General features: G+C 52.0%; 86 protein-coding genes, 1 tRNA gene and 2 rRNA genes (2 of these 89 cut by a window edge). 70 read left to right on the plus strand and 19 right to left on the minus strand.

Annotated features, from left to right (window positions below; translation table 11 throughout):
• Both ACFWUL_RS02745 and rrf read left to right on the plus strand, forming a co-directional pair.
• Positions 1 to 761, plus strand: a 23S ribosomal RNA gene (locus ACFWUL_RS02745); it begins 2,166 nt to the left of the window's first position.
• 78 nt (positions 762 to 839) lie between these two features.
• A 5S ribosomal RNA gene (gene rrf, locus ACFWUL_RS02750) occupies positions 840 to 956 on the plus strand.
• Between the two features lie 232 nt (positions 957 to 1,188).
• On the opposite strand, the gene tnpC is transcribed toward rrf, so the two are convergent.
• On the minus strand, positions 1,189 to 2,751 hold the full coding sequence (tnpC, locus tag ACFWUL_RS02755; RefSeq protein WP_416177728.1) for an IS66 family transposase: 1,563 nt from the start codon (positions 2,749 to 2,751) through the stop codon (positions 1,189 to 1,191).
• 113 nt (positions 2,752 to 2,864) lie between these two features.
• The gene (gene tnpB / locus ACFWUL_RS02760) at positions 2,865 to 3,218 is read right to left on the minus strand and encodes an IS66 family insertion sequence element accessory protein TnpB (protein ID WP_416177697.1); all 354 of its coding nucleotides are present in this window, start codon (positions 3,216 to 3,218) and stop codon (positions 2,865 to 2,867) included.
• Between the two features lie 1,226 nt (positions 3,219 to 4,444).
• Between tnpB and ACFWUL_RS02765 the strand changes: the two genes are divergently transcribed.
• The 10 genes from ACFWUL_RS02765 to ACFWUL_RS02810 all read left to right on the plus strand — a co-directional run bounded on the left by ACFWUL_RS02765 (position 4,445) and on the right by ACFWUL_RS02810 (position 20,429).
• Entirely contained in the window at positions 4,445 to 5,662 is a 1,218-nt protein-coding gene (locus tag ACFWUL_RS02765) for an efflux RND transporter periplasmic adaptor subunit (protein WP_297020022.1), read from the plus strand.
• A gap of 10 nt (positions 5,663 to 5,672) precedes the next feature.
• On the plus strand, positions 5,673 to 8,855 hold the full coding sequence (locus ACFWUL_RS02770; RefSeq protein WP_416177729.1) for an efflux RND transporter permease subunit: 3,183 nt from the start codon (positions 5,673 to 5,675) through the stop codon (positions 8,853 to 8,855).
• A gap of 544 nt (positions 8,856 to 9,399) precedes the next feature.
• Positions 9,400 to 10,422: an anthranilate phosphoribosyltransferase gene (gene trpD / locus ACFWUL_RS02775; protein ID WP_416177730.1), complete on the plus strand. Its 1,023-nt coding sequence runs from the start codon at positions 9,400 to 9,402 to the stop codon at positions 10,420 to 10,422.
• A gap of 10 nt (positions 10,423 to 10,432) precedes the next feature.
• Entirely contained in the window at positions 10,433 to 11,218 is a 786-nt protein-coding gene (gene trpC / locus ACFWUL_RS02780) for an indole-3-glycerol phosphate synthase TrpC (protein WP_416177731.1), read from the plus strand.
• 19 nt (positions 11,219 to 11,237) lie between these two features.
• Complete coding sequence (trpB, locus tag ACFWUL_RS02785; RefSeq protein ID WP_297020035.1) at positions 11,238 to 12,419, plus strand: tryptophan synthase subunit beta; 1,182 nt, start codon at positions 11,238 to 11,240, stop codon at positions 12,417 to 12,419.
• Positions 12,420 to 12,432: 13 nt separating this feature from the next.
• Entirely contained in the window at positions 12,433 to 13,206 is a 774-nt protein-coding gene (gene trpA, locus ACFWUL_RS02790; protein WP_416177732.1) for a tryptophan synthase subunit alpha, read from the plus strand.
• 451 nt (positions 13,207 to 13,657) lie between these two features.
• Positions 13,658 to 17,083, plus strand: a complete 3,426-nt coding sequence (locus ACFWUL_RS02795; protein ID WP_416177733.1) for a DNA polymerase III subunit alpha — start codon at positions 13,658 to 13,660, stop codon at positions 17,081 to 17,083.
• A gap of 389 nt (positions 17,084 to 17,472) precedes the next feature.
• Positions 17,473 to 18,264, plus strand: coding sequence for an electron transfer flavoprotein subunit beta/FixA family protein (locus ACFWUL_RS02800; protein ID WP_416177734.1), 792 nt, complete (start codon positions 17,473 to 17,475; stop codon positions 18,262 to 18,264).
• A gap of 10 nt (positions 18,265 to 18,274) precedes the next feature.
• Positions 18,275 to 19,288 carry an electron transfer flavoprotein subunit alpha/FixB family protein gene (locus ACFWUL_RS02805; protein WP_416177735.1) on the plus strand — a complete coding sequence of 338 codons (1,014 nt, stop codon included), beginning with the start codon at positions 18,275 to 18,277 and terminating at the stop codon, positions 19,286 to 19,288.
• Between the two features lie 265 nt (positions 19,289 to 19,553).
• Positions 19,554 to 20,429 (plus strand): aminotransferase class IV, encoded by an 876-nt coding sequence (locus ACFWUL_RS02810; RefSeq protein ID WP_416177736.1) that lies wholly within the window; start codon positions 19,554 to 19,556, stop codon positions 20,427 to 20,429.
• 813 nt (positions 20,430 to 21,242) lie between these two features.
• On the opposite strand, the gene ACFWUL_RS02815 is transcribed toward ACFWUL_RS02810, so the two are convergent.
• On the minus strand, positions 21,243 to 21,920 hold the full coding sequence (locus ACFWUL_RS02815; protein ID WP_416177737.1) for a hypothetical protein: 678 nt from the start codon (positions 21,918 to 21,920) through the stop codon (positions 21,243 to 21,245).
• 16 nt (positions 21,921 to 21,936) lie between these two features.
• On the opposite strand from ACFWUL_RS02815, the gene ACFWUL_RS02820 reads away from it, so the two are divergent.
• The 23 genes from ACFWUL_RS02820 to ACFWUL_RS02930 all read left to right on the plus strand — a co-directional run bounded on the left by ACFWUL_RS02820 (position 21,937) and on the right by ACFWUL_RS02930 (position 53,652).
• Complete coding sequence (locus ACFWUL_RS02820) at positions 21,937 to 23,613, plus strand: ShlB/FhaC/HecB family hemolysin secretion/activation protein (RefSeq protein WP_416177738.1); 1,677 nt, start codon at positions 21,937 to 21,939, stop codon at positions 23,611 to 23,613.
• A gap of 178 nt (positions 23,614 to 23,791) precedes the next feature.
• Entirely contained in the window at positions 23,792 to 30,766 is a 6,975-nt protein-coding gene (locus ACFWUL_RS02825; protein ID WP_416177739.1) for a hemagglutinin repeat-containing protein, read from the plus strand.
• A gap of 402 nt (positions 30,767 to 31,168) precedes the next feature.
• Entirely contained in the window at positions 31,169 to 33,829 is a 2,661-nt protein-coding gene (locus ACFWUL_RS02830; protein ID WP_416177740.1) for a hemagglutinin repeat-containing protein, read from the plus strand.
• A gap of 420 nt (positions 33,830 to 34,249) precedes the next feature.
• Complete coding sequence (locus ACFWUL_RS02835) at positions 34,250 to 35,104, plus strand: hypothetical protein (RefSeq protein ID WP_297019205.1); 855 nt, start codon at positions 34,250 to 34,252, stop codon at positions 35,102 to 35,104.
• A complete protein-coding gene (locus tag ACFWUL_RS02840; RefSeq protein ID WP_297019206.1) occupies positions 35,101 to 35,502 on the plus strand; it encodes a hypothetical protein in 402 nt (133 codons plus the stop codon). The genes ACFWUL_RS02835 and ACFWUL_RS02840 overlap by 4 nt, the downstream gene beginning before the upstream one ends.
• Before the next feature lie 95 nt (positions 35,503 to 35,597).
• Entirely contained in the window at positions 35,598 to 35,855 is a 258-nt protein-coding gene (locus ACFWUL_RS02845; protein ID WP_416177741.1) for a hemagglutinin repeat-containing protein, read from the plus strand.
• Between the two features lie 677 nt (positions 35,856 to 36,532).
• A complete protein-coding gene (gene ruvC / locus ACFWUL_RS02850) occupies positions 36,533 to 37,033 on the plus strand; it encodes a crossover junction endodeoxyribonuclease RuvC (RefSeq protein ID WP_416177742.1) in 501 nt (166 codons plus the stop codon).
• Positions 37,030 to 37,635: a Holliday junction branch migration protein RuvA gene (gene ruvA, locus ACFWUL_RS02855; RefSeq protein WP_297019210.1), complete on the plus strand. Its 606-nt coding sequence runs from the start codon at positions 37,030 to 37,032 to the stop codon at positions 37,633 to 37,635. Before ruvC ends, ruvA begins: the two co-directional genes overlap by 4 nt.
• 3 nt (positions 37,636 to 37,638) lie before the next feature.
• Positions 37,639 to 38,733 carry a Holliday junction branch migration DNA helicase RuvB gene (gene ruvB, locus ACFWUL_RS02860; protein WP_297019211.1) on the plus strand — a complete coding sequence of 365 codons (1,095 nt, stop codon included), beginning with the start codon at positions 37,639 to 37,641 and terminating at the stop codon, positions 38,731 to 38,733.
• Positions 38,720 to 38,932: a DUF2905 domain-containing protein gene (locus tag ACFWUL_RS02865; RefSeq protein ID WP_297019213.1), complete on the plus strand. Its 213-nt coding sequence runs from the start codon at positions 38,720 to 38,722 to the stop codon at positions 38,930 to 38,932. The genes ruvB and ACFWUL_RS02865 overlap by 14 nt, the downstream gene beginning before the upstream one ends.
• 6 nt (positions 38,933 to 38,938) lie before the next feature.
• Entirely contained in the window at positions 38,939 to 40,219 is a 1,281-nt protein-coding gene (locus ACFWUL_RS02870) for a SpoIID/LytB domain-containing protein (protein WP_297019215.1), read from the plus strand.
• A gap of 574 nt (positions 40,220 to 40,793) precedes the next feature.
• Positions 40,794 to 41,813, plus strand: a complete 1,020-nt coding sequence (gene queA / locus ACFWUL_RS02875; protein ID WP_416177743.1) for a tRNA preQ1(34) S-adenosylmethionine ribosyltransferase-isomerase QueA — start codon at positions 40,794 to 40,796, stop codon at positions 41,811 to 41,813.
• A 9-nt stretch (positions 41,814 to 41,822) separates the two neighbouring features.
• Positions 41,823 to 42,932 carry a tRNA guanosine(34) transglycosylase Tgt gene (tgt, locus tag ACFWUL_RS02880; RefSeq protein ID WP_416177744.1) on the plus strand — a complete coding sequence of 370 codons (1,110 nt, stop codon included), beginning with the start codon at positions 41,823 to 41,825 and terminating at the stop codon, positions 42,930 to 42,932.
• A 61-nt stretch (positions 42,933 to 42,993) separates the two neighbouring features.
• Positions 42,994 to 43,527 carry a preprotein translocase subunit YajC gene (yajC, locus tag ACFWUL_RS02885; protein WP_297041422.1) on the plus strand — a complete coding sequence of 178 codons (534 nt, stop codon included), beginning with the start codon at positions 42,994 to 42,996 and terminating at the stop codon, positions 43,525 to 43,527.
• The gene (locus ACFWUL_RS02890; protein ID WP_297019223.1) at positions 43,524 to 44,117 is read left to right on the plus strand and encodes a 5-formyltetrahydrofolate cyclo-ligase; all 594 of its coding nucleotides are present in this window, start codon (positions 43,524 to 43,526) and stop codon (positions 44,115 to 44,117) included. Before yajC ends, ACFWUL_RS02890 begins: the two co-directional genes overlap by 4 nt.
• A 4-nt stretch (positions 44,118 to 44,121) precedes the next feature.
• Positions 44,122 to 45,369, plus strand: a complete 1,248-nt coding sequence (secD, locus tag ACFWUL_RS02895; protein ID WP_296099266.1) for a protein translocase subunit SecD — start codon at positions 44,122 to 44,124, stop codon at positions 45,367 to 45,369.
• On the plus strand, positions 45,369 to 46,301 hold the full coding sequence (secF, locus tag ACFWUL_RS02900; RefSeq protein WP_416177745.1) for a protein translocase subunit SecF: 933 nt from the start codon (positions 45,369 to 45,371) through the stop codon (positions 46,299 to 46,301). Before secD ends, secF begins: the two co-directional genes overlap by 1 nt.
• A 604-nt stretch (positions 46,302 to 46,905) precedes the next feature.
• Positions 46,906 to 48,243, plus strand: a complete 1,338-nt coding sequence (mtaB, locus tag ACFWUL_RS02905; RefSeq protein WP_416177746.1) for a tRNA (N(6)-L-threonylcarbamoyladenosine(37)-C(2))-methylthiotransferase MtaB — start codon at positions 46,906 to 46,908, stop codon at positions 48,241 to 48,243.
• Positions 48,244 to 48,245: 2 nt separating this feature from the next.
• Positions 48,246 to 48,602: a histidine triad nucleotide-binding protein gene (locus tag ACFWUL_RS02910; RefSeq protein WP_297019112.1), complete on the plus strand. Its 357-nt coding sequence runs from the start codon at positions 48,246 to 48,248 to the stop codon at positions 48,600 to 48,602.
• A 204-nt stretch (positions 48,603 to 48,806) separates the two neighbouring features.
• On the plus strand, positions 48,807 to 50,033 hold the full coding sequence (locus ACFWUL_RS02915) for a DUF6930 domain-containing protein (RefSeq protein WP_416177747.1): 1,227 nt from the start codon (positions 48,807 to 48,809) through the stop codon (positions 50,031 to 50,033).
• Positions 50,034 to 50,367: 334 nt separating this feature from the next.
• Positions 50,368 to 51,729 carry a dihydrolipoyl dehydrogenase gene (gene lpdA / locus ACFWUL_RS02920; RefSeq protein WP_416177748.1) on the plus strand — a complete coding sequence of 454 codons (1,362 nt, stop codon included), beginning with the start codon at positions 50,368 to 50,370 and terminating at the stop codon, positions 51,727 to 51,729.
• A gap of 218 nt (positions 51,730 to 51,947) precedes the next feature.
• Complete coding sequence (locus ACFWUL_RS02925) at positions 51,948 to 52,889, plus strand: glycosyltransferase family 2 protein (protein WP_416177749.1); 942 nt, start codon at positions 51,948 to 51,950, stop codon at positions 52,887 to 52,889.
• A 346-nt stretch (positions 52,890 to 53,235) separates the two neighbouring features.
• Positions 53,236 to 53,652 carry a GtrA family protein gene (locus ACFWUL_RS02930; protein ID WP_416177750.1) on the plus strand — a complete coding sequence of 139 codons (417 nt, stop codon included), beginning with the start codon at positions 53,236 to 53,238 and terminating at the stop codon, positions 53,650 to 53,652.
• A 59-nt stretch (positions 53,653 to 53,711) separates the two neighbouring features.
• Here the strand turns inward: ACFWUL_RS02930 and ACFWUL_RS02935 are convergent, their stop codons facing one another.
• From ACFWUL_RS02935 to ACFWUL_RS02955, 5 genes are all read right to left on the minus strand, one after another.
• Complete coding sequence (locus ACFWUL_RS02935; RefSeq protein WP_416177751.1) at positions 53,712 to 54,395, minus strand: uracil-DNA glycosylase; 684 nt, start codon at positions 54,393 to 54,395, stop codon at positions 53,712 to 53,714.
• A gap of 303 nt (positions 54,396 to 54,698) precedes the next feature.
• The gene (locus tag ACFWUL_RS02940) at positions 54,699 to 56,447 is read right to left on the minus strand and encodes an ArnT family glycosyltransferase (RefSeq protein ID WP_416177752.1); all 1,749 of its coding nucleotides are present in this window, start codon (positions 56,445 to 56,447) and stop codon (positions 54,699 to 54,701) included.
• The gene (locus ACFWUL_RS02945) at positions 56,444 to 58,042 is read right to left on the minus strand and encodes an ArnT family glycosyltransferase (RefSeq protein ID WP_416177753.1); all 1,599 of its coding nucleotides are present in this window, start codon (positions 58,040 to 58,042) and stop codon (positions 56,444 to 56,446) included. Before ACFWUL_RS02945 ends, ACFWUL_RS02940 begins: the two co-directional genes overlap by 4 nt.
• Positions 58,029 to 58,625 (minus strand): DedA family protein, encoded by a 597-nt coding sequence (locus tag ACFWUL_RS02950; protein ID WP_416177754.1) that lies wholly within the window; start codon positions 58,623 to 58,625, stop codon positions 58,029 to 58,031. The genes ACFWUL_RS02945 and ACFWUL_RS02950 overlap by 14 nt, the downstream gene beginning before the upstream one ends.
• Positions 58,626 to 59,210: 585 nt before the next feature.
• Positions 59,211 to 61,307 carry an acyltransferase family protein gene (locus ACFWUL_RS02955; RefSeq protein ID WP_416177755.1) on the minus strand — a complete coding sequence of 699 codons (2,097 nt, stop codon included), beginning with the start codon at positions 61,305 to 61,307 and terminating at the stop codon, positions 59,211 to 59,213.
• A gap of 518 nt (positions 61,308 to 61,825) precedes the next feature.
• Here ACFWUL_RS02955 and ACFWUL_RS02960 point away from each other — a divergent pair.
• Positions 61,826 to 62,623: a basic amino acid ABC transporter substrate-binding protein gene (locus tag ACFWUL_RS02960; RefSeq protein WP_416177756.1), complete on the plus strand. Its 798-nt coding sequence runs from the start codon at positions 61,826 to 61,828 to the stop codon at positions 62,621 to 62,623.
• A gap of 232 nt (positions 62,624 to 62,855) precedes the next feature.
• The gene (locus ACFWUL_RS02965; RefSeq protein ID WP_416178109.1) at positions 62,856 to 63,491 is read left to right on the plus strand and encodes a superoxide dismutase; all 636 of its coding nucleotides are present in this window, start codon (positions 62,856 to 62,858) and stop codon (positions 63,489 to 63,491) included.
• Positions 63,492 to 63,834: 343 nt separating this feature from the next.
• On the opposite strand, the gene ACFWUL_RS02970 is transcribed toward ACFWUL_RS02965, so the two are convergent.
• From ACFWUL_RS02970 to ACFWUL_RS02990, 5 genes are all read right to left on the minus strand, one after another.
• Entirely contained in the window at positions 63,835 to 65,430 is a 1,596-nt protein-coding gene (locus tag ACFWUL_RS02970; RefSeq protein ID WP_416177757.1) for a Ppx/GppA family phosphatase, read from the minus strand.
• Positions 65,431 to 65,617: 187 nt separating this feature from the next.
• Positions 65,618 to 65,917: a hypothetical protein gene (locus ACFWUL_RS02975; RefSeq protein WP_416177758.1), complete on the minus strand. Its 300-nt coding sequence runs from the start codon at positions 65,915 to 65,917 to the stop codon at positions 65,618 to 65,620.
• A 307-nt stretch (positions 65,918 to 66,224) separates the two neighbouring features.
• Positions 66,225 to 66,845, minus strand: a complete 621-nt coding sequence (locus tag ACFWUL_RS02980; protein WP_297020065.1) for a tetratricopeptide repeat protein — start codon at positions 66,843 to 66,845, stop codon at positions 66,225 to 66,227.
• A gap of 143 nt (positions 66,846 to 66,988) precedes the next feature.
• Positions 66,989 to 67,555, minus strand: coding sequence for an IS630 family transposase (locus tag ACFWUL_RS02985; RefSeq protein ID WP_416178110.1), 567 nt, complete (start codon positions 67,553 to 67,555; stop codon positions 66,989 to 66,991).
• Entirely contained in the window at positions 67,543 to 68,052 is a 510-nt protein-coding gene (locus ACFWUL_RS02990) for a helix-turn-helix domain-containing protein (protein WP_416177170.1), read from the minus strand. Before ACFWUL_RS02990 ends, ACFWUL_RS02985 begins: the two co-directional genes overlap by 13 nt.
• Positions 68,053 to 68,368: 316 nt before the next feature.
• Between ACFWUL_RS02990 and ACFWUL_RS02995 the strand changes: the two genes are divergently transcribed.
• Positions 68,369 to 69,133 (plus strand): SDR family NAD(P)-dependent oxidoreductase, encoded by a 765-nt coding sequence (locus tag ACFWUL_RS02995; protein ID WP_416177759.1) that lies wholly within the window; start codon positions 68,369 to 68,371, stop codon positions 69,131 to 69,133.
• Between the two features lie 380 nt (positions 69,134 to 69,513).
• Here the strand turns inward: ACFWUL_RS02995 and ACFWUL_RS03000 are convergent, their stop codons facing one another.
• The gene (locus ACFWUL_RS03000) at positions 69,514 to 71,004 is read right to left on the minus strand and encodes an ISNCY family transposase (protein ID WP_416176844.1); all 1,491 of its coding nucleotides are present in this window, start codon (positions 71,002 to 71,004) and stop codon (positions 69,514 to 69,516) included.
• Between the two features lie 172 nt (positions 71,005 to 71,176).
• On the opposite strand from ACFWUL_RS03000, the gene rpsF reads away from it, so the two are divergent.
• From rpsF to ACFWUL_RS03050, 10 genes are all read left to right on the plus strand, one after another.
• Positions 71,177 to 71,461 (plus strand): 30S ribosomal protein S6, encoded by a 285-nt coding sequence (rpsF, locus tag ACFWUL_RS03005; RefSeq protein WP_296098817.1) that lies wholly within the window; start codon positions 71,177 to 71,179, stop codon positions 71,459 to 71,461.
• Between the two features lie 11 nt (positions 71,462 to 71,472).
• On the plus strand, positions 71,473 to 72,012 hold the full coding sequence (locus tag ACFWUL_RS03010; RefSeq protein ID WP_297020069.1) for a single-stranded DNA-binding protein: 540 nt from the start codon (positions 71,473 to 71,475) through the stop codon (positions 72,010 to 72,012).
• 33 nt (positions 72,013 to 72,045) lie between these two features.
• Positions 72,046 to 72,276 (plus strand): 30S ribosomal protein S18, encoded by a 231-nt coding sequence (gene rpsR / locus ACFWUL_RS03015; protein ID WP_363143274.1) that lies wholly within the window; start codon positions 72,046 to 72,048, stop codon positions 72,274 to 72,276.
• A 499-nt stretch (positions 72,277 to 72,775) separates the two neighbouring features.
• Positions 72,776 to 74,248 (plus strand): DASS family sodium-coupled anion symporter, encoded by a 1,473-nt coding sequence (locus ACFWUL_RS03020; RefSeq protein ID WP_297020072.1) that lies wholly within the window; start codon positions 72,776 to 72,778, stop codon positions 74,246 to 74,248.
• Between the two features lie 393 nt (positions 74,249 to 74,641).
• The gene (gene hrcA, locus ACFWUL_RS03025; RefSeq protein WP_416177760.1) at positions 74,642 to 75,709 is read left to right on the plus strand and encodes a heat-inducible transcriptional repressor HrcA; all 1,068 of its coding nucleotides are present in this window, start codon (positions 74,642 to 74,644) and stop codon (positions 75,707 to 75,709) included.
• An 18-nt stretch (positions 75,710 to 75,727) separates the two neighbouring features.
• The gene (gene grpE / locus ACFWUL_RS03030) at positions 75,728 to 76,348 is read left to right on the plus strand and encodes a nucleotide exchange factor GrpE (protein ID WP_416177761.1); all 621 of its coding nucleotides are present in this window, start codon (positions 75,728 to 75,730) and stop codon (positions 76,346 to 76,348) included.
• Between the two features lie 60 nt (positions 76,349 to 76,408).
• Positions 76,409 to 78,286, plus strand: a complete 1,878-nt coding sequence (gene dnaK, locus ACFWUL_RS03035; protein ID WP_416177762.1) for a molecular chaperone DnaK — start codon at positions 76,409 to 76,411, stop codon at positions 78,284 to 78,286.
• A 19-nt stretch (positions 78,287 to 78,305) separates the two neighbouring features.
• Entirely contained in the window at positions 78,306 to 79,481 is a 1,176-nt protein-coding gene (gene dnaJ / locus ACFWUL_RS03040) for a molecular chaperone DnaJ (protein ID WP_416177763.1), read from the plus strand.
• A gap of 410 nt (positions 79,482 to 79,891) precedes the next feature.
• The gene (locus ACFWUL_RS03045; protein ID WP_416177764.1) at positions 79,892 to 80,299 is read left to right on the plus strand and encodes a hypothetical protein; all 408 of its coding nucleotides are present in this window, start codon (positions 79,892 to 79,894) and stop codon (positions 80,297 to 80,299) included.
• A gap of 96 nt (positions 80,300 to 80,395) precedes the next feature.
• Entirely contained in the window at positions 80,396 to 80,791 is a 396-nt protein-coding gene (locus ACFWUL_RS03050; protein ID WP_416177765.1) for a hypothetical protein, read from the plus strand.
• Positions 80,792 to 81,162: 371 nt separating this feature from the next.
• Here the strand turns inward: ACFWUL_RS03050 and ACFWUL_RS03055 are convergent, their stop codons facing one another.
• The 5 genes from ACFWUL_RS03055 to ACFWUL_RS03075 form a co-directional block, all read right to left on the minus strand.
• Positions 81,163 to 82,782 carry a transposase gene (locus ACFWUL_RS03055; RefSeq protein ID WP_416177278.1) on the minus strand — a complete coding sequence of 540 codons (1,620 nt, stop codon included), beginning with the start codon at positions 82,780 to 82,782 and terminating at the stop codon, positions 81,163 to 81,165.
• A gap of 367 nt (positions 82,783 to 83,149) precedes the next feature.
• Positions 83,150 to 83,743 carry a 30S ribosomal protein S4 gene (gene rpsD / locus ACFWUL_RS03060; protein WP_297021634.1) on the minus strand — a complete coding sequence of 198 codons (594 nt, stop codon included), beginning with the start codon at positions 83,741 to 83,743 and terminating at the stop codon, positions 83,150 to 83,152.
• Positions 83,744 to 84,110: 367 nt separating this feature from the next.
• Positions 84,111 to 84,695, minus strand: a complete 585-nt coding sequence (locus ACFWUL_RS03065; protein ID WP_416177766.1) for an anthranilate synthase component II — start codon at positions 84,693 to 84,695, stop codon at positions 84,111 to 84,113.
• Positions 84,692 to 86,179 (minus strand): anthranilate synthase component I family protein, encoded by a 1,488-nt coding sequence (locus ACFWUL_RS03070; protein ID WP_416177767.1) that lies wholly within the window; start codon positions 86,177 to 86,179, stop codon positions 84,692 to 84,694. The genes ACFWUL_RS03065 and ACFWUL_RS03070 overlap by 4 nt, the downstream gene beginning before the upstream one ends.
• A 561-nt stretch (positions 86,180 to 86,740) precedes the next feature.
• On the minus strand, positions 86,741 to 88,567 hold the full coding sequence (locus ACFWUL_RS03075) for an ornithine decarboxylase (protein ID WP_416177768.1): 1,827 nt from the start codon (positions 88,565 to 88,567) through the stop codon (positions 86,741 to 86,743).
• A 349-nt stretch (positions 88,568 to 88,916) separates the two neighbouring features.
• Between ACFWUL_RS03075 and ACFWUL_RS03080 the strand changes: the two genes are divergently transcribed.
• From ACFWUL_RS03080 to hemW, 22 genes are all read left to right on the plus strand, one after another.
• The gene (locus ACFWUL_RS03080) at positions 88,917 to 89,627 is read left to right on the plus strand and encodes a segregation and condensation protein A (RefSeq protein WP_297019514.1); all 711 of its coding nucleotides are present in this window, start codon (positions 88,917 to 88,919) and stop codon (positions 89,625 to 89,627) included.
• Complete coding sequence (gene scpB, locus ACFWUL_RS03085; RefSeq protein ID WP_297019516.1) at positions 89,624 to 90,157, plus strand: SMC-Scp complex subunit ScpB; 534 nt, start codon at positions 89,624 to 89,626, stop codon at positions 90,155 to 90,157. The genes ACFWUL_RS03080 and scpB overlap by 4 nt, the downstream gene beginning before the upstream one ends.
• On the plus strand, positions 90,154 to 90,876 hold the full coding sequence (locus ACFWUL_RS03090) for a pseudouridine synthase (RefSeq protein WP_297019517.1): 723 nt from the start codon (positions 90,154 to 90,156) through the stop codon (positions 90,874 to 90,876). Before scpB ends, ACFWUL_RS03090 begins: the two co-directional genes overlap by 4 nt.
• A complete protein-coding gene (locus tag ACFWUL_RS03095) occupies positions 90,860 to 92,119 on the plus strand; it encodes an NAD(P)/FAD-dependent oxidoreductase (protein WP_416177769.1) in 1,260 nt (419 codons plus the stop codon). The genes ACFWUL_RS03090 and ACFWUL_RS03095 overlap by 17 nt, the downstream gene beginning before the upstream one ends.
• Positions 92,116 to 92,796, plus strand: coding sequence for a (d)CMP kinase (cmk, locus tag ACFWUL_RS03100; protein WP_297019521.1), 681 nt, complete (start codon positions 92,116 to 92,118; stop codon positions 92,794 to 92,796). The genes ACFWUL_RS03095 and cmk overlap by 4 nt, the downstream gene beginning before the upstream one ends.
• A gap of 12 nt (positions 92,797 to 92,808) precedes the next feature.
• Entirely contained in the window at positions 92,809 to 93,414 is a 606-nt protein-coding gene (locus ACFWUL_RS03105; protein ID WP_416177770.1) for a lysophospholipid acyltransferase family protein, read from the plus strand.
• Between the two features lie 490 nt (positions 93,415 to 93,904).
• Positions 93,905 to 95,803: a bifunctional 4-hydroxy-3-methylbut-2-enyl diphosphate reductase/30S ribosomal protein S1 gene (locus ACFWUL_RS03110; protein ID WP_416177771.1), complete on the plus strand. Its 1,899-nt coding sequence runs from the start codon at positions 93,905 to 93,907 to the stop codon at positions 95,801 to 95,803.
• Between the two features lie 686 nt (positions 95,804 to 96,489).
• Positions 96,490 to 97,818: a ribosome biogenesis GTPase Der gene (der, locus tag ACFWUL_RS03115; protein ID WP_416177772.1), complete on the plus strand. Its 1,329-nt coding sequence runs from the start codon at positions 96,490 to 96,492 to the stop codon at positions 97,816 to 97,818.
• Complete coding sequence (gene plsY, locus ACFWUL_RS03120) at positions 97,818 to 98,402, plus strand: glycerol-3-phosphate 1-O-acyltransferase PlsY (protein WP_297019532.1); 585 nt, start codon at positions 97,818 to 97,820, stop codon at positions 98,400 to 98,402. Before der ends, plsY begins: the two co-directional genes overlap by 1 nt.
• A 5-nt stretch (positions 98,403 to 98,407) precedes the next feature.
• Positions 98,408 to 99,418: an NAD(P)H-dependent glycerol-3-phosphate dehydrogenase gene (locus ACFWUL_RS03125; RefSeq protein WP_416177773.1), complete on the plus strand. Its 1,011-nt coding sequence runs from the start codon at positions 98,408 to 98,410 to the stop codon at positions 99,416 to 99,418.
• 160 nt (positions 99,419 to 99,578) lie between these two features.
• Complete coding sequence (gene rsmD, locus ACFWUL_RS03130; RefSeq protein WP_416177774.1) at positions 99,579 to 100,127, plus strand: 16S rRNA (guanine(966)-N(2))-methyltransferase RsmD; 549 nt, start codon at positions 99,579 to 99,581, stop codon at positions 100,125 to 100,127.
• Positions 100,128 to 100,142: 15 nt separating this feature from the next.
• Positions 100,143 to 100,631 carry a pantetheine-phosphate adenylyltransferase gene (gene coaD / locus ACFWUL_RS03135; RefSeq protein WP_416177775.1) on the plus strand — a complete coding sequence of 163 codons (489 nt, stop codon included), beginning with the start codon at positions 100,143 to 100,145 and terminating at the stop codon, positions 100,629 to 100,631.
• Positions 100,632 to 100,641: 10 nt separating this feature from the next.
• A complete protein-coding gene (locus tag ACFWUL_RS03140; protein ID WP_416177776.1) occupies positions 100,642 to 101,151 on the plus strand; it encodes an ATPase in 510 nt (169 codons plus the stop codon).
• 68 nt (positions 101,152 to 101,219) lie between these two features.
• Entirely contained in the window at positions 101,220 to 101,783 is a 564-nt protein-coding gene (locus tag ACFWUL_RS03145) for a helix-hairpin-helix domain-containing protein (RefSeq protein ID WP_416177777.1), read from the plus strand.
• Complete coding sequence (locus ACFWUL_RS03150) at positions 101,780 to 104,053, plus strand: ComEC/Rec2 family competence protein (protein ID WP_416177778.1); 2,274 nt, start codon at positions 101,780 to 101,782, stop codon at positions 104,051 to 104,053. The genes ACFWUL_RS03145 and ACFWUL_RS03150 overlap by 4 nt, the downstream gene beginning before the upstream one ends.
• Entirely contained in the window at positions 104,035 to 105,039 is a 1,005-nt protein-coding gene (holA, locus tag ACFWUL_RS03155) for a DNA polymerase III subunit delta (protein WP_416177779.1), read from the plus strand. The genes ACFWUL_RS03150 and holA overlap by 19 nt, the downstream gene beginning before the upstream one ends.
• A 19-nt stretch (positions 105,040 to 105,058) precedes the next feature.
• Positions 105,059 to 106,384, plus strand: coding sequence for a VanW family protein (locus tag ACFWUL_RS03160; RefSeq protein ID WP_416177780.1), 1,326 nt, complete (start codon positions 105,059 to 105,061; stop codon positions 106,382 to 106,384).
• 673 nt (positions 106,385 to 107,057) lie between these two features.
• Entirely contained in the window at positions 107,058 to 110,759 is a 3,702-nt protein-coding gene (locus ACFWUL_RS03165) for a PolC-type DNA polymerase III (protein WP_416177781.1), read from the plus strand.
• A gap of 347 nt (positions 110,760 to 111,106) precedes the next feature.
• Positions 111,107 to 111,183, plus strand: a tRNA-Val gene (locus ACFWUL_RS03170).
• Between the two features lie 67 nt (positions 111,184 to 111,250).
• Positions 111,251 to 112,150 (plus strand): EamA family transporter, encoded by a 900-nt coding sequence (locus tag ACFWUL_RS03175; protein ID WP_416177782.1) that lies wholly within the window; start codon positions 111,251 to 111,253, stop codon positions 112,148 to 112,150.
• A 1,048-nt stretch (positions 112,151 to 113,198) separates the two neighbouring features.
• Positions 113,199 to 114,995 carry a translation elongation factor 4 gene (lepA, locus tag ACFWUL_RS03180; protein ID WP_297022813.1) on the plus strand — a complete coding sequence of 599 codons (1,797 nt, stop codon included), beginning with the start codon at positions 113,199 to 113,201 and terminating at the stop codon, positions 114,993 to 114,995.
• Positions 114,988 to 115,343, plus strand: the start of a protein-coding gene (gene hemW / locus ACFWUL_RS03185; RefSeq protein WP_416177783.1) for a radical SAM family heme chaperone HemW. The gene runs 781 nt beyond the window's last position; only the first 356 of its 1,137 coding nucleotides appear in the window; the start codon lies at positions 114,988 to 114,990; the stop codon falls past the right edge of the window. The genes lepA and hemW overlap by 8 nt, the downstream gene beginning before the upstream one ends.

A 115,343-nucleotide genomic window follows, 5' to 3' on the forward strand; every position in this document is an offset into this window, starting at 1 on the left:
AACAATGTCTTCGGATGTTGTCGAGCCGTTGTTGGGATACCACCCTTGTGTTGCTGAGATTCTAACGCGGAGAGTAACGACCTCGCGGACCATCTCAGGCAGGCGGTTTGACTGGGGCGGTCGCCTCCTAAAGTGTAACGGAGGCGCCCAAAGGTTCCCTCAGGCCGGACAGAAACCGGCCGAAGAGTGCAAAGGCAGAAGGGAGCTTGACTGCGAGACCTACAAGTCGAGCAGAGACGAAAGTCGGGCTTAGTGATCCGGTGGTTCTGAGTGGAAAGGCCATCGCTCAACGGATAAAAGCTACCCTGGGGATAACAGGCTAATCTCTCCCAAGAGTTCATATCGACGGGGAGGTTTGGCACCTCGATGTCGGCTCATCACATCCTGGAGCTGGAGTAGGTTCCAAGGGTTGGGCTGTTCGCCCATTAAAGTGGTACGCGAGCTGGGTTCAAAACGTCGTGAGACAGTTTGGTTCATATCCATCGCGGGCGTAAGAAGTTTGAGGGAGGCTGCTCCTAGTACGAGAGGACCGGAGTGGACGGATCAACGGTGTACCAGTTGTCACGCCAGTGGCACGGCTGGAAAGCCGCATCCGGAAAGGATAAACGCTGAAAGCATCTAAGCGTGAAGCCCGTCTCGAGATGAGACTTCTCATCAGCAATGAGTAAGACCCCTTAAAGACGATGAGGTTGATAGGCTGTGAGTGGAAGTGCCGCAAGGCATGGAGCGACGCAGTACTAATAGGTCGAGGTCTTGACTTAGATTTCACGAAAGCGCGACCGTGGCGAAAGCCTTCGGAGTTTCTTCTGTGCAGTTTTGAGGGAACAGGCCCTCAGAGATTCAGTGGCGACAGCTGTGAGGATACACCCGTACCCATGCCGAACACGGTAGTTAAGCTCACAAACGCCGAAAGTACTTGGCTGGAAGCGGCCTGGGAGGATAGGAAGCTGCTGATTAAGCGATGAAAGCTCCAATTGTAGGATTGGGGCTTTTTTCATGTGTGTGATAAGTGGCTGAGGGGTAACGCCTGACGGCGAGGTGGCTGGGGTGGCTGAAGGGGTGGTGGCGGCGCACAGATGTGGAAGCGCCGCAGTTTTATTTGTCTGTCCGTAAGCGCCAAATAAAAGAGTGTATTGAAAAAGCCCGAAAGTTATAGAATAATCATACTATAAGCTTTCGGGCTTTATGTTATTTGCAGGATTCCTGAACTATAGTGTTCCAGGGCATGTACTTCTCTAATACCGCCTCACCTTTGAGACGCTCTTCATTGGGCATCCCGGTGAGTATGTAGATCAGGTATTTCTCCGGATCTATATTATTGGCCTTGCAGGTTTCAATAATACTGTATACACAGGCACTGGCTTCAGCGCCTTTCGGGCTCGCTGAAAAGAGCCAGTTTTTCCGGCCCACGGTAAAAGGACGTATGCTGTTTTCCGCAATGTTGTTGGATATAGCACACCTGCCATCTTGCAAATAGGTTTCAAGCTGTTCCTTGTTAGTCAGGGAGTAGTTCAAAGCCTGGCTGATCTTAGATTTTGGAAGAACTTTATCACGGCTGCTTTCTACCCACTTCCAATAGGCATCAAGCACCGGCTTCTCCTTTTCAAGTCTTTGTGACTTTCTCTCTTCAGGAGTAAGGTCATGCAGTCCCTTTTCAATTTTAAATAGCTCACGTATGTACCGCAGCCCTTCAGAAGCCAGGTTTACTGAGGGTTCATCCTGCTTTGCCGTTTCGGTTTCTACATACTTTCGTCTTGCATGGGCCCAGCAGAGGCAGCGGGTAACTCCTGTTACCTGGTTGTATCCGGAATAGTCATCCGTTTGGAGGTAACCGGTAAATCCTTTAAGGAATTCCGAGGCATTGGATCCTTTTCTGGTCGGGCTGTACTGGAACAGGCGGATATTATGTAATGGTTCATACTCTCCACTGGTAAAGACCCACATATAGGATTTGCTGGTATTCTTACGTCCTTTTTCATTGAGTACCTGTACCGGAGTCTCATCTGCATGCAGACAGGCTTCTTTGAGAAGGAGACCATGCATGTAGTTCCACAAGGGTTTCAGGTACTCATTTGAAGAAATAATAATCCAGTTGGCCAGAGTTGCCCTGCTGAGAGGCAATCCCAGCTGCTTCCACTCCCGCTCCTGACGATTCAGCGGTACGGCTAATCCGTACTTCTGCATCATCACATGGGCAATGGCAGAAGGTGAAGCAAAGGAATGGGGAATCGGAGGCTTGGGCACTGCCGGCTTCACAATATGCGGTTCGTCATTCTTCCGGCAATTCCTGCATTCATAAGATATCTGGAAGTAACGCCTGCAGATAAGCTTTGGCGGAACAAACTCAATCTGAGTATTAACAAGCTCCCTGCCTATAGGAGACAGCTTATTTCCACAGATGTCACAGACTTTCTGGTCCGCATCCAGGTCAATGTCTATGTTCTCAATGCAGTCTTCAGGAAGGGATTCCAGCAAGTTCTTAACAGATGCTGACTTGCTCTTTTTCTTTCGTTCATAGCCTTTAACCGCAGTCGTTTCAAGCTCCGGTTCCTTGACACTGGGCTTGGCCTCTGTTTCCGCCTCATTAAAGATGCTGGGATAGGCGGCATCTTTATCCGGATCAGTCCGGCGTTCCGATTTAGAACCAAAACGGGCCTGCTGAAGTAATTTCACTGTAGCTAATAAAGCCGCTTTGTCCTTTTCCAGTTTTGCAATTCTATCTAGTAATTCCTGCTCACGGCGGTCTGTCATGGGTACACTCAATTCTATAAAAACAACCGAAATTTCATGTATTTATTATACCATAAAACAGCCGAAAAAGCTCGATAAAATCTAGCTTTTTCGACTGTTTTAGCATGCAGATTTCATACGCTGCAGCGGGGGTGAATGACCTTCACGGCCCGAGGTTGGATGATGGCAAGCCCCTCCATAAGCCAGCGGTATTGCTGTGGGGAAAGCTCAATCAGGGAAGCCGATTCCCTTGGCCACTGAAAGCTTCCGCTCTCAATACGCTTGTAAAGTAGAACGAAACCATCACCCTGCCAGAGGAGACCTTTGATCCGGTCCCGTCTTCTTCCACAGAACAGGAACAGTGATGGAAGGAACGGATTCAGATCATATTGTTGTGAAACCACAGCGGATAATCCGTCAATGGATTTCCGCATGTCCGTGTAGCCGCCGGCCAGGTAAACCCGGTCGGCAGTTAGTTGAATATCCATGAGTAATACCTCCAGTCGTTGAACTTGTAGGTATTATCTCATTTCCAATGGATAGATAAAATCCATCATTTTATTTTGCGCTTACGTCTGTCCAATCGGATGGATGGGGCTAAAGGTTGTAGGTTGGCATCGCTGCGCTCGCCAACCGGGTTGTGGGTGTTTCGCACCGGGGGCATGAGGTGGATCAGCGGCTTCGCCGCAGGAGGAACTACCGGAAAGGTTATCTGATAAAATACGGGTAACCCCAGCATGCAGGCCCTTGGAGAAGGGCCGCGGCAAAGCCGCAGGATGGATGCCGCGAAGCGGCTGAAGCTCTGTAAGCGGTAAGCTGACAGCTGTAAGCATCCAGGTGGCTGAGGAGTATGTGTATATGGTTCCGGCTAATCGTATGGATGGGGCGTAAAGGTGGTGGGTTGGCATCGCTGCGCTCGCCAACCGGGTTGTGGGTGCTTCGCACCGGGGCGTAAGGTAGAGCAGCGGCTTCGCCGCGGATAAATCATTACGAACGTATTTACAATAACGTGAGGCAGTCGTAATTATGCAGGCCCTTAGAGAAGGGCCGCGGCAAAGCCGCAGGATGGATTGCCGCGGAGCGGCTAAAGTTCTGTAAGCAGTAAGCTGACAGCTGCAAGCATTGAGGTGACTGAGGGGTAACGCTTCGCGAGGTGGCTGAGGGGGAGGTGGCGGCGCACAGATTGGGAAGCGCCGCCTTTTTTATATGGGAATGGCCCAGGCGTATGGATGGGGCATAAGGGGGGTGGGTTGGCATCGCTGCGCTCGCCAACCGGGTTGTGGGTGCTTCGCACCGGGGCGTAAGGTAGAGCAGCGGCTTCGCCGCGGATAAATCATTACGAACGTATTTACAATAACGAGAGGCAGTCGTAATTATGCAGGCCCTTAGAGAAGGGCCGCGGCAAAGCCGCAGGATGGATGCTGCGAAGTGGCTGATGCTCTGTAAGCGGTGAGCTGACAGCTGATAGCTGTAAGCCGTAAGCCGTAAGCTGAAAGCTGAAAGCTCCCTCCTACCTGAAATCCGGTGTTTCTTACGGTGTAATAACCATCTGTTTTATTCCCTTCTGTTTACAGTATATTCTCTGTTATCTGTTATTTCACATAATTATCTGTTTTTCATTTACCTCTGTTTGTGGTACACTATGTTTGAATTTATCCTGATTCAGCTTTGTGGTTTACCATGGAGTCCACTGTCAGGGGAAGGGAATAGTAACATGCACGGAAAAAATGCGAAAAAGGCAATGGCAGCCCTGGTGGCTTGTTTATGTGTGGGAACTGCCATGTTTGCAGGGGGATGTGGATCATCTGCACAGACGAAGTCGGCTGCCGTATCTGTGAAGGCCATGAAGGTGCTGCAGCAGGATACGAAAGTGACCCACGATTATTCAGGCCAGGTGAAATCTACGGATGCTGTCATTATTAAACCGAAGGTGTCCGGTTCTATTACGGAAAAGTATTTCAAGAGCGGTCAGTTTGTATCGGAGGGGACCCCTCTCTATAAGCTGGACGACCGGCAGTATGAGTCGGAAGTTCTTTCGGCCCGTTCTAATGTGGATAAGGCGCAGACCAATCTTAATAACTCCATGATTGATCTGGGGCGGTACCAGAAGCTGGCCTCTTCCGGCGCTATTGCGGAGCAGACGCTGACTACCCAGCAGGCTACGGTGGATTCGAACCAGTCCAGTCTCGATGATGCGGTGGCCATGCTGAAGAAGGCCCAGGAGAATCTGGATGATACAGTAATCCGGGCGCCCATTTCCGGCCGTCTTTCCGTGGATGATGTGGCAGTCGGTACCTATGCAGCTGCCGGTAATACCTCCCTTGTATCTATCGGTTCCATTAATCCGATTTATGTCCAGTTCTCTGTCAGTGAAAATGAATACCTGAATTTCCGTACTGCGGCTGACCAGAAAACATTGGAGCATGCGGAACACCATCCGCCGAAGGCTACCCTGACTTTGAGCAATGGTACCAAGTATGACGAAGTATCTACCAATTATGTGGCAGACCGGGAACTTTCGGAAAGTACGGGTACTCTTACTATGAAGGCTATCTTTAATAATGATGATGGTGTGCTGCTCCCCGGCATGTTTGCCCGGGTGACACTGGAAGGCCAGACTTTGAAGGATGCCATTCTTGTCCCGCAGAAGGCGGTGCAGCAGGTATTGAATAAATCCTTTGTCATTGTGGTAGGACCGGACAACAAGTCCGTTTCCAAGATCGTAACCCTTGGTGACCAGGTGGGAAGCTACTACATTGTCAAGAGCGGTCTTTCTGCCGGTGATAACGTGGTGGTAGAAGGCCTGACGAACCTGAAGGAAGGACAGGAGCTTTCCGTAACGGAAACGACGCCGGAAGAACTGGGTCTTTCCCTGACCACCTCTGATACCACTGCTTCCACGACGGCTGCCGCTTCTTCATCTGCAAAGTAAGGAGGCCCTTATGTCTAAATTTTTCATTCGGCGTCCTATTTTTGCTATCGTTATTTCCATTATTATTGTGATTCTGGGGGCAGCGTCCCTGTTTTCCCTGCCGATAGCCCAGTATCCCCAGATTTCTCCACCCACCATCAGCCTCAGCGCTAATTATACCGGCGCCAATGCGACCATTGTGAACCAGACGGTGGCCCAGGTGATCGAGGAAGATCTGAATGGCGTGGAAAATATGTCTTACATGTCTTCTACGTCCAGCAACGATGGGTCCTACAGCCTGTCCATTGTATTCGACCTCTCCAGTGATGGGGACATGGACTCTGTCAATGTACAGAATGATGCAAACCTGGCGAAGAACAGCCTGCCCAGTGATGTACAGACCACGGGCCTCACCGTACGTAAATCTTCCGGCGATATGGTGCTCATGGCGAATCTCTATTCTCCAAACGGCACCTATGACCAGGCATTCCTTAAAAACTATGCGGATATTTACCTGCTCGATAAAATCCAGCGTATCGATGGGGTAGGTAATGTCAATACCTTCGGTTCCAGCTATGCCATGCGGGTGTGGCTGAATCCGGATAAGCTGGCGGAAAGAAACCTGACGGTATCCGATGTCATTTCTGCTATCAAGGAGCAGAATACTTCTGCCCCGGCTGGTACGATCGGCGCCCAGCCTGCACCGGAAACCCAGGAAAAGCAGTACAGCGCCAAGGTGGAAGGCCGTCTTTCCACACCGGAACAGTTCGGCAATATTATCCTGAAGTCCGAATCCAATGGCCAGTTTGTCTACCTGAAGGATGTGGCCAAGATCCAGACCGGCACCCAGAACCAGAGCAGTGATTCCAAGATCAATGGCAAGACCGGTGTTGGTTTCGGCGTGCAGCTGACGAATGATGCCAATGCACTGGAGACGGTGAGCCAGGTGAAGAAGGTGCTCCAGGAAGCGAAGGAAACTTTCCCGCCGGACCTGGATTACACCATTATCATGGATAATACGAACTTCATCAATGCATCCATCAGTGAAGTCCGGGATACCTTCGTCGAATCCCTTCTTCTTGTCATTCTTGTGGTATTCATATTCCTCCAGAAGTGGCGGACCACCCTCATCCCGGTACTGGCGGTACCGGTGTCCATTGTGGGGACCTTTGCCAGCTTCATTGTCCTTGATTTCACAATCAACACGCTCACCCTCTTCGCCATGGTACTGGCCATCGGCCTCGTGGTGGATGATGCCATCGTGGTTATTGAAAACGTGGAAGAGCACATGGCGAAAGACGGGCTCCCTGCAAAGGAAGCCACGGAAAAAGCCATGGGCGAAGTCCAGGGACCGATTATCGCCACCACCGCTGTGCTGGCGTCCATCTTCATCCCGGTAGCCTTTGTGGGCGGCATGACCGGTGTCCTTTACAAGCAGTTTGCCGTAACGATTACGATTTCTGTTGCCATTTCCGCATTCGTGGCCCTGACTCTGACGCCGGCCCTCTGCGGCCTTCTCCTGAAGCCCGATGACAAGGGAATCCAGAAAGGACCGTTGGGTGCTTTCTTCCGGTGGTTTAACAGGTCCTTTGATTCTTTCCGGGAAAAATATACCGGCAAGGTGGGATGGATGATTTACCACCTGAAGTATGCGGCGGTTTTCCTTATCCTGGTGACAGGTCTCATGGGCGTATTTTACAAAATGCTGCCCTCTACCTTCGTCCCCGATGAGGACCAGGGATTCTTTGCGGTCAGTGTGATCATGCCGGAAGGCACGTCCCTGAACCAGACCATCAAAACGGTTGACGCCATTGCCAATGAATCGAAGGAACTGAAGGGGGTCACCGATATTATGACCCACGCCGGCGGTTCTTCCTCCAATTCGGGCAATGTGTATATCGCACTGGACGACTGGAGTAAACGAAAATCCGCTGACCTCAGTGTCAATTCCATTATTGCCAAATTCAACAGCACCATTGTGCCGAAGCATCCGGAGGCCCAGGTGTCTGCTTTCAATATGCCATCTCTTCCGGGTCTTGGCATGGAAGGCGGATGGTCCATGCAGCTCCAGGATAATGTAGGCCTTTCAGATACGGAACTGGGGGATGTGGCCAATAAGGTGGTAGCAGCCTGCAACCAGCGGCCGGAACTGGCCGGTGTCCGCACTTCCTACGCCACCAATACGCCAAGTGTCCAGTATTCTGTGGACCGTGAAAAAGTCAAGAACCTGGGCATCAGCCTGTCCGACGTATTTACCGCTCTCCAGGCCAACTTCGGCGGGTCCCAGGTGAATGATTTCAACCAGTTCGGCCGTTCCTACAAGGTCATTGTACAGGCCGATACCCAGTACCGTTCCCAGGCAGACAGCCTGAAGTTCATTTCCGTGAAATCTTCTTCCGGTAAGATGGTACCTCTGGATACCATTCTCACCAGTTCTATAACCACAGGACCTTCCTCCATTACCCGGTTTAACGGCGTACGGAGCGTGGCTATCCAGGGCAGTGCAGCCAACGGCTACAGCTCCGGTGAAGCCATGCAGGCGGCGGAAGCGGCGGCCAAGAGCGTCATGCCTTCCGGATTCACCATCGAATGGTCCGGCCAGAGCCGCGAAGAAAATTCTTCGTCCAGCTCCACCATGAAGATCCTCGTCATGGCTCTCGTCTTTGCGTTCCTCTGCCTGGCAGCTCTCTATGAAAGCTGGTCCATGCCATTTGCCGTACTCTTTACGGTACCGACCGGTATCTTCGGCGCCGTGGCTACAGAATATGTGGTCCGTAAGCTGGGAACCATCCTGGGTGCCAATACGAGCGGGTATATGAACAGCGTGTACATGCAGATCGGTATCATCATGATTATCGGCCTCGCCGCAAAGAACGCCATCCTTATCGTAGAATTTGCGAAGGAACGGGTGGATAAGGGTATGGATCCCATGAAGGCTGTGGTTATCGCCGCCAAGCTCCGTCTGCGTCCTATCCTGATGACCGCCTTCACCGCCATCATCGGCTGCCTGCCCCTGGCCATGGCCACCGGCGCCGGTGCCGGTGCCCGCTGCGGTATGGGGGTCGCCGTAGTAGGGGGCATGACCTTTGCCACCATCTGCGGGCTCCTCCTGATTCCGGCGTTCTACATTATTTCCGAATACATGGCCCGGTACTTCCGGAAGGTTACGGGATTCAAAGGAATTAAGTTCAAGTACCGCATGCTTCGTCGTTAAGCCTGTGCTATGGTCGACTGACCGTACATGTATATGGGGCTAAGGGTGGTGGGTGAGCAAGCGAAGCGATGTTCACCCACCACCTTTAGCCCCATTTATTCATTTTGGGGGTATACTCAAATTCTCCTCTTGACAGAAAAGAATTCCGGTATTATGATTATCACAACTTCAGAAACAAACCGTTGAAGCGGAGATAAAAATAATTGTGCACTCACAGGGAGCCGGGGTATTGAGAAGCCGGCAGGACGCAGGTTATTAAATGGACCGCTGAGGGCGCGGTGAAAAGGGAACTTAGTAGCCAGCGACGTAGGGCATACGTCAGTTGCCGGAGATATGCTGGTATCTCGCTAAGAGCAGGGGTCATACCCTGAAGCAAGGTGGCACCGCGGAATAGATATCCGTCCTTGACAAGTATTTGTCAGGGACGGATTTTTTTATACCTTCCCTGAAGGAGGAAACCATGGACACAATCAGACGATGGCAGGAGGCCGATTTCATCAGATTCTAAGAAAATGAAACCATGTACATTCAGGAGGTATATACCATGATTAAAGAAGCAATCCAGAAAATCGTCAGAAAAGGAGATCTCTCCTACAAAGAAGCCTATGATGTGATGAATGAAATTATGAATGGGGAAACCACTCCCACCCAGAATGCCGCCTTCCTGGCAGCCCTTTCCACCAAGAGCACCCGGGCAGAAACAATCGATGAGATTTCCGGCTGTGCCGTAGCCATGAGGGAACATGCCATCCCTGTTCCCCATCCGGGCATGAAGGTCCTTGAAATCGTAGGTACCGGCGGTGACCGCTCCAACAGCTTCAATATTTCCACCACCGCAGCCTTCGTAGTGGCAGCAGCGGGGGTAAAGGTAGCCAAACACGGCAACCGGGCGGCTTCTTCCAAGTGCGGTACCGCCGATGTACAGGAAGCACTGGGGGCCAACATTAACCAGGACCCGAAGAAAGCACTGGAAATGCTCCAAAAGGTGGGCATGTGCTTCCTCTTCGCCCAGAAGTACCACGCAGCCATGAAGTACGTAGGGCCCATCCGGAAGGAACTGGGATTCCGCACTGTATTCAATATCCTGGGCCCCCTTACCAACCCGGCGAACCCGGATTACTTCCTCCTCGGCGTCTACGACGGATACCTGGTGGAGCCGGTGGCCAAGGTCCTCGATAAACTGGGCGTCAAGAGTGCGGTGGTTGTTCACGGGGAAGATTGCCTCGATGAAGTTTCCCCCAGTGCTCCGACACTGGTCTGCGAGCTGAAAGGCGGCTACTACCGGACCAGCGAAATCAAACCGGAAGACTTCGGCCTCACCCGGGGCAAAAAGGAAGACATTGTCGGAGGCACACCGGAAGAAAATGCGGAAATCACAAAGGGCATTCTTTCCGGAAAGATCCAGGGGACGAAGCGGAATGCGGTGCTCCTCAATGCGGGCCTTGCGCTCTATGCGGCCAAGGCAGCAGAAACCATGGCAGAGGGCGTAAAGAAAGCGGCAGAATTTATCGACAGCGGCAAAGCCCTTGCTACCATGGAAGATTACATCAAAGTATCTAATGAATGACAGGTGCCCCATGATTCTGGACGATATAGCCAGGGAAACGGAAAGAAGACTGAAAGAGCTGAAGGGGAACGGGTATTATGAAGAAATTCATACAAAGATTCTTCATTTCGAACCTTCAGGAAGCCACCGCTTTTATAAAAATCTTTCAGCCCCCGGCCTTTCCTTCATCTGTGAACTGAAAAAAGCGTCTCCTTCCAAAGGGCTTATCAGTGAGGATTTCCCTTTCGAGGATATAGCAAAGGAATATGAAGCAGCCGGAGCATCGGCTATCTCCTGTCTCACGGAACCGAAATGGTTCAAGGGAGATATCGGCTACCTCAAAAAGGTGGCGGCAGAGGTAACGCTCCCGGTACTTCGGAAGGATTTCATCATCGATGAGTGCCAGATCGAAGAGGCGGCCCTGGCCGGAGCATCGGCCATCCTCCTTATCGCGGCGATTCTGGATGATACAAAAATCCGCTCCTTCATGAAACTGGCCGATGACCTGGGAATGGATGTGCTGGCGGAAGCCCACGATGAAAGGGAAATGGAGCGGCTCCTCCGGGATGGTGCAAAGATAGCAGGGGTCAACAACCGGGACCTCAGGGATTTCACCATAAAGATGGAAAATACGGAAAAACTGGCAAAGCTGGTGCCGGAGAATGTGCTTCTCGTTTCCGAAAGCGGCATGACGGACAAGGAAAAGGTCCATCGGATGAAAGAAGCCGGTGCCGATGCGGTATTGATCGGTGAAATGCTCATGAAAGCAAGTAACAGGACAGAGCTCTTAAAGGAACTGGTCCATGAAAATTCATAAACAAAGGATGGAAACAGATATGAAAACAAGATTTGGCGAATATGGCGGACAGTATGTGCCGGAAGTACTGATGAATGAAGTAAACCGGGTGGCAGAGGCTTTTGAAGAATGCAAGAAGGACCGTTCTTTCCAGGACGAACTCCATCGTCTCTTTGTAAACTACACCGGCCGTCCTTCCATGCTCTACGAAGCTGAAAATATGGAAAAGGACCTCGGCGGCCCCCGCATTTTCCTGAAGAGGGAAGACCTGAACCATACCGGCGCCCACAAGATCAATAACTGCATCGGCCAGGCCCTCCTGGCAAAGCGGATGGGTAAGACAAGAATTATTGCGGAAACCGGTGCCGGCCAGCACGGTGTGGCCGCAGCCACCATCGCTGCTCTCTTCGGCATGGAATGCGAAGTATTCATGGGTGAAATCGATACGGAACGGCAGGCGCTGAACGTGTACCGCATGAAACTTCTGGGAGCCAAGGTAAATGTAGTGAAGACGGGATCCCGGGTGCTGAAGGATGCGGTGAATGCAGCCATGCAGGAATGGAGCCGCCGCTGTGATGATACCCACTATATCATCGGATCTACCACCGGCCCCGCACCGTTCCCGGAAATGGTCCGCTATTTCCAGAGCTGCATCGGCCGGGAAGCCCGGGCCCAGGTGCTGGAACGGACAGGCCGTCTTCCCACGAAGGTCTATGCCTGCGTCGGCGGCGGCTCCAATTCAGCCGGTACCTTCTATCCATTCATCCAGGATGCAGGGGTAGAACTCATCGGCTGTGAAGCCGGTGGCAAAGGTATCGATACCCCTTACCATGCAGCTACCGTAAACCGGGGGAGCCTCGGCGTATTCCACGGCATGAAGTCCCTCTTCTGCCAGGACAAGGATGGAAACATTACGGAAGTCTATTCCATTTCCGCCGGCCTCGACTATCCGGGTGTAAGCCCTGAACATGCCTATCTCAATGATATCGGCCGGGCCCGCTATATCGCCATTACCGATGAAGAAGCGGTACAGGCCTTCGAATACCTGGCAAAGACGGAAGGCATTATCTGCGCCATTGAATCGGCCCATGCCGTTGCAGGGGCTATGAAAGAAGCTAAAAACATGACAAAAGATGATATCGTCGTCATCACACTGTCCGGCCGCGGAGATAAAGATGTGGCCGCTATTGCCCGCTACCGCGGTGAAAACCTGCACGACTGAGGAGGAACGTACTATGAGCCATATTAATGAAGCATTCAAGAACGGTAAAGCATTGATCGCATTTCTGACCACCGGTGTCCCATCCATTGAAGATACGGTGCGGTATGTACTGGATATGGAAAAAGCAGGGGCCACCCTCATCGAGCTGGGTGTACCTTTCTCCGACCCCATTGCTGACGGTCCGGTAATCATGGAGGCCGACGTAAAGGCTTTGGCCAACCATGTACACCTGCCCCAGGTCATGGAAACGGTGAAGGAACTCCGAAAACATACGTCCATTCCCATTGTTCTCCTCACCTATTACAACCCGGTCTTCCGGTATCCGGCGGATAAGTTCTTCCGGGACGCAAAGGAAATCGGCATCGATGGCGTCATCATCCCCGACATGCCCCATGAAGAGCAGCAGGAAATCCGCCCCCTGGCCGATGAAAACGGGGTAGATATTATCCAGATGGTAGCTCCCACATCAGAAGAGCGGATCCGGGCCAATGTGAAAGATGCCACGGGCTTTGTATACGTGGTGTCCTCCATGGGCGTCACCGGCATGAGAGGGAACATCAAGACGGACCTGAAGGATATTATCAAAGTGGTGAAAGAAACCACCGATACCCCCGTGGCCATCGGATTCGGCATCCATACACCGGAGCAGGCCCACGAAATGGCAGCCCTGGCGGATGGCGTCATCACCGGCAGCGGCGTGGTGGATATCATCAATAAGGAAGGCAGCAGGGCCGGTGAAGACCTCATGGCCTACATTGGCGGCCTGAAAAAGGGCATGGAACAGTAAAAAACACTGGCAGAAGGCCGGGAGAGGATACCTCTTCCGGCTTTTTTTGATTGGATGGAGGTGGTATTGGGGGATAAGGAATACATCCGACTGCATGTGGCTAAGGGTGGTGGGTGAACATCGCTTTGCTCGTTCACCGGGTTGTGGGCGCTTCACGCCGGGGGCATAAAATGGAACAGCGGCTTTGTCGCCGTCGTGTGAAGGATTCCGTATGGACCGCCACAGGCTGCCCTGCCAACAGTCCCTGCTGCACCAGGGCGTCAGCCTTGGCATGCAGCCACAACCCGGTTGGCGAGCGAAGCGATGCCAACCTGCCACCCTTAGCCCCATGCATCCCGTTTGGGCAATCAGCTGGCCGTGAATACCAACACTTGCATGAGGAACGATAGAGCCCTGCCGTTTGTGCTAAAATAAAGAAAACTCACTTTACCATATTTCATCAGGAGGAACAATGGATCCATTCGTTCATCTTCATACCCATACAGAATACAGCCTCTTCGATGGGACCTGCCGGATTAAGGAGCTCGTATCCCATGTGAAAGAAATGGGGCAGACCGCCATTGCCATCACGGACCACGGCGTCATGTACGGCGCCGTGTATCTCTATAAAGAATGCATGGCCCAGGGCATCAAACCCATCATCGGCTGCGAAATTTACGTGACCCGAGGGAGCCGGTTTGAAAAGAAAACCGGCGGGGAAAAGGAGAAACTGGCCCATCTCATCCTGCTGGCGGAAACCAATGAGGGATACCAGAACCTCATCAAGATCTGCTCCAAGGCCTGGACGGAAGGGTATTATTTCAAGCCCCGGGCGGACCATGAGCTCCTTCGGCAGTACCACAAGGGCCTCATTGCCATGTCCGCCTGCGTGGGGGGAGAACTGCCCCAGGCTATCCTGAACCGGAATATGGACGAAGCCCGGAAGGTGATCGAGTTCTATATCGACACCTTCGGAAAGGATAATTATTTCATCGAGCTCCAGAACCACGGCCTGCCGGAAGAAGCGGCGGTACGGCCGGTACTGGCCAGGCTGGCGGAAGAATACGGTCTGGGCCTCGTGGCCACCAACGATTTCCATTATACGAAAAAGGAAGATGCCGGGAGCCAGGAAATCAAACTCTGCATTTCCACAGGAAAAACGTTGGACGACCCCTATCATTTCCATTTCGCTAACAATGAATTCTACTGCAAGAGCGGAAAGGAAATGGAAGAAATTCTGGGCCAGTATCCGGGGGCCATTGAGAATACGAAAAAAATAGCGGACCGCTGCCATGTGACTCTCACCTTTGGGGAACATAAACTCCCCTCCTTTGACGTGCCGGAAGGGGAGACGTCGAAGTCCTATCTCCGTAAACTCTGTGAGGCTGCCCTGCCGGAGCGGTATCCCCATCCTACGGGAGAAGAAAAGAAACGGCTGGACTATGAGCTCGGTGTCATCGAACACATGGGATTTTCCGATTACTTCCTCATCGTCATGGATTTCATCCATTATGCGAAATCCCACGGCATTCCCATTGGCCCTGGCCGTGGCAGCGCCGCCGGCAGTATCGTGGCCTATCTTCTCCATATTACGGAAATCGATCCCCTCCGTTTCGATCTCCTCTTTGAACGATTCCTGAACCCGGAGCGTGTATCCATGCCGGATATTGATACGGATATCTGCTATCGCCGCCGGGGCGAGGTCATTGATTACCTGGCCCGGAAATACGGGAAGGATCAGGTGGCCCAGATTATTACCTTCGGCACCTTGGCAGCCCGGGCGGTGATCCGGGATGTGGGCCGGGTCACCAATATGCCCCTCCGGGATGTGGATAAAATTGCGAAAATGGTACCCGGCGGTCCGGGAGTAACCCTCAAAAAGACATTGGACGGCAGTACGGAGTTCAAGGAACTTTACGAATCGAACCCCCAGGTCCACAGCCTCATCGACCACTGCCTGGATCTGGAAGGGCTTTCCCGAAATTCCGGCACCCATGCGGCGGGGGTGGTGATCTGCTCTAAGCCTGTCGATGACTACGTGCCCATCCAGCTCACCCAGGATGGGTTCATCCAGACCCAGTATGAAAAAGACCAGGTCGAACAGCTGGGCCTTCTGAAGATGGACCTTCTGGGCCTTCGAAACCTTACGGTCATCCATGATGCACTGGAAATGATTGAAGCCAACCGGGGCATCCATCTGGATATCAATAAGATACCTACGGAAGATGAAGCCACCTGCAAAATGCTCTGCGAAGGGGATACCATCGGTGTCTTCCAGTCGGAATCTGCCGGATTTACATCCCTCCTCATGCAGCTTCATCCGGACCGGTTCGAAGACCTCATCCCCATGGTGGCCCTGTACCGCCCGGGCCCCCTGGGAAGCGGCATGGCGGAAGATTTCATCAAAAGAAAACATGGGGAAATCCCGGTGGAATACCCCCATCCGTCGTTGGAACCGATCCTGAAGGAAACCTACGGGGTCATTCTCTACCAGGAACAGGTCATGCAGATCGCCTCCGTCATGGGTGGATTCAGCCTTGGACAGGCAGATATGCTGCGCCGTGCCATGGGTCATAAGGAACCGGAAATCCTGCAGAAGAACCGGGATACCTTCGTGGAAGGGGCAGTGAAGAATGGAGTGGACAAGAAGACGGCAAACTATGTCTTTGACCTCATGGTCCACTTTGCAGGATACGGGTTCAATAAATCCCACAGTGTCTGCTATGGGTGGATTGCCTGGCAGACGGCGTACCTGAAGGCCCACTATCGGCCGGAATTCATGGCGGCCATGATGACCTGCTATAACAGTGACCGGGACAAGGTGAGCCGCTATATTTCCGATACCCGGAAGGCGGGAGTGGAAATCGCGGCGCCCGACGTGAACCTGTCGGAGGCCTATTTCTCCGTAAAGGGAAATAAGATCCTCTTCGGCCTGGACGGCATTCAGAACGTAGGGGAAAATGCGGTGAACGGGATCATCGAAGCCCGGAGGAAAGGGGGACCTTTCAAGAACCTCAATGATTTCCTGGAGCGGGTGGACAGCAAGGGACTGAACAGCCGGGCCTGCGAGAGCCTGATCCGCTGCGGTGCCCTGGACTCCATGGGGGCCAACCGGTCCCAGCTCCTGGCGGTCCTGCCGGAAGCCCTGAGTCATGCCCAGTCCGTGCGGGCGGACCGGGCTTCCGGCCAGATGAGCCTCTTCGGGGAGGAAGAAGAGGCGGAAGCCATGGCGTACCCGGACCTTCCGGACATGCCGAAAAGCGAGAAAATCGAGTGGGAAAGAAAACTTCTGGGCTTCTACGTGAGCGGCCATCCCCTGGATGCCTTTAAAGAGCAGATGGCCCATTGCACGCCTATTTATAAACTCATGGCTGAAAACAGCCGCTACGATGGAAGAATGGTGACCATCGGCGGCACCGTGACCCGGGTGAAGAGTACCATGACAAAGAAAGGGGCCCCCATGGGCTATGTGACCCTGGAAGACTACGACGGGGACCTGGAGTCCGTGGTATTCCCGTCGGTCTGGGAAAAGGCAAGACCCCTTCTCGTGGAAGATGCGGCCATCTGCCTCCGGGGCCGGGTACAGTCCAACGAAAGGGAAGTGAAAATCCTGGCGGAAGATATCATTCCCCTTTCCACATTCCACAAGGCCGTTCGTCCCCCGGTGAGCGCCGTCCATCTCTACGTGGATGAACGGCATGAGACCAATATGGTGAGCGACGGCCTGGCAAGGATTCTCCTGAAGTACCACGGGAATACGCCGGTGTTCCTCCACATGCAGCGGACGGGACAGGAAATCCGGATGATTCCCAAGTTCTACCTCGATTTTTCGGAAGAAGCGGAAGAATCCCTGAAAGGCCTCCTGGGCAACGCCTGCGTAGAGGGAAGAAGGAATTAAAGAAAAACGGCCAATTTCAGTTTGTCGAGCTGTTGGGTTTGGCGGTTAGTATGCTTGCGTGTAGAGTCACTCACACGGGGCTGTTAGCTTTTAGCTTCTAGCTGCCAGGAAAGCTGGCCAGCCTGCGGCGCTTCCCATCCGGTATTTTCGCCAGTCATTCGTGCCGTAGGCTGTAGAGCTTTCCTAGTTGCTAGCCGCTAGTAGCTAGAAGCCCCCGCACGAATGACTCTATCCATCAGCCCCCTCAACAGCTCTACAAACCGCAATTTGACGGATAGCATGGACGAATCGTGAATTATTGTGTGCCGCAGGTGCCTTCCGTATGGTATACTGAAACAGAATAAGACTTTCAGAATTCAACCGGTGAAAGTGTACCAAAGGGGGTTATTATGAAGTTCTTAGTTTGTATAAAACAGGTCGTGGACACATCACAGATGGAAGTGGACCCGGCCACAGGAAGACTGAAGAGGAATAATGCCAACAGCATCATGAATCCTCTGGATCGGAATGCCCTGGAAGCGGCGCTGGCCCTTAAAGATGAAAAAGGCGGCACGGTGACGGTGATTTCCATGGGACCGCCCCAGGCGGGAACGGCACTGAAGGAAGCCATTTCCATGGGAGCCGATGAGGCGTACCTGGTGACGGACCGGGCCTTTGGCGGCGCTGATACCCTGGCCACCAGCTACACCCTTTCCATGGCGATCCGGAAAATCGGCAGCTTTGACCTGATTTTCTGCGGTCAGGAATCCATCGACAGCAATACGGCCCAGATTGGACCGGAAATCGCGGCAACCCTTGGCATTTCCGATGTGAGCGGTGCCACGAATCTTTCCTTTGAAAAGGAAGGATTCATTACAGTGACCCGGCAGATGGGGGATGACCAGGAAGTGCTGGATATGAAGCTTCCCGGCGTGATTACCTGCACCGCGGAACTGAACCGTCCCCGGTATCCCAGCATTCGTGGGATTCTACGGAAGGATGAAGTGGAAATCCATAATATTACGGCCCAGGATATGGATGTGGATGCCGGCCGCATCGGCATGAAAGGCTCTCCTACCCAGGTCCGCCAGGTGCGCCCGGTGGTGCCTCCGAAAAAGGAAAATCTCCGCATAGAAGGCAAGACAGCCCAGAAAGCGGTGGATGCACTCTTCGGAGCCATGCAGATATTGAAACTGGTGTAGGAGGCGGATTATGGATTTTTCTGAATATAAAGGAATTTATGTCATCGGTGCCCTGGTGGGTGGCAGACTGCAGCGGGTGACCGGCGAACTCACCGGGGAAGCCAGGCAGCTGGCCGATGTACTGGGAGAAGACGTCAATGTGGTGCTGGTGGGAGAAACGCTGACCGATAAGCCGGAAGACCTCATTGCCCTTGGCGCAGATAAAGTCTATGTTTTGACGGATAAAAAGCTTTCCCATTATGACGGCAAGGCCTACCAGAAAGTACTGGCTTCTTTCTTTGAAGGAAAGAAACCGGACACCATCATCTTTGCGGCTACCCCCTTCGGCAGGGACCTGGCACCCCGGCTGGCGGCAGAACTGGTCTGCGGTGTTACCGCCGATGTGACGGAACTTTCTGCGGATAAGGAAAAGAAGCTCGTCATCTGGTCCCGTCCTGCCATGGATGGAAATATCATGGCAGATATCGTGAGCCCCCTGTTCCGTCCCCAGGTAGGAACCGTACGGCCGGGGATCTTCAAGTATCCGAAGCCCGATACCGCAAGAACCGGTGAAGTTATCCCTGTCCCTGTGGCCCTGGAAGAAGAGGACTTCGGTACCATCCTCAAGAAAATCATTCCGGCGGAAAAAGAAGAAAACCCCGTAGAGACAGCGAAGGTCATCGTGGCCGGCGGCCGGGGATTCCATACAAAGGAAGACTGGGAAAGAGTCCATGAACTGGCAGATCTCCTCGGCGCCGCCGTGGGCTGCAGCCGTCCCATTTCCGAACTGGGCTGGGAACCACACAGTCGGCAGATCGGACAGACCGGGAAAGGCGTATCGCCCCGGGTCTATTTCGCCCTTGGCATTTCCGGTGCCATGCAGCACATGTGCGCCGTGAATGCGGATATCATCATCGCAGTCAATAAAGACCCCAAGGCGCCCATCATGGAAATGGCGGACTACGCCATCGTGGCGGACCTGAAGGATTTCATGCCTCGACTGATTGACAAGATAAAAGAATGGAAGGCAGAAAAGCAGGCATGAGAGTAGATAGGCTTTTGGCCTGGGTTGTGTCCTGCGGACAAGGCTTTGCCTTTGGCATGGCTGCGGCCTGAAGGCCGGGGCCGAGGCTTACGCCTGGGATCGAGGAAGAAAAAAATTATAATTCGCGGTGCTCTATAGAATTGTGCGCCGACCACAAGCCCTGCTGCGCACAGCCCTGGCCAAAGGCCAAAGCCCGGCGAAGCCCAATCCATTCGATTGATATAATAAATATATACATCATCTACTTTTTCAGGAGGTGAACAGTATGGCAGGAAAAACTACCATATACTACAATTACAATTTCTACTATGATTTCTCCAAAATCATCAGTGCCGATGACCGGGGACTCCAGTTCGGAGACGGCTGCTATGAATGGATCCGTGTATTCCACGGACACCCCTTTGCCCTCTCCTACCATGTGGACCGTCTGTACCGTTCCATGCGTCTCCTGGGTATCCGTCCGGTGACAGCACCCGATGAATTCACGGAAATCGTGGAAGTGGTCATCGAAGAAACCGGCGTCACTGAAGGCTATGTGAAAATCATCGTCACCCGGGGTGAAGGGGACCATGACTTCACCATTCCTTCCCGGAATGCACTTCGTCCGAACGTACTGGTCTATGCAAAACCCATTGACCTGGATGCCATTGCCAAAGTCCAGGACGGTGTCAAGTGCATCACCATGGCTGATGATCGTGGCCACCACTGCGATATCCTGTCCCTGAACCAGCTGAATAATATGATGGCCCGGGCGGAAGCACAGAAAAAAGGATGCTACGATGGGATTTACATTAAAGATGGTATCGTTACGGAAGCCACCCATTCTAACGTATGCATTGTAAAGGCGGGCGTTATCTGGACATCCCCGAAGAATGAATACATGATTCCCGGTATTACCCGTTCCCTCGTTCTCTCCCGCGTAGCACCGACGGCCGGGGTTACCTCCATTGACGACGGCGCAGAACCGGTAAAGCTGACGGATATGATGAATGCGGAAGAAGTATTCCTCACCAATACCCAGGATGGCATCATTCCTGTCCTTTCCATCGATGGAAAGCCCATTGGCGATGGAAAACCAGGTACAGTTACCAGAAAGATCCAGCAGCACTATGCCCATCTCATGACCGATGGTTTGCCGTAATCGGTTGTAGGCAAGAGAAAAACAGCAGTCTTCGGACTGCTGTTTTTCTTTTGGGAGTGAAAAGGCCAATTTCCATTTATCTAGCTGTTTTGTCCGGTGCTGGTGGTTAGAGTCATTCGCATGGAGCTTCTAGCGGCTAGCTGTCAGGAAGACTGATCTGCCTGCGGCGTTTCCTCCCGGTATTTCCGTTTTTCTTTTGCGCCGTAGGTCATTGATCTTTCCTGAAAGCCAGGAGCCAGCAGCCAGAAGCCACCGCCCATTCGCACGCAGGCTTAGTCACACAACTGCCGCAGATGGATGCCCTCGACCTCGGTCTCAATCTCGGTCTATCACCGGCATGGGGATACTTACTTTTCCATCATTTTGAAAAAATTTCACTTTCCATGTTCACAAAATCGAAGTTCCCGTTATGTATATAGTAGAGGGATGAAAAAGGCCCGCGGGTTGAAAAGTGGATTCCCCGTTTTCCTGAGTGCGCGCTGTGGAAAGAACCCCGGGAGTCCAACGGACATAGGGTACCGCCTGAATCGTCCCTCACCCATTCGGCCGAAAGGGAGTGTGAGGTCGAGTGGCGAGACCGAGATCGAGTAGGACAGCGGCTCTGCCGCGAATCCCCTCGATCTCGACCTCGGCCTCGATCCCCGCACAATGTTACGCAATCCGGATAGCGGAAAATGATTCACAACACCATAGGACCCAAGGACTTTCTGATAGCTCATGCTTTTGCCTCTTTGACGACTAGTTCGGTTTTTGGGGAAACTTCGGTTTCCATCCTTACGCCGGCGCCTGATTCACTGGACAAATTCCTGCATCTTACGGACACCGGGTCTTATTGTGGTGTTTTTCGTTTGTGCTATTTCGATATTTGCGGATAGAGGACAGATCGAGGTCGAGGTCGAGATCGAGTGGGTCAGCAGCTTCGCTGCGGAGATGATAGAAGATAGACGATAGATGGGAGAGGATCAGCCTACGGCGGAATGGCTGAGGTGACTGAGGGGGAGGTGGCGGCGCACCATTCATATAGCCCCCATCATGATTGTAATTTACGGCGGAGCCGCTGTTGGAATCCTGAAGACTCTGCACAAAAATCGTGCAATTGCCTCTGCAGGAGGCTCTCTTCTCTGAAGAGAGCTGCCCACGGGGCTGAGAGATGGTGATGGAAGCTGATGGATTCGGCCCGCAGGGCCTGTCCGTATCTATCATCTTCGGGAATACACATAACTTGGACATTGTAAAACTATACCGTATCCGGACATCACAAAAAAACGGAACCCTTTGCCGTGCCTTCTCTTGCATCGAAAGCCGCCATGAATCAGGCATCAGCACTTTAGCAAAGGAGAGGATTGGTGATAGAGGATAAGCAATCCTTCTCTGTATCTCGTGACTTTGGGAGAGCACTCCGTTATCCATTGGAATGCCGGCCTTTACAGGATCACCCTCAGGGGATATAATGCCTGTAAAGAAACGCATAGGATTTATAATTGTTTTCATAAATTCGGGGGTTCCTATGAAAACGGAGAGAGTGCTTTTTCTGGCTTTGGCGCTTATGGGCATTTCCTGCTCTTTCCATGCTGCTGCCATGGAGGATGTGACCTTCGTCCGTCAGGAGCAGGCGGCCCGGAGCAGGGAGCGGGAAGCATTCAGAAATCGTATATTCCAGGATACCTTGAAGCCGATGGAGACAGAAGAAAAGAGCGGTGAAGTGCCGCCTGTTTCTTCTGTCTCTTTTTATGTGAAACAGGTGGTATTGGATAATCCTCCGGAAGAGTTTTCCTTTTTGGATGACATGGCTTCCCAAAGTACTGGCCACAATATGACAGCAGAAGATGTGGAGCGCCTTGTATCCCGGATGAACAGAAAGCTTATGGATAAAGGGTACATCACAAGCCGGGTGATGGTGCCGGAGCAGAATCTTTCCGGCGGCGTCCTGCGGCTTTCCATATTCCCTGGCAGGCTGGGACATGTGCGGTATGCAGAGGGAAGCGAAAGACTGCCCTGGCGGAATGCCTTTCCCCTGAGGGAAGGGGACCTTTTGAATATCCGTCTTCTGGAACAGGGATTGGAGCAGATGAAGCGGCTGCAGTCCCTGGACGTATCCATGAAACTTCTCCCGGGAGAGGGCCAGGAGACGGATGTGGAACTTTCCATCAGGAGCAGGAAACAGGTTTGGGGTCTCATCTCCCTGGACGATTCAGGCATGAAGGAAACGGGAAAGTACCAGTGGACCGGTACCCTTGGCATAGACAGGCCCACGAACAGCAATGACATCCTCGTCCTGTCGGTGGGACTCGATGGCAGTCGTGACGGTTATGACAGGAGCACCAGGGACCTGGGGCTCTATTATTCCATACCTTTCGGAAAAGATACCTTTACCATCCGCCATAACCGGTACCACTATCACCAGACAGTCTCATCCATTCCCTATGATTTTAACAGCGAAGGAAAGACGAGGATTACCCGTTTCACCTTCGACCATGAAATTTCCCGGAGCGCCACGGAGAAAAGAGACTGGGATATCACCGTTGCAAAGAGGGATTCCCATTACTATATCAATCACATGGAAATCCCTGTGCAGGCCATGGATACGACTTCCCTGGAAGTGGGTCTGTCTGACCGTATCTATCTGGGAAACAGTACACTGTACCTGCGGCTTGCCCACCGCCAGGGCATGGGCTGGCTGGGAGCACAGAAAGAAAGCCCCTATACCGATGGCCCGAAGACAAGATACAAAATGTGGCTGGTGGATATGGACTATAAAAAGCTCTTCACCCTGGACAGGCGGCCCGCCTCATGGAGTGCATCCTTCCATGGCCAGTGGAATACAGCAGGAAACCGGCTCTATGGGGTGGACATGGTGAGCATCGGAAACCGCTATACAGTATGGGGATTTGACGGGGAATACACTCTTATGGGAGAAAGCGGATGGTATCTCAGGAATGAACTGGCATCCTCTATTCCCCGTCTTCACAGCGAAGCCTATGTAGGACTCGATGTAGGAGCTGTCTATGGGCCCTCCACGGATATGCTGGTGGGAAGGACTCTTTCCGGCATGGCCCTGGGGCTCAGGGGCACCTTTCCCAGCGGCCTTTCCTATGACGGGTTTATCAGCCGGAGTATTTACCGGCCCGAAGGTTACCACACCAGAAGGTGGGTTCCGGGATTCACAGTGAGCTGGCGGTTTTAGGAAGCCCGTGGGAATCCTTGTATCTCAAAATCCCGGATCCCCTGATCCCTCCGAACTGCGGGAACATTCAGAAACTTTTGAAACGCTGCATTCTCTGAACCTGCTGAACCTACTGAATCCATTGAACCCATTGAACCCATTTAACCTTTATTATTGAATATCCGAAAGAAGGCATACCATGAACCGGAAAGCAGGAAGAACACTGGCACGGAAAATAGGGGCCGCCCTGATGGCAGGGCTTTTCATGGCGGACTCAGCTGTTTTCGCCGCAGCACCCATTATGCCCGATGCCGGGGCTCCCGCTTCCCGCCATCCCTTGGTGCAGGAGACGGCCAATGGGATTCCCCTGGTTCATATCGCTGCGCCCTCTGCCTCCGGTGTATCCCGGAATGACTATGACCGGTTCAATGTCCCGGAAAAAGGGGCCATCCTGAATAATTCCTATACCCTTTCCAAAACGGAGCTGGCAGGTTACGTACAGGGGAATCCTAACATGGCCAAAGGCCCGGCCAGAATCATCGTGAACCAGGTCACCGGAAGCAGTGCCACCGCCATGAATGGCTTTCTGGAAGTGGCAGGGAACAGGGCGGACGTGGTCATTGCCAATCCCAACGGCATCACCGTCAATGGCGGCGGATTCATCAATACCGGCCGGGCCATCCTCACCACGGGGAAGCCGGAGTTTGGCGCCAAAGAAAACCTGGAGGACCTCAGGGTGAACGGAAACGGCACCGTCCTCATTGACGGGAAAGGACTGGACGGAAGAAAAGCCGATTCCCTTGCCATCTACACCCGGGCGGCCAGGGTCAATGCGGCCATCTGGGCCAATACCCTCCAAGTCACTACCGGCGCCAATACCATAGAGGCTGAAACAGGGAAAGCTGTGCCAATCACTCCGGAAGGGAAGAAACCGGAAGTGGCGCTGGACGTATCCGCTGTAGGCGGCATGTATGCGGGCCGCATTTTCCTCGTGGGTACGGAGAAGGGCCTTGGCTTCCACATGGATGGCAATGTGAATACCGATGACCTCATACTGGATGCGGACGGGCACCTGTACCATAGCGGTACCATCCATGCAGCCAGGGAAGCGGACCTGGAAATATCTTCCATGGAAAACCAGGGCGCCCTGGTGTCTGAAGGAAAACTAAAAATCCAGTCAGACGGAAACCTGGTGAATACGGGTACCCTGGGAGCAGGGAAAGAATTGGCTGTCCATGCCGATGCCATTACCAATGACCAGGCGGTTATAGCGTCAGAAGGCAGCCTTTCCATGGAAACAACAAGAAAAGGGATGACCTCCCTTTCCAACCGGGAAGGGAAGATCCTGTCCAATGGAACCACGCAGGTAAGGACTAATTCCCTGGACAATACCAAAGGCACCCTCTCCTCGGGGGCAGATCTTGTCCTGGAAGGAAATACCCTTACGAACGAAGAAGGAAAAATCACCGCCTTTGGAAACAGCCAAATCACGGAGAAAGAAAAGCTCAATAACCGGTCCGGTTCTTTAGACAGTCATGGAGATACAGTTATTGCAGGAAATGTGGTAGATAACCACAATGGCACCATGGATGCGGGAGGCAGCCTCACCGTGACGGCCGCTGCCCTCCAGCTTGACGGCACCCTGGCAGCCGGAAAGGATATGACCCTCCATACCGGGGACTCCATGACCAATGATAATGCGGAATCTTCCTACGGCATCACCCGGGCCGGAGAAAATCTATCTATTGAGACCACAGGAACGCTTACCAACAGCAAAAAGATAGAAGCCGGAAAGACGCTTTCTATAGAAGCGGCGCAGATAGAAAACAGGACGGAAGGGGAGCTCAATGGGAAGAGCCTCTCTCTGAAGACACAAACCATGATGAACCGGGGCCTTGTGAATGGAGACAGGGACCTGTCCATCGAAACCGGCACCCTCCTGAACCTGGAAACAGGACGGATCTATGGAGAAGACATTTCTGTCAATGCCAGCCGCCTGGAAAACAGGAAGGATAAGAGTCTGGAAGAAAGCCTTACCGCTGCCATGAAAACACTGCAGGACAAGGAAAAAGCCCTGGATGATGCCTATGGCGTCGACGTGACCGCCTTCCATTCGGATGGGGAAAAGGAAGCCTTCTTCAAGACCATAGAAGAAAAGATTTTGGACTATGAAAAGGCAAAGAGTACAGTTGATGGCATACGGAAGGAAATGGAAGGCCATCCGTCGGCGGCCCTCGCAGCCCGGGGCAGCCTGACCATGACAGGAAATACCCTCCTCAACAGCTCCGGCGCCCTCCTCTACAGCGGCGGCGATATGGCCATTACAGAAAAAGAAAGTGTCATCAACCGGGGAGGCACCATCAATGCCCAGGGAAATTTCTCCATCACGGCACCCGTTATTTCCAATGAAAACGAATCCTTCTCATCGGAGCGTGTATGGACAAGCCACGTGACGAATCCCAAACTCATCCGCATCGACCAGGACGGCCATCCTGAAAGGGGACAGGCCTTCCCGGAAAGCGAGTTCAGCCGTCTTTCCAGCGGCTACGGGGCTTACCATAATAAAGGCATTACCCCTAAGGAACCGTTGGAAGAAGCGGCCTATGGCATCATCACAGCACCTACGGAGGAAGAACTGGCGGAAGGGGAAGACCCGGTGGATCCTTCCCTCGTGGGTACCCTGGCGCCGAACTATGCCTATGATGACCCCATTTTCCAGCAGTTTGGCATAACCTCCATGACCACCGCCCGGCCGAAGAACGGGGATCCCGCCCAAAAGGCCTGGGATGAGTCCTACCGGAAGATCCTCGACGCCCTCAATGTGAAAATCCGGGAATACAACCGGGAAGTGGAAGCCTACAACAACTCCATCGGCGCCATAGAGGGAGCCAAGATCAAGAACTACACCATCATCCGCACCAATACCCATACGTCCGAAAAGAAAGTAACCGAGACAAAGGCGGGTATCCTTTCCGGTGGAAAGGATATGACCCTTGTGGGGAATGTGACAAACGAAAACAGCCGGATTACCGCAGGAAAGACACTGGCGGTCCAAGGGAACCTTACCAATGAAGAAACGAAGAACCAAGTGGAGAAAGTAACCTTCGGCACCACCCAGGAAAGTTACACAAAGAAAAAGCATTTCCCCCATAAGGCCCACCGCCGCCACTACCGGAGTGAAGTCTTCATGACACCCCAAAAGGACCTGGAGAATCCTACCTCTTTTGGCGTGACGGAGACAAAAGAAAACAGCAGTGACACATCCGATTCTATGGACATAACCAAAGCGGAGAGAGAGAATGTACATAGCTATCTGAATCCCTTCCAAAGCGGCAAGGAAACCCATCCGGGCACAGTAACAGGAGATAAAGGGACATCCATCCCCTTCCTTTCTGAAAGCGCCCTCTACAGGCTCTATCCGGAAGAAACAGCCACATATCTCGTAGAGACAGACCCCGCCTTTACCAATAAACACCGATTCCTTTCTTCAGACTACATGTACAGACAGATGACCTGGGACCCGGACCGGGTCACCAAACGGCTGGGAGACGGATTCTATGAACAGGAACTGGTGAGACAGCAGATTGCAGGCCTTACGGGCATGCGGTATCTCAATGGCTATACGGACGATGAAGAGGAATACAAAGCTCTGATGGACAGGGGCCTGGCTTTTGCCAAAGAGTACAACCTGAAGCCCGGCATTTCCCTTACAAAAGAACAGATGGCAAGTCTTACCAGTGACATGGTCTGGCTGGAACCAACCACGGTCACCGTGCATGGAAAGACCTATGAGGTCCTCTATCCGAAGGTATACCTGAAGCCGGGGACAATGACACTCACGTCTGATGGCAGCCTCATCAGTGCCGACACTTTGGTGGCAGAGACGAAAGAGACACTGGAGAATAAAGCATCCATCCTCGGAAATACGGTAGTCCTGAAAGGGAATGATGTGGTCAACCTGGGGAGCATTCTGGGGAAAGATATTACTCTAAAAGCAGAGAATGACGTGATCCAGAAGGGGCTCATCACCGGCGAAGACCGGGCAGCCCTTACGGCGGGCAGGGATATCTCTATGGGAAATACCATTCTCCACGGGAAAAACCAGGACATCCTGGATACCACCGCCGGTATTGCGGTAAAGGGGAACGAGGGAGTTCTCCTCATGGAGTCGGGGAGAGATATCCACCTCACCGGTGCCACTTTGTCAGCACTCGGAGAAAATGGTTCCATGATTCTTTCTGCCGGGCACAATCTCACCATGGATACAGACGCTCTCGAAGCCAGGAAAGATATGACCGAAGACAGTGACAACTATATTCGTACTTATCGCAAGACGGAAACTGCCAATACCTTGGCCGCCGGAAAAGATGTGACCATGACAGCGGGCAATAACATCAAAGCCAGAAATACATCTGTATCCAGTGAAAGTGGTGCGATTGCCGTCAAAGCAGGTAATGATGTGACAATAGAAAACGGCTACCAGGAAGCGGCAGACGACTATGGCTTGAAATACAAAGAAAGCGGTTTTCTTTCTCACAAGACCACCGATATTAAGAGCCACGATGAAAATAAGACTGCGATGGGCAGTCTGTTTTCCGGTGATACGGTAACCATTGTTTCCGCCGGTAATAACGAAGTGACTGCTTCTAACATCGTGGGGACAAATGGTGTATCTATCGCCTCCGGCAAAGATACCACCATCACCAGTGCAGAAGAAGTGGAACAGCATGACTATGAAAAACGTGTCAGGAAGAGCGGGCTCCTGGGCGGTGGATTAGGTTTCACCATCGGCAGTGAAAAGCGGAATGATCAATATAAAGATGCAGACATTACGCAGAAGGGTTCTACTATTGGTAGCATTGCTGGTAATGTGACCATCGAAGCGAATAAAGACGTACATGTGAATGCCTCGGATATTATCGCCGGGAAAGACATTTCACTGACTGGCGAGAATGTAGACATTTCCAGTAAAGACAATGTGTATCATAGTGACGAAAAGCATGAGTATAAGAAGAGTGGGCTTACTGTTTCCGTCAGTGGCGGCACAGCGGATGTATTGAGTGGTACCGTGAACAATATCCAAAAGGCTTCCCGTGCCAGGGATAAGCAGCTGAAAGTCCTCTATGGTGGCGAAGTCTATGAGACTATTGCCAAAAACAAAGAAGCACTCAAGAATATAAGAGGGCAAGGGATGCCAGGCATCAGCGTGGGGGTCGGTTCCGGTTCTTTCAAAGCAGAAAAACACACAGAAACTACAGAAGCGGTAGGCAGTAATCTATTGGCAAATAACGACATTCAAATCATTGGAAAGAAAGATATTGCCATGAAGGGGTCTCAAGCGGTTGGAAATACCATTTCGATGAAAGCCGGAGGAAATATTGCCCTTGAGGCGGCTGAAAATAGAAGCATCAGTGACACGGATGAAAGCGGCAGGGGCAGTCAGGCCGGTATGAATTTTGCTCCAACGGGGAATAGCTTCTACGCCAATGCCAGCAAAGGCCAAGGCAACGAAAGAGAAGAAACCCTGATACATACCGCCAGTCAGGTAACTGCCAGAGAGAATCTGGCTGTGGAAAGTGGGAAAGATACGATTCTTCGTGGAAGCAATGTTTATGGAGACAAAGTTGCCATGAGGGCAGGAGCCAACCTTATCATTGAAAGTGTACAGGATAAAGAGAAATATACATCCCATGTTGAAAATAAAGGCATGGAGATGACAACCGGAATCGGTAAAGGGGGTGCCGGATATGGTGGAATATCTATAGGAACTTCTACAGGTCATACAAATTCCACTTATACAAGCGTGACGAAGCAGGCTGGGATTGCTGCCGGACAAAAGGGGTATGATATCGCTGTCCAGGGTAATACCCATCTGAAAGGTGGCATTATTGACATTAGTGCCACAAAGGGTAAAAATACTCTTACAACAGGAACATTAACATGGGAAGATATAGAAAATAAGGCGAACTATAAAGCCACCGCAGAAGGTAGGAACTATAGCGCTGCCTGGACATCGGATAGAGCCATAAATGGAAAGAAAAGAGGCGGCCTTACCGGTGGCACCAGTCCTGTTAAGCTGCAGCCTGTAAAAGGTAAGGCGGATAGCATAACCGAATCAGCTGTTTCGGAAGGAACCATTAACATTACAGACGCAGAACACCAGAAGCAGAATGTATCTGATCTCAATCGCCAGACAAAGAATGCACTGAACCGATTGGAAAAGATTTTTGACAAGGAAAAAGTACAGGAAAGGCAGGAACTGGCCACCGAATTTGCAAAATTGGGTGCAGAAAAGATTGGTGATATCGCCAATGAGAAGAATTGGAGTAAAGATGATCCGAGAAGAATGCTGCTTCATGGACTTCTGGGTGGTATTACTGCTGGTCTTGGAGGAAACAGTATTCTCTCGGGAGCCGTGGCAGAAGGAAGTATGGAACGTTTGCAACCATTATTGGACCAATTCTTGAAAGACCATCCTGATATGCGAGAAGAAGTGGCGGCGGTAATTGGATATGCTGCAGGTCAACTCGTTGGGGAGGATGGCAAAGTGGGCGCAGCTGCCGCTTGGAGTGGGACAAGATTTAATTGGCTTAGTCATGAGCAAGTGGAGGAGTACAGAGCTGCTAGAGAAAAAGCCAAAACTCCAGCGGAAAAAGCGGCTGTAGACGCTGAATATGAAGCACTTGATAGAAAACAAGATGAACAGTGGCTTAAGCAACAAGAAAGTGGAGTTTATGAAAATATTTTTGGAAATTACGGGGACTTGCATTGGTATGTATTGGTTAATGCAAAGGATACACTCTATGCTGGAAGTACTTTTGCTCAGGATGCATTTACCGGTGGATTGGATTATCGGGTATCACAAGCTACGGGTAAAACATCTCCAATAGGAACATTGATGAATACAATTTCGTCTATATTAGGTGATTCTGATATAGAGACATATAGTTATTACGGGGTCGAAAAGAGAATTTTATTCGACTTAGTCACGGCAGGAGGAGAATTATATGTATTTCGTAATGCAGGATTATTCAGAGGAATTGTATACTCATCCGTAACGGATTTATGGCTAAATAGTATCAAAAATACGATTGCTCCGCCTATGACAAAAGAACAAGCTGCGCAAAAAAATGATGAATATATTGAAGATATGGGGAAAAATGGATTTGATTAAAATTATAAATTGAATATATTTATAACGGATACGAAAAGGGCTATTAGAATGATAAGAATTAACTATAAAGCGTATGAAAAGATATCGGTCATTTTTATGGGCTTAACTTATTTTTGCTTACTATTTAGAGTAGATTTAGTCTTCGAGAATTTCTTAGCTAGCGTTTTTTCTATTATTGCAGCTATCAGCTGTAGAACTTATTATACTATGGAAAATAGAATTTTATATAAGAAAAATCCTCAGACTAAGGAAATAAAGGAAAAGATTGATAAAAATATCGGGATGTCTTATATCGGTCCCATTATATTAGGTGGGCCGGCCATATTTTTCTTCATTCTAGGAGTTTGCAAGACCTGGGGATAAATATAGTAAAATAAATCTGTAACATTTTTGCGGATACTTATGTGGAGGGGAAGTGAGTCCTTTGCTATAGTTATTGCATTCACTGATGCAGCAGCTAAGAGTGACGTGACAGTCACGAACGGATATAATGAAGCCGGGGACGACTATGGTCTGAAATACAAAGAAAAGGGGCTCCTGTCCTCAAAGAGTACCGCCATCAAAAGCCATGACGAAGAGAAGAAAGCATCTCCTGCCATTATTTCCGGAGACACCATATCCATCCTTTCCGGAAAGGACACTCGCATCTCCGGCTCCCAGGTCATTGCCAATCATGACGTGAAAGTAGCGGCAGGCGGAAATGCGACTATTACCAGCGCTGAAGAGCGGGAAGGCCATGACTTTGAGAAGAAAGTGCAGAAGAGCGGGTTCTTGGGCGGTGGCGGTTTCGGTTTCACCATCGGAAGTGAAAAGAGAAAAGACCACTATGAGGAAGCGGGCATCTCGCAAAAGGGAAGCCTCCTGGGAAGCACGGAAGGAAATGTATCCCTCTCTTCAGGAAACGCAATGACCATAGAATCCTCAGACCTGGCCGCCGGGAAAAACATGATCGTGGCCGGGAAGAATATCCTGGTATCCGGGAAAGACAACATTTATACAACAAAGGAAGACCACGAATACAAACGAAGCGGACTTACTGTATCTTTAGGCGGGGGTCTTATGCAGGGAATCGGCAGCGTCTATCCGCCATTGAAAAATGCAGCCGAAAGCCGTGATAATGCCCTGAAAGGACTATACACGGCTGATGCTGCGTTCAATGGAACCCATGTGTTTAAGCAGTATGATACATTATCCGGAAGGAAGAGAGGACTCTCCATGGATATTGGGATTTCCGGTATGTCTTATCATGTCGATGTATCATCTGTCCATACTGAAATGGAGAAAAGCCGTATAGCTGCTAAAAATACGGTTCACATGGAGAGCCGGGAAGATATGACTTTCCATGGAGCTATGGTGACAGGAAAAGATATTGTCCTGGAGGCAGGAAAGGATATCCATCTGGAGGCAGCGGAAAATAAATATACCATGGAATCACATGAAACATCCAAAGCTGGTGGAATCTCTACATCCTGGGGCATTGGAGGGCTGCAGGATGTGAAAATTTACGGAAGTGCAGGTAAGGGAATAGAGACAGAAAAAGCAGTCAGCCATGATGCCGGTCTTATATCCGCTGAAAATCATCTTTATACGGCCAGTGGGGAAGATACGGTCATCCGGGGAAGCCGAATGGAAGGAGGAAAGGTGACTGTAGAATCAGGAGGCCATCTTTCCATTGAAAGCCTGCAAGACACTGACGATTATAGAGAAAGATCAAGCAGTAATGGCTTTGCTTTGGACAGTGCTATCGTTAAAAGGATAAGGAAACCAGATGGCTTGGATAAACCCTATCTTTCTACCGAAACTGAAAAGGGATATATGGATTCGGTCTATTCGTCGGTGACCAATCAGGCAGGAATCTATGTCGGTAAAGAGGGATATGACATTACAGTAAAAGATAAAACTCAACTCAAAGGGGCCGTAATATCCGGTGAAGCTGACGAAGATAAAAACCATCTGTCCACGGGAACTTTAGAATGGGAAAATGTAGGTAATAAGGCAGATTACAGAGCTGGAGGAAGCGGAATATCTTTTACTGTCAGACTTGGCGGGAATGTGAATAACGATAAACCCACATCCGAAGATAACAGCAGATTCAGCAGGGAACCGGGGACCGATTATCATAATAGAGGCGATAAGATCGTCAGCACCGCAGATGGAAATCGTATTCCCCTGAATGAAAGGGGACTTTTACCCGTATCCGTAGCACCGGATAAAGGTAAAGATTCCACTGTGACAAAGTCCGCCGTATCACCGGGAAAGATAGTAATTACTCATCCGGATGAACAAAAACAGGACTTAAAAGATCTGGACCGCAACACCCGGAACAGCCTGCGGGCACTGCAGCAGATTTTTGATAAAGCAAAAGTAGAAGAAAAGCAGAAGCTGGTAGAAGAAATCAGTATAGTAGGAAATGAAGCCATCCATGAAATAGCTGCTCAGAGGGGCTGGAAAGAAGGGTCTCCAGAGAAAATGGCTCTTCATAGCATCCTGGGGGCTATTACGGATAAGAACGCCGGCGGTAAAGCCATCAGCGGTATGTTGGCTGGGGGAATTCATGAGTATGTCATTGGATGTATGGAAAAGAATATGCCTAAAGGCTGGCTCGCTAAGCATCCGGATGTGGTACAGAATGTGGTAACTGCAGTAGGAACGCTGGTTGGAAGTATTACTGGAGATAGTAAGATTGGTGGATATGTATCCGGAATGGGGGCGAGGTGGAATAACGAAGAATCTATTATCGAAAATATTACAAATTCTAGCTCTGATGAAGCAAGGGATTTTATAGAAAATTTACCTGAAAATATCAGACAACAAGTGATTCAGAGTGGGACATCATATGTAACAAGAAATGGTATTAGTATATTGGCTAAATACACTATTATGAACTATCCGGAGCTTGTTAAAGATTATCCGGGATTATTTGAAGGAATTCGATTTTTAGGACACGTTAATCAAGCCTATTCAATTGCGGTGGCAATAAAATGGTATGCAGAAACTCAGTATAATAATGGTCCCTACTATATTGGTTATGATGAATGGATAAAACGAACGATACAAGATTGATTTCTTTATAAGACTAAGGAGTTTTCCGATGAAGAAATATATTGGGCCAAGCTTTGTTTTGGGGCTAATTGGGTTATTATCAGGAACTGCAGCATTTATTGTAGACTCATATTATTTGGCATGCATAGCGATATTTTTCTTTATAGTCAGCGGTATTCTAAACACAAATCGTTGGTAAATGATTGTGATTAGCATTATGGTTGGCAATGGATATAGTATTATCAATTGCAGAGTATGTTTGAGAAAATTACAACCTGAAGTCCGTATTTTTTATATCTATGTTACGGTAATATGATCATCAGAGAAAATATCGAAGGCAAGTTGTTTGTGCAGTTCTTTGCATTAGTACTGATGTCCTATATCAAGCACTAGTATATCGTTGTGTGGTACAGGGCATCAGTGTCGTCCTGGGGGGCAGCAGTGGGAAAGGTGACTGGAAATGGTGGCGTAGGCGCCTATACACCACAGATGGGAACAAAGTGGAATGATGAACTGGATGCAGATGAACTTCTTGCTGAAATTCGAAATCAATTCATAGAGGGGGGATCTGTTGATATGGCTGAAGCGGCGGAACAGGTGACGGATGCCGCGCAGATGACCGTACCGAAAGAACAGGAGGAGGGAACAGCAGAGGGAGGTGGCGAAGGAGAAGGCGATTCATCTTCACAACCGGTATCCCAGTTATTGTCTGCGTCTGACGAGGCCATAGCGGAGTCACCATATGTAAATGAAGACGATCAATCGAGTGGTCATACAACTTTTTCAGATGCTCCAAATTATAACTACAATAGTGAAACCGACCAGTCAACAACTCATGTAGAGCCTTTGCGAGAAGAAGTAATAAGCAAATCAAAGGAAATAGCAGTAAAGGGAACTGCAGGCTGGGTAGCATCTAATTGGTTTGAAAGTCATTATCCATATATGACACGAGAAGAAGCGGAAATAGCTGGGAGATCTTTGATTAAGAGAGCAGGTCCTTATGTTATATTAGGAAATTATATATATGGAGCTCAGAAAAATCATGAAAGATTTAACTCTTCATATGATGCCTTTAAGGCAGATGCTTTGGATGTAGTGCCTTTGGCTGGAGGGATAATAACCGGTGCAGTTGCAGGAAGTATAAATCCGATGTTAGGTTTAGCGAGTGGAATAATTGTAGGGGTCTATTCTGAAGACTATGTACGTAAAGAAAAGGACAGCATGGAAAAAAATGAGAGAGAATCGGCATCTAAAGGTAATAAGGCTCTTATCTCGGAAAGGGAGATAAAAAAATGAAATATATTAATGATAAATATATAATCGATTTAGCGCTAATTTTATTAATAATATGGAACTTTAGAATTTTTATATTAAATAAGTCAACAAAAAACGAGGTGAAAGTAGTCATTGGGAACATACCTGTATTTATTCGTATTCTTTTTACCCTTTACATAGATGTGTTGATGGGGATTCTTATACTGATAGACGGAGGGCTGGATACATATTTAAATAGGTTTTTGATAATGACTATAGTAATATGGAGCGGATGGATTTGGATTCTATTTCTTTTATATTTGCTGAAGAAAAATAGAACAATTTATATGAACCGCGATAATGTCAAAGTTGATATAAGATTAGGTGCATGGTTGTTTTTAGGAATAATGTTAGCATTCATAAGTTTATCACAAATATAGAAGATCAAAAAGGCAGACCATATTTCCTCAAAGCTAGTGACTCGTCTCAAGTATATTTGGTTTAATGACTTACACTGCTCTGCGTGTATCTTAAATTGGTATTTTATAGCGAAACCAAAGAGGCGGCAGGAAGCCACGTCAGTGCTGCAGGAGACGTGACGATCAAAGCAACCCAAAATGATATCTATATCAAAGGCAGTCAGGTAACTGGCGACAATGTCACTTTGGATGCCAAGAAAGATATTACTATTTCTGCTGCAGAGAATAGCCATTCGACCAGTGAAAACATCAAATCCAGCGGCGCCAGTCTTGGAGCCTCTATCAGTGCAGGCGGATTACAGGGAAATCAGTAATATTTTTGAAGTACCAATGCTTCTTTGTATAAACGATATGGGTGTACTCTGCCAATTTCAGTTTGTCGAGCTGTTGGTTGCTGGCTGTTGGGCTGTTCGGATGGATGGGGCTAAGGGTTGTGGATCGGTCGCCGCTTCGCTGGCCCGACCGGTGCGCAGCGAACTGGAGCGCAAGGAGCCGTTAGGCGACTGAGCATCCAGTGAGTCGCTTTCCCCGTGGGGTTGTGGCTTTGGGAAGGCTTACGCCTTCCCAAAGCGGGGGCGTGAGGTAGTTCCGCCTGCGGCGCTTTCAACAGAATCCCTCACCCCGGTGGGGAGCTCCCTTTGGAAAAGGGAGCCTACTGTAGAGACACTTGCACGTTTTATGAATAGTGCCATTAGGATTTCACTGCGGTGAAACCGCTGACCGGCAGCACCCTTCCTTGGGAAGAGGGTGGCGCCGTAGGCGACGGAGGTTAGCTGTAGGAAGCGCCGCAGGCCGTGCCACCTTATGCCCCCGGTGCGAAGCACCTACAACCCGGTGAACGAGCGCAGCGATGTTCACCCACAACCCTTAGCCCCATTCATACGTTCAACCGCCCGCCAATCACAGCCCCCATCAGCTCGACAAACCGCAATATGGTATAATAAAACTGTATGTACAAAATAAGTGTTCTTATGATTTTTCGGAGAGAAACATGCGTGTTTTGGGAATAGACCCGGGCACCGGACGGTGCGGGTTTGGGGTGGTCGACAAGGTGGGGACGAAGATTACTCCTGTGAATTACGGAGTCATCGAGACCTACAAGGACCAGAGCGATATGGAACGGCTGAATATCGTTTATGAAGGTATCGGGGAACTCATTGCCCGGTACCGGCCCCGGTTCATGGGGGTGGAGACCCTCTATTTCAATACCAATATCACCACAGGCATTAAGGTGGCCCAGGCCAGGGGGGTCATTCTCCTGGCTTCCTACCGGCAGAATATTCCGGTGGTGCCGGTGACGCCGCTGCAGGTGAAGCAGCAGATGACCGGCTATGGCCGGGCAGGAAAGAAGCAGGTCATAGAAATGGTGAAGCGCATGATGGGAATTACGAAGAAAATTGATCCCGATGATGCCGCCGATGCCCTGGCTATCGGTCTGACCGCGATTTATCATGTGGAACACCGTCAGCTCTTTGGTGAGGAAATGAAATGATTGGATATATCAGAGGAAAAGTGACAGCCTTGTTCAAAGATGCCTGCTTTCTGGAAGCCGGCGGCATCGGATACAGGATTTTTATTTCAGACAAAACCAGGCAGCGCCTTTCCAATGGGGAAGAGGCGAAGCTTTTGACCTACATGGCGGTCCGGGAAGATGCCATCCTCCTTTATGGCTTCCTGGGGCAGGAGGAGTATGACCTGTTTCTGGTGCTCCTTTCTGTTTCCAAAATTGGGCCCAAGGTGGCCATGGGCATTCTTTCTTCCATGGATCCCGCCCAGTTTGTGGGAGCCGTGAAGGCACAGAATGTGAGCCGCCTCACGAAACTGCCGGGCATCGGCAAGAAAACGGCGGAGCGGCTTTTGGTGGAGCTGAAGGACAAGGTGGGTGCCTTTGCGTCTGAGGATATGGAGGGCGCTGTGGAAACGGAAACGCCGAAGGACGACGGAATCACCGGAGAAGCGGTGAGGGCCCTCATGAGCCTTGGCTATGAAATGGAAGAAATCACGCCGGTTCTCAGAAAACTGGCCGGTTCCTATACTACTGTATCGGCGCTGGTAAGTGCGGCGCTTCGTGAATTTGCAAGAAACCGGGAGTAATGGATGAACAATAAATATATCAAAAGCCTGGGGGGCGAAGAGGAGGAAGAGGTCCTTGGCAGCAAGGGCCGCATCGTTTCTACGGAAGAAACGCCGAAGGATGAATGGCAGAATTCCCTCCGCCCCCAGCGGCTGGACGATTACATCGGGCAGGAGTCCTTCAAGAAGAACCTGAAAGTCTATATAGCGGCGGCGAAGTCCAGAAATGAAGCGTTGGACCATGTGCTTCTCTACGGCCCTCCGGGCCTGGGAAAGACCACCATGGCCAAAATCATTGCAAACGAGCTGGGAGCCCAGTTCAAGGTCACCAGCGGCCCTGCCATCGGACGGCCGGGGGAACTGGCGTCCATATTGACTACCCTCCAGGATCATGATGTCCTTTTTATCGATGAAATTCACCGGCTGAACCGGAATGTGGAGGAAATTCTCTATTCCGCCATGGAAGATTTTGCCCTGGACATTGTCATGGGAAAGGGGACCGGTGCCAGTTCCATCCGCATTGATCTCGCCCATTTTACCCTTATCGGCGCCACCACCAGGGCCGGATCCCTGTCGGCGCCTCTTCGGGACCGTTTCCTTATCACGAACCACATGCAGTTCTATGAGCCCCAGGAGCTGAAGAAAATTATTATCCGGGCGGCCCATATCCTTGGTATCGACATCGAAGACAGCGGGGCGGAAGAAATCGCCAGGAGAAGCCGGGGTACACCCCGTATCGCCAACCGCCTGCTGAAGAGAATCCGGGACTTCGCCCAGGTCCAGGGAAGTGCCATTACCGCCGACATCGCATCGGACGCCCTGGCAGCTCTCCATGTGGATGAAATCGGCCTGGACGACCTGGATAATGAAATACTGAAAGCCATTATTTACAAGTTCAATGGAGGCCCCGTGGGAATTGATACCATTTCCGCAGCGGTGAGCGAGGAACGGGCCACCATCGAAGATGTATGCGAACCCTATCTCATGCAGATCGGATTCATTTCAAGGACCCCCCGGGGACGGATCGCCACGAAGGCGGCCTATGACCATATCGGAGCACCCTGGAACCCGCAGGAGGCGGAAGGAAGCCTCTTTGGAGGGGACAATGGAGACCGGTAAGCTGCTCATTGCCATAGGGGTTCTCTTCATTCTCGCCGGGGTGCTTTTCCTCATTGGCGGTAAGCTGCCCTTTCTGGGCCACCTGCCGGGAGATATCCATTTCATTAAAGGAAATACGGAATTTTATTTTCCCGTTGTCACCTGCATCCTTGTCAGTGTGGTGGGGACGATTCTTCTTAACATTTTTTTCAGAAGGTAAAAAACGATGAATAAAAAAGCATGGGCCCTCCTTCTTCTTCCCCTTGCCCTTTCCCTGTCTGTGACAGAGGCCTGGGCGGAATCCATTCCTGTCCAGCGGAAAGCGGTCATTCGGAATGGTGCTGTAAAAAAGCCGGCTCCCAGGGCGGCAGTCCGGAAACCGGCGGCAAAAAGCAATGCTCCCACGGAGAAAAAGACCGGCAGTTTGGGCCCCGATGTGGAAGTGGGACTCCTCTCCGGCGGCGAAGTGACACTGACGGGGCTTTCAGAATTTAAAGCGGAGTCAGCCGGAAAGGTGGTCGGCAAGTATGGCACCGGCACCCGCCTGTCCATTACGAGAAGCGGCAATACCCTCCTCCTTAATGGGAAAAAGGCGGGGGACAAGGTGTATCTCACCACAGGAAATACGGCTCCTGCCTTTGCGGTGAAAGGAAACCATTACCGCGGCGTCATGAAAGCGATTCCCTCCACCTGGGGCAGCGGCGTGACCCTGGTGAACGTGGTGCCCATGGAGCTCTACGTGCAGGGCGTGGTGCCCAGTGAAATTGTGCCGTCCTGGAGGGCCGATGCCATCCGGGCCCAGGCCGTGGCGGCCAGGACTTACGCCGCCTTCCACAAGAACGGTTATCGGTCCTCCGGCTATGACGTCACCGATGATACGAGGTCCCAGGTCTACGGCGGTGCCACGGTGGAAACGGAGTCCACAAACCGGGCCGTGAAGGACACGGCGGGGGAAATCATTACCTATGGCGGAAAGCCTATCGATGCCCTTTTCCATTCTTCCGGCGGCGGTTATACGGAAAACAGTGAAAACGTATGGGGGACTGCAGTGCCCTACCTTCGGGGGGTGAAGGAGTACTATGTCGGAAATCCCTGGACAAAGACGGTGTCCCTTTCCTCCTTCCTCCAGACCATGAACAATGCGGGTTATAATGTGGGAAAGCTGAAGGGCATCAAACTGTCGAAACTGCATATCGGCGAAGCCCATCATACCGCGGACCGGGGCATTTCCGGACGGGTGAAGACGATCACCCTTATCGGAAAGAACGGGACAAAGACAGTGACCGGTGAGCGGATGGCCTCTCTCTATGGCCTGGACAGCACCCTCTTCGACCTGTCAGTGAAGGGGTCAAACCTGGTGATTACGGGCTACGGCTATGGCCATGGCCTGGGCCTGTCCCAGTGGGGGGCTGAAGAAATGGCTGAAAAGCAGGGAAATACAAAGGATTTCTACAAAACTATCCTGACCCACTATTATACAGGAACAAAAGTCGAGAAAATTTACTGATTTTCTTGACGATGCTTTTATTTAGGATTAAAGTAATAAGGATTGGCTGGAGCAGGTTTGAATGCCCCATATCCGGTGAATGGGGCTAAGGGTTGTGGGTTGGCAGCTTCAACATCGCTTCGCTTGTTGAAGCGGGTTCCAGGGAAGCGCTGATTAATTCGCAGAGTTAGATTTCATAAGGATTTTTATGCACTGCTTCGTCATAACTCTCCTTAAATAGCTCGCTATTTGCGTCGAGTTATTCCTTGCATTACATAAAAATCCAAGAATGAAATCTGACAACGATTTAATCAGTGCTTCCCTAGCGCTGCGCTTAAGAGGAAAGGGAACCTTATGTAACGCGACCAAAGGTCGCTTATGTTTTTGCCGCCGAAGGCGGCTGTTCCACCTTATGCCCCCGCTTCAGTGGGACGACAGCCTCACTGAAGCCACCACCCGGTGAACGAGCGAAGCGATGTTCATCCACAACCCTTAGCCCTATATATACGGGTAGGTGACTTGCCAACATAGGAGCCACAACGTTGGACAATAGCTTAGACACTGGTATTTAAATTACAGGAGATACAGAAAAACAATGAAACTTGAAGAATTCAACTATGACCTTCCCAAGGAATTGATTGCCCAGGAGCCGGCGGAACCTCGCGATTCCTGCCGCCTCATGATGCTGGACAAAAAGACCGGGGAATGGTCCCATCACCATTTCCGGGATATCCTGGATGAAATCCGTCCGGGGGATGTATTCGTTTTCAACAATACGAAGGTCATTCCGGCAAGGCTTTATGGCAAGAAGCGGGACACCGGCGGCAAGGTGGAAATGCTGCTCCTTACGCCCAAGGGAAATGATGTGTGGGAAGTCCTGGTGAACCCGGGAAGAAAAGCCCTCCCCGGTACGGAAATTGAATTCTCCGACCACTGCTGGTGCAAGGTGCTGGACAAGACAGAATTTGGCGGCCGGGTGGTGGAATTCCATTACGACGGTAATTTCGACAGCCTCCTGGACCAGATCGGTGAAATGCCGACGCCTCCCTACATTCATAAGAAACTGGAAAACAAGGACGAATACCAGACGGTATACGCCAAGTATAAGGGATCCGCAGCCGCTCCTACGGCAGGCCTCCATTTCACGCCGGAACTCATGGAAGAAATGAAGAAGAAGGGGGCAGAACTTCTCTTCGTCACCCTCCATGTGGGTATCGGAACCTTCCGCCCGGTGAACGAAGAAAATATCGAAGACCATGAAATGCATAAGGAATGGTACACCGTGAGCCAGCCGGTGGCTGATGAGATCAATAAGGCCCGGTCCGAAGGCCGCCGCATCATTGCTGTAGGAACTACCTCCGTCCGGACACTGGAATCTGCCGGTCAGTCCGGCACCCTTGTGAGCGGCAGCGACTGGACACAGCTCTATATTTATCCGGGTTACCAGTGGCACATGGTAGACGCCATCGTCACCAATTTCCACCTTCCCGAATCCACACTCATCATGATGATGGCTTCCTTCGCAGGAAGGGAACACATCCTGGCAGCCTATGAAGAAGCGGTACGGCAGAAATACCGGTTCTTCTCCTTCGGCGATGCCATGTTTATCAGATAAGGAATAGTTATGGTCATCAACTACGAACTGGTGGCGGAGGATAAAAAGACCGGCGCCCGGGCCGGCCTCCTCCATACGCCCCACGGTACATTCAAGACCCCCATGTTCATGCCCGTAGGCACCCAGGCCACCGTGAAGACGGTGACGCCGGAGGAACTGGAAGAAGTGGGGGCACAGATTATCCTGTCCAACACGTACCACCTCTTCCTCCGCCCGGGAACGGAACTGATCCGGGAAGCCGGCGGCCTTCATGATTTCATGAACTGGCACAAAGGCATCCTCACCGACAGCGGTGGATTCCAGGTCTTCAGCCTGGGGGCCATGCGGAAAATTACGGAAGAGGGAGTCCATTTCCGGTCTTTCCTCGATGGTTCGAAGCAGTTCCTGTCACCGGAAGTATCTATCCATGCCCAGGAAGACCTGGGAAGCGACATCGCCATGGCCTTTGATGAATGCATTCCCTATCCGGCGGACTATGCCTATGCGGACCACTCCACCGCCCGCACCACCCGGTGGGCGGAGCGCTGCATCAAGGCCCATACCCGGAAGGACCGGGGCATGTTCGGCATCGTGCAGGGCGGTATGTACAAGGACCTCCGGAAACGGAGCGCCGAAGAGATTTCCTCCATGCCCTTCGACGGCATGGCCATCGGTGGCCTTTCCGTAGGGGAGCCCCATGAACTGATGTATGAAATCCTGGAATACACCACCCAGTTCCTGCCTGTAAACAAGGCGCGGTATCTCATGGGCGTGGGCACGCCGGACTGCCTTGTGGAAGGGGTGGCCCGGGGTATCGACATGTTTGACTGCGTTTTCCCCACAAGGGTAGCCAGGAACGGCATGGCCATGGTCCATACGGGCCGGCTCAATATGAAAAACAAGCAGTATGAAAAGGACTGGGGTCCCCTGGAAGAGGGCTGCCAGTGCTATACCTGCCGCCATTACAGCCGCGCCTATATCCGGCACCTCTACAAATCGGAGGAGCTTTTGGCATTCCGTCTCGTCACCATCCATAACCTCTATTTCCTGCTCCAGTTCATGCGGGACATGAGGCAGGCCATTATTGACGGAAATTTTACAGAATTCCGTGAGAATTTCATGGCAAATTACAAAAGATAATACAGACAGACCTTTTGATTTATGCTAAAATATTTCTATGTATACACTGGAGGTGAATGAAGTGGAAGAAGCAATGAATTTACTGAGCCTTGCATGGCCTTTCCTCATTCTGGTAGGGATTATGTACTTTTTCATGTACCGTCCTACCAAGAAAATGAAACTGGAAAGAGGACGTTTTCTCCTGTCCCTGAAGAAAGGGGACCACGTAGTAACGTCCGGCGGTATCCATGGTACCATTAAGGTCCTTCGCGACAAGTACGTGGAACTGGAAATCGCGCCGAAGGTCATCATTAAAGTAGAAAAGTCCGGCATCCAGCATGGCGATACAAAGCTTATGGATGAAAAGGAAGCTATCAAGAAGGGCGCCCAGGAAGTAGGGGAAGCAGCAGAAGCCCAGAAAGATGGCCGCCCGGTGGATGGCAAAGCCTTCGAAGGAAAGAAGGATGAACCGGAAACCGAAGTGGTAGAAGAAGTGGTTGAAGTGGATGATCCGAAGGATGCAGGCACCGAAGTCATCGAAGAAGAAGTGGAAGTCGATGATGACAAGAAGCCCGCAGACAAGGACAGCAAACCTCAGAAAGAGGAAAAGAAATGAGTGATTCGGAACTGACTGATTTCGAAAGAAAAAAGGAGCTCCGAAGGGAGATGCTCGCCTTACGGCGGGCTCTTTCTGATGATGAGGTAGAAAAGAAAAGCCACCTCCTCACCAAAGAAATCCTGGCCCTTCCCCGGTACAAAAAGGCAAAGCGGATCATGGCATTTCTGGCCATGAAAGGGGAGTCGAACCTTGACGAACTCATTACCCGCGCCCTGGCGGAGGGAAAGGAAGTCTACATTCCTGTGTGCCTTCCGGAGAGGAAGATGGAAGCAGGACGGCTCCTTTCCATGGACCATTTCGAAAGAGGCCCCCTGGGCCTTCGGAATCTTCCAAAGGGCTATGATGTGGAAGAACCGGAAGCCATGGACCTGGTGCTCATACCGGCCGTGGCCTGTGACCGGGAAGGCAACCGTCTTGGCATGGGAGCGGGGTACTATGACCGCTACCTGTCCCGGGTGCCTGTGGAGAAACGGATTGCCGCCCTCTGGGATTTCCAGGTGGTGGAAGCCATACCGTCGGAGCCTTTCGACGAACCTGTCGCGGGCATTGTGACGGATAGGGGATTCATATTAACGAAAAGAGGTTGAAGTTTTGGAAAAGAAAAGGACAAGCTCCCTCCGTAAGGGAGCACTGCTCCGGTTTTGGGTGGTTATCTTCGCCATTATCGGCGTCTTTGCGGCTGCCGTAGGACCCCTGGCCGGCCATATCCGGCAGGGCCTGGACCTGCAGGGCGGTACCCACATCGTCATGCAGGCGGAAGATACGGAGCAGAACAAGGTCACTCCGGAAGCTATTACCCAGGTCATCAATATCATGCAGAAGCGTGTCAATGAAATGGGCCTGACAGAACCGATCATCCAGCGGGAAGGTGCAAACCGCATCATTATCGAACTCCCCGGCGAAAGGGATCCCCAGAAAGCCATCGAAACCATCGGCAAGACGGCAGTACTGGAATTCAAGGATGAAGAGGGCAATGTAAAGCTCACCGGCGAAGACCTGAAAAATGCGAAAGAACAGATGGGCCAGAACAAGCAGCCCCTCGTAGCACTTCAGTTCACCGACGAAGGGGGCAAGAAATTCGGGGACCTCACTTCCCAGAATATCGGCCGCCACATCGGTATTTACCTGGATGGAGAACTCCTGACAAACCCGGTGGTTAATGAAGCCATCACCGGAGGCCAGGCAGTCATTACCGGCCAGCGGACCCTGGAAGAAGCCAAGGACCTGGCTATCCTCCTTCGAAGCGGCGCCCTGCCTGTCAAGGTGTCCGTACTGGAAGTCCGTACCGTAGGACCGTCCCTGGGCCAGGATTCTAAGGATAAATCCATCGTAGCCTTTACCATCGGTATTTCCCTGGTTGTACTGTTCATGATGGCCGTGTACCGTATGGCGGGCTTCGTGGCAGATACAGCCCTCCTTGTGTATGTGCTCATTCTGCTGGGCGTGCTGAACCTGCTCCATGCAACCCTCACCCTGCCCAGTATCGCCGGCGTCATATTGTCCGTCGGCATGGCGGTGGACGCCAACGTCCTCATATTTGAACGATTCAAGGAAGAAATCGCGGCGGGCAAGATTCTCCGCCTTGCGGTGCAGGCCGGATTCAAACGGGCCTTTGTCACCATTTTTGATGCCAACATGACCGTCATCATTACCTCCTGCATTCTCTTCTTCCTGGGAAGTGCCACGGTAAAAGGCTTCGCCTTCTCCCTGGGCCTTGGCGTCGCGGTATCCATGTTCACCGCCATTACGGTGAGCCGTACCCTCCTCATGCTCCTCATCGATGCCAGCTGGATCCATAATCCCTGGTGGTTTGGCGGGAAAAGGGGGTATGACAGATAATGTTTAAGAACTTTGATTTTATCGGCCATAAGAAGATCTGGTTCACCTTCTCGGGAATCATGATCCTTCTCTCCATCATTTCCATCATCCTGTTCCGCTTCAACTGGGGCATCGACTTCACCGGCGGAACCATTCTGGAACTGGGATTCAACAAGAATGTAACGGTGGAAGAAGTCCGTGACGGCCTTCGGGAAGATGGCCTCCAGACATCCACCATCCAGCTCTCCGGCAACATTTCCGGCGAATCCGGTGACGACGTGATCATCCGTACCCGGAACCTGTCCTCCGAAGAAGCACAGACCGTGGTGGCCCACGTGAATGACAAAGTGGGCGGCGCGGAAGTGAAACGTATTGAAACCGTAGGCGCTGTCATCGGTTCTGAAGTCACTAAGAGTACCCTCCTCAACGTGCTCATCTCCTTCGGCGCCATGATTCTCTACATATCTATCCGGTTTGAACACCGCATCGCCATTTCCGCCATCGTAGCCATCTGCCACGATATCCTCATGGTGCTCGGGGTCTTTGCCTTCTTCCACCTGGAAGTGGACGCCTCCTTCCTGGCTGCCATCCTGACGGTTCTGGGCTACTCCATGAACGAATCGGTCGTTATTTTCGACCGAATCCGTGAAAACCTTCACACCCACCGGCGGACAGACAGCTTCGCTACGCTGGCGAATGACTCTATCCACCAGACCATCCGCCGTTCTCTCTACACGCTGACCACCACCCTCTTCTGCGTGGCATCCCTTTACTTCTTCGGTGGGGACACCACAAAGAACTTCGCCCTGGTCATGCTCATCGGATTCATCTCCGGTGCGTACTCTTCCATCTGCGTGGCATCCAGCATCTGGGTGACCTGGCATGAACACCTCCACAGCGAACGGAATGAAAAGCGGGGCACAGAGAAGAAATTGAAGACTGTAAAAGCCTGAAATTTATAAAAGCAGGATTTCTGTACTATAGAAATCCTGTTTTTATAATGCAATGAGAATATCCGGAAGGGAGTTTTCAATAGTTTCTTGTTAAATAGATAGGGTCATGATAAAATACTTGGGTAATCTTAAGTTTCCGCTTCCAACCCCTTTTACGGGAGCCCTTACTCCGGATTACAAGACTTTGTAGATTGGCCGGTGTGATTTCTCCATCACTCTGGTCCGCGAAAAGGCTCCGTCTCCAGCGGGGCCTTTTCGCGTGGGAAATGCAGGGACGCTGGCAGCCTGGTTGGAAATATTTCAGTTTGTTGAGCTAATGGGGCGATGCTGATGGGTAGAGTCATTCGTGCGGAGCTTCTAGCTGTTAGCTGCTAGCTTCTAGGAAAGCTGGCCAGCCTACGGCACGAATGACTGACGGGAATACCGGGTGGAAGCGCCGCAGGCGGATCATCCTTCCTAGCTGCTAGCCGCTAGAAGCTAGGAGTTCCATGCGAGTGACTCTATCTGCAATCATGCCAACCGCCAAACCCCATCAGCTCGCCAAACCGCAATTGGCCGCATATAGACCATCCTATTTATAAAAATCTATGATATAATAAGTCACATGGAAACTATAGAAAATAACACTCAGAAAAAGGTATCCTTCATTACCCTTGGCTGCAAGGTCAACCAGTATGACAGCGATGCCATGCGTACCCTTTTTGTACGAAACGGGTATGCTCAGGCAGGAGAAAATGACGATGCCGATGTGTATGTCGTCAATACCTGCTCTGTTACCAGCATTGGTGACAGGAAATCCCGGCAGATGGTGCGCCGTATCCGCCGGGCCCATCCCAAAGCGGTGATTGCGGTGGCCGGATGTTATGCCCAGCTAGCGCCGGAGGTCTTCGAGAAGATGGGAGACGTAGATGTGATTGTGGGTCTCCAGAACAGGACCCATATCGTGGACTATGTGGAACAAGCCATGCACCGCAGCGATAAGAAACCGCTCAATGAGACCGTGGACATTATGAAGGTGGACCGCTTCGAAAATATGGAAGTCGACGTGGCAGGCGAAGTGAGGACCAGGGCTTTTGTCAAAGTTCAGGAGGGGTGCGACAATTACTGTACCTTCTGTATCATCCCCTACGCCCGGGGAAAACTGAAGTCCCGGCTCCAGGCAGACGCGGTCCGTGAAATCCGCCGTCTGGTGTCCGAAGGATATCGGGAAGTGGTACTGACCGGTATCCACCTTGGAAATTACGGAAAGGATCTTCACGACGGTACGTCTCTGGCTACCCTGGTGGCGGAACTGGTCAAGATTCCTGAACTTCTTCGCATCCGTCTAGGCTCCGTGGAGTCCGTGGAACTGTCGGAAGACCTGATTTCTATCATGCAGCATGAACCGAAGGTATGCCGCCATCTCCATTTACCGATCCAGTCCGGCTCCGATGCCGTGCTGAAGGGAATGAACCGCCATTATCGGCTACCCCAGTTTAAAAAGCTGATTTCCGAACTTCGGGAAAAGGTACCGGGCATTGCGCTGACCACAGATCTCATTGTGGGATTCCCCGGTGAGACGGAAGAAAACTTTGAGGAAACCCTGGATACATTGAAAGAAATCCGATTTTCCGGTATCCACGTATTCCCATACTCCCGCCGTACCGGTACGCCGGCAGCTTCCTATCCAAACCAGGTATCTAATGAAGTGAAAAAAGAGAGAGTCCATCGGGTACAGGAACTGGAAAAGGGAATCGCCTTGGATTATCGGAAACAGTTTTTGGGAAAAGTGGTCCGGGTATTGGCGGAGGAAGAAAAGAATGGATTTTTTGAAGGACTCACCGACGAGTATATCCGGGTGTCCATCAGAAATTCACATATAGAAAGAGGTCACATGTATCCTGTACTCATCGACGAAATCACAGAAGATGGTATGACGGGAACCTTAGCAGAGGAGGAATAATTATGGCTGATTGTATTTTCTGCAAAATCGCTGCCGGTGAAATTCCGAGCACCAAGGTTTATGAAGATGAACACTGGTATGCCTTCAAGGATATCGAGCCCTGCGCACCGGTACATATCCTTGTGATTCCGAAGAAACACGTGGATAATATCCTCGCTCTCGATGAAGATCACAATAAAGACTTCGCCGATTTCTTCCTGGTGGTGAAAAAAATCGCTCTCGAAGCAGGCCTGAAGGAAAGCGGCTTCCGTCTGGTCATCAACACCGGCGAAAAAGCAGGGCAGTCGGTCTTCCATTTCCACGCCCACATTATCGGAGGCAAGGAACTGGGATGGCCTCCATTCCCGGAAGATAAATAAGGGAATAAAATGGATAGAGGAAAAAGCAGCCTTTGGGCTGCTTTTTTGTATGCCCTGGGTGGCCGCCCGCTAACCGTAGCCCCAATAGCTCACTGAAACTGGCAGTACTCTCTGGATTCAGCTATTCCGTTCCCTTTACAGGGAGAGGAATTTTTTAATACAATGAAGTGGAAGTGTTTAATGGTCGTTGAAAAGGAGATTTCTATGGGAGTATTGACGGACAAAATGATTGCAGGAGCTCTGGCGTTTAAGAAAAACAGGATTTGGGAACGGTTGGAATCCGGTAATCTTATGGCCCTTACCTTTTCTGACGGCAGTCTGGGATATGTCAATGTTTTTGGCTTTAAAGATCCCTGGATGCCGGAGGACATAGGCTTTGCCCTGTATCGGGCTGATGAGCTCTATGGCTATGATTTCATGTACAATGAGCCCCAGGAGATTGACGATGTAGAAATGCAGGTGCGGCGGGGGGTGCTGTCCTGTCTGCAGCTGGAATTTGGGACAAAAGAGGAAACCTATGACCAGTCTATTGAAGCCATAAGAAAATACTGCAAAAAGAGGGGAATCCGCATTTCCGGTAATAATGCATATTTTGATATTACCCGCTATACGCCACAGCTGCTGCCCCAGCTTCTCCGGGATTCCGGAGACCGGATTCATGTGGAAGAGACTTTGGATTTCCTGAACTGGCTCAGCAGGCAGGCCGAAGGAAAACTTCTCACTGCGTCGGGCGGTAAGATTTCCTGTTTTACACGGGCAGGAAAGACTTACAGGAGTTCAGAAATAGACAGGCCCCTCGTTCAGGAATATACATTTACCCAAGTGCCTTTTACGAATGAAGTGCTGGCTCATCGACTGAGGGAAGCCAAAAAGAGGGGGATTCTGGCTTGCAATGTGATTATGCTTCCTTCCCCTGTAAAGGACAATGAAGGAGACACCCCTTATTTCCCCTGGATTCTTCTCAGTATAGTGAAGACCGATGACCATACCGTGAATCCTGCTTTTTCCCGGGATTGGGAGGAGAAGCTTATAGAGTCCCTCGTAGAAAATCTGATCAGGCTGGACTATGTTCCCAGGGAAATCCATGTCATCAATGAGCGGACAAGAAACCTGCTGGATGATTTTTGCCGAAAGAGTGGTATTCGCCTTGTTATGGGTAAAAGCAGGGATATCATCGAAGGTATGAGTAATGAGTTTTTCCGACAGATGGATCTGGATACTATGCCCGATGAAGATGATGAACCGGAGGAAATAGATGATGGCAGAGGTAGTCCGGAAATTCATCAGATTATCTACAGTCTGTCCATGATGCCCGATGACGTGCTGCTGCAAATTCCTGCAGTTATGAGGCAGAATCTTGAATCCATGGCAGAGGCCTTTCCGAAACCCCTTCGTAAGCGTCTCAGCCGCCTGTGGGGATGGAAGAAATAGAACGAGGAAATTCAGGTATTAGATGTGGCCAATTGCGGTTTGTCGAGCTGTTGGAGCGAACGGTTTGTCATGCTTGCGGATAGAGTCACTCGCATGGAGCTTCTAGCTTCTAGCGGCTAGCTGTTAGGAAGGCTGATCCGCCTGCGGCGCTTCCACCCGGTATTCCCGCCAGTCATTCGTGCCGTAGGCTTGCCAGCTTTCCTAGAAGCTAGCAGCTAACAGCTAGGAGCTCCGCACGAATGACTCTACCCACCAGCGTCGCCCCATCAGCTCGACAAACTGAAATATCGTTGTGCATTGCCAGCGTCCTTTTCTATTCCAAAGGAGGATTCTCATGAAATATGATGTAGTTGTAATCGGCGGAGGACCGGGAGGTTATATCTGTGCCATTCACTGCGCCCGGTATGGATTGAAGACGGCACTGGTGGAAAAGGGGGAGCTTGGAGGCACCTGCCTGAACAGGGGGTGCATTCCTACAAAGACACTGCTCTATGCGGCGGGACTCCTGGAAAATATAGATAAATCGGCTCTTTTTGGAATAAAGGATGCCGGAGGAAAGGCAGATTTCCCAGGTCTTCGTACCCGGTGTCGGGATGTGGTCGAAACCATGCGTAAGGGGGTGGAGAGGCTCCTGAAACAGCAGAAAGTGGATATTTACCGGGGAAAGGGACAGGTAATCTCTCCTTCCCTGGTATCGGTGGAAGGAGAAAATCCGGTGGAACTTTCCACGTCCCATATCGTGCTGGCTGTGGGTGGCGCTCCGTCCATTCCACCCATTCCAGGAAGCAGCCTGCCTGGCGTCTATACCAGTGACAGTTTCCTTGCGGAACTGCCAGAAGCAAAGAAACTGGTCATCATCGGGGGCGGTGTCATTGGCGTGGAATTTGCGGAAGCCTATCGGGCTTTTGGCACCGATGTGTCGGTGGTGGAAATGATGCCCCGCCTTCTGCCTCCCTTTGATACGGACCTTGCCCGGCACCTGGCGGCCCTTTTCCGTAAGAAGGGAATCCATGTATTCACCGGGGCCGCTGTGAAGAAAATCGAACAGACGGAAGAAGGCCTTTCCGTTTCCTTTGAAAAAGGAGGAAAAGAAGAAACTCTTCCGGCCGATGCGGTTCTGATTGCCACCGGCCGGCATCCGGAGACGAAGAACCTTTTACCTATGGAAGCAGCCATGGAACGGGGATATTTCAAAGTAGATGGAACCATGGAGACTTCAGTGAAAGGGATCTATGCCATTGGGGATATTGTCTATGGGGCGGTGCAGCTGGCCCACTCGGCGGAGGCCCAGGGAAAGGCAGCGGCTGCTGCTATTGCAGGAAAGCCCTGCTCCATAGCTCTGGACCTGGTGCCTCAGTGCGTCTATACCTTGCCGGAAATTGCATCCATTGGCCTTACGGAGGAGGAAGCGAAAAAGGACGGGATCTCTTTGAAATCCAGCCGCATGGTCATGGGGAGCAATGCGAAGAGCCTCATTGCCGATGAGGGAGGATACATAAAGATTCTTTCCGATGGGTCCGGCTGTATCCGGGGGGCCCAACTCTTCTGCGCCGATGCGGATAACCTGATCAGCGAGTTTTCCCTTGCCATCGCGAATCATCTGTCTCTGGAAGATTTCCTGAAGGTCATCCGCCCCCATCCGTCGGTGGAAGAGGCTCTGGGAGAAGCGGCGGAAGGGGCGCTGCTCCGAGAATAGGAAAGAAAACGCTTATTTTATTATAGGATACATCCTGTCCTTAATACGTTGAAATTATTCCGCATTTTCTTTCCTGTTTGAAAAGATAAAACGATATTTGATTTGTTTAACACCAATACCATAAGATCTGGTATTGGTGTTTTTATATAAAATTTATGAAATCCTTATACAGATGGGGTACAATAGAATGGTATTTCGATGAGTTGGAGATGGATAGTTTGGATAAAATTGCAGTCCTCATTCCCTGTTGGAATGAGGCACTTACTATAGGAAAAGTCATCAGAGATTTTAGAAAAGTTCTTCCTGAAGCAGTGATTTATGTATATGATAACAACTCCACTGACAGAACTGCTGAAATTGCTGAACGGGAAGGAGCTGTTGTTCGTCATGAATACCGGCAAGGGAAGGGCAATGTGATTCGCTCCATGTTTCGGGATATCGATGCAGACTGCTATGTCATGGTGGATGGAGATGATACTTATCCGGCGGAAAATGCCCGGGAAATGGTGAATCTCATTTTGGAAGGAAGAGCGGATATGGTCATCGGTGACCGTCTATCTTCCACATATTTTGAAGAAAATAAAAGACCTTTTCATAATTCCGGAAACATGTTGGTTCGTCGATTTATCAATATGTTTTGGGGAGAAAACAGTCATGAAATTAAGGATGTCATGACAGGTTACCGTGCTTTTTCTCCTATGTTTGTGAAGACATTCCCCATCCTGTCCAAGGGATTTGAAATCGAGACGGAAATGACCATCCATGCACTGGATAAGAATCTCCTTCTGGCGAATGTACCTGTCTCTTATCGGGACAGACCGGCCGGCAGTGTGAGTAAACTCCATACGTTTCGTGATGGGGCTCGGGTGCTTCGGACCATATTTATGCTTTATAAAGATTATCGGCCCCTTCGATTCTTTACATTCGCTGCATTACTCATGGCTTTGATTTCCCTGTGTCTTTTTATCCCAGTATTTCATGAATACATGGTCACCGGATTGGTACCAAAACTGCCAACTCTTGTGACGTCAGGCTTTTTCATGATGAGTGCCGTGGTTTTTCTTGGAACCGGGCTTATGTTGGATACGGAAGTAAAGAACAGCCGTAAGAATTTTGAAATCCAGATGAATATAATCCGGATGATGCTGAAAAAAAAGTAGAAACAGAACAGCACTCAGGGTATGGAACACAAATAGGGCCCGCATTTTCCGGGCCAGTTTCAGTTTGTCGAGCTGTTGGGGTGACGCTGATGGGTAGAGTCATTCGGGCGGGGGCTTCTAGCTGTTAGCTGCTAGCTTCCAGGAAAGCTGGCCAGCCTACGGCACGAATGACTGACGGGGATACCGGGTGGAAGCGCCGCAGGCGGATCATCCTTCCTGGCTGCTAGTCGCTAGAAGCTAGGAGCTCCATGCGAGTGACTCTATCCGCAAGCATGCCAACCGCCAAACCCCAACAGCTCGATAAACCGCAATTTGATGACTTACTTATTTACTAAACAGGTGAACTATGTTTGATTCTTTAATTCGTAAATTCTTTCCATCCACGGAACGATTCTGGGAAGTCGTTCGATTCCTTATTGTAGGAGGGGGCTGTTTTCTTCTGGAATATGTCCTCCTTTTCACATTGACTGAATATGGTGGGCTGAATCCCCTGGTATCGGCTCCTATTGCTTTTACCGTGTCTCTGGTGGTAAACTACATTCTCTGTGTGTACGTGGTGTTCCATGCAAAGCAGCAAACTAAAAAGCAGATGGTTCTCTTTGCACTTACGTCGATTATAGGTCTTGGCATCAATCAGGTGGTCATGTGGTTTTTCATTGATATCGTGGGCATCTGGTATATGTTCGCCAAGGTGATTGCGTCAGCCATTGTAATGATATGGAACTACTTTACCAAAAGATATGTGCTTCACGGGCACATGTAAAAATTTATTCAAAAAGCGGTATCCAATGGGACCATTCCATTGGATGCCGCTTTTTGAATTCAGGAAAGTGCCTCTTTCAGTTGGGCCCTGAAGATATTAGCCCCGCCGTTGGCGGGGTGCCTGAGGCCGGTGACGGAAAAGCCGGCTTCGGTCAGGGTAGTTTCACTTTTCTTTCCAATGGCAAAGAGGGGAAGCGCACCGGCCATGTCCCAAAGTTCCTTCGTATAGGCAAGACCAATAGCCAGTTCCCGGTCATCGGGAGTGCGGTTCGTGAGGAGATTTCCTTTTTTATAGGGATGGAAGGGGAAAATATTCCACAGAAGGAATTCCTCCGGCGAAAGCCCGGCGTCAAGACAGGCTTTCCAGACTACCGAGTCCGTAGGTTCGTTGAACCCTTTTTCCCGCTGGGTTGGCTTTGTGATGAAGGGGCTGTCCACGCGGCTCGTCCGTTCTCCAGGACGGTGGAGAATCATGTCCGATGTAACCACCGGATGGCAGTCCAGCAGCATACGCTCGCAGGTCATGGCGATGCCGGAGAACTGACCGCCCTGGTAGCCGCAGGCTTCTGCCACAAGAAGAATTTTCGCCTTCCCCAGGCGGAGGGACAGGTAGTCAGTAAGGTTCCTCCGACGGATGACAACGGCCCCTTCCACGTCATAGTCGGGGTCGGTATCGTTCCAGGGATTGAAGGCGTTTTCTCCATGGAAGGCAATGAGGTGTTTCATAAAGGAAGAAATGGTCATGGTAAGTATCCTCCGGATGTGTATAAAGGGCTTTGCCAATTTCAGTTTGTCGAGCTGTTGGGTTTTGCGCTGATGGGTAGAGTCATTCGTGCGGAGCTTCTAGCTGCTAGCTCCTAGCTTCTAGGAAAGATCAACAGCCTACGGCACGAATGACTGATGGAAACAGGTAGGAAGCGCCGCAGGCGGACCAGCTTCCTTAGCAGCTAACAGCTAGAAGCTAGGAGCTCCATGCGAGTGACTTTACCCGTCAGCATGCAAAACCCATCAGCTCTACAAACCGCAATTGGACGATCCTCGGCAGTTTTAATCGTTCTCAGTCTGTTCAGCAGGATGGCTCTCCCGGTATTCCTCTTTCATCTGTTCCCGGGCTTCTTTGAAGGACTCCGGCAGGTCATCTTCCTGTGTCATTACATAGATGGTGCCATTCAGGAGCTGCTTGACCTGGCGGAAATGGTACTTGAGACCCCACTGGTCGAAGTACTTCTTATCGCTCTTCGAAACGAAGAGGAATACGGGGGTATCGGAATGGCGGTGGTCCTCCATGAAATCTTTATCCGAAATGGAAGGCATCACGTATTTTTCATCCCACAGGGGATTCCGCTCTTTTTCTTCGTCATCCCCTACCGGCGGCGGGACGATGCGGGCAGCCACTTCGCCGGTATAGAAAGTGTAGCCGGCGGGATAGGAGCGGAAGAAATAGTGCTCTCCCGGAGCCGCTTTCAGTTCCTGTCCTGCTTCCACGGCAGAGCGCCGGGGCAGGTAATGGGGAAGGCCTTCCATGATGAGGCAGAGGAAAATGGAAGCGGTTACGGCGGCCATGGTGGTGAGCCGTTTGCCGCTGCTCTTTTTATAGCGGATCACGAGTACCCAGAAAGCATAAGCGATAACGGCATAGAGAATCCACCAGCTGCCCTCTTTGATATAGAAGGAACCACCCAGGGCGGCTGCTGCAAAAAGCAGGAAGCCAAGGGCACTCCAGAGGAAAGGCTGCTTTTCTCCGTTCCGGATTCCCGGCGCCGCAAAGGCGGACAGGATGATGGCGGGGACGATGGCGATGTAGGTGTAGGTCACGTACTTGGTGGCCATGAGGGTATAGAAGAGAACGGTCCCCCAGCACCAGACCATGAGGAATCGATAGAACGGCGTCTTCTCTTTCCATCCTTTCACCATTTCATAGAAGGAGGCGAAAGTCCAGGGAAGGAGGGCGGCAGGGAGAATGAGGAGGTAATAGTACCAATGGTTATCTTCCGGGTGTTCCGATGATGTAGCACGGACGATATTGTGGAGCCCCAGGAACTGGTTCACAAAGTCGCTGCCATGGATCATATACATGCCCAGATACCAGGGCAGGGTCACCGCAAGGAAAACGAGAATTCCCTGCCAGGGGAAAAGGCGGACCGCCATTTTTCCCGATTTCATGGAAAGGCACCACAGGAGCAGCAGGGCGCCTGGCAGGACGAGACCCACAGGCCCCTTGGTGAGGCAGGCAAGGCCCGCTGCACCGTAGGCGATAATCAGATGTTTCTTATTATTTTCCATGACACCCAGGTATCCGGAGAGCATGGTGGGAATGGTAAAGAGGAGGAGCATGCTGTCCGTAATGATGGCGTGGGAAATTACCCAGAATTCCAGGGACAGGGCCATCATGGCGCCGGACCAGATGGCGATGACCGAATCTCTCCGAATCTTTTGGATATACCAGATAAGGAGAGTCACGGAGAGGGAGCCGCAGGCCACCGCCGGAAGCCGGGAGGCCAGGTCCGTAAACCCAAGGAGGGAGTAGCTCAGGGAAAGAAGCCAGTACACCATGATAGGCTTATCATACCAGTAGGTGCCGTAAATCTGGGGGGACATCCAGTTGCCGGACTGTACCATTTCTTTTGCCGTCAGGGCGTAATTGGACTCTACGGGATCCGTCACCGGCAGGAGCCAGGATCCCCAGAGCAGGAAAAGGAAGGCCGCAAGGAAAAAGAAGAGGAGTGTCTTCCACTGGCCATTATGGGATTCCGGTTCCTTTGGGATTGTGTGATTTTTTTTCTGTTTTCTGCTCACTGGGAAACCTCATCTTTCAAATACAAAGAGGCCGTATCCTTTTTCCAAAGGACGGTGAGGCCTTGTTTCTGATCCTTTGGCCATTTGTTGTAGACCTTGTCCTGCACAAGGATGTAAGCCTTTGGCGGGAGAGAAGTTTCTTCGTCTTTCCCGGGGAGAAGAACTCCATTTTCCGCATTCTTTTCATCTACGGACAATTTCTTCTTGTCAAATTCCGGAAGCGCCTTTCCATAGATGTCTGTATAGAATGCAATGGAAGGACGGTAGAAGGTATCGATGTAAAGAGGAATGGAGCTGTCAGTCTTTGTGTGCACCAATTCTTCTGCAATGGCTTTTGATGTAAAAAGGGAGGAAACAGGGGCTGCAAAGAGGCACCAGATGGAAAAGACAAATCCAACCATCAATAGGGCCTGGGAAACGAAGAATCCATGAATGCGGCCGGATTTCAATCTTTCCGCGGCCAGCAGGGATATGGCGGCCATGAAAAGGGCGGCGCCATAGCGGACGGCAGGTCCGCCGGCAGGAATAAAGGGCACGAAGGCAATGGCTCCGGCAATAAGAAGGCCGAAAATCACATGGCCGAGAAGGAAGGTCTTCGGAATGTGGCCCGATTTCTCGCAATCCGTGATATACATCCCCGCCAGCAGGGACAGCGGCGGGAACAGGGGAAGAATGTAGGAAAAGAGCTGGGTGGACGAGAAAGAGAAGAACAGGAAGATGAAGAGGGTCCACACCAGGAAATAGGAGGCATTGCGGTCCTTCATCCATGTTTTTGCCCGGCGGAAAAGGCCGGGAATGGTGCCAACCCAGGGATAAAATCCGACGAGTACCACCACAAGGTAGAGCCAGTAATGATTCTGCCCTGCATGCTCCGGGCTCACGAAACGGGTAATATTGTGGTACCCCAGGAAGGTATCGATGAAAGCGTTTCCATGGATCATGGCCATGTCTATGTACCAGGGAAGGCCTACAAGGCAGGCCAGGGGAATGCCCCAATACCACTTGAGGGCCATCACATTCTCCAGGGTAAAACGCTTTGTGAAAATCATCCAGAGCCCTACGATGAGGGCAGGAAATCCAAATCCGATGGGCCCCTTCGTGAGGAGCGCCAGGCCGCAGGCTATATAGGCAATGACGTAGTCTTTCCTGAGAAATGACAGGAGAGCTGCGGTGAGGGTCAATGTAAGAAGGGTATCGGTAACGCTGCTTCTAGCCAGAACGATGATTTCCAGGGAAGAAGCGCAGATGAAAGCACCCCGGAGGGCCGCTTTCTCACCGATAAGCCGGCGGGAAGCCAGATACAGATACACTGGGGTCAGGGCCCCCAGAAGGACCGAGGGAAGCCGGGCAGCCCAGGTAGATACGCCGAAAATAGAAAAAGACACCGCTTCCAGCCAGTAGAAAAGCGGCGGCTTATCATACCAGAAATCACCATAAATCCGGGGAGAAATCCAGTCTCTCGTGGCAATCATTTCTTTGGCCGTTTCCCCATAGACCGGTTCATCAGGATCCAGGAGAGGGATGAGGCCCACACCGGCACCGTAGAGCACAAGGCAGAACAGAAACAGGAAAAGACAGTTTTTATTGATTTTCATGATGCTTACTCTTCAGGTAGAAATGATAGCCCACAGCGATAAGAATGACAATGACAAAGCAGACACCGGCGATTTCCCATTTATAATCAAGGAGGAGCTTCCAGTTGTGGCCGAGTACGGAACCGGCATAAACGAGAAATATGGTCCAGGGAATAGTGCCGGCCAGTGTAAGGATCAGGAATTCCGGCAGTGGGAACTGGGCGATTCCAGCGGGCAGGGAAATAAAAGTACGAACACCGGGAAGAAGACGGCCTGTAAGAATGGCAATGGCGCCATAGTTTTCAAACCAGTCCTTGGCGGCAATGAGTTTCCTGGCACCAAGGCCGCCTTTGGAAGTGTGCTTCAGAATGAGGCCGCGGCCTCCTTTATACCCCATGTAATAGGACAGGAGGGAACCGGTAATGCCGGCTACGGTTCCGATGAGCACGGTGGGCCAGAAGGAAAAAATATTCTGGGATACAAGAAATCCCGCAAAGCCCAGGATGATTTCACTGGGAATGGGAATATTCATATTTTCCAGCACCATACAGACAAAGAGTGCCAGATAGCCCCAGTCTGAGAGGAATGTAATGATAATTTCCATAATAATCCTTTGCCTGCCCTGCAGGACTTCAATACAGTATATGGGTAACAGGATTGCTCCTGATTTTTATTATATAGGTAAATGTTATAGAAAATATAAACGGGAAAAAACTCCGGTTAAAAAGTGGGGCACAGGTCAACGAATTCAATCCTGCGATACTTTCGGATTTTAAACGACATATCTATGGCTGCCGGCAGAAGGTATTTTTCTGCAGGTATTGAAAATACATGTAGATATTCGCACTTTTAACTATAGCATGATACAAGGGGCAGGGTCAAATAAGAAGGCAATAAAAAGAGGGGCTGTAAAATAATGCGGTTTTCTGACGCTTCTTGCACACCGTTTTTCAGGTTCTAAAGGTTCTGCCGTACACGGAACCTTCAGAACCCTAGAATCATCTTTGCCAGATGAACAGAAAGTCATAATATCAGCGATTATTGCACAGCCCTTTGGCATGGATGGAGATGACAACCGGGTTCGAGAAAATAAGGAACCCAGGGAAAGCTTTTCCCTTGATGCAGGGGACCCGGAATATAGTGATGTCCCTGGCGAAGCTGCTGCCCGTCCCATAGTCCGGTCTTTTTCTTACCGGCTGGCGGCGATGGCGTCGTGAATGAGCCGGGCGTAGACCTTTGTGCCTTCCGGATTCGGATGAATCCGGTCACCGCTCAGCCATTCCGGATGGGTGGAAGCTACGCTGTACCAGTCTACAATGGTTACATTGGGATGTTCTTTGGCAATTTTTTGGATATACCGGTTATTGCTGTCCTGCCAGCTGGTGGCCGGGCAGTATACGTTCACCCAGAAAATCAGGCGGTCCGGTCCCAGGTATTCCAGGAGGGCCTTTGTCTGTTTTTCATACTGTCCGTCAATGGGGCCATTGGTGCCGAGGGCGATGACCACGGTGTGGCCCAGTTTCCCCATAGAATCCATCTGACGGGCCACATCCAGGCCGGCCCCTACGTAGCGGGATACCTTGGCATCGATGTAGCAGTTCGGAAGTACATCCCGGATGGCCATGGCGGAGCCCAGCATGACGGAGTCCCCAATGCAGGCGGCATCCCGGAGATTCGGATTATTTTCATCAATCACCGGCGCTGCAGGCTTCTTTTCATCCTGGTGCTTCAGGGCTTCTTCATTTTCTGCGAACCGTGCTTTCATTTCATCCGTATCCGATACTTTCACATCAGAGGAAGTCCAGATGCCCCGGGCCCCATAGACCATGAGAGTGAAACCGGGCAGAGAGAGGAACAGGAGTACAAGAATCTTGATCATCGCCATTTTCGGCTTCAGATGACGGGAAAAGAGGGCTTTCAGTCCCTGCACCAGGAGTTCGGTCCACACCGAGAGAAGGACGATGGCCGCCATTTCTGCCACCGGCATGAGGGGAGAAATTTCATTCCATCTCATGTACTGGCAGAGAAAGATGACCGGGTACTGCCAGAGAAAAATGCCATAGCTGTACTTGCCGATCCATTGGAGGAGGGGCGCATTGAGGAGGTGGCCGAAGGGCAGGTGCCTGTCGGAGGTCAGGAATATAAGAAGGCAGAAGAGGAGCGTATAGAGGAAGAGACCCGCTTCATACATAAAGGGCATGTCCCCTGACAGGTACACATATCCGTATCCTGTGAGTCCCAGGGAAGCCAGAAACAGTAAGGTGGCCAGATGCTTGTATCCATGGGAATGAGTGTTGGATACCGGATAATGGTACAGGAAAAATCCAAGGGCAGCGCCCAAAAGAAGGGCATAGACCCGGGTATCAGTTCCGTAATAGAGACGGGTGATGTCGGCGCCTTCGTTATAGAAGACAGGCATCCACAGGGCAGAGAGGAGGCCTGATGCCAAAAAGAAAGCGATTCCTGCCTTTCTCCCGTAAAAATAACGGACCCCCGCATAGAGGCAATAGAGAAGAGGCCAGATGAGATAATATTCCAGCTCTATCCCAAGAAACCAGAGATGGGTAAAGGGGGACTGGTTTGTGAGACGGGTGAAATAGTCGGCGCTCTGGGAAATCTGCCACCAGTTGTTGAATCCCAATAGAACAGAAAGGGCCTCGGGTCGAATGGCGGAAATCACCGGCGGCGCAAAGAAAGAGTAGGCCCCGATGGTGACGAGCATCATAATGAGAAGGGATGGATAAATCCGGGCAATCCTCTTCCTGTAGTAGGACAGCAGGGGGAAAGAGCCGGCATCCCCTTTTTTCTCACAGGTATAAGCCAGGAGGCATCCGGAAAGGACGAAAAAGAGGGATACCCCCAGGTAGCCGCCCCGGATGGTCTGTGGAAACATGTGGAACAGGGTAATGCCGATAATGGCCAGGGCCCGGAGACCGTCCAGTCCGCGGATGTGGCCGCCCAGCCCCTCCCGGGCTGTATGGTAAAAGTTTTTTGGGCAGGAGATGCAGCGGGCGCAGTAGGCACTGTAATTGCTCGTATCTGCCAGTATGATGCAGATGCGTGCATCGGGATACTCCTTTTCCAAAACTCTCTCATCGGAAGGAGCAGGGAGGGGTATATCCTCCTTTTCCCGGTCCTGCAGGAATTGGGCCAGCGCTTCCCGGGCCTTTTCCGCAATATCCATGGAGCTGCCTTCGGCCCGGCAGCCGGGAAGATCCGGGAAAAAGGCGGAATAGATCCGGCTTTTAGGATTATAGGTAAAAACGGCGGGATAAAAATATTTCATTCAGAGATTCCTTCTTAGTCATGGTATATATGAAATCGGACATTCGACAGCCCGGCGAATTTTCTCTCTGGGACTTCCTCTTTTTGAGAAAAAACAGGAAGCTGTTCCAGCTTCGAAGACAGGACCGGGCAGAATGGGTCCAGCAGGTATTTTTATGCATGAAAAACGCAGTTTGTACTGCCTGCAGCGTACTCTATTCTATACCATACAGCGGGAAGCTGCAAAGAAATTTTATATTATTTTTTTCCCTTTTTATCGGAGAAAATGATTCATGGGGCAGTCAAAAGTCCCATGGGAAAAAATGAAAATTTGACATTTATGTAACAAGTTGATAAAATATGCATAGATTGCATAAAGATACTGGAAATCAAAAAACGAATTTCAAGAATATTCTCTTGAAATCGTGAGATAAGGACCAGGTTTTCGGCTATTCTTTATGGGGAAGACAAAGGGGAGCCTGAATAAAAATTCATAGAGGCTTCCGGTAATGTAAAACAGACTATGTGGAGATGATTGTCATGATGGGTAAAAAATTGAAAATCGCATTGGCATTGGGGGCTATGGCTGCTACATTCCTGGCAGCCGGCTGCGGCGGCAGTTCCAAGAACAGCGCTTCCGCTTCTAAGAATGGCATTCCTTCCGTCATTCGGGTAGGATCAGAAACCACATTCCCGCCTTTCGAATTTACGAAAGATGATAAGTATGTGGGCTTTGATCTGGACCTGGCCGATGCGGTCATTAAACAGATGGGCAGCAAGATGGAATTCAAGAGCATGGGCTTTGATGCCCTTATCCCGGCCGTACAGTCCGGTCAGATCGATCTCATTGCTGCCGGCCTCAATGCAACTCCGGAACGGGCAAAGCAGGTGGCTTTCTCTGATCCCTATTTCACCCAGGATGGCTTCATCATCATCGTCAATAAAGACAATGACAGCATCAAAGACTGGGCTGACCTGGAAGGCAAGAACGTAGGCGCCCAGGTAGGTACACAGCAGGTAAAACTGGCCCAGGAAGCGAAAGCAGCCAATGTAAAACAGCTGGATTCCAACTCCCAGGCTTTCATGGAACTGCAGGCTAAGACGCTGGATGCCGTAGTCATCGACCAGCCGGTAGGCATGTACTACCTGAAACAGGGGGCGGATAAGGACCTGAAGATTGTAGGAACCGCCAAGGATGCCCAGGGTATGGTATTTGCCATGAAGAAAGACAATAAAGAACTGCAGGCAGCGGTGAATAAGGCTCTGAAAGAGTTGAAGGACAACGGCACCTACGATAAGATTTATAAGAAATGGTTCGGCGATGAAGCAAAGAAATAAATTTCTTTATTAATATGAAGTGTAAGACTCTCCTCCAGTTAATGGAGGAGAGCCTCTTTTTATTGGGCGCTTATTTATGGAATTTTATGCAATATATAATATAGACCATGGAAACAGCATCATGGATAGGCTTGACTAATTCGAAAATATACGATATAATACAGCCAGAATAAATCGATAAATATCGTTGTATTATTAATACTATAGATTTTGTACAAGAAAAAGGAGAAATATTATGTTTACATTACCTGAACTGCCCTATGCCTATAATGCCCTTGAACCGGTGATGGATGAAGCAACCCTCCATTTCCATCATGACAAACACCATGCTACCTATACAGCAAACCTGAACAAGGCGCTGGAATCGCATCCGGAACTGGCTGAAAAATCCATCCGTTACCTCATTGCCCATCTGAACCATCTTCCGGAAGACATCCGGGGAGCTGTCAGAAATAACGGAGGCGGTTATTTCAATCACGCCCTGTTCTGGGATATGATGGCTCCGGAAGGCAGCACATCCTTTGGCGGCCCTGTAGCTGAGCAGATTGCAAAGGACTTTGGTTCCTATGAAGAATTCAAAAAGAAATTCTCCGCTGCTGCGGTATCCCAGTTCGGAAGCGGCTGGGCATGGCTCGTGTGGAACGGAGATCATCTGGAAGTCCTGTCCACCGCCAACCAGGATAATCCTCTTACCGAAGGGAAGAAACCGCTCCTGGCCCTGGATGTTTGGGAACATGCTTACTACCTTCAGTACCAGAACCGGAGGCCGGACTTCGTAGCATCTTTCTTTCGCATCATCAACTGGGACTATGTGAATGAGCTCTTTGCAGATGCAAAGAAGAGCAGAAAATGCGGCGCCGCTGAATAATAAATGGAAGTGAAAAAGACCTGCCGGAAGGCAGGTCTTTTTGGGTGGGAAGGAATATTTCAGTTTGTCGAGCTGTTGAGTTTGATACTGGTGGGTAGAGTTATTCGGGCGGGGGCTTCTAGCTTCTAGCTGCTAGCTCCTAGGAAAGCGGGCCAGCCTACGGCACGAATGACTGACGGAAATACCGGGTAGAAGCGCCGCAGGCGGATCAGCCTTCCTAACAGCTAGCCGCTAGAAGCTAGGAGCTCCATGCGAGTGACTCTATCCGCAAGTATGCCAAACCGTTCGCTCCAACAGCTCTACAAACCGCAATTGGCAGGTCCTCGTATCTTATCATCTACCCTTAATTCTTCTCCGCAAATTCCAGGGCTTCCGCTTCTTCTTTCAGTTCATTCTTGTTTGTGCTTCCCGGGAACCACTGGATGCGTAGGGGGAGACGGAAGGTCTTTTCAAAATCCTTAATCAGGTTCTGCACCGCATGGGCAGGGACATCGAAATTATCCCGGCTCGTGTAAATGCGAAGATCCATGGCCTGCCGGGAAGAGGTGCAGATGAGTTTCGTAATACACTGCTCATGGCTTTCATCGAGCCCTTCCGCCACGGCCAGGAACAGGGCCATCATACGGACTTCCTTCATCTGCAGGTCCGAAAGAATGCGGACATGGGTATTGGATTTCAGGAACTTACTGGAATAGCCATGGTGGAAAGCGCAGATGAGGGCGCACATGATCTGTTCCCTGTGGGACCAGCCGAATATGTGGGCATTGGCGGTGATGTAGGCACTGTGCCGGGCATGACTGTAGTAGTTGACGATAGTACCCGTATCGTGAAGAAGACCGGCGGCTGCCAGAATTCTCCGCATCCGGTCATTGAGATGGTGCATCTTTTTCCACTGGTCAAACATGGAGAGAGCCATGGCCGTGACGTAGGAGGTATGGAAATCATATTCCACCGGCAAGGTGTAGAGATAGTTCTTTACAGAAGAAAAGAGCATATCATTGCGCCAGTGGTTTTCTTTATCATATAGGGGATCGTAGTAATGGAAGAACAGTCCTTCCCGGAGGCCGCAGCCGGAAATAGTGAGGTACGAAGATTTGGCTTTCCGCACGATTTCCTGGACCACCAGGGCTCCCGCAATGATGATATCCGCCCGTTCCGAAGAGAGACCGGAAATCTTCTGACGCTCTTCGTAGGTCTTGGAACAGATGGATTTCACCATGGAAAAGAGATTTTCCACAGGGAGATTGTAATTGTGCAGCTTTGGCAGGGGATAGGAAGAGGCCCGCTGGTGTACTTTCGCCAGGTTTCGGACGGTGCCGCCGACACCGATGACTTCCATGGGCTCTTTGGGAAGCCAGGGAATTTCATCGAGTTTCTTCTGGATAAAGTCCCGGATTTCATTGATTTTATTGTATCCCACATCGCCGGAGGACTGGAACATCTCCGTCAGGGTAACAGCGCCCATGGGGATGCTGACGGAATGGATCCGCTTTTTGTCTTTCACAAGGGAAATTTCCACGCTGGCTCCGCCCAAATCGAAAAGGAGAAAATTCTTCCGGTCTATGGTGTGGATGACCCCTGAAAAACCGAGTGCCGCCTCCGCTTTTCCGCTGATGATGGTCATGGGAATGCCGGTGGTCAGCCGGACCCGCTTCAGGAAAGAAGCTCCGTTAATGGCATTTCGAACCGCCGCTGTGGCTACGGCCATGACTTTTTTGACCTTCTGTACCGCGATGATATGGGAATAAACGGCAAGGCATTTTAATGCCCGCTGCTGGGCCTCTTCCGTCAGCTGCCGGGAATCCATGGTCATTCCTTCTGCCAGACGGATAGACTTCTTTTCCTGGTAGACCAACCGGTAAGCACCGTGGGCTCCAATCTGCATAATGACAAAACGGATAGAGTTTGAACCCAGGTCAATGATTGCAATTCGCTCCATGGTATCTCCTTTATAGCAGCTACATAAAATCTAGCTGCTTATTATTATTTATTATCCTTATTTTACAACAGAAAGAGCTTGAAAAGAAGAAATCCCCATCATTTGGAAATTGTAAAATCTCGGTAAAGGAAGAAGTGACAAGTAGTGGGATGGTCACTCAAAAGGATAGGACAGTCAACCCTGTGTATCAGCGATTCTTTATTTTATACACCAGTCCTGTAATGGCAAGAATAACGGTGAAAGCAGTGATTGTCATGGACCAAGCGATGCCGAAGTGCATGTATCCTTCAAAGGAGAAGTCCCAGGTGAAGTACATGATGGTCAGTATGGCGGCGGCAATGCAGCCTATGGCGAGGATGGTCGGCTTTTCCCGGTAGGTAAATAGAAAACAGATCCCTGCTATGTAACCGGCTATGCCGGCAGCGGAAAGCATATCGTCGTGGTAGAGAACAAGGGAGACGATGGAAAGAATGAATGCGTATTTCAATGAAAACTCCTTTCTTTGCTGGATGTATTGCCAATTTCAATTTGTCGAGCTGTTAAGTTCGACAATGGAGGGTAGAGTCATTCGAGCGGGGGCTTCTAGCTGCCAGCTCCTGGCTTTTAGGAAAGCTGGCCAGCTTACGGCACGAATGACTGACGGAAATACCGGGTGGAAGCGCCGCAGGCGGATCAGCCTTCCTGGCTGCTAGCCGCTAGAAGCTAGGAGCTCCATGCGAGTGGCTCTATCCGCAAGCATGCCAACCGCCAAATCCCAACAGCTCTACAAACCGCAATAGACCGTACGGCCAGACCTATTTGACCAGCTGCTCGAAGTCTTTGTCCCCGTGGAGCCAGGTGAAGTGATCCTGTACCCGGGCCTGGGGCTTTACATTCTGGGGGTCCAGGTCGATAGCCTTTTTGAGATATTCCAGGGCCTTGGGCTTGTCCCTTTTATCGGCATAGTCCGTGGCGATACCATAGTAGGACCAGGTATTCTTGGGGTCTTTGGCAAGGACTTTCTGGAAAAAGGTGATGGATTCGTCGTAGTGTTTCCCCAGCTTCTGGGCCATGGCCATGTCGAAGAAGGCCTGCACATAGTCCGGGTTGATGGATAAGGACTTTTGGATGGTGACGATTCCTTCTTCCGGGGACACGTCAAAGGCCTGGATAATGCCCTTGAGAGACAGGGCTTTATAGTTTTCTTCATCTTTCGCCAGGGCATCATTGGCCAGCTGCAGGGCGGTGAGATGGTCCCCTTTTCCATAGGCCGTCACCGCTTTACGGTAAATATCCTCTGATTCCTTTGCAATGACATGGATCTGGGGAGCCGATTGGGACAGGGCAGGAGCAGAGGAAGCCGGCGGCTTTCCTGTGCCGCAGCCGGCAGAAATCAGGGTAATGGCAATGAGACAGCAGATGGGAAGAACTTTCATGGAATCTCCTTTTTTCCCTGCGCCAGGGCAGGGATTTTAGTATAATGGGTGAAGAATATTTCAGTTTGTCGAGCTGTTAAGTTCGACACTGGAAGGTAGAGTCATTCGAGTGGGGGCTTCTATAGTGAACGACAAAAATAACTTTATTTAAAGCTGCACAGGGTTCGAAGCTGATTATTTGGCTTTTTCCAAGCCTCGAATGCTTTTTCAACTGTTTCCATAAGTTCCATTAAGGTTGCAAAGAAACGATTGTGTGTATATTCTCTGCGGGTTTTTCTCCAAACCTGTTCGATTGGATTCAGATCAGGTGAATAGGGAGGAAGCATCAAAATTGTAATTTTATCTGATATATCCGCATATTCTGGCCGCTTTTCTACAGCAATTAGTCGATAGGCCTTTTTGTGCCAAGGGGCATTGTCCATTACCAGAACATAATGCTTGCCTTCCGGCAACGGTTTTGCAGCCAAGAACTCACGAATAGAGGCTATTGTGGTCTCATAGTTGAATTTCTCCGGCTTTGTCGTAAATAACTCTCCGGTTTCTGGGATAACAAACCCACTATAAGGAGACTTGAAACGTGCCGGGAATGATTTCACCTTAGGTGCACTGCCTTTTTCATACCATCCACGTGTAATTGTAGTCTGAATTTGGAAATGCACTTCGTCCTGAAATGTCAGAATTGCGGTACTGTCTGCTTTTACTTCGTCGATTTTTTTTTAAAGGCAATTCGTTCATCCGTATCTTCGTATCCCTTGGATGGATATAGTTGGGGGCGGATAAGGGAAAAGCCCAGACTGTGAAATAGACGTTGGCATTGTCTAACGCTTAGCGTAGTGTTGTACTTACTACTGATATAGTCAGACAAGCTCGGCCCATCCCAGACATTGTAGCCGTATTGTTTTGGCTCGGAAGTAAGGGCCTGCTTGATTTCTTTTAGCTGCCCGTTGGTAAGCTTTGAGGGCCGGCCTTTGTGCCCTTTTAATTTAAGTGCGTCAAAGCCCTTTTCATCAGCAATTTTTACCCAGGATGAAATTGTCATCTTGCTTACACCAGCTAATTTACTGATTTGGGAAGCAGACAAACCGGATAGAACCATGTTTACGGAGAATACTCTGAAATGGAACCTGGCGTCATCAGTAGACGACATAATCTCCTTACCTTGTCTCAAAAGTTCTTCCGGATCAGTGTGATACTTTCGATTGTTCATATGTACTGTACCTCCAATTGAAGTATAGCACATAGATACATCAATTTAAAGTAAAGTAATTAATGTCGTTTACTATAGCTGCTAGCTCCTGGCTTTTAGGAAAGCTGGCCAGCCTACGGCACGAATGACTGACGGAAATACCGGGTGGAAGCGCCGCAGGCGGATCAGCCTTCCTGGCTGCTAGCCGCTAGAAGCTAGGAGCTCCATGCGAGTGGCTCTATCCGCAAGCATGCCAACCGCCAAACCCCAACAGCTCGACAAACCGCAATTGGATGTACGACATACAACATACCTATTATACCAAAGGAGGAACGTTATGAGTCGATTTGCTTTTATTACCGGCGCCACCAGCGGGATTGGACTGGCCTCTGCCCATGCATTGGCAAGAAAAGGATATGACCTCGTCATTGCAGCCAGAAACGGGGAGAAACTGGAGCAGGCCAAAAAGGACATAGAAGAGCAGGAAAAAGTAAAAGTGACCACCTATAAGCTCGACGTCCGTAATCCGGAAGAAATTCACCGGGTGGCGGAGGACTGCCTCAAACATGTGGGAACCCCTTATATTCTCCTGAACGATGCGGGCCTTGCCAGGGGGCTTGAACCTTATGGAGAAACAGCAGAGGAAGATACACTCCAGATGGTGGATACCAATATCAAAGGCCTTTTCCTTGTCACCCGGGCATTCCTTCCGTCCATGCTGGAAAAGAATGAAGGCCACATCATCAATCTCGGATCCACTGCAGGGCTCTATGCTTACGCCGGTGCAGCGGTGTACTGTGCCACCAAGGCCGCTGTAAAGACATTCAGCGATGGAATCCGTATCGATGTGATTGACAGTGATATCAAAGTGACTACCATTCAGCCGGGTATCGTGGAAACCCCATTCAGCGAAGTTCGTTTCCATGGAGATAAGAAGCGGGCGGATGCGGTGTATGAAGGCATTGATGCCCTCCAGGCGGAAGATATTGCCAATGTGATCGCATTTGTGGTGGACCAGCCGAAACGGGTACAGATCAGTGATGTGGTCATCATGGCCAACCAGCAGGCCACAGGGTTCATGGTAAGTAAAAAGAAAAAGTAACACAGTTTACCTATCAACCGGGCGGTCAAGGCATGGGAAAAGTGGCTCAAGGGGAAAGGGCAACGCCTGGGGGGAGGAGCGGCGCACAATATTTAGAGGCACCGCAGAATATGTATTTCGCGGCTTCGTCGCTGATTACAAAATTGGCGGCGCTATATGAATTGTGCGCCGCTCCTTCCCCTTGGCCGGAGGCCATTTTCCTTCAGCCACTTCGCCGAAGGCGTTACCCTTCAGCCACTTTCTGCATATTAACGTGCTTCATCTGTCAATTCGATGTTGGTAAATTTTTATTGTCAAGCATTTTTGAAAATGTCCCGAGAATTGTCATTTAATAGCCCCGCAATAGTGGGGCTATTTTGAGTGGTTAGGCCAGTATGTTACTAAAATATGTTACGCGATGCAAGTTCTTCTGGATCTTGTCTGGAATGATGCGGTCTTGTAAGGACGTAATGACGGAAAGATGCCTGCTTCCATGGGTGACTCATCGGTGGAATCCAGTGTTTCTGAGGCTTTGGTTTGGTATAGTCAGCATCAAGCTCAGGAGATTTCTTCTGGCGCAAAGGGATGGCTTCCAGCGCGTAGATACTGGTATCGTTAACACTGCAGTAGAGTTCGCCGTTGAAAGCCCGTATGACTAGTACTTTGGTTCCGCTGGCATAATGCACCTGATGGCCTTCTGAATCAAGCATACGATAGTACTGACGCTGGAAACGGATGCAGTGGCCTCTGTCTACCGTACGGCCTGTAAGTACAGCCAGTATCAGGTTGATCCTCTCATCTGACGGTTGCGTCACAAAAGCTGATTTGGTACTATTGGGGGGAAGTGCAAACTTCGCATTGAATTCTTTTAGGTAGGACTTGAGGAATTCATTGGCGTCTGCAATAGTCGTGATGCCTGCCTGTCTCAGCTCAATCGGCAGGCGCGACTGCAGCGTCTCATTGAGCCGCTCAACCCGGCCTTTGGCCTGTGGTACGCTGCTTGACTCAAGGTGTATCCCCAGTTGCCTGCAAGCGTAACCGAACTGCGTATAGGTATCCTCGTCGATGGACGGGGATCCTTTTTGTTTGTAAATGAACACAGTGCGTTTATCCGTGAAGATTTCCACAGGGATTCCGTAATCTTTGAGAGTCTGCCAGAGGACATGGTAATAGCCGTTCAGGGTCTCCTGGGTGTCAAAATAGCCGCCAGTCACGATGCCAGTAGCATCATCAATGAAGAGGTGGAGATGCCAGATCTTCCCGGGGACCCATTCATATGGAGTGGCATCACCCTGCAGCTGTTCCCCAAAGTAAGCATGCCGTGGACGCCGGCTGTGGGCATCTTCAGCAGCCACAAGATTGACTTGTATTTCCATCTGCTTTTTTCTGGATTTCGTGTTGCTTTTCATTGCTTCCAATTTCCTCCTGATCCGTTTTCTTTTGGCCCGTGTAGCCTTAGGAGAGAGAATAAAGGCTGCCTCAAGAATGGAGGCTACAGAGGAAACAGAGACATGGATATTCTCATGTCTGTCCAGAAGTTCGGTAAAGTGGGTAAAATTGGCGCCATAGTACTCATTCTGGTAAAGAGCCACAATTTTTTCTCTGAGTGAGGCTGGAAGTGTTGTTACGGGTTGTCTACCCCTGTTCCCGTGGACAAATGCTGCTTTACCTTCCTGACGATAGCGCAGGATTAACCGGTTCACGGTGCGGACAGTGCACCCCAGCCGGACTGCTGCTGCAAGCTTGTTGCCATCTGGATGAGCAACAAGAGATTTGATTGTTTCATATTTGAACTGCTCGTCCATCGTTAATTCAACCTTTCTGATAAAAATTCCTCCCATCACTTGCGTTAAGATTGTGATGAGATTATACCATGACTGGGACATTTTCATTTGTGGTTACTTGAGACAATATCACTTGTGGTTCATAGTCAATTCGATGTTGGTAAATTTTTATTTGCAATTCATCCCTGCTTCTTGTATAATATAAAAGCTTGCTATTCCGCAGGCAACTTCCTGGCCCGTAGCGAGTGCGGGACATAGGTCCGAAAAGGAGGCGAATTTCGTGAAAAAGTATGAAGTTATGTTCATTGTGAACGCAGCTGATGATGAAGTCATTAAGGCTGCTGTCAAACTGGTACAGGACACCATCACCAGAATCGGTGGTACCATTGACAAAGTTGATGAATGGGGCAAACGTCATCTTGCGTACGAAGTAAAGCATCAGAGTGAAGGCTACTACGTAGTAGTAGATTTCCAGGCTGATCCGGCGCAGATTAAAGAACTTGACCGCGTTATCAAGATTCATGAAGAAATTATCCGTCATATCATTGTAAAACAGGATGACTAAGAGGTAGCACAATGAATTCAGTTCAAGTTATGGGTAACCTGGCACGGGATCCGGTCGTTCGCGCAACGAAAACCGGTCGTTCCGTAGCATCTTTCACCGTGGCAGTCAATCGTAACTACGTGACTCCCCAAGGCGAACAGCGGGAGCTGACAGACTGGATTAATGTGGTTGCCTGGGGCTCCCTGGCTGAAGCCGTAGGCAATCAGCTGAGAAAGGGAATGCGTGTCTTTGTAGAGGGACGCTATTCTACCCGCTCTTACGATGCACAGGATGGAACGAGAAAGTATGTCACTGAAGTGGTGGCCAATTTTGTCGCCATTCCTTTAGGAACAAACAGTTCTTCTTCCTACGCACCGCAGCAGCCTCAGGGTAATTCTTTCGGCGGAAACGGTTTCGGCGGAAATAATAATTTCGGCGGAAACGGTGGAAACAATGGCAGTTTTGGAGGAAACGGCTTTAACAACAATGCTCCCTCCGGACAGAACAGCCAGCCGGGAGGCAATTTTGGTCAATTTGGTCCTAAAGGAAAAGATGAAGATATTCCTTTCTGATGTGCATTGATTTTGGAGGATATAGAAAGCATGATTAGAAGAGACAGAGTAAGAAGACCGAGAAGAAAGGTCTGCCAGTGCTGCGTAGATCACGTAGACACCATTGATTATAAGAACGTTCAGGCCCTGCGCCGTTTCGTTTCCGAAAGAGGAAAGATTCTTCCCCGCCGCGTAACCGGAACATGCGCAAAGCATCAGCGTAAGATCAACCTCGCTATTAAGAGAGCAAGAGCTATTGCCCTGCTTCCTTTCAGCGCTGACTGATTGAATGAACAAAGAGCTGTGAAAGTGAGAAATCACCGTCACAGCTCTTTTTTGCTGCGTGGAAAATGGAGCGGGAGAGCCCAATTTCAGTGAGCTGTTGGGTTTGGCGCTGATGGGTAGAGTCATTCGTGCGGAGCTTCTAGCTGCTAGCTCCTGGCTTTTAGGAAGGATCAACAGCCTACGGCACGAATGACTGATGGAAACAGGTAGGAAGCGCCGCAGGCGGGCCAACTTTCCTGGCAGCTAACAGCTAGAAGCTAGGAGCTCCATGCGAGTGACTCTATCCACAAGCATACCAACCACCCCCATCAGCTCGCTAAACCGCAATATCCCCTCTTGTCATAGGTCCATCCCCTCTTGTCATAGGTCCACTCCTTGACAGGCAAAAGACCGGTTCGTATAATATATATACACATATTAATTAATATTCATGCAATGTAGCACATTTCTTTCCCCCGGGAAAGGAGTGTGCTTTTTTGTCCTTTAAGGAGGGAATTTTATGAGTAAAACCGGGGGATTTGGCAAGAGGTTCGGACTTCTTCTTGCAATTATTGCCATGGCGGCGGTGTATATGCTGCCCACGCCGGCGGACCTGCCCACCCAGGGTCATCGGCTGATCGGGATTCTTGTATTTGCGGTTATCGTGTGGATGACGGAAGGGGTTTCTTATCCGGTCAGTTCATTTGTGATTATTACCCTTATGTGTTATACCCTGGGGATGGCGCCGAACCCGGCGAGTCCTGATAAGCTTCTGGGAACGAGTAAGGCTCTGGGCATGGCCCTTTCCGGTTTCTCGTCCAGCGCCTGGGCGCTGGTGGCGGGGGCCATGTTCCTGTCGGCGGCTATGATGATTACGGGACTTGACAAGCGGATAGCCCTCTTTGTCATGAGCCGTGTGGGCATCAAGTCCAGCCACCTCATCGCAGGCGTCATTTTCGTTGGATTCCTGCTTTCCTTCTTTGTACCTTCTACTACGGCCCGGGTATCTTGCCTCGTTCCTATCGTGGTCGGCATCATCCGTACCTTTGGATTGAAAGCGGGATCCACCTTTGCCGGCGTGCTGATGATGGCAGTGGCCCAGGCGGACTCCCTGTGGAATGTAGGCATTAAGACCGCAGCGGCCCAGAACATGGTGGCCATCGGCTTCATCCAGCAGGTCCTGGGACAGGATATCAGCTGGATTGACTGGTTCATTGCGGCATTCCCTTATGCCGCCATCATGTCGGTGGTCCTTTATTTCCTCCTGGTCTATACCATGCCTCCGGAAGTGAAAGAACTGCCCGGCGGTAAAGAGGCGCTGGAAAAGATGCGGGCCGAATTGGGACCGATTACAGGAGGGGAAAAGAAGCTGCTCATCATTTCCTGCCTTCTCCTCTTCTTCTGGGTCACAGAAAAAAAGCTTCATCCCTTTGATACCACCACCGTCACCATCACCGGCATCATGCTGATGATGCTTCCGGGGGTGGGGGTCATGACCTGGAAAGATGCGGCATCCCGCATTAACTGGGGAACCATTGCCCTCTTCGGCGTAGGCATCAGCCTTGGCAGTGCCATCCTGAAATCGGGCGCCGCTACCTGGCTGGCCAACCATTTCATTGCCCTCTTCGGCATGGAAAATATGGCGCCCATCATGGTCATGGCTATCCTGGCATTCTTCCTGATCGTCATCCATCTGGGCTTTGCCAGCGCCACAGGCCTCGCTTCGGCTATGATTCCAATCGTCATTGCGGTGTTGCAAAATGTGAATACACCGGGAATCAATGTCATCGGCATGACCATGATTCTCCAGTACACCATCAGTTTCGGCTACATCCTGCCGGTGAATGCGCCACAGAATATGATTGCCTATTCCACAGGCTACATTACATCAAAGGATTTCCTCAAGACCGGGATTCCGTTTACCATTATTTCCTATGGCGCCATCCTTCTCTTCAGCCTGACCTACTGGCACTGGCTGGGATATGTGGGATAAGGCTTTGACTCGAAAGCTGTGGACGCGGGAAATCGCTTTCACAGCTTTTTTTGTGCGCCGCTGCAAAGAAAGAGGGAGATCATTCAGTCTGTTTCGCTGCCGGGCTCATGGGGCTGCACCTTTATAGGTAGATTTATTCGAGTGGGACCTTCCGGAAAAGCGATACAACCATGACATGAATGAACGGCAGAAATTTCAGAGGAAAGCGCTTCAGGCGGATTCATTTTCCGGCAGCCGGAAGTTAAATGACCCGGAAGAGTGACTTCAACAATCGGCACCCCGTGCAGTCTGTCTAAAATCCCTGTAAAGCCTTGACAATTACTGGCACGAATGCTATTCTAATATCGTAAGTTAGCACTCGAAGAGCATGAGTGCTAATAAAAGGGTGATATTATGGCAGCTCGAAAAATCAATAACAAAGATAGCCGCCATTATGGCGGGGATGAACTGAATGAGAGAAAAAGGAAGGTGCTCTGGGCCGTTGTCCAGGATTATGCGGATACTGCGGAGCCTGTAGGTTCCCGGACCATTGCGAAAAAATACAATCTTGGTGTCAGCAGTGCCACCATCCGCAATGAAATGCAGGACCTGGAAGACGAAGGGTATCTGGAGCAGCCCCATACTTCGGCGGGACGTATCCCTTCTATCAAGGGATATCGTTTTTACGTGGACTGGCTCATGCAGCCGGCGCCGGTTTCCAATGAAGAAAAGTCCATGATTGACAGCATGCTTCTGGATCATGTGACGAAGGTGGATGAAATTTTCCGCAATATGGCAAAGGCTGTTTCATCCCTGACCCATAACCTTTCCGTCGCCACGTCCGCTGGTATTAAGAAGAAATTCAACTATGTCCGTTTCCTTCCCCTTGACGGAGCCAGGGCCATTCTCCTGGTGGTGACAGACCGGGGAGACGTTTCCAACGCAGTGGTGGATATTCCTAAAGGCAGCACCTTTGATGAAATGCAGCTCCTGGCGGACAGGATGAACCATTTCCTCCATGGCCGGGACGTTGATAGTATGGATGAGAAGGAAATCCTTTCCTTCCGGAAGGATGTAGAAAAGAATTTAAGCCCCTATATGAATGTGTTCCAAACCCTCCAGCGTGTGCTGACACCGCAGCAGGAAGTTTATTCCGGCGGCGCATCCCAGCTGATTGAGCAGCCGGAATTCAAAAATGTAGAAAAAATGCAGGATATCCTAAATCTTCTGGAGCAGCGGGATATGCTGGAAAGCATGCTTCTCTCCAGTTCCGACCAGCCCATTGCCGTCCACATCGGCACGGAAAACCCCATGAAGTCCCTGTCCGATTTATCCATCGTGAGGGCCCAGTTTTCCTCCGGCGGCAGGGTCATCGGTTCTGTGGCAGTGCTGGGACCGACGCGCATGCAGTACAGCAGGATTATCGGCATGATGCGGTTCATGCAGGACAGGCTGGATCAGCTTTTGAAGAATAAAGAGTAAAAATGAGGAGGCTCCCCAATGGCAAAAAAAGAAGAAATCAAAGTAAAAGTGAATACGGAGGAACCGAAGGAAAAGGGAAAAAAGGCGGAGGAAATGCCGAAGCCTACAATAGAGGAACTGCAGCAGCAGGTCATTTTCCTCACCAAACAGGCAGCGGATGCCCAGAAGAAGGCAAGGGAAGCGGAAGATAAGGCCAAGTCGGAAGAGACAAAGCTGGAGACCGCCCTTTCCCAGTATGTAAGACTTCAGGCGGACTTCGACAATTTCCGCCGCCGCACAAAGGAAAGCGAAGCCAAAGCGGCCGATACCTACAAGGCGGAAACCCTGAAATCCTTCCTTCCGGTACTGGATAATTTCGAACTGGCTCTATCCCATATGAAGAAGGATGCATCCGGCGAGGCCTACCTGAAGGGCTTTGAACTGCTCCAGAAGCAGATGATGAAAATCATGGCGGACTTCGGCGTCAAGGAAATCGAAGCCAAAGGCAAGACCTTTGATCCCCATTTCCACGAAGCGGTGAAGATGGTCGCATCTGATGAAATGGATGATGAAACCGTTGCCATGGTTTTCCAGAAAGGCTATCTCTATAAAGATACAGTGATTCGCCCTGCCAAGGTCCAGGTTGTGAAAAACAGCTGACATTGGCGGTTAAATATAGAATTTCAGTTTTAGAAATACATTGGAAAGGAGACATTTTAAATGTCAAAAGTAATTGGTATTGATTTAGGTACAACAAACTCCGTAGTAGCTGTCATGGAAGGCGGCGAACCTGTCGTCATTCCTAACGCCGAAGGCTCCCGTCTTACCCCTTCCGTGGTAGGCTTCTCCAAGAATGGAGAAAGGCTGGTAGGCCAGCTGGCAAAGCGCCAGGCCGTATCCAACCCGGACCGCACCATCGTTTCCATTAAACGTCATATGGGCAGCGACTACAAGGTAACCATTGACGGAAAATCCTATACTCCCCAGGAAATCTCCGCCATGATTCTGCAGAAACTGAAGGTGGATGCAGAAGCTTATCTGGGTGAAAAAGTCACAGAAGCTGTTATTACCTGCCCGGCATACTTCACCGACAGCCAGCGTCAGGCTACCAAGGATGCCGGCGCCATTGCAGGACTCAAGGTTCTGCGTATCATCAACGAACCGACCGCATCTGCCCTGGCTTATGGCCTTGATAAGATTAAAGACGGCAAAGAACATCGTTTCCTGGTTTACGATCTGGGCGGCGGCACTTTCGATGTGTCCATCCTTGATCTGGCAGACGGCGTATTTGAAGTCGAAGCTTCCAGCGGCAACGGCCATCTGGGCGGCGATGATTTCGATGCTCGCGTGATGGACTGGATTGCAGATACCTTCAAGAACCAGAATGGCTTTGAACTGAAACGGGATCCCATGACCAATCAGAGACTGAAGGAAGCTGCTGAAAAGGCAAAGATCGAACTGTCCTCTGTTATGTCTACCGACATCAACCTGCCTTTCATTACCATTGATTCCAACGGACAGCCGGTCCACTTCGATGCAACCCTGACCCGTGCCGTATTCGACCAGATTACGGAAGACCTGGTACAGGCTACCGTAGAACCTATGGAAAGAGCCATGAAGGATGCCAACCTCACCATTGACGACATTGATAAGATCCTTCTGGTAGGCGGTTCTTCCCGTATTCCGGCCGTACAGACCCTGATTCGCAACAAATTCCATAAAGAACCATCCAAGGGTGTAAACCCTGATGAATCCGTAGCAGTTGGTGCTGCTATTCAGGCCGGCGTTCTCAAAGGCGAAGTCAAAGATGTACTGCTTCTCGATGTGACTCCGCTGTCCCTGGGCATTGAAACCCTGGGCGGTGTATTCACCACTATGATTAAGAGAAATACCACCATTCCTACATCCAAGACCCAGGTATTCTCCACCGCTGTCGATAACCAGCCTTCCGTTGATATCCATGTCCTCCAGGGTGAACGGCCCATGGCTGCCGATAACAAGACACTGGGCCGCTTCGAACTGAGCGATATTCCGCCGGCTCCGCGGGGAGTTCCTCAGATTCAGGTCACCTTCGATATCGATGCCAATGGCATTGTTCATGTTTCCGCCAAAGATCTGGGCACCGGCAAGGAACAGAAGATTGATATTACCTCTTCCTCCGGCCTCTCTGATGAAGAAATCAAGAGAATGCAGGATGATGCCAAAGCCCATGAAGCAGAAGACAAGAAACGCAAAGAAGCCATTACTGCCAAGAACAATGCAGAAGCCCTCATTTACCAGGCTGAAAAGACAGTGAAGGAACTGGGAGACAAAGCAGACCAGGGCAAAGTGAAAGAAGTCAATGATGCCATTGCCAAACTGAAAGAAACCCTGAAAGGCGACGACACCGAAAAGATCAAAGCCGATGCAGAAGCTCTCACCAAACCGCTCCATGAACTGACTGAAAAACTGTACCAGCAGGCACAGCAGGCTCAGCAGGCACAGCAGCAGGCCCAGAATGCCGGCGCTCAGCAGGGACCCCAGGCCGGAGCTAAAAAAGACAAGGACAATGTAGTAGACGCAGACTATAAAGTTGTCAATGACGACGATAAGAAATAAGGAATAGTGTGATTTCTTTATGGCAGACAGCAAGGATTATTATGACATCCTTGGCGTAAGTAAGAACGCCACCGATGATGAAATCAAAAAAGCATACAGAAGACTTGCCCGCAAATACCATCCGGATCTGAACAAGGACAATCCCAAGGCGGCAGAGGAAAAATTCAAGGAGGTCAATGAAGCCTACCATGTGCTTTCCGATACCGACAAGAGAGCCCAGTATGACCAGCTTGGCCATGATGCCTTCCAGCAGGCCTCCCGCGGCGGCGCCGGTGCCGGAGGCTTCGGCGGATTCGGCCAGGGCGGATTCAACGGCCAGGGCTTCGACTTCGGCGGCTTCGACATGGGCGACATTTTCGACATGTTCACCGGTGGCAGCCGCCGCAGGAATAATGGTCCGGAACAGGGTGCAGACCTTCGCTACGACATGACCATTACCCTTCGGGAAGCCTTTACAGGGGTGAAAAAGAAGTTCACCGTCACAAAGAATGAAGTCTGCGATCACTGCCATGGCAATGGCGCAGAACCGGGCTCTTCCGTAGATACCTGCCCCGCCTGCCATGGGACCGGCCAGCAGAGAATCGTAAGGAATGGCCCCTTTGGCCAGATGGTGAATATCGTGACCTGCCAGCAGTGTGGCGGCACCGGGAAAATCATTAAAAACAAGTGCAGCAAATGCCATGGCATCGGTACGGTGCGGGCTTCCAAGACCATCGAAGTCAATATCCCCGCCGGTGCAGATAATGGCGTCCGCATGCGGGTAGCCGGTGAAGGGGAACCGGGACGCCGGGGAGGTCCGAAAGGAGACCTGTACGTATACATTTACGTAAAGGAAGATCCGGACTTCGAACGGGAAGGGGACGACCTCTATCGGACCGTCAATATTTCCTATCCCGTGGCAGCCCTGGGCTCCACCATCAAGGTGAAGACTCTGGACAAGGAAGTGGAACTGAAGATCCCGGCAGGCACCCAGAATGGTACCAGGTTCCGCATTTCCGGAGAAGGCATGCCCCACCTCCAGTCCAGCCGGAAAGGCAATCTCTATGTGGAAGTCAATGTGACCGTTCCGAAACGGCTCAATGAGGACCAGAAGAATGCTCTTCTCCACTATGCCAATGAAATGGGGGAAGACTGTTCCCAGTATAAAGGGAAGAGCTCCTTCCTGGACAAGATTATCGACAAGTTCAAACAGTAATAAAAGAGCCATCTCCTCTGGGAGGTGGCTTTTTTGCCAAGTTGTCGAGCATTCACCAAATTGCGGTTTGTAGAGCTGTTGGAGCAAACGGTTTGGAATGCTTGCGGATAGAGTCACTCGCATGGAGCTCCTGGCTTCTAGCGGCTAGCTGTTAGGAAGGCTGATCCGCCTGCGGCGCTTCCGCCCGGTATTCCCGTCAGTCATTCGTGCTGTAGGCTGGCCAGCTTTCCTGGAAGCTAGGAGCTAGCAGCTAGAAGCTCCCGCCCGAATGATTCTACCCACCAGCGTTGCCCATCAGCTCGACAAACTGAAATATGGCAGCACCAATCCATTTCAGACCTATGGTCGATTTGCTTTTCTCCTGCCTTTGGGTAGGATATAGGAAAACGACATAAAGGAGGACGATGGCTATGCCTTACGAATTTAAGGAATCGGACTGGAAACTGTTTCGCAAGAAGCTGCCTCTGTGGCAGGAACGGTATATGGGAAGGCTCATAGAGGAATATGAAGCCCACCTGCAGGGGGAAGATCTGGCGTCAAAAAAATTCTGGTGGCTCTGGGACCACATGAAAGAAGATAAGAAAATGCCTGGAGTAGTGGTGGACCGCGTGAGCCGGAGCCGCATGGTGATGATCATGGAAAATCTCCTGCTCACCGATGCCATTACCTCCTTAGACGATCTGGATGGCTTTTCCGAACCCCTGGTGGCGGACCTGGTCCAATGTGCGAAGCACTTTGGGGAAAAAGACTCTGGCGCTGTCCGGCTGGCCCTGGAATGGTTAAAGAAACATCCTGATTTTAAATGGTCTGACTTTTAAAAAAACGGTTTACTGGTTGGTATTCATCCGTAAAGAACAGGAACAGAAGAAGAGAAATCACGGCACAGGTATAATGAAGAAGTGGAGGTGCATCGTATGTTTGAAGGAGTCAGCAAAAAAGACTGGAAACTATTCCAGGAAAAAGTGCCGGAATGGCAGGAAAGGTATATGGGAAAACTCATATGGGAGTACATGGCCCACATGCAGGGGGAAGGAAATCCTTCCGGAAAATTCTGGTGGCTCGAAGAGCGGATACACAAGGATAAGAAATTGCCGGGCGTCCAACTAACCCTGGATAAATGGAATGTACCCTATGACTTGAGGAGACTGATCCTCACCGGTGCTATCACGTCATTGGATGATCTGGAAGGGTTTTCCGATAACCTGGTGGAATATGTGATGAATCTCGTATGGGATGTCACGAAAAGGGGGACACCCGGTTCCCGTATGGTTAGAGCATGGAGAAAAAAACATCCGTTGCCAAAAGAATAAATAGATACTGGTTCGAAATCTATGAAAAATGCCCATTGTTCATGCAATTGCATCTCCGGCAATATCTATTCAGGTGCTGCACTTCATGTGGGGTCGATGTGCTCAAATAAAATCTAGGGAAGCGCTGATTAATTCGCAGAGTCAGATTTCATAAGGATTTTTATGCACTGCTTCGTCATAGCTCGGCCAAGGACAAAAGGAAGGCGCTTTTATGTGCAGAGAAAGCGCCAACTTACCTTGGCTCAGCAGTCCTATGCAGGACTACTGCCTTAAATAGCTCGCTATTTGGGTCGAGCTATTCCTCGTATTGCATAAAAATCCAAGAATGAAATCCGACAACGATTTAACCTTAGATTTACACAAATGTAGAACTACACATCAATACCTAATATATCTTTTCTAAACTGGTCAACTTTCACATGGCCTGGAACCTCAACTCCGAGCAGTTTGTAATAATCTTTCACCTGTCGGGAAGGGGTTTCTATAGTAACCATCCCCGCATTATTACAGAAGCACATGAGCGATTGTGTCTTGCCGTATAGTTCTGAAGTAGATAGTCCGCTGTTGTCCATCTTCTTCCTTATCAATAAGAGTGCAATTGTATCTATGATGTCATGCAGGATCTTTCCCCGTACTGTTTCATCAGTCCATTTTGAAAGCGGAAGCATTTCCAGGTAGTCCTTGCTGGTTTTAAATACGGTCTCTATGTCGCAGCGGTTGAAATACAAAGTTAACAGCCGCTCTGGCGTGGTATCAATATTCGAAATCAGTACAAAATAGCCATATTTTACTTCCAACCAGTCCTTGTCCTTATCTTTCATGGATTCGAACCGGTCTTCGTGTTTCAACAGGAAGTCTCTGTACTTTTGCAATGCATTGTTCTTATCGACATACACATAGGCGTATTCATTATGACCAAATAGCTCAATATTCTTTCTATGCCCAAAATATACATGATGCTTACGTACAAAAGTATACTTGCCTTTAGTAAGAAGAGGTTTCACTTTATCATAAAGTTCTTTGAGTGGATATCCTTTTCTTACAGGCATGCGGCCAATCATTGTTTTCTCTGTGCCTATATGAAAAGCACCGATCAATTCCCGTGAAACGTAACCTGAATCGAGAACGAGTGAATCTATGACGATTCCAAGACTGTCTGCAACATCATTGACTACATTCATAATTGTGTTGATGTCCAGTACATTTCCGGGGATAATGTCATACCAGACCGGAAGTCCGGTCTTTTCATCCAATACCAGTATCAGACGTACCATAACATCAGAAGAACCGACGCCATGACAGGATAATGCATTGAAAGGATTATTTTCAATGTCATTCGGGAGTGGTGTTGAGTCAACATAGCACCCTTTCCCGAAATCCGGATTATCTTTCTGCATTGCTTTTACAAATGTACGGAAGAATGCCAGCCTGGTTGCATCACTTCCCATTTTTGCAAAGTAACGTGTATCGCAGCGGAGTGACTCCAGCGGTACATCAGACATCACATAGGAGGCGAATGATTTTATGATGAAATTGTCACAGGATATACGGGATCCGTCCCTCAGAACACCATGAAGGATATGACAGAGGACTCTTTCATAGTCAGATTTTTCTGAAAAAGCTGTGTGAAGGACCTTTATGAGACCTGTTTTTCGGAAAAATTCCAGAAGCAGGAAAACATCTCCGAATACAGTGTGGACCTGTGGCCGGGGGAAGACATTGGTGCCTTCCAGCCGTGGATCATCTTTATCCACCGGCGAAAATGTGTCATTTTTAGCACAATACTCAATCAGGCCACGGGTAGGAGACAGAAAAATGCCATCTTTTTTGTCAGCACTCAGCCAGATTACCTTGCCGAGACGTTCCCGAACGGTGTGCTTAGCGTGGTATGTGCCAAATTTTCCATATTCTGTGTCAATTATGGAAGCCGAGCCACTGATCACAACGCCATTGTCATCTAAAATAAGTCTTTGAGCTTTAATGAACGCCATTATGCTCCTCCCCAAGAACTTCAAGTTCTTGTTAGAACTACATATAATATAGTCCTAAATTTTAAGAGAAGCAATAGTTTATTGAATACATCGACGATTTCGGAATCAGTAGATATCAGTTAAGTGATGTAGTTCTACATTTTTGCTTATCTAAGGTTAAATCAGTGCTTCCCTGGCATCGATTGAATCTGTGATTCGCTGGCAGGCTTTTATCCATATAGGATATTTGGAGAAAATCGTGGCACAGGTATATTGGTGATGTAGACAGTATTCGCGGTAATGGATCTCCCTGAAAATTGAACGCGAAAAAAGAGGAAATACCCGGTGAAGGATATTTCCTCTTTTTGAATTCTTCTGATTCTTCCGATTACTTGGAGTACAGTTCGACGATGTTGGTTTCGTTGACTTCGTCTTTGTAGGGGAGTTCGTCTCTCTGGGGGAAACGGGTCAGGGTTGCGGTCCAGTTGTCGAAGGACTTTTCGATGTAAGGAAGATCGAAGGTCTTCAGTTCCTGGAAGGACTGTTTGAACATTTCATTGGTTCTGTAAGCTTCCTTCAGGGAAATGACCTGTCCCGGGCGTACCGGATAGGAAGGAATGTCCACTCTCTTGCCGTTAACGGTGATGAGGCCGTGGGTAACCATCTGGCGAGCCTGACGGATGGAACGGGCAAAGCCTGCACGGTATACCAGGTTATCCAGTCTGGTTTCCAGCAGGAACAGCAGGTTTTCGCCTACGACGCCGGACATTCTCCTTGCTTTATCATAATAGCGGTAGAACTGCTTTTCCAGCAGGTTGTACATCGCTTTAACCTTCTGCTTTTCGGCCAGCTGTACGCCATATTCAGACTGTTTTTTCTGACGAGCGTCAGCGACCTGCCGTTTTAACGCTTTCGGATGGCCGTAAATGTTTACGCCGAAACGTCTGCTTGTCTTAAAACGGAGATTTCTGTTTGTTGCCATTGTGTAAATCACCTCTCTAAAAATTTCGCTGCTCGATATGAAACAGCTTTATTATTATAAAAGATATTCCGTCCGGTGTCAATGAAATTTTATGTGTGACTTTGGGCCGACTGTCGGGCTGCTCATATGGATGGGGCTAAGGGTTGTGGGTTGGCATCGCTGCGCTCGTCAACCGGGTGGTGGCTTTGGTAAGGCTGGCGCCTTATCAAAGCGGGGGCATAAGGTAGTCCCGCCGCCAAAGGCGGCTAATCAACCTTATCCCCCCGGCGCGAAGCGCCCACAACCCGGTGAACAAGCGAAGCGATGTTCACCCACCACCCTTATGCCCCATTCACGCAGTTGGGGAACATCCCCATACGCCGGCCCGTCAGCCTTTCAGGCTTTTAGCGATGGCGAAGAAGTTTTCCAGTATTTTGTGCCCCTCCGGGGTCATAATGGATTCCGGGTGGAACTGGAGGCCGTAGATGGGGTAGTCCCTGTGCTCCACGGCCATGATTTCCCCGTCCTCTGTGCGGGCCGTGATTTTCAGGCATGCCGGCATGGTGGATTCGATGGCCGCCAGGGAGTGGTAACGGGCTGCTTTGATGGTCTTCGGCATGCCACGGAAGAGGGGGCTTTCCGTATCCAGGGTCACGTCGTAGGCTTTGCCGTGGACCAGTTCCTTGGCGTAGGAAACGGTGGCGCCGAAGCATTTGCAGATGGCCTGGTGCCCCAGGCATACGCCAAGGATCGGGCAGATTCCGGCGAAACGGCGGATGGCGTCGATGGAGACTCCCGCATCTTCGGGACGGCCGGGGCCCGGGGAAATGAGGATGGCCTCCGGTTTCATGGCGGCCAGCTCATCTACTGTGTAAGCGTCATTTCTGACGACTTTGATGTCCGGATACAGGCTTCCTGCCAGCTGGTAGAGGTTGTAGGAAAAACTGTCGTAGTTATCGATGAGAATAATCATTCTAATCCTCCTTCCGCTTCCCTGATGGCGGTGACCAGGGCTTTCGCCTTATTGATGCATTCATGGTATTCGTTTTCCGGTACGCTGTGGGCTACGATGCCGGCACCGGACTGGACGCAGAGAACCCCGTTTTTCTTGTAGGCCAGGCGGATGCCGATGCAGGTATCCATGTTTCCTGAGAAGTCCAGGTATCCGATGGCCCCACCGTAAATGCCCCGCTTTCTCGATTCCTCTTCTTCTATGATTTCACAGGCCCGGAGCTTCGGGGCGCCGGAGAGGGTGCCTGCCGGGAGCACCGCGTCGATGGCATCCACCGCGTCTTTGTCATCCCGGATTTCCCCTTCCACCGTGGAACCGATGTGCATGACGTGGGAGAAGCGGAGGATATCGAGGTACCGGTCCACTTTCACCGTACCGATGCGGCTGATTTTCCCCAGGTCGTTGCGCCCCAGGTCTACCAGCATGTTGTGCTCTGCCAGTTCCTTTTCATCGGAGAGGAGGTTCTTTTCCAGGGCTTTGTCTTCTGTCTCCGTCTTGCCCCGGGGGCGTGTGCCGGCCAGGGGGAAGGTGTATAGCTTCCCGTCCACCAGCTTCGCCAGGGTTTCCGGGGAGGCGCCGGCGATTTCGATGTTGTCGCTGACGAAATAGAACATGTAGGGGGAGGGGTTCAGCACCCGGAGGACCCGGTATACGTCAAACATGCTGCCGCTTGCTTTTGCGGTCAATGGATTCGAGAGGACCACCTGGAAAATGTCCCCTTCATAAATATAGTGCCTTGCCTTTTCCACCATGCCGGCGTATTCCTTCTCGTTGTGGGCCGGGGTGAGGGGTGTTTCCAGTTTCAGGGGCTTGAAGGCTGCTTTGGCACCGCTTTTCAGAAGTTTCACCATGTCCTCCAGTTTCTCGCCGGCTTCCTGGTAGGACTTTTCGGGATCCTCCGTGGAAACACCGGCGACAAGGATGATTTTCTGCTTGTAGGCATCAAAGATGATGAGCTTGTCAAAGAGCATGAGGTCCACATCTTTGAAATCGCTGTTTTCCTCACTTGTCAGTTTCAGCGTGGGCTCTGCGTACTTGATGTAGTCGTAGGAGAAATAGCCCACTAGGCCGCCGGTGAAGGGAGGAAGCCCCGGGAGCTTCGGACTTTTATATTCCGCCAGAATCCGGCGGATGTCATCTCCCGGATGGGCCACGGTTTTTTCTACGGTTTCCACCATTTCATTTTCTTCGCCTTTTTTAATGGTGAGCTTTCCGTTGAGGCAGGTGATTTCCATGGACGGGTCGTAGCCCAGGAAGGAATACCGGCTCCAGGGCTGGTTGTTCTCCGCACTTTCCAGGATGAAACAGTGGTGGCTGGCAGCCCGAAGGGTCCGCATGACCTCTACGGTGGTGAAACGGTCAGCCATGATTTCGCGGCATAGGGGAATTCGTTTGTAGAGGCCCGTATGGCTCAGTTCTTTTACTTCTTCCAGGGATGGATACATATTTGACCTCCTTCACTGTGCCGGAAACAAAAAATCCGTCCCGGCAGAAAAAACTTTCTGTCAAGGACGGATTGGATTCCGCGGTGCCACCTTGTTTCACGAAGTTCGTGCTCTTAGCGAGATACAGACATATCTCCGGCAACTGACGCATGCCCTGCGTTGCGGTATACTTCCCGGATTTCGGGGTTCGCCGCACCCTCAGCGGTCCATTTGGCAAACTGCATCTCGGTCCATTCTCACCAGGTAGGACTCTCTTTGCGCGCATCTTTTGCTTTGATCTCCGCTTCAACGGTTTTCTTGACTAAAAGAGTATATCCTTCGGCCCCGTTTGTCAAGATGGAAATTGGGATTGACCGGCTGGCCCGGCGTTCGAACGGGCGATGCCTTGAGCGGGCCGGATAATAAATGTATAAGTAAGGACCTGCACATGTGGGGGCTGCCTGCAATTTGGCCTAAAAAATAAAAACTCGCGCCGCTTTATAATTTTGAGGCGGCGCACCACCATTCCTCACTCCTCACTCCTCATTCCTAACTCCTCACTTTTTAATCTCGGCCTCGATCTCATTCCTTCATTACCCATACATAGGGCTGCCCCTTTTCATCGTGGTGGACGCCGAGGATTTCAGGGGTGAAGGCGGGAAATTCCTTTCCGTAGTCTTCGAGGAAGAGGAAGTAGGAGAGAACATTTCTTGTCCACCGTTCTCCGGCGGCCAGGGCGCAGATGCCAGGGGGATAGGGCATGAGATTTTCCAGGGCAATCCGGCCTTCTGCCTCCTCCAAAGGGATGGCTTCCCGGTGGCCCCGGAGAAAGTGCTGGTGGGCTTCATGGCCCGAAAGCGGGGCGGCAGGGAAATCTTCTTTGTGGAAAAGGGATTCCAGAAGGGATCCTGCATGGTGCTTAGAAAGGAAAGTATGGTACCGGGTGCAGAAGTCCCGGAGCCCCTCTTCCGGAAGGCAGGGGACAGAGGGCAGGAAGTCCTTCACTTTCCGGTTGTCCTGCCAGGCTTTTTCGAATGTACGAAGGGCCTTGACCAGGTGGCTCATTTTCTTTTCGCTGTCTCCCGGTTCCACCAGGAAGAGGAGGGTATAGAAATCCGACTTTTCCGGAGTAATACCCTCTCCCTGCAGATAGAGGGATACAAGGGGCGCAGGTATGGAGTCGGCCCGGCTATCGGAAAAGGTGCCGGTGGTGACGAGGACTTTGCAGGGGTCCAGAAGGTAGGCGTCCTTCGCAAAATCTCGGAATCCATGCCACGCCTCTTTCGGGTCCAGGGTGAAGAAGGCTTTGTCCTTCATGATTTCCGAAGTATCCGCCTCTTCCCACCGCTTTCCATGGACAGTTGGCGGCAGGAAAGGGCGGAACAGGGACGTTTCCGTAAGAAGCCTCTTCCGGAGGTTCACGGAGCTCCGGAAGGCCTTTTCCCAGAGGGCCGCCCCTCTCCGGCTGTGGAGGAAAGCATTCATTTCCAGTCCTGCGAAGAGGGGATAGTAGGGGGAGGTGGAAATGTGCATGAGGAAGGTATCCTGGAACACATCGTCCGGTACGTACCGGGCTTGCTCTCTGATGTGGCTGTCTTTTTTGTGAATCTGGGAGGTCATGGAGAACCCGGCAAGCTGCTTATGGACGGACTGGGTTACCAGGGTGCCCGGCGCCTTTTCATCCAAAGGGAATGCGAGGACCGCAGACTTTTGGAGAAGGGGGATGAAATTCTCGTACCCGCCCCAGGCATCGTCGAAGAGAATGTAGTCACAGAGGTGGCCCAGCCGGGAAAGGATATATTCCGCATTGAGGAAGAGGCCGTCGTAGGTCACCAGCTGGAGGCAGGCCAGCCGGAAAGGACGCTTCCGGGTGAGGGCCTTGGGACAGGCCTGGGCCAGGGATGCCCGTATCAATTCCTCCGAAAGGGAGTCTTCCGTCAGGGGGCCGATGACGCCGGAATCATTGCGGCCGGAGGACAGGTACACCGGAATGGCGCCGGCCTGGATGAGGGCCCCCTGCCAGGTGGATTTGTGGTTGTTCCGGTCGAAGAGCACCGCGTCCCCCTCCGCCAGGAGGGCATTGGCAGCGATGCGGTTGGACGTGGACGTGCCGCCGAGGACGAAGAAACAGGCATCGCTGCCCCACACCGAGGCCGCCAGCCGTTCCGCTTCCCCGGACACTCCTTCATGGGACGATGGATCGCCGATGGCATCGGAGGAGTCGGAAATGTCTGCCCGGAAGGCCCCTTTTCCCAGGGTCTTTGTGAAAATCTTTCCTTCTTTCGTGAGATAGTAAAATTCCCCGCTGTGGTGGCCGGGGGTATCGAAGTCTTCCCTCTTCTTTTCCGCTTCCTGGAGAAGGGCTTTCGTAAATGGGGGAAGGCTGCTGTAGTCATTGTGCTTTTTCATAGTTGTCTCCTTTCCGCCTATTATATCGTGAGTTGGGGGAAGAGGGGAAGGTCTGCGAGGGGGCTGGCCACTCGAATGGATGGGGCATAAGGGCTGCAGGTCGTACGCCGCTTCATTCGTTGAGGGATCGTTGGTTGATTGGCCGCCAAAGGCGGCTTACGTTTCTCTTAGCGGCGAAGCCGCTGTTCCACCTTATGCACCCGCTTTGCCTCCGGCAAAGCCACAACCCTTATGCCCCATCCATATGTTCAGTCGGATATCCATCCATACACTACCCGTCAGGGCCTACTTATGTTACTATGTATAAGACATGATGGGTGAGTGTGCCCATGACGGGAAAGGAGGACCTATGGCGGAAAACGGGAACGGTGAATACCAGGTCAATATTCCCCTCTTCGAAGGGCCCCTGGACCTTCTGCTCCACCTGGTCACGAAGAATCGGATTGACATCCACGACATTCCGATCCACCTCATCACGGACCAGTACCTGGCCTATCTGGACAGGGCGAAGGAGTTCAACCTGGAACTGGGGAGCAGCTTCTTTGCCATGGCCTCCACCCTGATTCTCATCAAGTCCCGCATGCTCCTGCCGAAGAAGCGGCAGGAAGAGGTGGACGACTCCGAAGATCCCCGGCAGGAACTGTCCCGGTCCCTGGAGGAATTCAAAAAGATGAAGGAAATCAAGGCCCGCATTGAGTACCTCATGGACGAAGAGAGGCCCTACCACATGCGGGAGCCCGAGGTTTTCAAGAGCGGCGCCTATCGGGGCCGCATTTCCCTGTCCCGGCTGCAGGCCGCCTTTTTCTCCCTCTACGATTCCATTCACCAGGAAGAAGAGCGGTGGCTGCCGTCGGAGGAAGTGTCCCTGGATGAGGAAATCAGCCGGTGGCGGGAAGCGCTCCGGAAAGGGACGGTCTCTTTTACGGAGTACCTGAAGAAGAAAAAGACCAGGCTTCAGCTGGCCGTGGCTTTTCTGGCCCTGCTGGAGCTCATCCGGCTGGGACAGGCCAGGATCATGGACAGTGCCGGTGGTTTTATAGTGCAAGGAGGCAGTTTATGAAGGGGCTTACGGGCCTTTCTGCATCGATAGAAGCATTTCTGTTTGCCCGGGGCATTCCGGTTTCCCTCTCGGAACTGGGGGAGGCCCTGGGAGAAGATACGGTGACCGTGGAAAAGGCACTGCATCTGCTGGAAGAAAAATACAGCAGGGAAGACTCAGGAATTACTCTGCACCATACGGGCGCCGGTTATTCGCTGGCGACGAAGAAAATCTATGATTCCTGGCTGTCCTCGCTCCTGGGGAAACAGACACCCCTGTCTCCGGCGGCCATGGAGACACTGGCGGTGGTGGCCTGCCGGGAACCGGTGACCAGGGCGGAAATCGAAAAAATCAGGGGCGTATCTGCGGGCCGGGTCATTTCCCTCCTCATGGATAAGGACCTCATCGAAGAGAGAGGACGGCTCGACGTGCCGGGCAGGCCGATTCTCTATGGCACCACGAAGCGGTTCCTGCAGTGCACCGGCCTCACCGATGTGAGTGAACTGAAGACCCGGTGGTCAGAAAAACTGGACGAAGGAGACTTATTTTGAAAGAACGGTTACAGAAAATATTGAGCCAGGCCGGCATCTGCTCCCGCAGGAAGGCGGAAGAAATGATCGAAGCCGGGAAAGTGAAAGTGAACGGGCAGGTGATCCGGGAACTGGGCAGCGAGGCGGATCCGGTGAAGGACCGCATCGAAGTGAACGGGGAAACGGTGAAGCCGGAAAGGAAGAGATATTTCCTCTTTTACAAGCCCGATAATGTGATTACCTCGGTATCCGACCCCCAGGGCCGACGGACGGTGATGGACTATTTCCGTACGGTTCGGGAGCGGCTCTTCCCGGTGGGGCGGCTGGATTACCATTCCGAAGGGCTCCTCATCATGACAAATGACGGGGACCTGGACTACATCCTCACCCATCCGAGCCACGAAGTGGAAAAGACCTACGAAGTCACTGTGCGGGGCCGGTATTCCATGAAACTGGCGGACAAAATGTCCAGAGGCGTCCGCATCGATACGGGAATCACCGCTCCCTGTGAAATCGAAGTGTTGGAATACAATAAGGAAAAGAATAAGACAAAGATTCGCATGGTACTCCATGAAGGAAAGAACCGGGAAATCCGCAAAATGATGGCGGCCTACCATTACCCGGTCTTTGGCCTGGTACGGACAAAGTACGGATTTTTGACCATGGACGGACTGTCCCGGGGCGGCTACCGCCGCCTCACGTCGGAGGAGGTCAGGAAACTCTATGAACTCTACCGCTAAGCGAATCGCCGTCATCGGCGGCGGTGTGGCCGGGCTCCTGGCATCCCTCACGGCGGCCCATGAAGGGGCGAAGGTCCTGCTCTTTGAGAAAATGCCGAAGGTGGGCCTGAAAATGGGCATCACCGGCAAGGGCCGCTGCAACCTCACAAACAGCGCACCCATCATGGATTTCATTGCCAAAACCCCGGGGAACGGGAAATTCCTCTACAGTGCCTATGAAAAATTCGATAACGAAGACCTCCTGTCTCTCCTTCACAGCTGGGGACTGGCCACGAAGGTGGAAAGAGGAGGCCGGGTATTCCCCCAGAGCGATGACGCCCAGGAAGTGCGGCACCTCTTCATGGACCGGCTGAAGAAAGAAAAAGTGGAGCTCCACCTGGAAGAGCCGGTGCGCCATATCACCGCGGCAGATGGCAGGGCGGCAGGGGTGGTGACGGATAAAGGCCGCTACAATGTGGACGCCGTCATATTGACCACCGGCGGCGCCTCCTATCCCCGGACCGGTTCCACCGGCGATGGCTATGCCATGGCCCGGGAACTGGGCCATAAGGTGACCACCATCCGGCCTGCCCTCATTCCTCTCGTCTGCAGCGAGGTGTACTGCAAAGACCTCCAGGGCCTGTCCCTGAAGAACGTCACCCTTTCCGTGGATGCCGGGGGCAGGCGGAAAGCCGAAGAATTCGGGGAAATGTCATTCACCCCCTTCGGTATTTCCGGGCCCATCGTCCTTTCCCTGTCCGATAAAGTATCCCTCTGGATTTCCCAGGGCCGCGGGGTGAAAGGGACTATCGACCTGAAGCCTGCCCTGACCCGGGAAGTCCTGGACCGGCGGGTGCTCCGGGACCTGGAGAAATACCACCTGAAGCAGATGGCCGGGGCCCTCACGGACCTCATGCCCCACCGCATGATCGATACGATTCTTGAACTGGCGGGAATCCCCGGGGACCTGCCGGTGAGCGAGCTGAAAAAAGGACAGCGGCTGGCGCTGGTAGAGGCCATGAAGAACATGCCCCTTACCATTGTCGGCACCCGGCCCATTTCGGAAGCCATCGTCACGGCCGGCGGCGTTTCCGTGAAAGAAGTGAACCCCTCCACCATGGAGTCGAAAATCATAAGGCATCTTTATCTGGCCGGCGAAGTGCTGGATATCCATGCCTACACCGGCGGATACAACCTGCAGGCCGCATTCTCTACGGGCCACCTGGCAGCCCTGTCCGCAGTAAAGGAGTTAGAGTCAGAATGAAGAAATTATCCATTGCCATTGATGGCCCTGCAGGCGCAGGAAAAAGCAGCGTTTCCAAAATCCTGGCAGCCCGCCTGGGCTATGCCTACCTCGATACCGGCGCCATGTACCGGGCCGTAACCTATGAAGCCCTCCAAAGGAAATTGTCCGATGAGACCGCCATTGCCTCCATGGCAGAAAAGCTGGACATGGAAGTGATTCCTGAAGAAGACACCATGCACGTCATCGTAGACGGCAGCGACGTCACCGCCTATATCCGGACTCCCGAAGTCTCTTCCCACGTGTCTGCGGTGTCCGCCATCGCCGGTGTCCGGTCCGCCATGACCGCCATCCAGCGCAGGCTGGGGGAGAAGGGCGGCATCGTTCTGGACGGCCGGGACATCGGCACCACCGTCCTGCCCCATGCAGACGTGAAAATCTTCCTCACCGCCTCCGTCCATACGAGAGCGGTCCGGCGGTTCAAGGAACTCACCGAAGGTCATCCGGATATGACCATGGAAGACGTGGAAAAAGAAATCAGCCGCCGGGATTACCTGGACAGCCACCGGGACATTTCCCCCCTGAAACAGGCAGAAGACGCGGTGCTCCTGGACAACGGGGACCTCACCCTGGAAGGCACGGCAGAAGCCATTATTTCCATCTGCCGCAGGAAATATCCGGACTTTGACAAAGCGTAAAGAGGTGTCATTATGGGATATACAATCGTAAGGGCGGTACTGGACTTCCTCTTCTTCGGCATATTCCGGCTCCACGTGGAGGGCCGGGAAAACGTGCCCCAGACCGGGGCCATCATCGTGGCGCCGAACCACAAAAGCGACTGGGACCCGCCCCTCATCGGCGTGGCCTTCAATACAAGAATCATCCACTACATGGCGAAGGAAGAACTTTTCAAGAACCCCTTCCTGGGCTGGCTCATCCGGCAGTTCGGCACATTCCCCGTGAAGCGGGGCACCGTGGACAGGGCCGCCATCCGCCGGGCCATCCGGGAACTGAAGGCAGGCAATCCCCTGGGCATATTCCCCGAGGGCACGAGAATCCGGAGAGATGGCCTCGGCCGCTTCCACTCCGGCATGGCCTCCCTGGCCCTCATGACCGGCACCCCGGTGGTACCGGTGGCAGTCATCGGCTCCCGCTGGCTTCCTCACAGGAAAGGACCCCTGGCGGTGCTCATCGGCAAGCCGGTGCCCGTAAAGAAACAGCGCCCCACCGATGAAAAGGTGGCTGAACTCAATGAGGTCATCAAAGGAAAAATCCAGGGCCTCATGGATGATTATATGAAGAGAGTGAAAGGCTGAAGGTCCCAAGGATCCAGGTCTCCAAGTCCACTGCCGCTTCGCGGCGGTCGTGTGGCCAGACGGTGTGCGAACGTGTGGAGGCTTCTAGCTTTTAGTTTCTAGCTGCCAGGAAAGCTGTTCCGCCTGCGGCGCTTCTTATCTGTGGCTTTCACCAGTCATTCATGCCGTAGGCTGTCGAGATTTCCGGGCAGCTAACAGCTGGCAGCCAGAAGCTTCGCCCGTTCAAACGCCGGCCCAGCCATGGGGCGCCGCGGAGCGGCAGATCTGCTCAAGGCTCAAGGCTGAAGGCTCAAAGCTCCACGGGATCGCATGCTGCACAGTCACACAAGCGCCGCAGGCGGATCCCCTCGACCTCGGTCTCAATCTCGATCTCCCCGGCCTCTCCATGAGGTCGCAGGAACTTTATTTCAAACATTCATGGCTATTGAACTTTTTTATAAAATAATTTAAACCCAGACTATACCAAAAGAAAAGACAGGAATAAATCTCAATGGAAATATACAAAGCAAAGGTCATGGGATTCTGCTACGGCGTCCGGCGGGCTATGAAAATCGCCGAGAAAGCCGCTGATTCCGGCATAAAAGCGGTCACCTACGGACCTATCATCCATAACCCCCAGGTGGTGGGGAAACTGGCAGACCGCGGCATTCCTCCGGTGGATACACTGGAAGACCTCACCGACGAAACTGTGATAATTCGCTCGCACGGAGTGGGACCTTCGTGCTATAATATGCTTAAGTGCAAAAATCTGGCCCTAATGGACGCAACCTGCCCATTCGTCAGACGCAACCAGGAGACCACAAAACGGCTGGTGGCAGACGGAAAGCAGGTTATACTCATCGGTGAAAAAAAGCATCCCGAAATGAAAAGTGTGGCTGAGTGGGCGGTGGGACATTCTTACATGGTAGAAACCATGGAAGATGTAGATGCACTTCCACCAATGCAGGAAGCCCACATTGTCATACAGACAACATTCTCGGCTGCTTTGGCTGACCGGCTGATTGCTGCAATAGGTAAGAAGGTGAAAGACCTTCACGTCAACAAATCCATTTGTGACGCCACCATGCAGCGGCAGCAGGCAGCTCGTGAGCTGGCGGATAGAGTAGATGTGATGATCGTCATCGGCGGGCGCAACAGCGCCAACACCACAAGGCTTGCAGAAATCTGCAGGGAAGAAGGAACCGTGACCCATCATATCGAAACGGCTGGGGAACTAAAACCGAGCTGGTTCCACAGTCGGGACAAGATTGGCATCACCGCCGGTGCATCCACACCGGACTGGATCATAGAGGAGGTAGTTTTTATTATGGAAAACATGAAGGAAATGCTGGATCAGGAGGAAATGAACCTGGATGTACACAAGGGCAGCGTTGTAGAAGGCAAAGTAGTAGACCTCTACGACGACAAAGCTTATATCTCTTTCGGATATAAGACCGAAGCTGTTCTTCTGGCACATGAATATTCCTATCCCGCACCGGCATCCCTGAAGGACGTGCTGAAGATTGGTGATACGCTCCGCGTCCAGATTGTAAGTGCAGTAAAAGAAGACAGCACCATTTACGTATCCAAGATTAAAGTAGACCGTCTGGCAGACTGGGATGTAGTAGAAGAAGCCTTCGAAAAAGGCGAAGCCGTTGAATGCGAAGGCATCGAAGCTATTAAAGTTGGCCTGCTGGTTCAGATTAAATCTCTCCGCGGATTCATCCCCCTGTCCCAGGGCGATCTCCGCTTTGTACACTCCCTGCAGAACCTCGTAGGCAAAACATTCAAAGCAAAGATCCTCGAAGTAGACCGCGCAAAGAACCGTCTCGTCCTCTCCCGCAAAGCTGTACTGGAAGATGAAAGAAACGCAGAAATGGACGTCATTGAAAAGGCCTATGAAAACGGCGACGTACTCAAAGGCACCGTCAAGAAGATTATGCCTTACGGCACATTCGTCGGCATCAATGGCGTAGAAGGCCTCCTCCACATTTCCGATATTTCCTGGAAGAAGATCGGCAAAGTAGAAGACGTACTGAAACCGGAACAGGAAATCGACGTAAAGATCAAATCCTTCGACCGTGAAAAACAGAGAATCTCCTTCAGCCACAAAGACTGCCTGCCCAACCCCTGGGAAACAGCCATCCATGACCACCAGGTCGACGACATTGTGGATGCCAAGGTTGTAAAGATCCTCGAATTCGGCGTCATCGTAGAACTGGACGACGGCCTCACCGGTCTCCTCCACATCAACGAAATGACTGACGACCACAACAAAAAACCGGGCGATATCTGCCAGCTGGGCGATATCCTCAAGGTTCGCATCATCAATATCGATGAAGGCCGCAGAAGAATCTCCTTCGCCCTGGAAGAAGCTCCTTCCCACGACGAAGCTCCGGCTGAAGAATAACAGCCCAAAAGAAACTGCCTCGAAAGAGGCAGTTTTTTATTGCCCCAGTTGGGGGAGTGCGTCCGAACCGGTGGAGCTTTGAGCCTTCAGCCTTGAGCAGGCCAGCCGCTTCGCGGCGGATCTCTTCCTGACCGTTAAGAAGACACTGGGATGGCGATATTCTTGCGGGATTGAGATAACCGCAGCCATGCAGGCCTAGGGATAAGGGCCGCGGCAAAGCCGCAGGATGGATTCCCGGAGCGATAAGCGGCAAAGTGTGGGCCCATCTCCAGCATGCAGACATTCAGAAAACGGGGCCTTCCCATAGCAACTCCGTTGCAGGAAGTATCTATCCACTATCCACTATCTTCTATCGTCTAACAGCCAGAATGCCAGCCATCTGTTATGCCCCATCCTCGGTAAACTGTAAGCTGACAGCTGTCAGCATCTATACAAGCTCCCGGCGCTATCTTATTTGTGCGCCGCCCAACCACTCCTCACTCCTCACTCCTCACTCCTCCCTCCTCACTAGCAGCCATCCCCAGTTCCAGTGGACTGCGGTTTACGCTTTCCACCAAACTTGACATCCCTCCCCTTCCGTCATACAATTTTAATACAGTATGAATAAAAATGGAAAAGTGTTGCTATCCCAAGGATAGCCTCCATATTTCATGAAACATGACTTAAAATAGAAAGGACAGGAACCTATGAGCAAACCTCTCGTAGCCATTGTGGGCAGGCCGAACGTTGGCAAATCTACTCTGATTAATGGGCTGGCCCAGCGCCGCGTGTCCATTGTAGAGGACATTCCCGGGGTTACCCGTGATAGAATTTACTGCGACGTGAAGTGGCTGGACAAAGAATTTACACTGATCGACACCGGAGGCATCGAATTCCGGAACGAGAAAGACCAGATCTCCAGCGGCATCCGGCAGCAGGCGGAACTGGCGGTGGAAGAAGCGGACGTCATCCTCTTTGTGGTGGACGCCCGGACCGGCATGACCGGGGACGATGAAATCATCGCCGGCCTCCTCCGGAAGACCGGAAAGCCGGTGGTGGTGGCTGTCAATAAAGTGGACAGCGAAAACCAGGAAATGGAGGTCTATGAGTTTTACTCCCTGGGCCTCGGCGACCCCATCGGTATTTCCGCCGTGAACCGCCTGGGCTTCGGGGACCTTCTGGACCGCATTACCGAAGGCTTCCCGGATATGAAGGAAGAAGAATCGGAAGACATCATCCGCACCGCCATCGTAGGCCGGCCGAATGTAGGGAAATCCACCCTCATCAATTCCCTCCTGGGCTATGAACGGTCCCTGGTGGCCGATGAAATGGGCACCACCCGGGACGCCGTGGATTCCGTGTGGACCTATAAAGGCAAGACCTTCATCCTCGTAGACACCGCAGGCATGCGGAAAAAAAGCAAAATCGACGAACCCCTGGAACGGTACAGCGTCATCCGCTCCATCCGGGCCATCGATAACTGCGACGTGGCCATCTTCGTCATCGACGCCGTGGACAAACTCACGGAACAGGACAAGAAAATCATCGGCTACATCCATGAAGCGGGGAAGGGACTCATCCTCTTCGTCAATAAATGGGATTCCGTAGAAAAAGACGAGCATACCATCAATGCCTTCGAAAAAGAAATCATGGATGGCCTGCCCTTCGCTTCCTATGCCCCCATGCTCTTCGGCTCCGCCCTCACCAAGCAGCGGATTCACAAGCTGGGCGATATGATCTACAGCGTCGCCGAACAGCAGAGCCTCCGCATTCCCACCGCCGTGCTGAACGACCTCCTGGAAGATGCGAAAATGGTGAACCCGCCGCCCGCCCATTCCGGCAGGGTAGCGAAGATCTACTACATGACCCAGGTCGGCATCCGGCCGCCAACGTTCGTCATGTTCGTGAATGATGCGAACCTCATCCATTTCTCCTACGTTCGGTTCATAGAAAACAAGCTCCGGGAATCCTTCAGCTTCCAGGGCACCCCCATCCGTATCGTGGTGCGGAGCAAGAAGGACGGAGGCGACGACTGATGATGTCCATCGTCTGGATTGTACTGGCCTACCTCATCGGCGCCATCCCCAGCGGCTACATCATAGGCCGTGTCTTCTACGGGGTGAACCTGAAAAAAGTGGGCAGCGGAAATATCGGCGCCACCAATGCCTACCGGGAACTGGGAGCAAAGGCAGGAGCCGCCGTATTCATCTGCGACTTCCTCAAAGGATTCATCGCCGTCCACCTGGGCATGCCGGACCCCACCATCGTCCTGGCCTGCGCCGTTTTTGCCATCATCGGCAACGACTGGTCCGTCTTCCTCCACTTCAAGAGCGGCAAAGGCGTGGCCTGCGGCGTCGGAGCCTTCACCTACATCTGCTTTCCTGCCGTCCTGGCAGCCTTCCTCGTATGGCTCGTCCTCTTCAAGTGGAAACACATCGTTTCCCTGGGCTCCATCCTGGCAGCGCCGGTGGTACCCATCGTCATGCTGGTGGTGGGAGAACCGATGGAATACGTGGCCTTCGGGGCCCTCGCAGCGGTGATCGTCATCGGGAAACACAAAGACAATATCAGACGGCTTCTCCGGGGAGAAGAGAAGCCCATTTCCAGGGAAAAGAGGTAATACCTTTGAAAATTGCCATGATAGGAGCCGGCGGCTGGGGAACCGCCATGATGATCGAACTCTCCGGGCGGCACGACGACCTCGTCATGTACTGCCGGAAACCGGCCACCGCCGATAAAATACGGACCACCCGGGTGAACGAAGAATACCTGCCCGGCGCCCGGATCCCCGACAAGATCCGCATTACCAGCAACCTCGAAGAAGCGGTGAGCGGGGCAGGCTGCGTCATCATCTGCACCCCCTCCCAGGTGGTCCAGGAAATGGCCGCCCGCATTGCCCCCTGGCTCACGAAAGACGCCATCGTGGTCTGCGCCTCCAAGGGCCTTGCCGATAACGAAGGCCACCGCCTTTCCGAAGGCATTACGAAAGAAATCTCCTCCATCACAAAGAACATCGTCGCCCTCTCGGGACCGAACCACGCCGAAGAAGTGGGCATCGGCCTCCCCTGTGCCACCGTGGCGGCCTCCGAAGTGCCGGAAGCGGTACAGATGGTGCAGGACCTCTACATGAGCCCCGTCTTCCGGGTCTACCGGAGTGACGACATCCGGGGCGTAGAGTACGGCGGTGCCCTGAAGAACATCATGGCCCTGGCCTGCGGCGTGCTGGACGGCATCGGCCTCGGCGACAACTGCCGGGCTGCCCTCATGACCCGGGGCCTCGTGGAAATGACCCGGTTCGGCGTCCACTTCGGTGCGAAGATGACCACCTTCTTCGGCCTCTCCGGCATGGGGGACCTGGTCTGCACCTGCACCAGCGTCCACAGCCGCAACCACCGGGCCGGCATGATGATGGCCAAAGGCATGACAGCCGACGACATCCGGAAGAGCACAAACATGGTGGTAGAAGGCATCCGCACCGCCCGTCTCGTCCACGAGATTGCCCTGAGAGAGCACATCGACATGCCCATCACCGAAGAAGTATGCCACCTCATCAAAGGGGACCACAACGCCCGGGAAGCCCTGGAAATCCTCATGACCCGGGCCAAGAAAGCGGAGTCCGAGACCTATCCCATGTAATGCTGCGGATGAAAGAATTGGTAAGAAGAGGAAGCCCTCTCCGGCGCCTCTTCTTTTTATTTCTCGTGACAGGATTTTCCACTTTCCCATCCCCTGTTTTTCCCTATTTATGCTATAATGAAATCAGGTGTGATTTCAGTCACGCCGTAAGGAGTTATCTATGAATATTATTGGTGGAAGCGCGAAAGGAACCGTCCTCCTTTCCCCAAGCGGGAAGAATACCAGGCCCACCCTGGGGCGAGTGCGGGAGAGTATCTTCAATGTACTGGCCAATGTGGGCCTCCTGGAGACGAAGGTGCTGGACATCTTCGCCGGCACCGGGGCCATGGGGCTGGAAGCCCTGTCCAGGGGAGCGGCGGAAGCCGTCTTCCTCGACAAGGCGACGGGCTCCATCATCCGGGAGAACGGCAAGCGCTGCCACATGGAAGGCAGGATGAAAATCCTGAAAGGGGATGTATCTTCGTCCCTTCGTTCTTTACAGGGACAGCAGTTCGACTATATTTTTATGGATCCTCCCTACCGAAAGGGATATATCAATGAAGTGCTTGCCATGGTCTTTTCCCTGGGTCTTCCGGCGAAGGAAGCGGTGATCATCGCAGAGCACTCTGTGTCAGAGTCTCCGGATTTATCTCGTTTCCGGGAGCAGTGCACACTGTGGAAAGAGAAAAAACTGGGAGCCATTGTAGTCAGCTACCTGCTCTGCAGGTAAACAGGAGTGTATGGAATGAAATTAGCAATCTGTCCGGGAAGCTTTGACCCGGTCACCTATGGTCATCTGGATATTATCAAAAGAAGTGCCTGCCTGGTGGATAAGCTCATTGTGGCGGCTTTCCTGAATCCCACGAAACATTACATGTTTTCCACGGAGGAACGGTTGGCCATGCTGAAGGAAGCGACGAAGGACATTCCCAATGTGGAAGTAGACGCCTTCGATGGCCTCATCAATGAATATGCAGCGAAGAAACACTGCCACCTCCTGATCCGCGGACTGCGGGCTTTCAGTGACTTTGAATATGAATTCCAGCGGGCATTGATGCTGAAGAAGATCGATCCCACCCTGGAAACCGCATTCTTTATGACGGACGGCCGCTATTCTTATCTTTCTTCTACCGGCGTCCGGGAACTGGCCCATTTCAATGGGGATGTGACCCAGATGGTGCCGCCTTTTGTACAGGAAATGATCGAGAAGAAGATAAAATCTATGGAGAAATGAGGCTTCTGTTATGGATACGAGAAAACTTCTGGAAGAATTGGAAAATGTGATTAATAATGCCAGCGAGGTTCCTTTCACCAATAAGAAAATGGTGGACAAGGATGAAGTGGAACGGCTCATCGATGCCATCAACCAGTCCCTGCCGAACGAGCTGGAAAGCGCACGGCGCATTGTAGCCGACAAGGAACGGATCATGCTGGACGCCGAAAAAAAGGCGGAAGACACCGTGGCCCAGGCGAAGGACTACATCGCCCGGATTACCGAAGAGAGCGAACTGGTGAAGCAGGCCCAGGAACGGGCGAATGAGATCATTTCCTCTGCCAACAAGTCCGCCGATGAACTGCGGACCAGCTCTGTCACCTACGCTACGGACGTGCTGAAGTACGTGGAGACGAACATGGAAAACGTGCTGGACAGCCTGAAAAAGAACCGCCAGAGCCTCATCGACTCCAACTCCGCCGCTGCCCGCCAGCAGCAGGAACAGGAACAGCAGCAGGCCCAGGATAACAGCAAGAAATAAAAGGGGCTTTTTCAAAGAAAAGCCGTAAGCCCTTTCTTCTATCGCTTGAACAACAGGGGGACAGGCCTATGGAACCGGATGGAAACAGGAGGAGAGTGAAGCTTCTCTGCCTTTGCATCGCATTCCTTCTTTTAGGTTTGTCTCTTTTTGTATTGGATCCCTTTTCCCTCCGCCGGGAAGAAGTGCCGCCGGCGCCTGTAGAAACAGCGAAAACCGGGGAAGAGGGGACAGGGAAGATCCTGGTCTACGTGGTGGGAGCCGTGAAAAATCCGGGGGTCTACGAGATCCCGGAGGGCAGCCATTTCTACGACGCCGTCAAGGCAGCGGGGGATGTACTGCCCTATGCGGACATGAATGCGGTGAATATGGCGGAGCCGGTGACGGAGAGCATGAAAATCTATATTCCCCTGGACCCGTACCAGAAGGACCCTGGCGCCAGAGGCCTTGTCAATATCAATACCGCCGGCCAGAAAGAGCTGGAAACCCTGCCGGGGGTAGGCAAGATGACTGCAGAAAAGATTATCACCTACCGGGAAGAACATGGACAGTTCAACCGGTTGGAAGACCTGAAGCACGTTCCTTCCATCAGCGATGGAAAGTATAAGAAACTGGCGGATAAGATCACATTATGAATACCCGTACCCCTTTAATCCGGAGTGCCCTGTGCCTGGCGCTGGGAATCATCCTTTATGATGGGATGTCTTCCTTTTGGATGCACCGGCTGTGGCTCATCCCGGTGGTGGGGGTATTTTCCTTCCTTCCCCTTTTCTGGAAGAAAGGACGGAAGGAACTTGTCCTTCTGGGGGCAGTCCTGTTTCTTGTAGCCTGCGGCATGGGGCGGATGGCCCTGTCCGACGAAGCCTGGAGCCGGCAGTCCTCCTGGGCTGTGGGAAGCACCGGCCTTTGGACGGGAATCGTGAGGGAATCTCCCTCGGTGAACCGGGAGGGGGAACCCTATGCCCGGTATCCGGTGGAGCTGGAAACCATCCGCTATGAGGATGGAGACGAAAAGAACATAGCCGGCACGGCCTATATCTATGAAACCAATCCGAAGCAGCTCTACCGGCCGGGAGACCGGATTTCGGTTTCCGGGAAAATGACGGCAGTCCGCATTTATAAAAATCCCGGGAAGATCGATCTGGAAGGTCGGTACCGTAGCCAGCGGCTCCTGGGACGGATTTATCCGGAGAAGGGGGAGACACTCCGCTTTTCCGGGGACAGCGGCGAATTCCGCATCCAGCGTTGGGCGGAGGATACGAGAAATCGGATTTCCCATGCCTTTGCTCCCTATATGGATCCGGTGCGGCTTCATATATTGGGAACGCTCCTCTTCGGTGGAAATTATAACGATATACCGGCGCAGATCATGAATTCATTTTCCGCAACCGGCATTGTCCACATCCTGTCGGTGTCCGGTTCCCATGTGGCTCTTCTTTTCGGATTTCTCTATTTTCTGGGGAAATGGATACATCTGCCGGAAAGGGTGGTCATTTCTTTGGCTATCCTCCTGGTTCTTTTCTATTCCTTCCTGTCGGGACTGGTGCCTCCGGTCATCCGGGCGGCGGCCATGGGGATCCTGTCGGTGGGAGGGGTGTTTCTGGACCGGGAGAAATCGTCATTGAACCTTTTGGGGGCCGCGGTGACGGGAATGCTGCTCTGGGATCCCTTTTATCTCTATGACGTGAGCTTCCAGCTTTCCGTAGGTGCTTCGGCGGGAATCCTCATTTTTTACCGGCCATTATCCCGATTTTTCAGCCGCTTTTCCCACCTGCCCCATTGGATTGGCGAGGGTATCGCCCTTTCCACGGCGGCCCAGGTGCTGACGATTCCCCTGGTACTTTACGACTTCCACAGTTTCCCCTTCTATTTCATCCCGGCCAACCTGTTCGTGACGCCGGTGCTGGAATGGGTGATTATTGCAGGCCTTCTTGCGGCGGTGGTGTCATTTATTTTCCTGCCCCTGGCCGGCGGGATCCTGCAGCTGGCGGATTACCTCCTCTGGTTTTCCATCCGCCTGAACCTCACCCTGTCGTCCCGGCCCGGCGCCTCTTTGCGGACCGGAGCTATGACAGTCATGGAAATCCTTCTTTATTACAGCACCGTAGGGATCCTGTATTTCAAAAAATATCTCTTTCAGCGGCCCCGGCGGCTTATGGCGGCGGGAGGCTGCTGGTGTCTTCTGGCCCTGGGGTGCTTTACGCTGTTCCTGCTGGCCCCAAAGGCCCGTCTCTATGCCCCGGAACTGGGGCCGGACCAGGGGACCGTCCTTCTTTCCGGCGGCCATCGGATTCTGTATTACCGGGGCGGCAGCATTCCTTCCCATACATCCAATTGGGAATGGAACTCCTTCCTTGGTTACGTGGGCCTTACGGAGGCAGACCTGCTGCTGCTGAACCTGGAAGAAGTAAAAGAGCCGATTCCCCTGTCCCTGTCCATCCCGGTCCGGGAAATCTGGGTGGCTGGGGGCCCGGTGGAGAAAAAGGCACCCCAGGTGCTGAAGGATTTCAAGGGGACACTGCGGAATGTAAAGGCCGCCCGGCTTACCATGGGAAACATGGCGGCCATCACCAATGGCAGCAGCTTTCTCCTCACCGAACGGGACCGGGCGGTCTACTTCTCCGGCCGGAAGGGACTCTCCCTTTCCTCTTTCCCGGAACACACCCTGTGGGTGGCGGGAAACAGGAAAAACAGCGCAGGCATCCCGGTGGAAGAAATCCGGCGGGTCCGGGGAGAAGCCATTATTTATGGAGGCAGCCGGCTGGCCTCCTCTTGGGAAGACATGGATTTGATTGAGTCGGAACATTACCCTGCAGCCAATGTGTATGAAAAGGGCATGCAGGCCGCTTCGTTTCGGAAAGATTGGACACTGGAAGGACATGGTCTATGGTATCGGGAAAGGTAAAGAAGAATAACTGCTGTTTCCTCTATGGCGATGACAGCGTTTCCGCCAATATACGAAAGGATGGGATCATCCGGGCCTATTTCCGGGGAAGGAGTCCCGACATCACCCAGTTCGATGGCAATGGAAGCTATGAGGAGTACCGGAATGCCCTGGAGGGGCAGTCCCTCTTCAGCACGGACACGGCGGTGATCATCAAGAATCCCCCCATGCTGAAACGGCCGTCCCACTCGGAGAAGGAAGAGAAGAAGCAGGTCGAATTCCTGCAGCTCCTCGCGGACCTTCCTCCGGAGACCCTCCTCATCATCCTCTTCGAAGGGAAGCCGGACAAGCGGACGAAATTCGTGAAGAACCTGCTCTCTCTCTGCTACAGCGAGGAAATGAGCCTCCTGAATCCCCGGGACGCGGCGGGCACCATGATCCGCATGCTGGCGGACGCGGGAAAGCGGGTGGACTACGGGGCCAGGGAGTACCTGGAGACCGTCCTTTCCTCATGGAACGAAATTTCCGCCCCCCTTCTGCAGACGGAATGTGATAAAATTGTGCTGATGTGCGGCAGCCGGGACACGGTGACCCAGAAGCTTCTGGAAATCGCCCTGCCCGACTATATGAACCAGGGTATCTTCAAATTCACCGACGCCCTGCTGGACAGGAAGGCGGATGTGGTCCTTGCCAGTGCGGACCGGGTATTCACCGATATTCCCACCACCATTAAGAACCTCGGTTTCCTGTCGTCGAAATTCAGGAAAATCAAGATTCTCCACGAAATGGAACGGAACCGGATCCCCGAGAAGGAGATCCAGAAGGTCCTCGCCGTCCGGTCCTCCTGGATGTGGCGGAATATGAAGAACGAAGCCCGGAAGGTGAGCGAAGGGGAAGCGGAATGGTTCCTCCTCGAAATCTTCAGGTACCAGATGAAAACCCGGCAGGGAGCGTCAGAAATGGAACTGAAGGACCTGCTTTTGAAATATTGTATGAAACGAAGGTAACGGATCATTGAAGCTCAGGGTGAAACGGATCGCAGCCATGCTCTCGCTGGCTGTCATAGCAGCGGGGGCAGTGGCTCCTTTTATATGGGTGAAAGGGGACGCTGTCATCCCGGGAGTCCGGGTGAACGGCATCGCCGCCGGCGGCAAGACCAGGGCAGAGCTCACGGAACTCTTCCGGCAGAAGAACGAGGAACTGGCAGGGGAAAAACTGGCCCTCACGAAGGATACGGCCCAGGAAGAGTGGACATTCAGGGACCTCGGCGTCCGCTATGATGAGAAAAGCCTGGACGAAGCCATGGCCATCGGCCGCACCGGCAGCCTCTTTGCCCGGTGGGAAGAACGGTGGAAGGCCCTCCTCTCCGGCAAATCGGCCCATGTGGATGCCGCCTTTGACGAAAAGGCGGTGGACAGCAAAGTGGCATCCCTCACGGCCAAGTACGGGAAACCGGCACAGAATGCGTACCCCCGTTTCCATAACGACGGCTCCATTACTTTCTCCGAAGGCCGGCCGTACCTGAAGGTGGACGGAGACGCCCTGAAAGAGGACGTCCGGGAGACTCTGGCAGCAGGAGAAGGGAAGACCATCGAAATCCCGGCGTCCGAAGAGAAGAAGCCGAACATGTCTCCCGCCGATGCGAAGGAAATCAACAGCATCCTCGGGAAATACACCACCCACTTCGGCCCTGATCGGAACAGGAGTGACAATATTCACCTGGCCGCCGAAAAAATCAGCGGCACCTACCTGAAGCCGGGGGGAGATTTCTCCTACAACGGCACCACGGGATCCCGGTCCGCCGCCAATGGGTACAAAGAGGCGCCGGTCATTATCAATGGGAAACTGGAACCGGGTAGCGGGGGAGGCGTGTGCCAGGTGAGCTCCACCTTATTCAATGCGGTCCTTCTCTCGGGACTCGAAGTGACACAGCGGACCAGCCATTTCTCGCCGGTGTCCTACGTCCCCCTGGGCCGTGACGCCACGGTGGCGGAAGGAATCATCGATTTCCGCTTCCGGAACCACCTGAAGCACGGCATTTACATTTACACCGAATATGCCCCGGGGTCCGTCACCGTCTTCATCCTGGGAAATAAGGAGGACCGGCCCTCCTACGTGGACCTGTCTAAAACAAAGGATGACACCCTGCCCTTCAAGACGGTGAATAAAGTGGATCCCGCCCAGAAGGAAGACAAAAAGGTGGACGAAGGCCACGAAGGCCGGAATGTGACCATCAAACAGAGCGTCAAATGGGCCGACGGCCGGGTGTACCACGACCTCTTCGAATCGGACTACGAAGCCGTAGATACGGTGGTGACCTATAAGAACCCGGAGGATGTGCCGAAGGAGTGAGTTACATAATGTGGCCGACTGCAGGCTGACCTGATGGAAAGGTGGCTGAAGGGTAACGGGCTGCGCCCGAGGGGAAGGTGCGGCGCACAGGTTAAATAGCGCCGCATGATGAATCCAGCGGCTTTGCCCGGGCGCAAAAAAGGAATATGGATTCAGGTTTGAGGTCAGGAGTGCCTGCTGGCCATCATCTCACTTTTTATTATAGTAGTCAGCACGTGCCCCCTTAGAGAAGGGGGCAGCCCGAAGGGCAGGGGATGGATCCGCCTCGTAGAGGCGGAATCTGCAAAGTAGAGGATGGAATAAACATTGGTTATCTTACATCCTGCTGCTTATGGTTAAAATGAATACCCCCTGCACCTTCTCTAATGGGCTGCCTGTTTAGAAATAAAGTAACATAGTGATTTGATCTTGGTGGCTTCGCCGCACTTCCCCCTCAGGTGAAGCCCGTTCCCCTTGAGTCACTTCAGCCCCCTTAGCCACTTTTCACCAGCGCCGCAGGCTGGCCGGCTTTTCTAGAAGCTAGCAGCTAGAAGCTAGAAGCCCCGCCTATTCGCACGGCGCTTAACTTTACGACACCCCGCTGCGGAGCAGCTGATGAGCTCAAGGCTCAAGGCTGAAGGCCCAAGGCCCCGCAGGTTTGGACTATACATTTTCATTTATAAAGGAGTAAACCATGGGAAAATACCGTCTGCAATCACGGAATAAGAATTCCGCCATCCCCCTGATGGAGGTGGATACAGAATGCCGGGCCTGGTATATCAGGGCGGACCACAAAGAGGCCGCCATCAAAGCCCTCCAGGACATGGGGAAAGAAATCCTGTCCATCGAGTCCATCTACATCAATGGGGACGACGTGACGGATGAAGTATTTTCTAAAATCGCCATGAAGCAGGGCCAGGCCCAGGGAATTCCCCTGGCTTCCCAGCCGGAGGCGCCGGCGTCCTATGCAGGCTTCGGGGGAGAAGACATTCCCCTGCCTGACGAGGAACCCATGGAAAACTTTTCCCTCCCGCCCGACGATATTTCCCTGCCCTCCCTGGATTCCATAGAGCAGGCAGCGTCCCGGCCGGAAGAGATGCCTCCCTTGCCGGAGGCGCCGGAAATGGATATGCCCGACATCCTGCCCTCCCTTTCCAGTGTGCTCCCCAAGAGTGCCCTCACCCCGTCCGCCCCGGCGAAGGGGAAGAAGGGGGGACCGGCCAATGGCATTTTCATCGGCAGGAAACATATTTCCGGGGACCCCGTGGATATCCGGACCATCACGGACGAAGCGGATGGCGTCATTTTCAACGGCACCGTCATCAATGCGGAGGTCCGGGAACTCCGGAGTAAGAAGAAGCTTTTCATCATGAGCCTTGCCGACGATACGAACGGCATTGCCTGCAAGAAATTCTTCGACAAGCCCGAAGAAGCGGCGGGGGTAGAATCCCTGAAGCCCGGCACCGTGGTAAAGGTGCGGGGAAACGTGCGGTTTGACAAGTACACCAACGGCCTCACCCTGGAAATCCAGCAGATGGAGAAGGGGGAAGCCCAGGTCATCGACCATGAAGACAACTATCCCACCCCCCGGGTGGAGCTCCATCTCCACACGAAAATGAGCCTGGACGGCCTTATCGACAATGAGGAAATCATCAAAACCGCTGCCAAGTGGCACCATCCTGCCGTGGCCATTACGGACCACGGCGTCATCCAGGCCTTCCCGAAGATCCAGGACCTGGCGGAGAAATACCACCAGAAGGTGATCTACGGCATGGAAGGGTACATGATCGACAAGATCCCGGAAAATCCGGACACCGACCGGCAGCAGTACAACCACATCATCATCCTGGCAAAGAACATCACCGGCCTCCGGAACCTCTACCGCATGGTGACCCTGTCCCACCTGAAGTACTACCGGAAGCGGCCCCTCATTCCGAAGCCCATCCTGGAAGAGCTCCATGAAGGCCTCATCTACGGATCCGCCTGCGTGATGGGCGAATTTTTCCGGGCCGTCCTGAAGGGAGAAAGCGACGAGGAACTCATCCAAAAAGCAAAGTTCTACGATTACCTGGAAGTGCAGCCCCTGGGAAATAACGAATTCCTTATCAACGAAGATAAATTCGGCAACGTGAATTCGAAGAAGGACCTGGAGGACCTGAACCGGAAGGTCATAGAAATCGGAGAGAAAGCGGGCCGCCCGGTGTGCGCCACCTCCGACGCCCACTACATGTTTGCCGAAGACCAGCGGAACCGGGATATCCTCCTTTCGAACTGGGAAAAGCCGGGGAAAATCGAGTCCCATCCGCCCGTCTACATCCGGACCACCCAGGAAATGCTGGATGAATTTTCCTACCTGCCCAAGGAAAAGGCCATCGAAATCGTCATCACCAATACGAGAAAAATCGCGGAGCAGTGTGAAGTGCTGAAGCCCCTGGCGGAGGAATGGAAGTCCTACAACCCGAAAATCGCCGGCGCCGATGACAAGCTGGTGAAAATGTGCTATGACAATGCCCACGCCATTTACGGGGACCCGCTGCCGAAAATCGTGGAGGACCGGCTCACCCTGGAACTGACGCCGATCATCAAGCACGGCTACGGCGTCCTGTACTACATCGCCCACAAGCTGGTGAAGCACTCCAACGACCGGGGCTACCTCGTAGGCTCCCGAGGATCCGTAGGGTCCTCCTTCGTCGCCACCATGTCCGGCATTACGGAAGTAAATCCGCTGCCGCCCCATTACGTGTGCCCCAAGTGCCACTGGACAGAATTCTTCACCGACGGCTCCGTAGGCGGCGGTTTCGACCTGCCAGATAAGAAATGCCCGAAATGCGGTACTCCGCTCCACAAGAACGGCCATAACATTCCGTTTGCCGTATTCCTGGGATTCGACGGGGACAAGGTCCCTGATATCGACCTGAACTTCTCCTCCGGCGACGACCAGGGCGTGGCCCATAAGTACACCGAAGAACTCTTCGGACGGGACAATGTATTCCGGGCCGGCACCATCGCCGGCATCCAGGACAAGACGGCCTACGGTTTCGTGAAGAAATACGCCGAAAACCGGGGACTCTCGTTCAACGATATTTTCATAGAAAAACTGTCCGCCGGCGTGGCAGGGGTGAAGCGCACCACCGGCCAGCATCCGGCAGGCATCATGGTCTGTCCGAGGGATATGGACATCCACAATTTCACGCCCCTCCAGTACGCGGCAAACAAGAAATATCTGAAAGATGAAGAGGGAAACCAGATTCCCGGCACCATCACCACCCACTTCGATTACCACTCCATCTCCGGCCGTATGCTGAAGCTGGATATTCTGGGCCACGATGATCCGAAGGTCATCCGCATGCTCCAGGATATCACCGGCATCGACCCCATGACCATCCCCTTCGATGATAAGAAGACCTTGTCCCTCTTTTCCTCCACCGAAGCCCTGGGCATCACGCCCCAGCAGCTGGCATCGGTCATCGGCAACAAGGGAGTCACTGTAGGGACCCTGGGGCTCCCGGAATACGGTACCCCCTTCGTCCGGGGCATGCTGGAAGACACGAGGCCGAAGAACTTCTCCGAACTCGTACGAATTTCCGGATTTTCCCACGGCACCGATGTGTGGCTGAATAACGCCCAGGACCTCATCAAGAACGGCACCGTGAAACTGGAAGACGCCATTTCCACCCGAGACGACGTGATGAACTACCTCATTCACCACGGGGTGAAGCCCCTCACCGCCTTCAAGGTCATGGAAAACGTCCGTAAAGGAAAGGGCCTCGAAAAGAATGGCTCCAACAACCGGGCAGAGCTCGACGCCGCCCACATTCCCCAGTGGTTCATCGACTCCTGCCTCAAGATCGGCTACCTCTTCCCGCGGGCCCACGCCGTGGCCTACGTTATGATGGCCTTCCGCATCGCCTGGTTCAAGGTGTACCAGCCCCTGGCCTACTACGCCGCCTACTTCACCATCCGCGCCGAAGGCTCCTTCAATGCGCCGGTGATCCTCCGGGGCCTGGAATCCCAGAAACAGGAACTGGCCCGCATCGCCTCCCTGGAACACCCCACGGCCGTGGAAAAGGGCAACGCCACGGTCATCGAAGTGGCAGCGGAAATGTACCTCCGGGGCCTGGAATTCCTGCCCATCAGCCTCGAGAAGTCGGACGCCTCCGAATTCAAGATGGAAGACGGGAAGCTCCGTCCTCCCTTCAATTGCATCCCTGCCCTGGGAGACGCGGTGGCCAAGGAAATCGTGAAAGCAAGGGACGAGCACCGCTTCACCTCCAAGGAAGACCTGAAGAAACGGGGCAAGGTGAGCCAGTCCATCATCGACACCATGGACGACATGGGCATCCTGAAAGACCTGCCCGACGAAGAGCAGATGTCGCTGTTCTCGTTTGCATATTAAAGCTGCCATGCGACCGTGTGGAGCTTCTGGCTGTTAGCTGCTGGCTTTCAGGAAAGCTGGTCAGCCTACGGCGCTTCTGCCAATTTCAGCCAGCGGCTTAGCTGTGCAGGAGAATCCTGTCCGGTTTTGGCCCCAAGGGCCTGCCCAGATACCCTGGCCGCTGGCAGCCAGGAGCTGGAAGCCCCCACCCGCGCAGCCATACACCCAGCTATCCGACATCTGTCGCAAGAGTGGCTGTACAGCTCAAGGCTCAAGGCTGAAGGCTCAAAGCCCTGCTCCGGTGAATCCAACCGTTAACAAAGCCTTGCACAATTTCCCTGTCCCATGATATAATTACATTAACATTCGGGGTTATAGCTCAGTTGGTCAGAGCGCTTCGTTGACATCGAAGAGGTCTTTGGTTCGAATCCAAATAGTCCCACCAGAATTCATAACCCGCCGAAAAGGCGGGTTTTTGTGTTTTCCAAAAGACCCGGAAAGAAGGGGATTCCATGAAACTCTTTGCGGTACTCATGGTATTGATCGCCGGCACCATGTGGGCCGGCTGCGGCCTGGCGGCCCAGGATTTCTTCCGAAAAAGCACGCTGGACTCCATGGACCTCACGGTGTTCCGCATGTTCTCCGCCGGCTTCATCATGTTCTGCGTCTGCTGCATCCGGGGGAAATGGAAGCCGGCCATCCGGGAAATGAAGAAGCAGCCCGTCCTCTGGCTGGGCCTTATCTTTTACGGCATCGTGGGTCTCATGCTCATGCACTACACCTACTTTGCCTCCATCGCCGCCGGCAATGCTGCCGCCGCCACGGTGATCCAGTACACCTGCCCCGCCATCGTCATCATCTGGGTATCTCTCCGTCATCGCCGGTTTCCCGGAAAAGGGGAGCTCGCGGCTGTGATTCTTGCCATTCTTGGAGTCTTCCTCCTCGTCACCGGCGGGGACATCCATAAAATCGCCGTGCCCGCAGACTGCGTATACCTGGGCCTCATATCGGCCTTCTTCTTTGCCGTCTGCGCCATATACCCGAAACACCTCATGGGCATCCTGGACAACTCCTTCATCCTCACCATCGGCATGTTTACCGGCGCCACAGCAGCCTGGCTCCTGGACCCGGTCACCGACTTCTCCGGCTTCTTCGCAAGGAACGTACTCTTCGACTCCATCTGGATCGTAGTCTGCGGCACCGTGGTAGCCTTCACCTGCTACAACGCAGGCCTCCATTACCTCAGCGCATCCCAGGCCTCCGTCACCGCCACCGTAGAACCGGCGGTATCCGTCATCGCCTCCTTCTTCCTCTTCAACGTCCGCTTCGACTGGATCCAGGCCGTCGGCATCGTCATGGTCCTCCTGGCCATAGCAGCGCCGGGAGTGATAGGGGAGAAAGGAAAGCTATGAAATCTGACTCTGCGAATTAATCAGCGCTTCCCTGGATTCAGGTCCAGGTCTAGGTCTAGATCTAGATCTAGGTTGTCAGCCTGCGGCTGTCCCTACAGAACCCATCCGCATCTCCGCCGCACTCTGTGACACTACCCCTAACCCGTCATCTCGAGCGATGGCAGCATGTTGTATGACTCAGCCGTTAAAAATTGCTACAGCTACGATGAGTCGAGAGATCTCTCTGGAAGATGCCTATGACGGTGATACAACGCCATAGGGCGCTGGTCCCACTAGAATTCCTCTGTCTGCTGCGCAGATATCCCCCTTTGAAAAAGGGGGACGATCCGTAAGCGGCTGGCCGATCAACTTGGGCCCGGTTCGAGAGTCCTCTGCAGGACCCTCGCCTTTGAGAAAGGGAGACTGTTTATAGCGGCTCCGCCGCCGATGGGATCCCTAAAGACTCTGCACCTTTAACGTGTAAATGACACTGCAGTAGGCTCTCTTCCCCGAAGAGAGCTGCCCACGGGGCTGAGAGATGGTAACGGGTTTACTGCACAATGGGCATTTAAACTCCTATGTGAGAAGAACCCACCAGAATCCCTCTGTCTGCTGGCGCAGACATCATTCCGGCCGGGCCCTGAAAGGAAGGCGCTTTAATGGGCAGAAAAAGCGCCAACTTGGGCCCGGCTCGAGGGTCCTCTGCAGGACCCTCGCCTTTGAGAAAGGGAGACTGTTTATAGCGGCTCCGCCGCAGATGAAATTCATAATGCGGCGCTTCCCAATTTGTGCGCCGCCACCACCGCGGCGAAGCCGCTGGCCGGTTCAGCCCGCAGGGCCTGACCAGCTAAAGGCTAAAGGCTAAAGGCTGAAAGCCCACACCGGTTCACACGCCGTTCAGCCACCGGTTACCCGGCCCGCAGGGCCTGATGACCTAGGGCTAGACCTAGATCTAGCCCTAGACCTAGACCTAGACCCCTCGATCCCGACCTCATTATCCTTTACTCCCATTTCCCTCATATAGTACAATAGAGCAGATGAAAATTTTGCATTATATACAGGAGCACCTATGGATACAGAACATATCAGAAACTTTTCAATCATCGCCCACATCGACCATGGGAAGTCCACCCTCGCCGACCGGCTCATCGAGCTCACAGGCACTGTGAAGAAGAGGGACATGGAAGCCCAGATCCTGGACACCATGGACCTGGAAAGAGAGAGGGGCATCACCATCAAGGAGCAGTCCGTCCGCCTCATGTACAAGTATGAAGACGGCGACACCTACGAGCTGAACCTCATCGACACCCCAGGGCACGTGGATTTCAATTACGAAGTGTCCCGGAGCCTTTCCGCCTGCGAAGGGGCTATCCTCATCATCGACGCCACCCAGGGGGTCCAGGCCCAGACCCTGGCTAACGTGTACCTCGCCCTGGACCATGACCTGGAAATCATCCCCGTCATCAATAAGATCGACCTTCCCAGCGCCGACGTGGACCGGGTGAAGAAGGAAGTGGAAAATATCATTGGCCTTGACATGTCCGATGCCATTCCCGTTTCCGCCAAGACCGGCCAGAACGTGGAAGAAGTACTGAAGCGCATCGTGGAGCAGGTACCGCCGCCTCCGGATAATTCGAAGAAGCCCCTGCGCTGCCTTATTTTCGATTCCATTTTCGATTCCTACAAAGGAGCCATTGCCTACGTCCGGGTGATGGACGGGGAAATCAAACCGGGCATGAACATCAAAATGATGGCTTCCGGCAAGGTGTACACGGTGACAGAAGTGGGCTATTTCTCGCCCCTTCCGAAACCTGCCGACGTCCTCACCTGCGGTTCCGTGGGCTACGTGGCTGCCAGCATCAAGAACGTCCAGGACTGCGAAGTGGGGGATACCATCACCACCGCCGAAAACGGCGCCGCCGAGGCCCTCCCGGGCTACCGGAAGGCATTGCCCATGGTATTCTGCGGCATGTACCCCATCGACAGCAAGGACTATGACAACCTGAAGGACGCCCTGGAAAAGCTGAAACTCAACGACGCGGCCCTGGAATTCCAGCCCGAAACCTCCCAGGCCCTGGGATTTGGTTTCCGCTGCGGCTTCCTGGGACTCCTCCACATGGACGTGGTCCAGGAACGGCTGGAACGGGAATACCACCTGAAGCTCATCACCACAGCCCCCTCTGTCATTTACCACGTCTATAAGACCGACGGCACCATGGTGGCCGTGGACAATCCGGCGGAACTGCCGCCGATGACGAAGATCGAGCACATCGAAGAACCGGTGGCGAAAGTGAGCATCCTCGTCCCCTCCGGCATGGTGGGGAATGTGATGGAACTGGTCCAGAACCGCCGTGGCGTCTTCGAAAATATGGAATACCTCGACGAGACCCGGGTAGACCTCACCTACCACGTGCCCCTTTCGGAAATCATCTTCGATTTCTTTGACAAGCTGAAATCCTGCACCAAGGGCTACGCCTCCCTGGACTACCAGGTGGACGGCTACCAGAAGACCGACGCCGTGAAGCTGGATATCCTCCTGAATGGGGACCTCGTGGACGCCCTGTCCATCATCGTCCACCGGAGCAACGCCCCCGCCCGGGGCCGGGCCCTGGCACTGAAGCTGAAGGATATCATTCCCCGCCAGCAGTTTGAAGTGCCCATCCAGGCCGCCATCGGCAGCAAGATCATTGCCCGGGAAACCATCAAGGCCTACAAGAAGGATGTGCTGGCCAAGTGCTACGGCGGCGACGTGACCCGTAAGAAGAAACTGCTGGAAAAGCAGAAGGAAGGGAAGAAGCGCATGAAGCAGGTAGGCAGCGTGGAAATCCCCCAGGAAGCGTTCATGGCGGTCCTGAAAGATGACTGACCTGGGATTATATATTCATATACCCTTCTGTAGAAGCCGCTGTGATTACTGCGGCTTCTATTCGATTGGAAGGAAACCGGATGGCCGCTTCCTTTCCGCCCTCCTGAAGGAAATGGAAATGCGGAGCCCCGCCTTTGCCAGCCGTACCTGCGACACCCTCTATCTGGGCGGCGGCACCCCCTCCTCCCTGACTGAAGACCAGCTTGCACAGGTCATGGAAGGGGTGAGGCACTATTTCCACCTTTCAGAAACGGCGGAAATCACCATGGAAATGAACCCCTGCGATATGACCGAGTCCTACCTGCAAAATGCCAGGGCCCTGGGCATCAACCGCATTTCCATCGGCGT

This window comes from Dialister sp. (assembly GCF_047832375.1).
Taxonomy (GTDB): Bacteria; Bacillota; Negativicutes; order Veillonellales; family Dialisteraceae; genus Dialister.

Coding starts and splice junctions, on each gene's coding strand:
- tnpC (WP_416177728.1), bottom strand. CDS start 2,751: ATGACAGACCGCCGTGAGCAGGAATTACTAGATAGAATTGCAAAACTG.
- tnpB (WP_416177697.1), bottom strand. CDS start 3,218: ATGGATATTCAACTAACTGCCGACCGGGTTTACCTGGCCGGCGGCTAC.
- ACFWUL_RS02765 (WP_297020022.1), top strand. CDS start 4,445: ATGCACGGAAAAAATGCGAAAAAGGCAATGGCAGCCCTGGTGGCTTGT.
- ACFWUL_RS02770 (WP_416177729.1), top strand. CDS start 5,673: ATGTCTAAATTTTTCATTCGGCGTCCTATTTTTGCTATCGTTATTTCC.
- trpD (WP_416177730.1), top strand. CDS start 9,400: ATGATTAAAGAAGCAATCCAGAAAATCGTCAGAAAAGGAGATCTCTCC.
- trpC (WP_416177731.1), top strand. CDS start 10,433: ATGATTCTGGACGATATAGCCAGGGAAACGGAAAGAAGACTGAAAGAG.
- trpB (WP_297020035.1), top strand. CDS start 11,238: ATGAAAACAAGATTTGGCGAATATGGCGGACAGTATGTGCCGGAAGTA.
- trpA (WP_416177732.1), top strand. CDS start 12,433: ATGAGCCATATTAATGAAGCATTCAAGAACGGTAAAGCATTGATCGCA.
- ACFWUL_RS02795 (WP_416177733.1), top strand. CDS start 13,658: ATGGATCCATTCGTTCATCTTCATACCCATACAGAATACAGCCTCTTC.
- ACFWUL_RS02800 (WP_416177734.1), top strand. CDS start 17,473: ATGAAGTTCTTAGTTTGTATAAAACAGGTCGTGGACACATCACAGATG.
- ACFWUL_RS02805 (WP_416177735.1), top strand. CDS start 18,275: ATGGATTTTTCTGAATATAAAGGAATTTATGTCATCGGTGCCCTGGTG.
- ACFWUL_RS02810 (WP_416177736.1), top strand. CDS start 19,554: ATGGCAGGAAAAACTACCATATACTACAATTACAATTTCTACTATGAT.
- ACFWUL_RS02815 (WP_416177737.1), bottom strand. CDS start 21,920: ATGAAAACAATTATAAATCCTATGCGTTTCTTTACAGGCATTATATCC.
- ACFWUL_RS02820 (WP_416177738.1), top strand. CDS start 21,937: ATGAAAACGGAGAGAGTGCTTTTTCTGGCTTTGGCGCTTATGGGCATT.
- ACFWUL_RS02825 (WP_416177739.1), top strand. CDS start 23,792: ATGAACCGGAAAGCAGGAAGAACACTGGCACGGAAAATAGGGGCCGCC.
- ACFWUL_RS02830 (WP_416177740.1), top strand. CDS start 31,169: ATGTGGAGGGGAAGTGAGTCCTTTGCTATAGTTATTGCATTCACTGAT.
- ACFWUL_RS02840 (WP_297019206.1), top strand. CDS start 35,101: ATGAAATATATTAATGATAAATATATAATCGATTTAGCGCTAATTTTA.
- ruvC (WP_416177742.1), top strand. CDS start 36,533: ATGCGTGTTTTGGGAATAGACCCGGGCACCGGACGGTGCGGGTTTGGG.
- ruvA (WP_297019210.1), top strand. CDS start 37,030: ATGATTGGATATATCAGAGGAAAAGTGACAGCCTTGTTCAAAGATGCC.
- ruvB (WP_297019211.1), top strand. CDS start 37,639: ATGAACAATAAATATATCAAAAGCCTGGGGGGCGAAGAGGAGGAAGAG.
- ACFWUL_RS02865 (WP_297019213.1), top strand. CDS start 38,720: ATGGAGACCGGTAAGCTGCTCATTGCCATAGGGGTTCTCTTCATTCTC.
- ACFWUL_RS02870 (WP_297019215.1), top strand. CDS start 38,939: ATGAATAAAAAAGCATGGGCCCTCCTTCTTCTTCCCCTTGCCCTTTCC.
- queA (WP_416177743.1), top strand. CDS start 40,794: ATGAAACTTGAAGAATTCAACTATGACCTTCCCAAGGAATTGATTGCC.
- tgt (WP_416177744.1), top strand. CDS start 41,823: ATGGTCATCAACTACGAACTGGTGGCGGAGGATAAAAAGACCGGCGCC.
- ACFWUL_RS02890 (WP_297019223.1), top strand. CDS start 43,524: ATGAGTGATTCGGAACTGACTGATTTCGAAAGAAAAAAGGAGCTCCGA.
- secF (WP_416177745.1), top strand. CDS start 45,369: ATGTTTAAGAACTTTGATTTTATCGGCCATAAGAAGATCTGGTTCACC.
- mtaB (WP_416177746.1), top strand. CDS start 46,906: ATGGAAACTATAGAAAATAACACTCAGAAAAAGGTATCCTTCATTACC.
- ACFWUL_RS02910 (WP_297019112.1), top strand. CDS start 48,246: ATGGCTGATTGTATTTTCTGCAAAATCGCTGCCGGTGAAATTCCGAGC.
- ACFWUL_RS02915 (WP_416177747.1), top strand. CDS start 48,807: ATGGGAGTATTGACGGACAAAATGATTGCAGGAGCTCTGGCGTTTAAG.
- lpdA (WP_416177748.1), top strand. CDS start 50,368: ATGAAATATGATGTAGTTGTAATCGGCGGAGGACCGGGAGGTTATATC.
- ACFWUL_RS02930 (WP_416177750.1), top strand. CDS start 53,236: ATGTTTGATTCTTTAATTCGTAAATTCTTTCCATCCACGGAACGATTC.
- ACFWUL_RS02935 (WP_416177751.1), bottom strand. CDS start 54,395: ATGACCATTTCTTCCTTTATGAAACACCTCATTGCCTTCCATGGAGAA.
- ACFWUL_RS02945 (WP_416177753.1), bottom strand. CDS start 58,042: ATGAAAATCAATAAAAACTGTCTTTTCCTGTTTCTGTTCTGCCTTGTG.
- ACFWUL_RS02950 (WP_416177754.1), bottom strand. CDS start 58,625: ATGGAAATTATCATTACATTCCTCTCAGACTGGGGCTATCTGGCACTC.
- ACFWUL_RS02955 (WP_416177755.1), bottom strand. CDS start 61,307: ATGAAATATTTTTATCCCGCCGTTTTTACCTATAATCCTAAAAGCCGG.
- ACFWUL_RS02960 (WP_416177756.1), top strand. CDS start 61,826: ATGATGGGTAAAAAATTGAAAATCGCATTGGCATTGGGGGCTATGGCT.
- ACFWUL_RS02970 (WP_416177757.1), bottom strand. CDS start 65,430: ATGGAGCGAATTGCAATCATTGACCTGGGTTCAAACTCTATCCGTTTT.
- ACFWUL_RS02980 (WP_297020065.1), bottom strand. CDS start 66,845: ATGAAAGTTCTTCCCATCTGCTGTCTCATTGCCATTACCCTGATTTCT.
- ACFWUL_RS02990 (WP_416177170.1), bottom strand. CDS start 68,052: ATGAACAATCGAAAGTATCACACTGATCCGGAAGAACTTTTGAGACAA.
- ACFWUL_RS02995 (WP_416177759.1), top strand. CDS start 68,369: ATGAGTCGATTTGCTTTTATTACCGGCGCCACCAGCGGGATTGGACTG.
- ACFWUL_RS03000 (WP_416176844.1), bottom strand. CDS start 71,004: ATGAAAATGTCCCAGTCATGGTATAATCTCATCACAATCTTAACGCAA.
- ACFWUL_RS03010 (WP_297020069.1), top strand. CDS start 71,473: ATGAATTCAGTTCAAGTTATGGGTAACCTGGCACGGGATCCGGTCGTT.
- ACFWUL_RS03020 (WP_297020072.1), top strand. CDS start 72,776: ATGAGTAAAACCGGGGGATTTGGCAAGAGGTTCGGACTTCTTCTTGCA.
- hrcA (WP_416177760.1), top strand. CDS start 74,642: ATGGCAGCTCGAAAAATCAATAACAAAGATAGCCGCCATTATGGCGGG.
- grpE (WP_416177761.1), top strand. CDS start 75,728: ATGGCAAAAAAAGAAGAAATCAAAGTAAAAGTGAATACGGAGGAACCG.
- dnaK (WP_416177762.1), top strand. CDS start 76,409: ATGTCAAAAGTAATTGGTATTGATTTAGGTACAACAAACTCCGTAGTA.
- dnaJ (WP_416177763.1), top strand. CDS start 78,306: ATGGCAGACAGCAAGGATTATTATGACATCCTTGGCGTAAGTAAGAAC.
- ACFWUL_RS03045 (WP_416177764.1), top strand. CDS start 79,892: ATGCCTTACGAATTTAAGGAATCGGACTGGAAACTGTTTCGCAAGAAG.
- ACFWUL_RS03050 (WP_416177765.1), top strand. CDS start 80,396: ATGTTTGAAGGAGTCAGCAAAAAAGACTGGAAACTATTCCAGGAAAAA.
- ACFWUL_RS03055 (WP_416177278.1), bottom strand. CDS start 82,782: ATGGCGTTCATTAAAGCTCAAAGACTTATTTTAGATGACAATGGCGTT.
- rpsD (WP_297021634.1), bottom strand. CDS start 83,743: ATGGCAACAAACAGAAATCTCCGTTTTAAGACAAGCAGACGTTTCGGC.
- ACFWUL_RS03065 (WP_416177766.1), bottom strand. CDS start 84,695: ATGATTATTCTCATCGATAACTACGACAGTTTTTCCTACAACCTCTAC.
- ACFWUL_RS03070 (WP_416177767.1), bottom strand. CDS start 86,179: ATGTATCCATCCCTGGAAGAAGTAAAAGAACTGAGCCATACGGGCCTC.
- ACFWUL_RS03075 (WP_416177768.1), bottom strand. CDS start 88,567: ATGAAAAAGCACAATGACTACAGCAGCCTTCCCCCATTTACGAAAGCC.
- ACFWUL_RS03080 (WP_297019514.1), top strand. CDS start 88,917: ATGGCGGAAAACGGGAACGGTGAATACCAGGTCAATATTCCCCTCTTC.
- scpB (WP_297019516.1), top strand. CDS start 89,624: ATGAAGGGGCTTACGGGCCTTTCTGCATCGATAGAAGCATTTCTGTTT.
- ACFWUL_RS03095 (WP_416177769.1), top strand. CDS start 90,860: ATGAACTCTACCGCTAAGCGAATCGCCGTCATCGGCGGCGGTGTGGCC.
- cmk (WP_297019521.1), top strand. CDS start 92,116: ATGAAGAAATTATCCATTGCCATTGATGGCCCTGCAGGCGCAGGAAAA.
- ACFWUL_RS03105 (WP_416177770.1), top strand. CDS start 92,809: ATGGGATATACAATCGTAAGGGCGGTACTGGACTTCCTCTTCTTCGGC.
- ACFWUL_RS03110 (WP_416177771.1), top strand. CDS start 93,905: ATGGAAATATACAAAGCAAAGGTCATGGGATTCTGCTACGGCGTCCGG.
- der (WP_416177772.1), top strand. CDS start 96,490: ATGAGCAAACCTCTCGTAGCCATTGTGGGCAGGCCGAACGTTGGCAAA.
- plsY (WP_297019532.1), top strand. CDS start 97,818: ATGATGTCCATCGTCTGGATTGTACTGGCCTACCTCATCGGCGCCATC.
- rsmD (WP_416177774.1), top strand. CDS start 99,579: ATGAATATTATTGGTGGAAGCGCGAAAGGAACCGTCCTCCTTTCCCCA.
- coaD (WP_416177775.1), top strand. CDS start 100,143: ATGAAATTAGCAATCTGTCCGGGAAGCTTTGACCCGGTCACCTATGGT.
- ACFWUL_RS03140 (WP_416177776.1), top strand. CDS start 100,642: ATGGATACGAGAAAACTTCTGGAAGAATTGGAAAATGTGATTAATAAT.
- ACFWUL_RS03145 (WP_416177777.1), top strand. CDS start 101,220: ATGGAACCGGATGGAAACAGGAGGAGAGTGAAGCTTCTCTGCCTTTGC.
- ACFWUL_RS03150 (WP_416177778.1), top strand. CDS start 101,780: ATGAATACCCGTACCCCTTTAATCCGGAGTGCCCTGTGCCTGGCGCTG.
- holA (WP_416177779.1), top strand. CDS start 104,035: ATGGTATCGGGAAAGGTAAAGAAGAATAACTGCTGTTTCCTCTATGGC.
- ACFWUL_RS03165 (WP_416177781.1), top strand. CDS start 107,058: ATGGGAAAATACCGTCTGCAATCACGGAATAAGAATTCCGCCATCCCC.
- ACFWUL_RS03175 (WP_416177782.1), top strand. CDS start 111,251: ATGAAACTCTTTGCGGTACTCATGGTATTGATCGCCGGCACCATGTGG.
- lepA (WP_297022813.1), top strand. CDS start 113,199: ATGGATACAGAACATATCAGAAACTTTTCAATCATCGCCCACATCGAC.